The sequence below is a fragment of the Niallia circulans genome (assembly GCF_003726095.1).
GTDB classification, from domain to species: domain Bacteria; phylum Bacillota; class Bacilli; order Bacillales; family Cytobacillaceae; genus Niallia; species Niallia circulans_A.
The window spans coordinates 4539217-4654559 of the sequence record NZ_CP026031.1 but is presented as its reverse complement, the minus strand read 5'-3'; the positions used below and the strand labels follow the sequence as shown (position 1 = coordinate 4654559).

Below are 115343 nucleotides of genomic sequence, written 5' to 3'. Positions count from 1 at the left end.
GCATAAGGCGTGAATATCTCTGCTGTTCTCGCAAGAACCTCCACACCCATATACAATATGTATCCCATTACGAACACCAGCATAATGGTGGAAATCTCAATTGGCGTTAAGGGAAGCACTGTACTTGCTATCAACTCTCCAAAATCACGTATTATTCGACAGCTATAATAAAAAAAATAAGCTGCATAAACGAGACTGAGCCCCTTTGCAATTGGCCGATTAAAGCAATATTCGAACATCTCAAATAAGTTTTTCTCTGGAGCTAAAGAAATCATATAGATAAAAAATAAGGAGATGATAATTCCTAATCCTAAAGCAATCAGAAGTACAATCCATGCATCCTCTTTTGCTTTTAATCCAAGACCTATTACAATCGTACTTCCAATTTGGAAATTAAAAACAACTGCCGCCAATTGAGTTAACGAAATGCTTTCTTTTAACATGGCTGTAACACACTTCCTTTTAGAAAAGCGCAAGCGCCTCATCTTTTGCTTTAATATTATCCTCCAACCCTGATATACTATATGCAACTGGTATTAAATAGAGGATTATCCTTGGGTTTTCTGCTTGCTTTGTTTTTTATTTTTCCATAATCGAATATCAACTACGACTGACCAGACAAAGCCTAATATTGCAGTAAATACAATCGTAATGGCTCCTGCACCAACTTCCGCTTCGTATATTCTTTTTATACATTTCATAAATCCCTCATGAAACACAAAAATATCTAGACCAACTGTTAAAATGCCCATAGATGTAAATATTAATAGATAAGCAAAAGTTACCATTTAACCCTTCCTTTTAGGTGCTTTGTTTATTTATGGTATTATCTTGTGAAATTTCTCCATTTTTATGCTTATATTTTCATTTATGAATATTAATTCAAATTAAAAAAGCTGGCATCAACCTACTACTACGGTTGATGCCAGCTTTTAAAAAGATTATTTATTATTTTTTTGTCTCACTTTATAATCCACCACTTCTCCATGGTAGAAGCTTTTTCTCGTTAACGGAAGATTTAGCTTCTTAGCTGTTTGTTTCAGTTCTCTTTCTTCTCGTTCCGTAACTAAACTAATAACTACTCCCGCTGCACCAAATCTTCCCGTCCTGCCAGAACGATGGATATATTGGGTCTGGTCTGTAGCTAAATCATAATGAACAACATGTGTAATATTTTGAATATCAAGCCCTCTTGCGGCTACATCTGTTGCTAGAAGCATGTTTCTCTTTCCATCTCGAAAATCATTTAATGACTTTTGACGCTCCATTTTATTTAGATCAGAATGCAAAATACTTGTCTGAATTTTTTTAAATGCTAATTTTTCATGGATCACACTTAAATTTCCAATATCCTTTACAAACACAAGAATCTTCGCATTCTTTAGACGAGAGATCGGTTCTAATAGCTTTACTTTATCTCGATATTCCGCTTGGAAATAAATATGCTCTACTTCAGCTGCTTCGATCACCTTATCTTTTTTGATGCGAATAATTTCTGCCTCTTGGACAAGTTCAGCTGCAATATTTTCTGTTTGCTTTGGTAATGTTGCAGAAAATAAAACGACTTGTCTGTCTTTTAAAGTGGCTTTGATAATTTGGCGAACAGATTCTAGATGCTCCGGTACTAACAATTGATCTGCTTCATCTAAAATAACTGTTTTTACTGCATGCATTTTTAATTTTTTTTGTTTAATCAATTCTAATGCTCTTCCAGGTGTACAAATGACAAGATGAGGATGCTTTTTCAGTTTTTCTAACTGCCTTTTAACATTTGCTCCTCCAATAAAAGAAGCCGCCCGAACTCCGCTGCCCTCTCCCCATTTTTGAACTTCTCCTAAAATTTGCATAACCAGCTCTTGAGAGGAAGCAAGACAGATTGCCTGAATATTCTTCGATTCTGTATCCAAGTTATTTAAGACTGGTAATAGATATGCCAATGTTTTTCCTGTGCCAGTTGGGGATTCAGCAATTACATCTTTTCCCTCTAATATTAGTGGGATAGATTGTTCTTGAATAGAAGTTGCTTGTTTAAAATGTGCCTTTTCCCAATTTTCCTGTATAAACGGTTTAAATGTACTCCAAAATAGCTGTTCTTTCATTTCGTTCTCCTTTTTCATCAAAGTCAGACAAATAGCATCTAACCTTAAAATATATCTTCTTATTATAAATTATTTACGAAAAAATAGATATGAAACCTTATTCATTAGGGGGAGATTATATTTTTCGCTGAACATAAGTTAAAAATGCTGGATTCCGAGGATTTCTTTTTTTCCGCAAAAAAGAAGCTCCGTTTCCTGCGAAGCTCCTTTTCATACTATATGAATAGCTGATTCTTCCCTACTGTATGAACGATATCGACACCATCTTTGATTCGCTTCATTTTTACGTCTAATTCATGAGCTGCATCTGCTGCTTCCTTTAATTCATTAAGTAAATGTGCAGGAACATCTTTATCGAATTTATAATAAATTTTATGTTCTAAGCTTGCCCAAAAGTCCATCGCAATCGTTCTTATTTGAATTTCGACAACCACTTCTTGCATGCCTGTACTTAGGAAAACAGGAATACTGATAATTAAATGTAAGCTTTTATAGCCATTTGGTTTGGGATTTTTAATATAATCTTTTACCTGCATTACCTTAATATCAGCTTGTTTTTCAATGATATTATAAATTTCGTAAATATCCGAAATAAAGGAACAAGTAATTCGAACTCCTGCAATATCATGTATATATTTTTTGGCATTTTCAATTGTTATAGCATGCCCTTTTCGATGCAGCTTTTGCATAATACCTTTTGGATCTTTAATTCGTGATTTAATGTGCTCGATTGGATTATGATCATGAATAAATTGAAATTCCTCATTTAATATTTTTAATTTCGTATTTATTTCATCTAAAGCGAAGTTATAAATAATTAAGCTATTTTTCCATTCATTAAGCTCATTTGATAATTCATGTAAATTGAAGTTATTATCTTCCATGTATGTCTTGAGTTGTTTTACGCTTTCCATAAACTAGTAAGTCTCCTTTGGATTCCTATAAACCTTTTCTGCGTCTACTCCGATACTCTTCAAAAATTCAATAATTTGGTCAATTGTTTTCACTTTCAACATCCACCTTTGTATATAACGAGCTATTTTCGGATGGTTGACATGCACCGAATCTATCTTTATTGTAAACAATAATGACCGGTCAGTCAAATATCATTTCAAACAAATATCTTTTATTTATAAAATAAGAAACAGCACTTCCCTTATTCCTTTAATATCAGCTCTAAGGAGAGAAGTGCTGTTCTTTATATATCTACTTTCTACACTGACCAACCGGTGCATCCCCATTTTATTTTTATAATCTAATCAACTGTCTCTGAGAATTGGTTTTGATGTAGTTCATAATAAAAGCCTTTTCTCTTCAATAATTCTTCGTGAGACCCCTTTTCGGCTATCATCCCTTTATCCAATACTAGAATCAGATCCGCATGTTTAATGGTGTTTAATCGGTGAGCAACAACAAAGCTCGTTTTCCCTTTCATCAACCGTTTTAAAGCATCTTGAATTTTCACCTCTGTGATTGTATCAATGCTACTTGTTGCTTCATCCAGAATAAGAATAGATGGATCTGCTAAAATTGCTCGAGAAATGGATAACAGCTGCTTTTGCCCTTGACTAATTCCGTTTCCATTAGCAGAAAGAATCGTATCATAACCTTCTGGAAGATGTTCAATAAAGCCATGAGCATTGGCCTGCTTTGCTGCATACTCCACTTCCTCATCCGAAGCATTCAACCTGCCATACCGGATATTTTCCCGGATGGTCCCTTCGAATAGATAGCTATCCTGAAGAACAAATCCCATATGCGAACGGAGGCTCTCTCTTTTTACTTTTGTAATCTCCTGGCCATCCACTAATATACTTCCTGCGGTTGCATCATAAAATCTCATGATAAGCTGGATAATAGTCGTTTTTCCAGCTCCAGTAGGTCCAACTAAAGCAATTGTTTCACCTGGGTTTGCCTTAAAATCAATATCCTTTAATATTTCTTTATTTACCTCATAAGAAAAAGATACATGCTTAAACTGAACTTCTCCTTTCATTTCTTTCATCACGGCTGCTTCCTTCTCATCTACTTCTTCTCTTTCTTCATCTAATACTTCAAATACTCTCTCTGCACCTGCAATGGCAGATAACAATGTATTAAATTGATTCGATAAATCATTTAAGGGTCTAGTGAACTGTCGGGAATATTCAACAAAGATTATAATAACCCCAATAGATACAGTACCGGATTTGAGGGCTAATAGCCCGCCAACCCCTACAATTACTGCATAGCTAGCATTGTTTAACATATTCATTAGCTTTGGAATAAAGCCTGAATAGACTTGTGCCCAATATGCAGAATTCTTAAGCTTATCACTTTTTTCTTTCATATCATGAATCATTTTTTCTTCTAGCGAAAAAGTTTTTACAATTTTTTGTCCTGAAATAGATTCCTCAATAAATCCATTTAACTCCCCTAAATTCTTTTGTTGTTCCTTAAACAATATACTTGTTCTACTCGTAATCCACTTCATTCCAATAAACATAACTGGCACGATCGTTAACGTCAATACTGTTAATAACGGACTGAGTAAAAACATGACAACTATTGTCCCAACTAAAGTAATAATACTAGAGAAGATTTGGATAACAGAGCTATTTAAAGTAGAACTGACATTTTCAATATCATTTGTAACACGACTCATCAATTCTCCATGCTGCTTTTTGTCAAAATAACTTATCGGCAGCTCATGAAATTGATGGAACAAATCCGCTCTTAAGCGAAAAACAGTTGTTTGTGAAATACCAACCATCCAGTAACTTTGCAAAAATAATGCAACCGAATAAAAAAAGTAAATACCACCAAGCGCTATAAGCATTCCTGTAAAACCATCTAAATTTCTATTGACAATAAAACGATCAATAGACATTCCTAAAACATATGGTCCCAATAATCCTAATGCACAGCTCATTGCTACCATCACTAAAACAAGAAATAATAATCCCTTTTTTTGTGCAAGATAGCTCCATAATCGGTATAAGGTCTTTCCCATATTTTTTGGTTTTTTCCCTTTTTTAACAACTGTGGGATCTGACCTTAATTTAGGTTTAGGATAGCGAAATGGATCGGTTAGTTCCTTTTGCATTCTCCCACTCTCCTTCCCCTAGTTGTGATTCTACTATTTTTTGATAAAGGTTGTTTGTCTTCCATAACTCATCATGGGAAGCAAAACTTACAATCTTTCCATCTTCAATCAGCATTATTCTATCTGCCTTCATGGCGGTAGATACTTTCTGCGTAATGAGCAGAAGGGTACATTGATAATCAGCAACTGCATCCAGCAGCTTTTTTTCTGTTTTTAAATCTAATGCACTTGTACTATCATCTAGCAGGAGAATACTTGGCTTTCTGACGAGTGCTCTTGCAATGGAAAGACGTTGCTTTTGTCCTCCGGATAAATTAACTCCCTTTTGTCCAATTCTCGTATCATATGTATTAGGCATTAACATAATGGTATCGTGAATTTGGGCATCTTTTGCAGCTTGCACTACTTCATCAAAGGTCGCATCAGGATTTCCCCATCTAATATTTTCTTGAATGGTACCCGTAAAGAGCATCGATTCCTGTGGTACATATCCAATTTGCTTTCTTAGCGTATATAATGAATATGAATTCACTCGTTTATCGTCGATCAAAACGCTTCCTTCTGTTGGTTCATAAAGACGTGGAATTAATTGGAAGAGTGTTGTTTTCCCTGAACCTGTTGCTCCTAATATAGCAATTGTTTCTTTAGAGTGGATGGTAAAGTGCAGATTCTCTATTGTATTCCTTCTATTAGATGGATAACGAAAGGATACATGCTGGAACTTAATTTTCCCTTTTATTTTTGAGTCCATACTTTCATCTGGATTATCCTTATCCTGTTCTTTCTTATCAATAATCTCTTGGATTCGATCAGCTGAAGCTTTTGAACGAGAAATAACCATTACTAACATACTTACTACAGAAATCGATGTAGTGATTCTTAATGTATAATTGATAACGGCAACTACTTCACCAATCTGTGCCTCACCTGTGTTTATTTGTCCAGAGCCAATCCAAAGTATGGCAATAATACATAGATTCATAGCGAATAATAAGAGCGGCACAGTAGTTTCCATAATTCGGAGCGCCTTTTGAGTAAGTTTTTTTAAATCCTCGCTTGTATGCATAAAACGATTTCTTTCAAACTGCTTGCGGATATATGCTCGGATAAGTCTCACTGCTGTTAAATTCTCCAGCATCACACTGTTTACCTGATCGAGTTTCTTTTGAACAGATTGGAACAGACTTCTTCCTACTTTAATAACCCAAATAAACATAACCACAATAAGAGGAATCGTAATCGCCAATATAAACGCTAGTTTCACATTAACTAAGAAGGACATAATGATTCCACCAACGATTAAAAGCGGTGCCCTTAATAGAAATCGCAATCCCATAAATATCGTGTTTTGTAATTGTGTAATATCATTCGTTAATCTAGTGATCAAAGACGAACTTGCAAAAACATTACTGCTTGAAAACGTAAAATACTGAATGATTTGGTATAACTCATTCCGAAGACTATAGCCAAAATTCTGACAAACATGGGAAGAATATAATGTATTAATAATTCCAGCAGCAAAGGCTACAAGCGAAAATAATATCAACAATCCTCCCCAAATTAACACAACTTTTGTATCTTGATGAGCCAAGCCATCATCAATTATCTTTGCCATAATCAATGGCTGAACCAGTTCTACCACAAGTTCGGTTAACATTAGTATAAGTGCTATTGTAATACTTAGTTTATATACTCGAAGTCGACCAAATATTTTTGACATTATTCCCTCCAGCCTTTACTCTAATTGAATTTACTACTTAATATCCAATCATCGATGAAATTTATTTAGATTTGCTAAACATTATTTTTATCATACCTCTTTTTAATAAGTTAGAAAACATCATTCAGAATAAAATTAATTCAGTATTATTTTCTTGCATGTACACATGCCCATTCCTTACCACAAACCTTCTTTCTTAAAATCAAAAAAAACCGAACAATTATACGAAAATTCCAGATTAGAATCTCTGTATAATTTGTTCAGGTTTAAATTTGTTGGAAATACTTATGCTCGAGCCACTTTTAGTTTACACCAGCTAACGACCATTTATATAATTCATGATGGAAACCAAATACCTTTGGTGATCCCACAGCTACATCTTTAGAAACTGCTCCAAAGTCATAGTCAGAATACAATGTAAAGATCGGCAGTTCATCGCTCCAAATTGCTTGAAGCTCATTATAAATCTCTTTACGTTTTTCTGTATTTGGTTCTTGTTTACCTTTTACTAATAGCTCATCTACCTTTGGATTGTTATAATTTGTATAGTTACTTGATCCCGTAGAACCATAGATCGTTGTTAAATCTGGATCAATGGTATTAGTGAAGCCCATTAGCATTAAATCGTAGTCTCCTGCTCTCGCTTTCGACATAATCGTTGGGAAATCATACGTAGTTGTATTTAGTTTTAATCCAACCGCTTTTAAATTTTCGGCAATAATATTGGCTGATTGTTCTCGCACTTTATTTCCAATCGGAACAACAAATTCTATTGTCTTATTGAAATCCCAGCCTGCTTCTTCTAATAACTGCTTCGATTTCTCTGGATCATATGTGTATGCTTCTAATTCTTTATCAAGATAGGGGCTGATGGATGTATACGGACCGTCTACAATTTCTCCTTCTCCCTTTAGTAATTGATCGACAATTTTTTGACGATCAATGGCATAAGCGATTGCTTGTCTTACTTTCTTATCTGTGATGGTTTCCATGTTAAAACTCATATTCTGATATCCATATGTTTTATCTGTTGTGGTTGTTACATTGTCAAATCCTTTTACTGTCTCAAAGTCTTGCACTGCAATTTTTCCAATCCCTCCTGCAGCATTCATTTGAATTTCTCCTGTCTGCAATTGTGCTACAAGGTTTGCTGCTGGCATGATTTTCACAAATAGTTTATCCAGTTCTACATCCCCTAAATAATAGTCATCATTCTTAGCATATTCTACATATTGATCTTTTGCATATTTAACAAACTTAAAAGGACCATTCGTTACGGTCGGCTTCATCATAAAAGGATCCTTTTGGAGATTTTCCGGAGCAATATTCTTTAACTTATGTTCTGGAAGAATCATAAATTTTGAACCTAATTGTTCTTTCACCATATTTGGATCAACTGGGGCCTTTGTTTTAAATTGAATTGTTTTCTCATCAACAATGGTTATAGATGGTATTTCTGTTTCTCCTTCTGGAAGCTTGCCATTGTCTGTTAATCCATCTAATACAGTTAAATAGGCTCCAACAGCTGTTTCCGTCTTTGGATTAGCAACTAAATTTAGCGTAAAAGCAACATCCGCAGACGTAACAGGTGTTCCATCTGTCCAATTTGCATCCTTATTAATTTTGATTGTAAATGTCTGATTATCCTCTGTTTCAAAGGACTCAGCTAGCTTTGGTGTAAACTCCAAAGGACCAGTCATCTCTAAAAAAGTATCAAACATAAATTTTTCTAACCAAGATGCTGCAATATCTGAAGAATTAATGGGATTAAAACTAACTGGAGCATTTACAAGCCCCAAATACATCGTATTTTCTTTTGCACCACCACCAGTTGAAGCTGGATTATTTACACCCGAGCATGCTGAAAGTAATACTAAAATGAAAATGGAAAATAGACCAAATATCTTTTTAAATTTCTTCATTGAATGTTCCCCCATCTATTGTTCTAGAATAGTAATAAATGCATCTCCTCATCATTTATGGCTCTTGGGATCCATTGCATCTCGCAAACCGTCCCCCATAAAATTTATGGATAATACAGCAAGTAATATCATGACTCCAGGCGGGATCCATAACCAAGGCTGTGTTGCCAATACAGTAATGGATTGAGCTTCATTAAGCATATTCCCCCAGCTTGCTGTAGGAGGCTGAACACCCATCCCTAAAAAGCTCAAGGATGCTTCCATAATAATGGCAGATGCAATGCCAAATGTAGCATTAACAAGAATCGGCGCAATACAATTCGGAAGAATATGTTGAAAAACAATTTTTGGCGTGGAATACCCTAAAGCGACACCTGCTTTAACATAATCCATTTCTTTAATTGTTAATACACACCCTCTTACTAATCTTGCAATCGATGGCCATCCGAGCAAACCTAATACTAAAATAACGTTAAATAGACTTGGCCCCATTATACTTACAAGAACCAAAATTACCATTAAATACGGAAATGACATGAATACATCTGTAATACGCATGATAACCATGTCCACCCATTTCCCAAAATATCCCGCAATCGCTCCTAGTATAGTACCAATAGCAACATAAATTGCCACTGCTCCAACTCCTACTGATAAAGAGACTCTAGCAGCATATAATAGTCGGCTAAACAAGTCCCTCCCCACTTCATCTGTACCAAGAATATTATTAGCAGAAGGAGCAGACGCAAATTCGCCATCGACAGAATATGGATTATGCGGTGCAATTACTGGAGCAAAGATTGCAATTAGAACCATTAATGAAAAAATAATGAGACCAACAACGGCCAACTTATGTTTAAAAAAACGTTTTGTTATTAGTTTTAGATAGCTTTCTTCATTCCCCAATTGATTTTGAACAGGAATCACCACATTAACTTGTAATTCCGTATCCACTTTCACATTAGGAATACTCATATGCACTCCTCCTTAGTTATACTTTATTCGCGGATCTACTACGGCATATAAAATATCAGCAAGTAAATTCGAAAATAGGACAGCAAGTGCTGCAATAAAATTTATCGCCATTAACGTAGGATAGTCACGAGAGGAAATCGACTGGATTGTTAGTTGTCCTAAGCCTGGCCATTGAAAAATTTGCTCCGTTACTACTGCGCCTCCTATTAAAATTGGTATTTCCATTCCAATAATTGTAATAATAGGAATTAATGCATTCTTTAATCCATGCTTATTGGTAACGATAAACTCTTTTAATCCTTTTGCTCTTGCTGTCCGCAAATAATCTTGCCCCATTACTTCCAACATGCTGCTTCTGACATAGCGAACCGTACTGCCTGCAATCCCGGTTCCTAATATAGCGGCTGGCATAATGAGGTGAAACAATGTATCCATAAATCCTCCACTGCTTCCCAACGTAAACATGCCACCTGTCGGTAAGATATTTAAAACAAGTGCAAATACGTAAATACTTCCTAATCCTAAGAAAAAGTTAGGAATGGATACACCTAAAAATGAAAAAGTAGTAGTTAAATAATCAATCCAAGAATACTGCTTTGTCGCACTCAAAATTCCTATTGGAATGGCAATAATATAAGCAATAATTAAGGCAGTGCTCATAAGGAGCAACGTGGGACCAACACGATTTAGCACTAAATCTAATACAGGTTCATATGTTGTATAGGAAAATCCAAAATCTCCTTGCAAAAGATTTCCAAGCCATCTAAAGTATTGAATATAAATAGGATCATTAAGACCTAATGCTTCTTTCTTTGCGTCAATATCAGCCTGAGTAGTATCTGGATTAATATACATATCCACCGGGTTACCAGGAGCTAAGTTAATAATAATAAAGTTAAATACCGTTACCCCCAACAACACTGGAATAGCAATCAATAATCTCCTGATAATATATTGGAACAAATGAATCTCCCTCCTTTAACTTAGTGGAAAATGACAGGCAACTGAATGATTTGCTCCATCTAATAGCGGCTCCTTCTCCTTACACATAGCTTGTGCCATAGGACATCTAGTATGGAACCTGCAGCCATTTGGTGGATTTGCCGGACTTGGAACATCCCCTTCTACCACAATCCGCTCTCTATTTCGAAGATGAGGATTAGGAATCGGATAGGCACTCAGCAACACTTGTGTATAAGGATGCTTTGGATTCCTAAAAATTTCTTCGGTCTTTCCAATTTCCACAATTTTGCCTAAATACATGACGGCAATTCGATCACTAATATACTTAACTGCTCCTAGACCATGGGCAATAAATAAATAGGTTAAATTAAATTCTTTTTGTAAATCCTTTAATAAATTTAGTACTTGCGCTTGAATAGAAACATCCAATGCTGATACCGGTTCGTCGCAAACAATCAATTTTGGGTTTAGCATAAGGGCTCTAGCAATCCCTACCCTTTGTCTTTGACCGCCAGAAAATTCATGAGGATATCTGCTTTTATGAAATTTAGTTAATCCTACTATTTCAAGCATTCGATCTACCTTTTTACTTGCTTCTTCTTTTGACGCAAGTCTGTGGGCAATTAGAGGCTCTGCCAATAAATCACCGATTCGCTTTCGCGGATTGAGAGAAGAATAGGGATCCTGAAAGATGATTTGCATATCTGTGCGAATTTTTCTTAATTCCTTGTTTTGAATGGCAGCCATATCCCTTCCTTCAAATAAAACTTTCCCATCTGTCGGAGGATCTAGCTTCACAATAGCTCTTCCAGTAGTGGATTTCCCACACCCTGATTCACCAACAAGGGAAATTGTTTCCCCAGAATAAATGGAAAAATCAAGACCGTCTACTGCTTTTACATGGCCAACGGTTTTCGATAATATCCCTTTTTTAATCGGATAATATTTTTTTAAATTTTGGATTTCTACTAATGGCTGCATTTGTTCTTTGAATATTCTGTCTTTTTTAGACAAGATTTCTACACTCATATCTTAACCTCCCTTTCCTCTTCCAGCATGTTTCCTTGTTGCTGTGTCTCATACAACCAACAACGAACCTTGTGATCTGCTTGATTGTCTATGCTAATATGGGGAGGCTTTTCGGCAATGCATTTTTCAGTGACATGAGGGCAGCGAGTATGAAATCTACAGCCTTTTGGCATTTGCTGTAATGTCGGAACAGAGCCTGGAATAGAATATAATTTTTCTTGGGAATCATACTCTAAATGTGGAATAGATTCGATTAAGCCTTTGGTATAAGGATGCTTTGGCTCATCAAAAAGAGTGAAGACATCTGCCTCTTCTACCACCTGCCCGGCATACATGACGATAACCTTATCAGCCATTTCCGCAATAACTCCTAAATCATGGGTAATCATCATAATCGCTGTCTCTGATTCGTTTTTTAAACTTTTCATCAATTCAAGAATCTGTGCTTGAATGGTTACATCTAATGCTGTTGTTGGTTCATCTGCAATTAGAAGCTTCGGTTTACAAGATAGAGCCATCGCTATCATTACCCTTTGCCGCATTCCTCCAGAAAGAGCATGTGGATATTCATCAATAATTACCTCTGCTCTTGGAATTCCTACTTTTTTCAGCATTTTTACCGCATAGCTCTTTGCTTTTTTGGCATTTAAGCCCATATGTAGACGAATTAATTCCACCATTTGATTTCCGATTGTAAAAACCGGATTTAAAGAAGTCATTGGTTCTTGAAAGATCATCGAAATTTCATTTCCTCTAACTTTTCGCATCTCTGCTTCCGTTAGTGTCGTTAATTCTTTTCCTTTCAGATTTATCGTTCCTTTTTTGATATAACCATGTTTTCCTAATAGTCTCATAATCGATAGGGAAGTAACACTCTTACCACAACCTGACTCTCCTACAATACCAATAGTCTCTCCTGGCTTAAGCTGAAAAGTAACCTCCTCTACCGAAATAACCTCCCCCTTATCCGTCCGAAAAGCTGTTTGCAATTTCTCCACCTCTAAAATATTCCGCACCATACTTCCCCTCCTTCAAGTAAAGCGTAAGCGCCTTGCTCATCAGCGTACAAACTGGTCGACTAACTACGCAACGTCCTGTTGCAACGTCGACACTAGTACATCCCTGTACGTCGAAGATCACCGACTGAGATAAAGGAAACACAGTGATCGCTAGTGAACTGATGTTGACTACGCAACAGAGATGATTGGAAGTTTGCTAGCTGATAGGCGCTTATCGCTTGTTAGAATACTAGACTTTATATTGTAGAGCTGTTCACCAAAGCCTCTTTCCTTTCTGTATTCGTGTAGTAATCTACTAGACTCAAAAATATCTTAGCTGTATGGAGCATGGCCCTTTCATCAAAAGTAAACTTTGGATGATGATGAGGATAAATTGCCTCTATATCTTCGTTTCTAGCCCCTACTGAAAAGAAACATCCAGGTCGATTTTGTAGATAATAAGAGAAATCTTCTCCACCCATTCCTGGTTTTTCTATTATGACAGGCTTGCTTTCTGGCAAGGTATTTATCAAACATTTTTCGAGTATATTTGTTTCATCCGCTGTATTTACAGTAGAGGGATAGCCTTTTGTATAATTAAATTCATAAGTTGCATGGAATGCTTTACATACCCCTTTAATTAGCTGCTCCATTTCTTCTATGATCAATGATCGTACATCTTCATCAAATGTACGAACGGTCCCAGTTAATTCAGCTGTATCTGAAATGACATTTCCTGCATTTCCTGCATGGAACGATCCAATGGAAATAACTGCGGGCTTCTGTGGGTTTACTCTTCTGCTTACAATATGCTTTAGTTGATTGGTAATTTGGACGCCAACTGCAACAGCGTCAATTGTTTGATGAGGAGATGCACCATGTCCACCTTTCCCTTGAATTTTCAATTCAAATGCATCACTTGCAGCGGATACTGGTCCAATCCTATAAAGGACACTCCCTAGGTCACTGCCAGAGGCTAAATGGGCACCATAGACAACATCTACATCCTCTAAGCAGCCATCTTCAATCATGGCAATGGCTCCCCCTGGCGGTGATTCCTCCGCATGCTGGTGTAATAGAACTACATTCCCAGCCAGTTCTTCCGCATTATTCTGGAGAACCTTTGCTACTGCCAGCAATGTAGCTGTATGCCCATCATGTCCACATGCATGCATCACACCTGGAACTTTCGATTTAAAAGCTACATTCTTTTCATCCTGAATCGGTAAGGCATCAAAGTCTGCTCGTAAGGCAATCGTTTTTCCAGGCTTAGCACCGTAAATCTTACCTACAATCCCATTTCCACCAACATTTCGTCTTACTTCAATTCCGAAGCTTTCCAACAGATCACCAATCATCTTACTTGTATTAATTTCTTGAAAAGATAGCTCTGGATTTTCGTGTAAATATCGTCTCCACTCTACCATTTGCTCATACATAGCTTCAATTTCTTCATACCATTTCTCTAGCATCTCAATCGCTCCCATCCCATTACATTAATTTTCGAAAAGCTCTTTCTTATAGAACTGGTTCAGCAAGGTTTTCTTTTACTTGGATCGATACATAATTATCGACAATACTCAAAAATGCTTTTCCAGCATAAATCATTGCTCTTTCGTCAAAATCGAACATTGGATGATGATGAGGATAAGCTTTTCCCTCTGAGACTTTTGCTCCTGTATGAAAAAACATGCCCGGCTTTTCAAGCAAATAATAAGAAAAATCCTCTGCTCCCATGATTGGTACGGAACGAACTAACATATTCTTATCTAATGAATTTTCTATAACCTTTTCAAAAACTTCTACTTCTTCCTCATGATTATATACAGCTGGATATCCCTTTATATAATTAATTTCAGCAGTAGCCTGCATGCTCTCACAAATCTCATTTACCATTAATTTGATCTCTTCTTCCATAAATAAACGCAGATCTTTATCTAGTGTTCGGACGGTTCCTGTCATCACAGCAGTATCAGCAATGACATTTTGCGCCTTTCCTCCATGAAAGGATCCTACAGATAGTACAACGGGATTTAATGGATCTACACGTCTGCTCGCAATATATTGTAGCTGGCTGACTAGCGCCGTTCCGACCGCAATCGCATCCACTGTTTCATGAGGAGCGGAACCATGTCCACCCTTTCCTTTAATGGTAATTTCAAATGCATCTGCTGCTGCTTGCGAGTATCCGGGTTTATAATAATATTTTCCGAGTTCATTTAATGAGGAAAGATGCGCCCCATAAACGACATCTACATCTTTTAAACAATCGTCTTCAATCATTGCTTTTGCTCCACCAGGGGATAATTCTTCAGCATGCTGATGAAGCAGTACAATATTCCCAGCAATACTATCCCTATTATCTTGAAGTACTTTCGCCACTGCTAAAAGAGTAGCTGTATGTCCATCATGTCCACATGCATGCATAACTCCTGGCACCTTCGATTTATACGGTACATCCTTTCCATCTTGAATTGGCAATGCATCAAAGTCTGCTCGCAGCGCAATCGTTTTGCCAGGTTTGGCTCCATATATTTTCCCAACTACTCCTCTTCCACCAACATTTCTCCTTACTTCAATACCGAATCCTTCTAAAATTTCAGCAATCATTCTTGGTGTTTCCACCTCTTGGAAAGATAGTTCTGGGTACTGATGAAAATGTCTTCTCCACTCAACCATTTGATCAAACATCTCGGCTAATTCACTATGCCATTTTTTTAACATACTACCCCTCCTAATAAATTTGCTTATGAATAAGGAATACTTCTTGAAAAGTTAGAAAAAATGCAGCTTAACCATATCCCTTAATTTTGATTTCTTTTATATTAACGGTAATTTCAAGCAATGTATAATAAGTTTTTTTAATCATCAAAATATTCAGATTAAATCAACAACCTTTTATTTTTCCTATCATCCCTATTTATTAGGGTTGTTATCGTTTACATCATTTATTTTTCTCCTACTAAATTAATTCCTTTCTCCTAATGGTGTTCTACCACATGCCCATCAAGTAAAAAATGCTTGTTCCCCAAAACGATAAAAATATTACTTTTCTCTATTACAAATAAATTTTATCCAAGTTCGATGATACTGGGGCGACACCTCATTTAGAGATGATTTAAGAATGTATATATACCTTTATTCAGCATAAATAAAAAAATTATCAAAATATTGTGTTATATTTTTATTATCTCTTATTGAAAGCGAGTGATTTACTATGACAGTCCGTTCTTTCCAACTATCAATTAAATACAGGGTACGGAGGGGTTAATATTAGAAGTTTCTTTTATTAAAAATCTTCCGTATACAAAAATGGAGGAAAATACTATATGTTTAGTTATTATAGCGAACTTTGTACCGAGCTCTACGATTTAACAAAGCCTGTGGGGTACTCTTTAAATGGGGATATTGAATATTACCAAGAACGGTTAAAAAATTGTCAGGGGCGTATTCTAGAAGCTGCTGTTGGCTCAGGACGTTTTATTATTCCACTTCTTGAGGCGGGATATATAATTGATGGAATTGATTATTCTCCTGAAATGTTGAACTCTTGTCGGAAACGTTGTGAAGAAAGAGGATTAAGCCCTAATTTATATGAAGATAAATTACAGGGACTTTCATTGCCATTTAATTATAAGGCAATTATTATTCCTACAGGTTCCTTTTGTTTAATAGAAAAACGAGAAGACTCTCTAAACGCATTGAAGTGCTTTTATAAACATCTTGTTCCAGGAGGACGTTTGATTGTTGATCTTCTATTACCTCATGATTGGAAAACAGGAGAGATTTCTACTTCAACTTTTTCCCTACCTAACGGGGATGGGATTACGCTGGAAAACAAATCGATTGAATTGGATTGGCTCAATCAATTTACTATTTCCTACTTGAAATATGAGAAATGGCGTAAAGGAAAGTTGATTCAAACCGAGTTACAACGTTTTGCTTTGCGTTGGTATGGAATCGAAGAATTTAAGCTTATTTTGGAAAATATCGGTTTCTCTGATATTACGTGCTCTGCTGATTATGTTTACGAGAAGCAACCATCAAATGCAAGTCAAATCATTACTTTTGAAGCTGTAAGAAAACAATAATGGTAAGATTAACCTTATAAAAACATGTGATAGCACACCTATACCAAAAGACAAGTGAATCTCCTTCAATAGAAGTTTCACTTGTCTTCTTGCCACTTTATAAGATCTTACTTAAGAAAGAGATGGTACGTTCTTCTTGTGGATGTGTAAATAACTTTACTGGTGTATTTTCTTCGACTACATATCCACCGTCCATGAAAATCACACGATCTCCAACTTCTCTTGCAAATCCCATTTCATGCGTTACTACAATCATCGTCATTCCTTCCTTGGCAAGTTCCTTCATCACTTCCAATACCTCTCCTACCATCTCTGGATCTAACGCAGACGTCGGCTCATCAAATAACATAATACTTGGTTCCATTGCGAGTGCTCTCGCGATGGCGACACGCTGTTTTTGTCCACCAGAGAGTGAATCAGGATATACATTTGCTTTATCCTCTAAGCCCACTTTTTTCAATAATTCTAATGCCTTTATCCGAGCATTTTCTTTTGAGACCTTCCTTACTTTCATAGGTGAAAGCATAATATTTTGAAGAACTGACTTATGCGGGAATAAATTAAACTGTTGAAACACCATCCCTACATCCTTACGTACTTCATTAATATTTGTGGACTTATCCGTAATATTCTTCCCTTTAATATGAATCGTTCCATCCGATATACTTTCTAGTAAATTGATGCAGCGCAAAAAAGTTGATTTTCCCGATCCAGAAGGACCAATAATTACGACGACCTCCTTCTGATTAATAGTCATACTTATATCCTTTAATACTTCATTATCTCCGAAGGACTTTTTTAATTTTTCAACAACAATCATTCTGTTTTCAACCTTCTTTCCAAACGAGTTAAGAAGAAGCTTAATGTTAAGGTTAAGACAAGATAAATAACAGCTACTGTTAAATATGGCTCCCAAACTCGGTTATACTGTCCCATCATCAGCCTTGCATAGTACATTAACTCTGGAGCAGCAATAACAGCTGCTAAAGAAGAATCTTTAATTAATACAATAAATTCATTGCCTAACGGGGGAATCATTCGTTTAAAGGACTGAGGAAGTACTATGTATCGCATTGCCTGTATATGCGTCATCCCTAAGGATCTGCCTGCTTCCATCTGACCACGGTCAATGGATTCAATTCCAGCTCTAAAAATCTCTGCAATATAAGCAGCTGCGTTAAGCGATAATGCAACAATTGCTGCTATCATGGCATTGGTTGTATTTAAAAATAATGGGATAAATCCAAAATGAATGATTAGGATTTGTACAAAAAGAGGGGTGCCGCGGAAAATAGCAATATAGCAACGGAAAGGAAAAGCAACCAATTGATTCTTTGCTATTTTTCCAAGGCCGATTAATAAACCTAAAACCGTACCAAATACTATTGCATACAAGGATAATTGAATGGTCACTAATATCCCCTTTTTAAATAAGTCAGCATACTCTAAAATAATCGTAAAATTAAAATCCATTACCTCTTCTCCTCCAAAGACCACAAAATGACTGATATTCATCAGCATAGGCACTCAGAAGGAACATTCCCTCACTAAGATACAATCTAGAAGAAGTATTGTGCTCCCTCCTTGTCAAAGCGGGTAATGTCCATCCTGAGTACCTTCCTCATTTGCGACTCTTCTATTGTTGTGCTTTTAAATTTTCAATATCTGGATCTTGCCCAAACCATTCTTTATATATCTCTGCATATTTACCATTATCAAAAATAGCATTAAGACCTTTGCTTAAATCAGCTTCCATCTCACTATCTTTCGGGAACATGAATCCATAGTATTCTGATTCAAATCCTTCTTTATCCTCAATCACGATAAAGTTATCTTGCGGATTATTTTTCGCATATGCTTCTAATACTGCATTATCTGCCACAACAGCAGCTGCACCCTGATTCTTCATTTCCAAAATAGCTAAATTATTATTTTCAAACTTTTTTACTTTTTCATTGCCATTTCCTAGGAGCGCATCGACTGCATCTGCACCTGTTGTTCCTGATTGAACAGCAACAGTCTTATCCGTTAGATCAGCCGCTTTCTTAATATCAGTACCTTCTGGTGCCAAAATTTTATTCGTACTTTCAAAATATGGAACAGAGAAATCATAGGATTTAAGTCGGTCATCGTTTATTGTAATGGCTGATAAACCAACATCCGCTGTGCCATTTTCTAATTCTGCAAAGAGTGGGTCCCATCCAACGTTGACAATTTCAAAGTCATAGCCAGCTTCCTCTGCCGCCGCTGTGAAAATATCGACATCGAAGCCAATAATCTTGTCTTTATCCATATACTCAAATGGTGCATAAGCCGCATCTGTAACGACTCTTAATTTCTTTTTGCCGTCTCCATCACTATTTGCTTTTTCTGAACCTGTCCCACATGCTGCTAAAACAAGAACAATCGATATAAATAAAGCAAATAAAATGCCGTTTTTCCTCATTGTAAATCCCCCTCTTTTGATTGATTGAAAACTGTATATTAAAATAATATAGAATTTTCAATCAATTTAAAATAAAAATTTTTCCGTTTGCTTTATCACTATCTTGTATAATGCATTCATTATAACTTTTTGTTTATTTATATACAAGAAAACTTTTTTGAATTTTCATAAAATTTAAGAGTTAAAAAGAAGTCCCTCTTTCTAATTTTAAAAAGGAACTTCTTTTTTCTCTACTCCACAAAAAACTCTTCATATAAAGCTTTTACAGCCTTTTTGACAACTGTTTCTTTTACTCCAAACATCATGCTTACTTCAGAAGAACCTTGGTTAATCATTTCAATATTCACTTCCGCTTTCGCAAGTGCTTTGGATGCACGGGCATTTGTACCGATATTACGTCGCATCCCTTCCCCTACAAGCATGATAAGCGCTAAATCGTGTTCCACTTTTATTTCTTCCACTTGTAGTTCCTCTGATATTCTAGCCAATATCTCTTGTTCGCTTTTCCCTGTCAATTGATCTTGGCGTAAAACAATTGTTAAATCATCAATTCCAGAAGGCATATGTTCATACGAAATATGATAATCCTCTAATATCGATAGAACTTTTCTGGCAAACCCTACTTCACGATTCATTAAATATTTACTAATATAAATAGAACAAAATCCCTTATCATTAGCAATGCCAATTACAGGACCATTCGTATTATTTCTAGAAGCGACTATTCTTGTTCCTTGTGCGGATGGATTATTTGTATTTCTTACTTGAACTGGAATACCTGCACGATACGCTGGAATTAAAGCTTCCGCATGAAATACAGAGAAACCGGCATATGATAATTCACGCATTTCCCGATAAGTAAGTTCCTTAATTTCTTTCGGCTGCGTTACAATGGAAGGATTTACAGAGTAAACAGCATCCACATCTGTAAAGTTTTCATACAACTCCGCTTTCACGCCATTGGCGAGAATCGCTCCCGTAATATCTGATCCACTTCTTGAAAATGTCACTACATCTCCCGCTTCACTGTAACCAAAAAAACCTGGAAATACAATTATTCGCTTCTCTTCTCTTAAGGAATATAACCGATCGTAAGATTCAGAAAGTACTTGAGCATTTCCGGGATCATCACTAACAATCAAGCCCGCTTCCTTTGGACTAATATAAATGGCATCTAATCCTCTAGCTTTAAAGAAATGTGCAACTAATTTAGCATTATTATCCTCTCCGCTAGCCTTCATTGCTTCCATAAAAGCATTTATATTAGAAGATGTATTTATTAAATCCAATAAGTCGCTTTTAATATTCGTTATAATATCACTCGATAAATCCAATTCTTTAGCAATACTAGCATATCTATCTAACACTTCCTCTAAATAAGAAGAATAACCACTTCCATTTACCACAGCTTGCGCACATTGAATTAATAAATCCGTTACCTTCGTATCTGAATCATATCTTTTTCCAGGAGCAGACACGACGACAATCCTTCTCTCCTTATCCGCCTTTACTATTTGTAACACTTTTTCCAATTGCTTCCCTGTAGCTAGAGAACTACCCCCAAATTTGACAACCTTCATTTCGCCAACTCCCACTGATTGTTAAATAGTAACAATTTTCTAAATTGTTCACTATGGCTATTATCACTATTTCATGATAAATAATCAAGTCATTTCCTCTCTAAAAATACATTTGTTTTTATAGAGTAAACAAATGTATTTTTCCACTTGGCTTCTACTCCTTAAATCTTAAAATAAAACTGGTAATTAATGTGATTTTCATTTTGAGTTAATCACTATAAATACCTATAACAAAGACTTTCATCCAAAAATTTGAGCGTCACTTAACGTTGTTTATTGGAAATAATAATCCAAAATACTTTCATTTATGTAAATTTTACGTTAAACTAATATTTAGTTAAACGAAATTTATTGTGCAATTACTAACAATCTCCTCATCCCTCCTTTTGTACTCCATCCATTTCAGATGGAGGAACCTTAATAAAATTTCTACTATATTTAGAAAGAAGTGTTTTACAAAATGGAAAACCAAAAATATTCAAAACGAAACTTAGGAATCATGTGGTTCGCTAACTTCTTTATTAGTGCCTGCATGACTATGGTTCTCCCATTTTTATCGCTTTATATTGAATCATTTGGTCAATATTCACCTGAATTTGTGCAGCATTGGTCGGGGCTTTGTTTCTCTGTGACCTTTGTAGCAGCTTTCTTGTTTTCACCGATATGGGGAAAAATTGGCGATAAATTTGGAAGAAAAACGATTCTTATCATTTTAGCAATCGGATTAGGCATTTCCATATTTCTAATGAGTTTTGCCGATTCTGTTTGGGAAGTCTTTATTCTTCGCTTTTTCACAGGATTTTTCACAGGCTTTATCCCAATGTCACAAGCGTTTATCTCCACACAAACTCCCAAAAAAGTTGCTGGTAAAGTATTAGGAACCTTACAGACAGGAAGTATTACTGGATCTTTGATTGGTCCTTTACTTGGAGGCGTATTAGCGGATAGTTTCGGCTATGCGGCGACTTTCCGATTTACTTCTCTTGCCATCTTTATATCTGCTATTCTAGTATTTACAACTAAAGAATTTGTTCTGCCTGCTCAAAAGGGTACAAAAAGTAGCTATACAAGCAAAGAGGTATTGGCCTATATTCTTAAAAACCCTGTATTCATTACCGTTCTGCTTATCTCAGCCTTTATACAAATTGCCCATTTCAGCATCCAGCCTATTCTGTCTTTATATGTCAGTAAATTGCATGGTCCGGAAAATATCGCCTTTTTCGCTGGCTTAGCTTTCTCAGCTGCAGGTTTAGGGAATTTACTAATGGCACGGAAATGGGGAGAAATGGGGGATCGCTCTGGTCACCTCAAAGTACTTGTTATTCTCCTGTTTATTGCCGGAATTATCTATTTCCCAGGAGGATTTGTTAATCAATACTGGCAATTGCTGATTATCCGCTTTATTCTCGGTGTTGCAATTGGGGGCATGGTTCCTGTACGTATTGCTTATATTCGACAAGAAGTACCTATTGCTATGCAAGGAGAAGTAATGGGATATGAAACAAGTCTTCGTTTTCTCGGAAATATAATCGGTCCTGCCCTTGGTGGACTAATCGCAGGTAACTTTGGTTTCTCTATGGTATTCTTTTCCACTAGTATTCTCTTATTAGCAAGCGGTATTTTCCTATTTACTATGATGCACCGCCATCCTAAGCTAGCTAAACATTCGATTTCCTAAAGATTTAGCTGCTGTGTAAATAATAACCATTTTCCTCCTTTATGATGTATAATAAAATGGAAAAATAATTGTCATCATAAGGAGGATAACTATGGCTAAATCAAAGGCTAGAAAGAAACGCGACAAAGTGCTGCGTGAAAATGGATTTGATACAACGATGCGCAGAGGTTCCTGGGGCAGCATTGTACCAATCACGAAAATAACGAAAACAAAGAAAGAACGATTAACGCGAAATGAAAAGAAATATAAACAAAACCATTCTTCTAGATATGATGAGAATGGTTTTTATTTTTAAATTTAATATTTTTCTTGGATATCCTTCTCTACACCCCTTTCTAAAATTGTCTACCCCTACCGGGATTGTTTCATTTTTTCGCGTACATATGGCTATTTTATTTGATACGCTAATATCCTCTACATATACTCTTGCTAACTATTTATTCTTTATGTAATCTTAATCTTTCAGCTGCATTCTCTCCCTCTTACCCCTATACAATAAGACATTGCCTAAAACATTACGTCCTTATATAATATATGCAATTACTAATTTGCGATAAAGGGGATTGACTGTGGAAAGTATTAAAGTAGTAGAACAAGAACAACAACACACACTCTCCTATTTGGATGGAGTAAAAGACTGTATTCCAACCTTGCTTGGTTATATCAGCATCGGTCTTGCAATGGGAGTAGTCGGTGTATCATCCGGCTTATCTATCCTGCATGTTTTCCTGCTTGCTGCATTTGTTTATGCTGGTGCCTCCCAGTTTATTATTTGTGCGATGATTGCAGCTGCAAGTCCTATCAGTGCGATTATTCTTACAACATTCATTGTAAATTTACGTCACTTATTATTAAGCTCCGCCCTAGCACCTAAATTTACCCAATATTCTATACAAAAAAATATTGGCATTGGCAGTCTTGTAACAGATGAATCATTTGGAGTAGCTATTACCAAAATTGCTAGAAAAGAGCCAATCAATGATAGATGGATGAACGGATTAAATCTTACTGCCTACCTTGTTTGGATTGCAGCTTGTACTGTCGGAGGATATATTGGAGGCTGGTTTCCTGATCCTGAACAATTCGGATTAGATTATGCCTTGCCAGCTATGTTTATTGCTTTGCTTATTCTCCAGCTGCAAACAATTGAACCTACTAAACTGAAACACTATTTATTGTTAATCACATTGATGATTGTCTGCATGCTTATTTTCTCGACTTTTTTATCAAGCAGCTTAAGTGTTATTATATCGACTATCGTCGTTGCTACAATTGGGGTGGTGACAGATAAATGATGAGCAATATGACCTTTTTTCTTTTATTAATCGGTTGTACACTTGTAACGTTTATTCCGAGAGTAATCCCCTTTTTAGTGGCACGTAATTTTACTATTTCTCCATCTGTCGAAAAGTGGCTTTCTTATCTTCCTGTATGCATTTTTACCGGTTTAATCGTAGAAAGTCTTTTAGAAACTGGCGGAAGCAATAGTATTAGCATTAATTGGGAAGCGCTTCTTGCGACGATTCCTACTCTTATTGTTGCCTTTCTTAGTAAAAGTTTATTAACTACCGTATTATTCGGAGTTGTGTGTATCGCTGTCGTGAGATTGGTATTGTAGCTATGTTGTAAAAAGCTTCTTTTTGTTTATATAAAGAGGCTTTTTATTTTGATGAACACTTTTTCTTCTAGCTCTTTCCTTATCAGTTTTCATCTTGTTTATGAACACCACTTTTCCCTCTACCTCCTTCTTTTTCAGCTTTCATCCGCCTTATGAACACCACTTTTCCCTCTACCTCCTTCTTTTTCGGTTTTCATCTGTCTTATGAACAATCACCACTTAATAAATGGATAATACTAACAAAAACTCCATAACTTGTAAAGAAACCATCCAAATCCATAAAAATTAACAAATTTATTGTACTTTCGTTTCCTTTCTGTGAAGTTTATAATAAAATATTGGTTATATTATTGATATAATCATACTAAGATCGTTTGGATATTTTCGATATAGACGAATGGCTAAGCTAAATATTTTATTCTAAAAGTATTCATACATATTAGAAAGGTGGCTATAATCTTGGAGATGGGCTCTAATTTTATAAAAAACATCATGAAAGAAGATTTAGAAACTGGGAAGCATGATACGGTTATCACGCGTTTTCCGCCAGAACCAAATGGATATCTGCACATTGGTCATGCAAAGTCTATTTTTATTAACTTTGGACTAGCAGATGAATTTGGAGGTAAGACCAACCTACGCTTTGACGATACAAACCCTTTAAAAGAGGACATTGAATATGTAAACTCTATTAAGGAAGATGTAGAATGGCTCGGATATGAATGGGAAAATTTATTATTTGCATCTGACTATTTCGAGGAAATGTACAACCGTGCAGTCTTATTAATAAAAAAAGGACTCGCTTATGTTGATGATTTATCAGCCAATGAAATTCGCGAATACCGCGGAACGTTAACAGAGCCAGGAAAGGAAAGTCCTTATCGTAATCGCGCAGTTGAAGAAAATCTTCAATTATTTGAAGCAATGCGCAATGGCGAATTCGGTAATGGCGAGAAGGTTCTTCGTGCAAAAATTGATATGACTTCCCCTAATATTAACTTAAGGGATCCTGTTATCTATCGTATTGCCCATGCTACTCACCACAATACAGGCGATAAATGGTGTATTTATCCAATGTACGCATTCGCTCATCCAATAGAGGATGCAATTGAGGGCGTAACACACTCTCTTTGTACAACAGAATTCGAAGATCAACGTCCTCTATATGATTGGGTTGTTCGCGAATGTGAGATGGAAAGCACGCCACAACAAATCGAATTTGGCCGTTTAAATATTACGAATACCGTAATGAGCAAACGTAAATTAAAGCTTCTTGTGGACGAGAAATATGTAGATGGTTGGGATGATCCACGCATGCCTACTATTTCTGGCTTAAGAAGAAAAGGCGTTACACCTGAAGCAATCCGTAATTTCTGTATGGAATTAGGAATTTCAAAAGGCTCTGGTGCCGTTGACTCTGCCATGCTTGACCACTTTGTACGGGAAGATTTAAAGTTAAAAGCACCTCGTACAATGGGTGTCCTAAATCCGTTAAAAGTAGTTATTACTAACTATCCGGAAGGTCAAGTAGAAATGCTAGAAGCGGAAAACAATCCGGAAAATCCCGAGATGGGAACTAGACAAATTCCATTCTCTCGTGAAATTTATATTGAACAAGAAGACTTTATGGAGAATCCTCCCAAAAAATATTTCCGCTTGTTCCCTGGTAATGAAGTGCGCTTGAAGCATGCTTACTTTATTAAGTGCGAAGAAGTAATTAAAGATGAAGAAGGCAATGTAATCGAGCTTCATTGTACGTATGATAAAGAAACAAAAAGTGGAAGTGGATTTACTGGTAGAAAAGTAAAAGGAACATTGCATTGGGTCGAAGCATCTCAGGCTATCCCTGCGGAGTTCCGTTTATTTGAACCACTAATTACAGATGAAGATGAGGAAATGGAAGAAGGAAAAACGTTTTTAGACTATGTTAATCCAAATTCTCTAGAAATAATTCAAGGATTTATTGAGCCAAATATGAAGGATGTTAAACCACAAGATAAATTCCAATTTTTCCGTCACGGATACTTCAATGTGGATCCTAAATATTCCACTCCAGAAAAGCCGGTATTTAACCGTATCGTTTCCTTGAAAAGTTCCTTTAAACTATAAGCAATACAATAAAAGGAGGAGAATAATCGAAAAAGTCGACTATTCTCCTCCTTTTTTATATTGACTTACATCCATGTGGTTGCTGGCTTGGTTGTATTGGCAAGCCAGTCATACTGCAAGAGCCGTAGTTCGAATAACTTCAATGGGTCATGGAACAATTCTGGATTATTCTTTAATCGTTCTAATAAATTCTTATATTCTACTATATCTTTTGATTTTTCCTCAGCAAATTGCTCTAATGTTACTTTTGGACGAACAAAGAACATTTTAATATCATTTTCCAATCCCTTTTCATAGAAATCAAAATGCTGTAAAACAGCTGTCGAAACAGATGCTGCCACTTCAGAAAAATCCTCTGTTTCCAGATACTTTTGGTATCTTGATTGAAGCATTTTATTATTTTGCTGAATTGCACCAAGTAACTTTCCAGCACTCTTCAGAAATACTTGAGATGCATTAAAACGGTTGAAAATATTTAATGGTTCGATGCGAAGTCCGCTTGATAACCGGCGTGCATCTCTTTTCCAATCTTCTATAATCACAAAATCACAAGATAACTCTATTGGATGCTCGTTGTAAATTCCATTAAAGCCTTGGCTTAGCTCATTAAGGAATAGTTGGCCATCCTCTAATTGTTTATGAGCTGCTTGAATCCAATCTTCAATGCTTCGATGGATTTTCGGTGATAAGGTTTCATTTAAATACTCGTTTACTCGTCTATTCATCTCTTTATTTAGAGAAATATGCATTTTACTATAATCACTATCTTCTTTTATAAAATCCTTACATCCTTTTAAAATGGCTGGAATTTCTTTTTTTATTGCCTCATGCGTTTCTGTTTTAATTTCATCAAACTGCTTTGTTATGATCTCACTTTTAGAGGCTTCCATATCAATCAGTTGATTTTTTGCCCCAGTCAGCTTGCTTACCATTTCCTCATAAAGCTGGAGTGATGCTTTTAAACTATCTTCCATATCCAATCGTTTATCCAATAGATTAGTAATTAAATCTTGAATAATAGAAATACAGCTTTGCAATCGTTCTTCATTCATCTTTCTGGCTGCAAAATGGTGGTAATAATAACGGCTAATTTCATCTAGCTGAACTTCTCTCTCCTCTTGCTTGGAATAAATAAAGATCTTGCTATCTGGAAAATAATGCTGAATTGCAGACATCGCCTTTTGCAAACGCTTGGATGCTACTTTTTCATTATCTAAATCATCGATATAAATTAAAAATTGCAGTGTTAAAAATGGCGACTTTTCCTTCCATTTCTTTAATTGTTCATATTCCGTATAAGAAAAAACAGACCGCTCATTAATAACAAATAAGAGACTGTCAGCAAGCATAGCATAATCTGCATAAGATGCATTTTCTACAAATGGAGCAGTGGTAACTGTCCATCTATTTTGGTTTAAATAATGAGAAGGAGTGTCTAACTGAAATACTCTCGGGCTTTCCTGTTGAACAAGCAATTCCTTATAAAAATTTGTGAGTGTATCAATTGATTCTAAACCAGAATTGGTTACTTCGTTTATTTCAAGATAGTCATTATCCTTTATCGTCAAAATAGCATTTGTATCTTCTGCTAAAATAGTCTCTCCTACTAGCTCGTTAATATAGGCATTTACACCACTTCCAGCAGATCCCACCATTAATAACTGATAATGATCTGATGGAAGAAAATCATGTACCTTTTGTGTAAACTTCTTGTCTAATGGAATATCATGCTTATCTGCCCACTCGATAATAGATTCAAATAAATTCATAAATTGCTGGAATGATACATTTGTTTCTGTTGTTTCATTAATCACCATCTCTGCTTTTGATACAACAGATTGTTCCATCGAGTGTTTATACATTTCATTCCAAGCTAGAACTGCAGATGCTGCCGATACAATCTGTTGTCCAGTTGAAGATAAGAAGTAATTGGATAAAAGAGTCGGAACGATTTCTTCCACTTCCTTAATCGAATAACTGCCATCAATTAAATGAGCGTACGCACTTTCCAAAATATGCGCTAATCCTTCTTCTCCCTCGCAAGGAACAGGTTCATAAATGCTATTAAATGCCGTTACCCATGTTAGATAATAGGCTGTGTCTTCATAGTTTTTCCATAATGAGATAGATAATCTCTCAAAAGTAGCAAAGTCTAATTCTTGAAGATTTTTTAAGCTCTCTATAAAGTACGCAGGCTCAAACTGCTGAATCACTCCTAAGTTGCTGTAATGAATTAATGCTTCATACCACTTTAATCCATCCGTTCTTTTACCTTCGTTAACAGCAAGCTCTACTGCCTTCTCCCAATTTTGCTGTTCTTCATAATAAGACTTCGCAATAGTTGGTATATTGGCATAGTCTGGATTGGTAAGGACCAGATTATTGATAATCCCTAATGCCATTTCATGATTCTCTTTTTGGAAATACAATGAAAACAGCTGCAGAGATATTTCTGTTTGTAAAAGCTCCGAATCTGTCACAACGGATTTATAAAAGCTTTCTGCTGTTGAATATTCCTCTAATTCCAAGTATGCGTCTGCTAGGTTCTTCTTTGCCCATGGCTCTAATTCATTGCCAATATTCTCCCATTTAAAAATTGCCGCTTCATAGTCATGGTATTGAAAATATAATTCACCTTGTGCGAAACGGATGGAAGTTAGATCTGGAACATTCTTTCTTTGTTCCGCTATATATAATTGGCCTAAAACTTCAATTGGTGACTCGTCTCTATCCTGTAAGTATCCTTCATAATACGTTTTTTCAATTAGTTTTTTTTCTAATGTCATAACTTCCCCCTGCTATTCATTTAGAGTGGTTTTTTATCATTCTAAATAATATATTTATGCTCATCCGTCATCATTATGTCTTATGTAGGCTATCCTTCATTGTAGCAAATCAGATTATTTCATGGATTTCGAAACCGATTCAATCTCTTTACAATATAATAACAGGCTAAGTAATCGTTCTAGAATGTTGGTATTCCTTCATATATTTAGTGCTATTTTATAAGTACTATTATATTTAGATTACTGATTATTACCCCCATCCTCTAGTGTCCATCGTACCTTTCTTCCCTGTTTTTTATTTATCCTCTCCGTCTTTTTACCTAGTTCACTTTCGCATTTAACAGAGTGTGGATTATTCAAGGGAAAATAGCAATAGACCTTTAAATTATAAAGGAACATACTCTTTGGAAAATAATCGCTTTTGGCCCATCCTATTCCTCCATCTATCTCCAAGTAGAAGAAACTCCCCATTCAAATAAGAAATTATTCTCTAGAAACTAACTTATGGAAGTGAATGGCGGTGATTTATCTAGACATCATGAAGATTGTCGTTGGTTATGAGGATTACGACTTCAGGAGAAAAAAGAGTCCGATAGTAACTCTGCTAATGTTGATGCTTTTTTATATTGTTCCAAATGGAATGGGCAATATCTATGGCAGAACGAAAAAGACAGTGTTAATATGCCAATAACGGTGATATGGCAGGTGAGTAATCTCTTAGAAGTTTAAGGAATAAGCAAAAATCACTTAAGAAGAAGGAAGAATAGATCGTGGAAAAAATGTTCGAATTTGCACAAAATCAACATTAAAAAACAGTAAGTAGATAAACATTTAATCTACTTACTGTTACCCCAAAACTACAAACTACACCGCAGCTGTAGAAATAAACTCTTTGTATCTTTTATTCATCTCACTCATTCTTTCATGGGAACCTTCGCATACAATTTCTCCATCTTCAATGAATAATACATTGTCCCCTGGTTTTACTTCTTCTAGGTTATGAGTTACTTTAATCACTGTCTTATCTTTAGTAAGTTTGTTTATTGATTCCAATACTAAATTTCTAGATTCTATATCTAAGTTTGAGGTAGGTTCATCCAATAAAATTATATCCGGGTTCTTCAAAAATAGCCTAGCTATATTTAATCTTTGTTTTTCTCCCCCTGATAATTTGTCGCCACTCTCCCCTATATTCGTATTAAGTTTGTCCTTCTGTCTATCAACAAACTCTTGTAAATTCGCATATTTTAAGGCCTCTCTTATTTTGGATTCATCAATTTGGTCCTCATCAAGCCCATATAGCAAATTATCTAAAATGGTACCGCTAATTAAAGATGAACCCTGGCTTACTATCCCAATGTTTTTTCGAAGTTCATATGTGTTCAAATGACTGATATTGATATTGTCTATTGTTATGGAACCACTTTCTGGGTGATAAAACTTCTCCAATAGGTTAATTAAAGTTGTTTTCCCAGATCCTGAAGGACCAACAATCGTTAGAGACTCCCCTCGTTTAATAGTAAAGCTGATATCACTAAGCATAGGTTTATCTTTGTACCCAAAAGTAATTTGATTAAAGGATAATTCATGTAGAAATTTATACTCGATATTGCCAGTAAATTCCACTTCATTATTATTCATTATATTATTTAAACTTTTAATTGCACCATTAGCTTTATGGTACTCTCCAATAAATCCACTAATGGAACTCATTGGGGTCATCATTTGAAAGGCATAGATTACAAACGCAATTAATGTACTTATAGTTAATGTTCCTACTGAGATTCTATATGCTCCATACCCTACCACTATTAATAAGCCTAGAATAAGTAAAAAATTCACTAAAGGAGCTACTATAGCAAAAACTTTACTTTCATATAAGTTAGCATTATATAATCTATCAATACACTTATACATTAATGATTTTTCCTGTTTTTCAGCCGTTGAAGCCTTCACCATCTTTATATTTTTAAAAGTCTCTTGCGTTTTTGAAATAAAAACAGAAGTTTCTTTTTGTTGTCTATCCCCAGTGTTCTCCATTCTCCTCATCAGAGGAAATATAATCCCAAATATAAATGGGGCAATTATTAGTACCACAACCGTTAGTTTCCAATCAAGGATAATTGTTAATGCTAATCCACCAAGTATCATTATAATTCCCGTAACTAATTTAGGGATGTGATATGTGATTAAATCTTTAACAATTTCTGTATCATTTACGATTCTACTTGATAATTCTCCGCTGTGGTAATCATCAAAAAAATCAACTTTAAAATAAATAACCTTATTGTAGATATTTTTTTGTAAATCACGAATTACCATGTTACCAAATTTAGATATTATGTACTGATTAACTGCTTCAATTATAGATTTTATTACTAAGAATAAAACTAAACCTCCAACCATCCATAGGCTAATCTCATTCATTGAAAATTCATCAACAATATCCTTTACCAAAAGTGGGAAAAATAAAGTTGCTGCTGTAAATAAAATAGATGCAATTATAATTGTGAACAAAAGTATTTTCTTCTTTGTATCATTAATTGCTAATAGGAGCATTTTATACGCATTCAATTAAGATTCACCTCATTAATTAAGACAATAAAGCTTGATTGACCAAACTTTATTGTCTTTTACAGAAATCATTTACTAGCCTTAACAGAAGAACCAGCTTGCGTTGCTACTTCCTTTACATTGAATACTCGCTAGTGATTTTGCTTTTAGTTGTACATCTTTTGATATAGCTTCTTTTTGTAATGATAATACCTTGTTCATTTCTCATTCCTTCTTTCTTAATAGTATTTTTAAGAATTAACAGAAGAACCAGCTTGCGTGACTACTTCCTTTGCATTGAATGCTTTTAGAGGATTTTGCTTTTAGTTGTACATCTTTTGATACAGCTTCTTTTTGTAATGATAATACCTTGTTCATTTCTCATTCCTTCTTTCTTAATAGTATTTTTAAGAATTAGCAGAAGAACCAGCTTGCGTTGCTACTTCCTTTACATTGAATACTTGCAAGTGATTTCGCTTTTAATTGAACGTCTTTTGATACAGCTTCTTTTTGTAATGATAATACCTTGTTCATTTCTCATTCCTTCTTTCTTAATAGTATTTTTAAGAATTAACAGAAGAACCAGCTTGCGTGACTACTTCCTTTGCATTGAATGCTTTTAGAGGATTTTGCTTTTAGCTGTACATCTTTTGATACAGCTTCTTTTTGTAATGATAATACCTTGTTCATTTCTCATTCCTTCTTTCTTAATAGTATTTTTAAGAATTAGCAGAAGAACCAGCTTGCGTTGCTACTTCCTTTACATTGAATACTCGCAAGTGATTTCGCTTTTAATTGAACGTCTTTTGATACAGCTTCTTTTTGTAATGATAATACCTTGTTCATTTCTCATTCCTTCTTTCTTAATAGTATTTTTAAGAATTAGCAGAAGAACCAGCTTGCGTTGCTACTTCCTTTACATTGAATACTCGCAAGTGATTTCGCTTTTAATTGAACGTCTTTTGATACAGCTTCTTTTTGTAATGACAATACTTTGTTCATTTTTCATTCCTTCTTTCTAAATAGTATTTTTTAAGAATTAACAAAAGAACCAGCTAGTATTACTTGATGGAGAACAGCCTAAACTCACAGATGACTTTAATACATCTCCATTTTTCCGTTCTTTCTTATCTATTTTTTGTAAACCAAGAACGTTTTTCATTTTTATCACCTCCTATAATAAATAATTTTTCTCATCATCTTTTAATCCTTTTATTTACATAAAATGATATATTTTACATCTCAAGAGTCAATTAATTACCAGAGAAGGATAGTTCTACCTTCCTTTGCGAATTTCCCCCTTTTAAGATGGAAGAATTAAATACCTTTTCTAAGTTGAGTATTGGTAACCAGGAGTAGTTTCTATTCTCTAAAATATCGTTTATTACTAACAGTAGGCCAGCAGAACCAGACATAATATCGCCAGAAAGTCTAAAGCATGAATCCCCAGGAACGAATATACAGTCATCATTCTCTAATAAATGTAGATTAAGGGTAAATAAAGCTGAGCTGACTAAACTGTTTTTATTGGTATATAGCTCTAAGAGATTTGCAATAGCTAAAATACCAGTAGTTCCCTGAAATAACCCAGCGTTATAAAAACATTTACTTTTCGGAATTTTGCAAATTCCATCGATTTCTTTATCCCATTTCTTTATGTCTGCATTCAGCTCTAATTCAATTATAGGAATAGCCAGTCCACTTCCTCCACCAGCGAGATATGGTAAAATTCTAAAATCATCATCTATATGATACAAGCCATCGTCATCAAATACCCCTAACTTCAAGTCCTTTTCTAATGCCTTTTCTGATAATTCCAGCCACTTTTGATCCTTTGTTTTTTTATATAATGCAGTAAAATACAGGGAAACTCCTGACCAACTTGTCATGACTCCCTTATCAACCACATCGTAATCAAAAGTAATGATAGGTGCATTAGAATTTAATTTATCTATTAATATCTCTCCAATAGAGAGACAAATATCTAGATATCTAGGATTATCATATTCGTAGCTAAGTCCTAAGTATGCCAATCCAATCCCGCTTAAACCTGCTGCAAGAGAAATATCTTCCATGTTTTTAATATCAATATCTGAATCAAATAGGGCTTTTGCCTTTTCTTGATAACCTAATTCCCATAAAACTGCAGCAATCCCCATTTTTCCAGTATATAAGCCATTTTCTAAATGAAGTAATTGATTGATTTCTTGTTTTTCAATCCAATCTTTTACTGTTTGATTTATTCCACCGGTTCTATGTAAAGCCATTGCCGTACCAAAGCCACCGGTCAATACATTTATTATTCCTGCTTCCATTTCATATTGACGAATATCTCCCGGTAAAAGTCTATCTTCCATTTTAACGTCTTTTAATATGGAATTACGTAATTTTAATTTTAAGATAGATAAATCAAAATCTTGTTTTAACTGGCCATTTGTACTCAATAACTCGTCCATAGGACGTGATTGATAGAAGTCACACAGCGATTTAACTTTGTCAATTATTTTAGTCGCTTTTTCTCCAAATACAACATGCACCCATTTACTATGAATGGTATCCAAATTCCAGGAAATATCTTGAACACTTCCAATTGGTACAAATAACTGTTTTGCTATCCTTAGTAATGCAAACCAATCACTTTGTTCCTTATTCATTTCTTGATGGCCTATATAACCAGGAGTCATTAATCCAGAAAGAGAATCATTTGTTGTACTTGCTGTTTCAAAATCTATTAATCTTACTTTCTCTTCGGGAGTGACTATAACATTTGCAGGTTGTAAATCGCCCATTCCTACATTATGCTCATGAATTTCATGTATAGCCTCAATAAGTTGATTAATAATATTTATACATGCTTCAGTGTAAGACTCATTTTTTAGGGTAGAGCTGAAAGGGTAGTTCTTAACTAGCCACTCAGACAGTGAATCGCCTTCGATATACTCTTCTTCGATAAAATAATGCTCCCACGCACGAAAGGAACTTATTTTTTTTACTGGGAATGTTGTTTTTTCTAATTTATCAAGTATCTCACTTTCATTTACAATCCTAGAAAATGCATCACGCCCTTGTGCATCTACAGCGGCATGTGGTCTTCCCTCCTTTAGAATAACCTTTGTATTGTTTTTTAATTTATTCTCACATATATATACGCCCCCGCCATTACTAAAATGTAGAGCCTCTTTAATATCATAATTTTCAAGGGGTGAATAAGTATCATTTTGATCCATTGCTTTATCCATGGCTATAATTTCTGGAGGCTCTTCTACAAAGTCAGGCAGATAATAATAAGGAACCCTTTTATCTTCAATAAGTTCACCCTGTAAATTTTCTATAGCATCGACTTTTACTCCATCTATAAATGTAAATCTTGGCGCGAAGGCACCGTATCTAAAATAGACGTTAGAATCATACCATCTTTTATCATTTAGTATATACGGGCCAGGTTTTAAATGAGATAAGCTATTCTCTAGTAAACTTAATAACTCGATAAATTGATTAGTATTTACAGGATATATTGTAATAAACTTCCCTGAAGAACCTCTATCGCCATATTTGGAATCTTTCATTAGTAGCTCTGTCATACTTTTTACGTACTTAAATGATATATTTCTTTCTATCATTAACTTAGATACAATATCTAAAGTTGTTTGCGCCTCTTTCATGTTCGTACTAATATGAATCTTCCAGCCCTGATTAGGTAGTTTAATGTTTCTTTCCAAAACATTTATCCAATGTTCTCCATCAATTACTATGTAGTTATCTGGTGGGCAGTCTAAATGGAGCAATCTTTGATTGTTTTCACTAGCAACATTATAATAATAGCCTTCATTTATGTACTTTATATATCTATTATCCATTAGTTCACCTCATTATAAGCACAAATTAACCAAGTTAATTTGTGCTTAATTTTTTGAATTTCTTATCTAGGAACTACACAGAAAAAAAGGCTTAAACCACTATGTGTTTTGCAGTTAACGCTAACATTTGAACCAATTGGCGGCTCATCGTTCTTTTTATATCTTAAACTTTGCAGAGATAAAACATCCGTTCTAGACATAGTCACACCTCCTTTCTAGTTTTATAATTTATAGGTTTTAATACTTTCTAAGTTGTTCCCTTTTTTATTTGCATGTAGATATAAATTTTCTATATGTTCCCCCCAATAAGGGCCCCACACTATATCTTTAACACTATTAAAAGATAAACTTGTATTTGAAAATTGGAAGTACTCACGATCTTTTTTTAGTAGCCAAGGGCTGCCTGAGCTACCTACTCCAGCTTTTCCTTTTACTCCTAACAAGGATGAATTGTGTATATGGTCCTCAAAAGTTATGTTTTTTATTATTTCAATTTTATTTTTCCGGAAAAATTTTTTCTGTATGTAAGGTATTAATGCATGCTGTTTTTTCGAGGTGTTATTAAATATAGGCTTAATTATATTGTCTGTTTCTAAAGGCGGTTTTTTTAAAGTGAGAAAAGCAGTATCATAATCAACTATTCCATTTTGAACCCACTCCTTACTGACGTAGACTTCCTCCACTTCATATTCTTGGTTATCATAAGTTATAAAGGTTATCTCATTCGCATTTGTTTGCTTATACCAATCAAAAACACAATGTGCAGCAGTACAAACTAATGGATATTTCCATCCCATAATTAGTGAAGCATTACTTATAAATTTGGTTTTATTTTGTTTTATTTTCAATATTCCTGTGTTCATTATTTGATTTTCATTCATAGATAATTTGAACATTATTCTTCATTCCTTTGACTGGTATAAAAAAACAATACTACCAAAATATAAGAGATTCAATATTTTATTTTCATAGTAATGTTTTAAGGATAATATCATTCTATGTATAATACTAAATAAGAAATAACTGGACTGGGTCCCAGCAGCACACTTCCTAGAACATCTAAAAAAACCCGGACATTACACGCATTTCCCTTTGGAATTACCGTATAAATATCGAGGTTAATCTTAAGCTAGAATACTTCTCATGCAAAAAAAGATGTACCTAAAAATAAATTCGGTACACCTTTTTTTTATATCTATAAAGTTATTCTGTTTTTCCTTGTGAATTCTTCCCGAATGCTTTAGTATCAATATTCTTCCTCTCAAGAAACTCTTCTATTTTTTTCTGTTCTCTTCCATTCACTACATCACTTTTTTTATTTATTGAATCAAAGTTTACTGTCGGAATAACTTCTTTCTCGATGTCGTCTGTAAGTTGATTAAGCATTGTATCTATTTCGTAAATAATCTCATTTACACCTGTAATATATCTGCTAATTCTTTCAGACTCCTCTAGATATCCTTCAGGTAATGTATTTTGTGAAATATAATTAGAGAAATTTTCATCATTTTCTTTTGTTAGTCTGTAAATTTGGTCTAATTTCTCCAATTCACTTTTAGTCAATTCCTTTTCTTCATCGATCATTTCTTGAAATGGATAGCTAGCAAGCTGTAATGCTTCATAAGTGTCTAGGTACGTTTTTATACTTGATTTCATTTCCTTTTCATCAATTACACTGTTTTGTTTGTCAGAAGAAAAAATAATACTAGGGATTTCTACATTCTTTGTATCGGGTATTTGGTTTTCAGAGGTGCTAATATTTTCTTCATTTGAACACGCGCTTAATATAAAGAGAAATAGGATACTTAAAAAAATTTTTTTCATAATCCATTTTTCCCCCTTGCTATTGATGCGTTCCATTTTAGATATTTAATAAATAATTTAATAAATGACTTCCCAATATAATACCCTAGGATGGCTAAAATAGCTCCTATAATAACTCCTTTTATAGACTCGAGAATTTCCCCAATTCCAATGGTAGAACCATCTACAAACCCCATTACGATTAAAATAATGGGAGATAGGATCATTATAGGCACACCAATGACATAAGCCAATATAAATGGAGTTAATAATAACATAAAGAATAAACTCACTATTATAATAATGCAATTCATTAAACTTAAACCCATAATGGACATCATTGCTGTAAGCATACTTCTTATACTTTTCTTTTCTTCGACCTTATTAATCGCATAAACAGCGTTTAATTCCTTAGCGATTTCTTCAGGATTTCCTAATTCTTTAGAAATTTCCTCTTCACTTTTATTTTCACTTAATCCCTCCGTAAAATGCATGCTATACTCTTCTAATATATCTTTCTTTTCTTTTTCAGACATAAACTTCAAACTATTTTTGAGTAGTTTCAAAAAATTATTTTTGTTCAAGTTTATCATTCTCCTCGACAAAACGATTTATTGTTAAGAAAAACTCATTCCATTCCATCTTTAAGGATTCAAGTTTAGCTATACCTTCCTTTGTAATTCTGTAGTATTTCCTAAATGGTCCTTCTTTTGATTCTTCATGATATGTCGTGACATACTTTTCTTTAACTAATCTTCTTAAAATCGGATAAACAGTACCTTCCGATATAACGATCTTATTCGAGATCTTCTTTATTAGTGAATAACCGTATTCATCCTCTTTGTTTATTATTATTAAGACTATTAATTCTAGTACACCTTTTTTAAACTGTGCATTCATAATTTATCACCAGCGTTTATAATTTATTTAATACTATCTGTGTATTAAAAGGTACTAAACTTAACACTGTATCCTAATATCAGAATATTAAGAATTAATTATCAGCAATTAATTCCTTGGAATCATATGGATTATAACAGTACTAATATATTTACATAAGGTCATCGAGTATCCGAGAACATTATTTACTATTTGTGTAAAAAAATTGATTTATTTTAAATTTGATGTTACATTGTTATTTAAGGAATAGGAAAATAAATCCAATCCATACAACCTTTTTTCAGAGGTTATTTGTTCCTTACATTTTTAAATTTCTTTATTCAGTAATAAATAGAAATGTATTTTAGTATTTAAACCACCACCCTTTTATCCTATATTTTCCATTATAAAATGAAACAGGTTTATAAATACCTCGAAAATTATAAAAGGGATAAAAAGCTGCATATTAGGACATTTACAGTACATAAAAGGGTATATTTAAAATGGGTAACGCTTAATTGTTTGAATCATCATAAAAATAGGCTCGAATACTTTCGTTATTTGATTTTTAAATTTTCCAACTTTTTTATACTTAATTATAGGAGTGTAAGAAGACCTTGATTTTTATTGATTTTTTTGGAGCTCTGTTTGAAACAATCCCAATGCTTTTAATAACCCTACAATTATTAAATAAATTTCATTTTAGTAAAATACAGATACTTTATTTATTTTCTATAAGTCTAGGAACAGCCATATTTTTAACACTATCACTAAGTTATCCCTTTATTAAATTGCCTTTAGCTGTAGTAATTCTAGCTATTTTAATATCCAAGCTCTATAAAGTGAAATTCACTTTTTCAATATTATCCCTATTATTAAGTATGACTCTTCTTTTGATTGTACAATTGATAAATATTATTATTTTTGATCTACTTTTTGCAGGCTCTTCAACATTTAATCAAATACGATTTATCTCTGGATTAGTTAACGGTTCATTATTAACTCTACTATTATTATTTCTAAGAGCATTTAGGAGGAGTCTTATACCTAACCAGGACATTTCTCAAGCTAAGACCCCAAAGTTTTGGTGGATTTTCCCCCTATTTGTTGTGTTATTCATGTTAATTGTAATTAAAGTCATTCAAGATGACGGTATATCGATTACCTCTGCCTATTTAATAATTACCTCGAGTATTGCATTTATTTACCTTACAAGGTACTTAGTTTATCTAAACACTATTAAAGCAGAAAAAAAATTATTAACTGAGCAAGAGAAAAGTGCTAAATTCTATCTAAGAAGTATACGAGCACAAAGGCATGACTTTATCTTTCAACTTAACACTATCAATTCTCTAGTCCATCTAAATAGAATAAATGATTTAAAAGCTTATCTGAGTGAACTCACGGAAGAGTTTCAGACAACCTCTGAAACTCTACCTTTACATTACATGTCAATAGCCGGTTTACTTATTCAATACAAACAGGTTTTAAAAAAAGACGGTATTAATTTTAATATTTTTATCTCCGATACATTTGAACTCATTCCTATGCCAGTTTATGAATTTAACAATGTTATCGGAAACTTAATTTCTAATGCATATGAATTTATAAAATCAAACGAAACAGCTTCTAGAGAAATAGTCATTAAATTTTACAAAAATCAGTATTTAATAGTCGAAGTGTTAAATGAAGTGAATCCAGAGCTGCTAGATTTGGAAAACATATTTCAAGATGGTTATAGTACAAAAACTACTTATGAAAATGGATTAGGACTAAGCAATATTATGATGACTTTAGAGAGATATAACGGATACATATATCCAGAACTTAATAATCGAACTTTAAGTATGTTTGTCCTCATACCACCTAAAGAAAGGAAATAATTTATGGTTAATCCTAATATAATTAGTAATGAAGTAACTAATTTTGTTATCAAACATGCCCCAGAATACAAAGATAATAAAGAGTATATACGATACGGACTAGAGTGGATAATCTCATTAACTATTCAAATTTCAGTTATTCTAATACTATCGGCTTTATTTGGAGTTTTTATTGAAGCTACCGTATCTCTTTTTACAGGAGCTTTTCTAAGAACTTTTGGTGGAGGAGCACACTTTAAAAGTTATTTAAAATGTGTGGTCTACAGTACTATTTTAATCCTTATACTTTCGATAGCAACCAAGCATTTTCTAGCTCTTAATATGATCGCTGTCCTTATAATTTATTTAATTTCTATGTTTATTTATAATAAAAAAGCTCCTGTCTTACATAAAACTAGAGCTTTATTTAATAACAATAAGAAAATGTTATTCAAACATATTTCATTATTTTTTATTACAACACTGTTCATCCTCACGATATTATCACCTATAGGTAAATCAAGTATTATCTCAAGTATTTGGCTATCTGTTCTCTTCCAATCGATTTCACTTACAAAATGGCATCATGACATGACCGATTGGTTAGATAAAAAAACTACAAGAAAGGTGGATTATTTATGAACTTATTTACGAAAGTACTAGCAAAAATTATAGGTAAGGTTGGTTTTATGGCCTCAAAGGGTACTCTAGCATCGTACTGGTTTACATACGAACCTGAGCTTCCTAGTAAAGACCAAAAGAATGATTCTAAATAAAAATGTCTAAATTAAGTATCATAGCTATAGACGATGACCCGATTCAATTAGAACTATATAAAGATATTTTCAAAGAATCACCATATAATTTAGTATATACCTCTACAAATGGTGATTCTCTTCCAATTTTTTTAAGTGAGAATAAAGTAGATATTGCATTATTAGATATAGAAATTGCATCTCAATCTGGATTTAAACTAGCAGAACATATCAATCAGTATTACAAAAATATAAAAATTGTTTTCATCAGTAATCACAAATCCTTTGCATTGGATGCATATAATTTTTATCCCTTAGATTATATAGTAAAGCCTGTTGATGTATTTAGATTATTCCAAACACTAACTCGAGTTAATTATGTAAATAAAGACGACCTTCGGGTAGGGGTTAAGACATCAACTGGTTACTTATTAATTAAAAAGGATGAGATCAACTTTATTGGTAAAACTATTCGAAAAACCACAATACATCTTACAACCGGAGAACTTATTGAAAGTAACGAGAAACTTGAAATTCTTGAAGCAAAATTAGCAAAGCACGGATTTTACCGTATCCATAAATCCTATTTAGTCAACCTAGAAAGAGTAAAAAAAATTCAAAAAGATGAATTTATGAATTCATATAATCTGGTTCTAATTGACTCTAAAGAAACTTTACCAGTGAGCAAACATCGGATAAAAGGTCTTAAAGATTTAATATTCAGTGAGTTCAGTTTCTAGCTTTATTGATAACAGCCTTTTTTGGCAACAAACTTTAAATAACAACCTACAAAACCTGAACAAGTATCCAGATTGCAAAAATGGATACTTGTTCAGGTTCTTCTTATACTTGAATTTTATGGACAAATTTTCTTCATCTAAAGGAAGGAAAATGTTATTACTACTTCTCCTTATTATCTTTTTCGATTTTCTCTACTGACGAATGCCCCATCCAGTCTTCTTGCTTCATTTTCTTTTTTCGTCTTCTTTGTGAAACAACGATAACAAGAATAATAAGAACGATTAAAAGTAGAGGAACTCCGAAAGCTCCATAAAGAATATTAAAAAAACCACTGAAAAATTCTGACATCGTGAACCTCCTTATAAATGCCGTTTTACCGACTATACGTGCTTTTCATTTCTTATATATAACTTTCCCATTTCAGGCTTTTCTAAACGCTAGAATTTTACAGAAATCTCCCTGTCTCCTTTCTTATAAAAAGAAAAATCTCCCTACTATGTATGGAGACTTCTCTTAACCATAAATTTATTTCTTCTCTGGAAGTTTTTCTAAATAATCAATAGCTTCTTGCAGCGTGCTTACTGGTACGATCTTAATGTCTGTATACCCCTCTTCTTTTACTTGCTCTTTAATTTCCTTTTCATTCGTATCATATTCTGTTATATCACGTGGATAGAAGAATATATCCACATCTTCTTTATGTGCCGCAACGATTTTATGCTTAATTCCACCGATTTGCCCCACATTTCCTTCGGCATCCATCGTTCCGGTACCGGCTATTTTGTAGCCTCTTGTTAAATCTTCTTTGACAATTTGATTATAGACTTCTAATGAAAACATAAATCCAGCGGAAGGACCTCCGATATTTTCACTATTAATTTCTACATCAACAGAAGGGTGGATAGTCATATTATCTTCTGGAGCAATCCCAATGCCCACCTGCCCTGTCCTTTTGTCTAATTCAATTACTTCTACATCTGCTTCTTTCTTTTCCTTGCCATGTAAAAATTCAAGATGGACTATATCTCCTGCTTGCTTTTCCTTTAAATAAGCAATTAACTTCTCGCTTTTTGCAAACGACTTTCCATCCACTTTTTTGATAATATCTCCAACTTGAATAATTGATTTTGCCTTAGAGTTATCTAATACTTGTGCAACGAAAATACCGTTATAAGTAAACTCTACTTTTTTCCCTGCTGCATGCAGACTGGCAACAATCGCATTTTGCTTCGATGTAGCCATCATATGAAGCATCAGTTTGTTGTACTCCTCATCACTTAAATTCCCTTTAACTTCTTCTTCTTTTCGAATTTCCGTATGTGGTGCGACCAATCCGTATAGGTAAATATAGGGATTATTTACTTTAATCGAATAAACAGTTGTTAGATTGAGACTTCCCTTTTCCGACTTCGTACCATCCTCTACCGTCACTTTAGATGCAAGTGCTTCAATCGATCCTGGTTGATTTAAATAATATGGGGTCGGAATAAATAAGAGAATAATGAGTACCCCAAAAAGTATGGCTAACCACTTTTTTGAAAAGATGCTTTTTCTTGATTTATTCATATCTACATACTCCTTAGGATATTAATTTTACTTATATAAACTATATTTACATACATCATATTAAAAAAGAATGAATTTCAGATAGTTTTTCCATTAAAAAGGCTATTTATCTCTCTCAAGAATTTCTCGCAATAATTGCACCCCTTTTTCAATCTGTTCGAGAGATAATCCCCCATAGCCCATTACAATTCTACTCTTATGCTTTCCTTTAACTAAACTATACTGTTCAATCGGATATACCTTTACTCCATATTCCTCGATTTTATGTATGAATGTGGAATGAAAATCTGTATCTGGAATTTCCACAACTAAATGCATTCCTGCCGATTTACCAATGATGGTAGCATGTTTAAAATTTTGCTGAATAGCTAAGACTAACCGTTCTCGTTTTTCTTTATATATTTTTTTCATTTTGCGAACATGCCGATCTAGATAGCCTTCCCTGATAAAACGGGCTAATACTAATTGTTCGAGGGAGGAAGTATGTCTGTCTGAAAACCACTTAATTTGTTCAAAATCACTTATTAATTCCTCTGGTAAAATGACATATCCAATCCGTAAACCTGGTGAAAGAATTTTGCTAAATGTGCCTACATATATAACGCGGTTAGGTGCAATTCCTTGGATAGATGGTACTGGAGCCCCTTCATAGGTAAATTCGCTATCATAATCATCTTCTACAATATAGCAATCCATCTTTTTCGCATACTCGATTAATTGCAGCCTTCTTTGAATAGAAAGAATACCACCTAAAGGAAATTGATGGGAAGGAATAACAAAAACAAAGCTTGGCGATTGCGTCGGTAATTCCTTTGGATCGATCCCATTTTCATCTACAGGAACAGGAATGATTTGTCCATTGCTAAAAGTAAAAATATTTCTCATTTCATCTGTTACAGGATCCTCAACTGCTATCGTTTTATTTCCTTTCCCAAGCATTTCTGTGATTAGCTTCAATCCTTGTGTAGCGCCAGATGTAATAAAAATTTGCTCTGCACTGCATTGTACCCCTCTAACTCTTTTTAAATAGTCAACAAGAGCATTCTTTAATTCTTTCATTCCCGAGGCTTCTCCATATCCAAAGACTGCTTCAGGGGAATGCAAACAAATTTCCTTTGTCAATTGTGCCCATTTCTTCCTTGGAAAATAATCGATTGCTGGATTCCCTGCTTTAAAATCAATGTACATCTTTTTATTTGCATCGCTTTTTTTAGGAGTTTCTTTCCTTCTTGTATTCTCTGTAAACGACAGAGAAGTCCCACTTGCTACAAAGGTTCCAGATTTTGGTTTCACTTCTAAATATCCTTCTGCAATTAAACGCTCATACGCCTCCAGTACAATATTTCGCGAAACTCCAATTGAGTTTGCTAATTCTCTTGAAGAAGCCAGCCTATCCCCCTCTTTTAATCGCTTTTCCAATATTCCATTACGAACTTGTTCATAAATTTGCTGTGTTAAAGAAATAGAATGGGATCGGTCAATCGTAATAAAGATCATGCAGAATCCTCCTAAAAAGACAAACTGGTACTATAAAAGTATATAATTACTGGCTCTACTCTATACCAGTATACCATGTTATGATGTGAAAAAATGGAGATAAAGGAGTACACAATGAAAACAATTGGACTAATTGGAGGGTTAAGCTGGGAATCAACAGCTGATTATTATCGCTATATAAATACATTCGTAAAAGAACAAATGGGTGGATTACACTCTGCTAAATCGCTTCTATATTCCTTTGACTTTGAAGAAATTGTTGCTCTGCAAAAAGCTGGACATTGGAATGAGGCCACTGTATTAATGAAAAATGCCGCGAAAACATTGGAAGCAGGCGGTGCTGATATCGTAATTATCTGTACCAATACTATGCATAAAATGGCAAAAGAAGTACAAGCAGCTATCAATATTCCTCTGCTGCATATCGCAGATGTTACTGGAAATGAAATAAAAAAAACTGCCTTAAAAAAGGTCGGCTTATTAGGAACGATGTTTACAATGGAGCAGTCTTTTTATAAAGACGCACTTTTTCAGCAAGAAATTGAAACCATTATTCCTGACAAAGAGGATAGAGAAGCAGTTCATCAAATTATATTTGATGAACTATGCAAAGGGATAATTCTCCCAGAATCAAAGGCTATCTATTTGCGTATTATAGAGAAACTTCAAGCTCAAGGCGCTGAAGGGATAATCTTAGGATGTACCGAGATTCCCTTACTTATAAAACAAGAAGACAGTTCTATTCCATTATTTGATACAACTTTTTTACATGCTAAAGCAGCCGTTTCCTATGCACTCGGTCAAAACTTTGTTTTAAAGTAAAAAACTTTCTTTTCCTTAGCCATAGGCAAACAATCTATATCGTTACTATCGAACTAGGGTACATTTATCCTAGTTTTTTTTACTTTTTTTCTAAACTACTGTAAAACAAGCTTAACTTTTTTCCGTGATAATAAAGCGAGTCTAAATAATGGAGGGGAAAAATTTGAACTTAAAATCATGGAAAAAAAAGCTGCTGCCTATCGCTGTAATCTCTTCTTTAACTGTTGCTGGATTAGCAACTGTACTAACAGGAACAGATGCAGAAGCAAAAAACAAGGGAAACAATAACGGAAAACCGAAAAATGTTATCTTTCTGATAGGAGATGGAATGGGTGTTTCATACACTTCCGCCTATCGCTATTTAAAAGATAATCCGAAAACAAAAACGGCAGAAAGTACATATTTTGATCCTTATTTAGTAGGACAGCAAATGACATACCCAGAAGATCCCGAACAAAATGTCACAGACTCTGCATCAGCCGCGACCGCAATGTCTGCTGGTATTAAAACATACAATAATGCTATTGCTGTAGACAATGACCATTCGGAAGTGAAAACCGTCTTAGAAGCTGCAAAAGAAAAAGGCAAATCCACAGGTCTTGTTGCCACTTCTGAAATTACCCATGCAACCCCAGCATCTTTTGGGTCACATGATATCAATCGTAAAAACATGAATGCTATTGCAGATGATTATTTTGATGAGATGATAAATGGTAAGCATAAAGTGGATGTTCTCTTAGGTGGAGGAACAGACCTTTTCGTTCGTCAAGATCGAGACTTAACGAAGGACTTTAAGAAGGCTGGCTACAATTATGTAAAGAATCGTAAAGATTTACTGAAGAATAAAGATACACAATTGCTCGGTCTATTTGCGGAGGCAGGAATGCCGAAAATGATAGATAGAGACAAGGATACACCTTCATTAGAGGAAATGACAAAAACTGCGATCAATAGTTTAAATAAAAATAAAAAAGGATTTTTCCTTATGGTGGAAGGTAGTCAAATTGACTGGGCGGGTCATGATAATGACATTGTCGCTGCAATGAGTGAGATGGAGGATTTTGAAAAGGCATATAAAGCAGCAATTGACTTTGCTAAAAAGGATAAAAATACTTTAGTTGTTGCTACAGCAGACCATTCAACTGGCGGATTCTCTATTGCAGCGAATGGGGATTATAACTGGTATGGCGAGCCAATCAAAGCAGCAAAGAAAACACCTGATTTTATGGCAGAATTAATTGTAAATGGCGCGAATGTAGAGTCGACCTTAAAGGATAATATTCAGTTATCATTAACTTCAGAGGAAATTCAGGCCGTTCAAAAAGCTGCTGATACAAAGGATCTCACTAGTATCGACAATGCTATTGAAGATATCTTCAATAAACGTACCAATACAGGCTGGACAACTGGAGGACATACAGGTGAAGACGTTCCTGTCTATGCCTACGGACCATCTAGCAACCTTTTTGCAGGGCAAAAGGATAATACAGATCATGCAAAAATTATCTTCAACCTACTAAACACAAAAATAAAAATAACGGATAAATAGAAAAGCACAGGGTACCTGTTTTGGAGCGTGGGGGCTGGAGCGACATTTCCCGAGATATAGGAAACACGGAGAACGTTAGTGAACCGATGTTGACTTATCGTAGCGAAGCACCGCAGCTCCTAGGTACCCGGAGCTAGACAAATAGAAAAGCACAGGGTACCTGTTTTGGAGCGTGGGGGCTGGAGCGACATTTCCCGAGATATAGGAAACACGGAGAACGTAGTGAACCGATGTTGACTTATCGTAGGGACTTGGCGCGAAGCACCGCAGCTCCTAGGTACCCGGAGCTAGACAAATAGAAAGGCACAGGGTACCTGTTTTGGAGCGTCGGGGCTGGAGCGACATTTCCCGTGGGGACTGCTGCCTTCTATAAACTTGTACTTTCTTTATTGTAATAAAAGAAGTGCTTCCCTCCAATTTAGAAGGGAAGCTTTTCCATTAGGAGGAACACCATTGAAACAAATTATGATCTATTTATTCATCTTCCTTTTATTAGCAGGCTGTAGCAGTAAGGAGACAAACACCAGTACAAATAAGCATAATTTAAAGAAAGAAGCAATGAGCACGGAGACTGATGATATAAGAACTGTATCAACAGACATTTATGCTCCCAATCCGCAAGTAATTGATGATGCCACTTTACTAACTGCTGGTGACTTTTACCGTGATAGAAAAGGAGAAGCTACATTAAAAGCCATTATGAAAGAAGCAAAAAACGTTCAGGTTGATTCCATAAGGCTAACTATAAAAGACGTCAAACTTATCGATTATCGACCCGCATATAGTTTAATAGACTTTTATCATACTTATACACATGATGAACAATTCACCTTCATCAAGTTTTTTGTGGAAATAGAAAATCTCTCGGATGAAAGAAAGAAATTCTCTCCAGTTGCTTTCATTCAAACAAATAAGGATGAAATGATTACTTGGGAAAAGGATATCTACTTAGAAGAGCTTAATGGAGTATTAAAACCAGGAGAACGAAAAAAAGGGAATATAGGTTTTATTGTAAAAGATTCTGCCATTAATAAAGTCCAGTTAACTACTAGTGATGCCTATACTGAACAAGACAAAATATTAGGAGAAGCAAAAACGATTGATTTTCACTTTAAATAATATGTACATTCTTTACTAATTCTAAATCGATGAAAGAGATCAAGTACGTCAGGTAAACCTTTTTACGGCGAGCTGGAATTTGCGTAAGCCAGCTAGGTAATCCTGGCGTAAAATTTCCTCTACCAATATACATGAACGATAATGTTAAGACAAAAGTTGCTTGTCCCCTCGATAGGATAACCTGCATACAAGTCGACAATTTTGGGCAACAGCGATTAGCGGCACCATAAATACGGCACTCGTCCCTTCCATTGATTCATAATCTTACTACTTATTTTTCGAAATTACCATCTTGCTCAATTGCTTTAGAAAGCGTGGAAGCAATTGAAATATCTGCAAAGGATAATCCTAACTGTATTGCGGTTGTTGCTATTTCTGGGCGAATACCTGATAATGTCGTATTCACTCCAATTAAGCTTAAACCATGAATCAGTTGGAATATTTGATGGGCAACCATTGTATCAATAATAATTACACCAGATAAATCAATAAATAATCTGAATACTTTCTTCTCTGCACATTGCTTAATCGTATTTTCTAATATAAAAGCAGCACGTGCTGTATCAATATCTCCAACAAGAGGCAAGAGTGCACTTGTTTTGTTTAAAGAAATGACTGGTGAACTTAATTCATTAATCATTTCCTGTTGTGCTATAAGTTGCCTATTAGAATAATTATGATGTTCCTCGGTATATTTCAAGATAATTTTATCGAGAACCTTTACAACAGAATGGCTCCATTCCGTGACACGTTCCTGCTCAACATGATGTTTGACTGCATATTCTTCAATCAACTGAAAATATTGCTCCCTTGTTCGAATAAATTCACGAATAATAAAATGAATAGGTGTATCTAAATGCGCCTGATCGGTTGCAATTTGATAAATCCATTCCTTAATGTCTTCGAGGAACTCTTCCCTATCTTTAATGAAGAGACCAGCAAGTCGAAGATGAAAATCATTATTTTGCTTTTTCATTGTCTCAATCGCATATGTATCAGTTGTTGCATACACACCTTTTGGATCATTTTTTGTCAAATCTTTATACCATTCTGCTGTTAATCTTTCTGTATTGTCGATGAAATATTGATAAACACCTTGATTATAGTGCAACTAATTCCTCACCCCTAATAAATGTTGATTATCGTTCAACTCTGAAATGGCGTACTCTAATTAAAAGTTTAATAAGAAAATAGAAATTAAGCATTGCTTTATATATTCAAATAACTGTTAAATGAATCGCATTTCCAGAGGGATCCCATGTATACCATTTACCCTCTTTTTCTTTCACTAATGCCCCTATCTGCACAATTCTATGTTTTATTTCTTCTAGTTTTTCGTGATCAGGTATTTTCAAATCAAAGTAAGCTAAACCAACATGATTCTTTTCTGGAGCAGGAGCCCCTATCCCATTCCAAACATTTAAGCCGATATGATGGTGATATTGTGCTGTTGAAAGAAAGAATGCTTGGGAACCATATTTTTGAACAACATCAAACCCTAATCCCTTCACATAAAAATCGACTGTCTCCGTTAAATCCGCAACATGTAAGTGGATATGACCAAGGATAGTTTGCTCGGGAAGTCCTTTCCACTGGCGATTTCCGGCAGATGCAAGCACTCCTTTTGTATCCATATAAGCTGTATCCATCTTCACAAATCCATCTTCCCACTCCCACTCTGTCGCCTTTCTATCTCGATAGATTTCAATACCATTTCCATCTGGATCTGCTAGATAGATCGCTTCGCTAACATAATGATCAGAAGCTCCTTGTAGTGGATAACCTGTTTCTAGCAAATGGTTCAATATTATCCCTAATTCTTCTCTTGATGGCACCAAGATAGCAAAATGATAGAGTCCTGTTGTTCGTACCATTTTAGGCTCCACTTCTTTTAATTCTTCTAAAAATAAAAAAGGTACCCCTTTTCCCGCACGTAAAGATGCCGTCATTTTATCTTGACTCACAACTGAAAAACCAATTATTTTCGTATAAAACAAAAGAGACTTTTCTAGATTAGATACTTTTAAAGTTATTGATTTTGCATAAATAGTTGACTCGTTATGAAATGTCATTCTTTTTCCTCCTTCAATAAGTTACTTTATGTAAGTAATTTTATTTTAATAAATAACAGTTGTAAAGTAATCAAGTTATGATTCATAATATTTTTACTTAAAATAATAATTATTGTATAATTATTACGAGGGGGGGATGTAAGATGAACCATTCAACGATTTGTCCACGGTTTGAAAAAGCAATGAGTATTTTAAGCCAACGCTGGACTGGTTTAATTATTTATCAGCTGTTAAACGGTCCTCAACGTTTCTGTTCTATAGAATCCTCCATTGGAATAAGCGGAAGACTTTTATCGGAGAGATTAAAGGATTTAGAGCAAGCAGATATTGTGATACGAGAGGTATATCCTGAAACGCCGGTTAGAATTGAATATTCTCTAACAGAAAAAGGGCGCTCATTAGAACCAATTATGAAAGAAATCGAAAATTGGTCTCATTCGTGGCTAGAAGTATAACCATATAGAGATACCGGGACAAAAGTTTTCCGGTCGTGGATAACCCAAATAATTATAGAACAAAATAAAAGTGGAGTGGAGATAAAGACACTCCACTCCTACGATAAGGATAGACGCTCTAAACCTCTCAACAGCACGCCCTGGCGAACAGAGTGTCAGCAACGCAATAATGTAAATTTGTTGTTTCTCAGCCTTATTATTAGACAATCTAAATAAGCACTAATCCTCATCTTTAATGTCTAAATCCTCAGGAATCGGCTCACTTAATACTTCTTCTACAAACGTTTTATATTTTTCCACTTGCTTGAAATGCGTATTAAATTGCTCCTTGTTAATAAGATAATCCGTCCCATCATAAATGGCTCTGATCTGGTTTTGTAAAATCAAGTTTTTCACTTTTATTTCTGAAATCGACAGCAGTTCTGCGGTTTCTTGTACGGATAAATACATAAAAACACCTCTCTTCATCTATTTGCTATGCATCTTTACACTGACTCCATTTAAACTTAACTCTTTCTTTATACTCCCTTCATCAATAAACGGTATAGTTACCATATCGGCCCCATCAAAAGGAGGATAAATAAATGAGTTTCGTTCTAAACAGCTTATTTTTAGTAATGATCTTTTGTTGTTTCTCTTTCATATTTTATCAGTCTTTCTTCGCTAAAACTAGAAAGGCAAGTGCTCCCATTTCACCAACTATTAAATTAGAAAATGATTCCTGTAAATTAGAAAATACAGGAGTCTTCTCTAAAGATATTAAATTATCTGCAGAATAGTCACGTATATCAACCACAGATTTCACTTATCATTTCTATTCATCTCAAAGATCACACGAAAAGAAAAGGATCATCCTTTCTTTTAACATAAAAGCGGATGATCTTATTTTTCTAACTTCTATCCTGTTTTTTCTTCTGCAAACATATAAAGCCACTCTTCTAAAGCAAGGTTATTCATTGGTTTAGCATAGTAGTATCCTTGTATAATCGGCCATTTATTTATGGAAGATAAATATTCAATCTGTTCTTCTCTTTCTACTCCCTCTATTACAATGCTTAAATGCAAAGAACTTGCCAAGGCAATAATAGCTTTAATAATTTCTCCGTCTTTTTGCGATTCTGGAACCTCGTCAATAAAGGTTTTATCTATTTTCAATGTATTGACTGGAATTCTTTTTAAATAGGACAAGGAAGATACCCCAGTACCAAAATCGTCAAGAGCAACAGAAAAGCCTGCATTTCTATAGGCTTGTACGGATTGAATCGCTCCTTCCATATTACCAACGGCACTTGTTTCTGTAATCTCTAACTCGATTAATGACGGACTTAGCCTATATTTCTCCACATACGCTACTAAGTTTCTCATTAATCGTGGAGAAGTAACATAGGGACCAGGAATATTAAACGCTACAGGTAGTCTTCTATCTTGATTTTGCCATCTAGCCATTTGCTTGCAGATCTCTTCCATAATCCAGTCGGTAACTTCCCACATTTTTTCAGACGCTTCTAAGATAGGAATAAAAATCCCTGGAGAAAGCTCCCCATACTTAGGATGTTTCCATCTTAATAAAGCTTCCACTCCTGCTACTTCCTTTGAATGTAAAATTACTTTAGGTTGATAAACTAAGTATAATTGTTTTTTTATAAGGGCATCTTCTATCTCACTCACAAGGTGATTAGCAAATGTTCGTTTATGTTTATCTGAATCATACTTTATTATTTCATTTTCATAGCGAAGCGAATAATGGGCTAAAACTGCTACAGCATTTATATATATTTGTTTGGCAGAAACCTTTTTCTCATTAACAGACAATGCAATAGCTGTCTCTATCTTGATTATTTGATCATCAATTATTACAGGACTAGATATGATGGCTGTTAGCTGATTAAGTTCTAAAATTAAATTTTCTAGATCCTCATTTGTCCTACTTAAGAACGCAAAACGATTTCCTTCTATTCGGAACAATTCTATATTATGGCCCACTAGCTTCCTACATAATTCGTCTATATAAATAATGATTTTATCACCAAAGCAGTAGCCATACTTACTATTCCATTTATTTATATTATGAATATGAAGAATTGCTATCCCACTTAAATAAGCAGCAGAATCTATCACTTTTTCAAACTGCCTGCGGTTTGGACGCTTCGTTAATGCATCAAAATGATTTAAACGATAGTCGACATAGCGATCCAGCAAGCTAGATAAAATAGAAAATAAAAAAAGAATAGCCATACCAATTGATACACCGAGAATGATTGATTTTATACTAAGATGATTTGTGTGGGAATGAATAAGATTTCTTTCTGAATCCACATAATACCTGACAGCATACATTCCAGTATAGTGCATACTTGATATCGTAATTCCCATCAAAAGGGAGGTAATACACTTCACAATAAAGTTACTCATATATGGCTGTAACTTTAGAAAAATAAATAAGGAAGCAAAAGAAGCAAGCATGGCAATAACAACAGATAAAGTAAAATAGCCAAAATGATAGGCATAATTAGCCTCTATAATCATTGCTTTCATTCCAATATAGTGCATAGCACTAATACCAATCCCCATACATATCCCAGCGAATACAATTAATCTACTAGAATTTCTAGCTTTACTTGATAGGAGGAAAGCCAAAAAAGCAGCTAGAATAGCTGGTACTATTGAAAGTATCGTTAATGGAATATTATATTTCATATTTACTGGGAGCATAGAGGCGCTCATTCCAATAAAATGCATCGACCAAATTCCAAATCCCATCGTAATAGACGCTAATCCTAACCAAATATATCGATGAAAAAAACTATTGTAAACAATCCGCTCATTCATGGAAAGCGCCGTATAAGATGCTAAACATGCGATTAAGATCGATAATAGAATAATAGGAATGGAATATTCCACTTGTAAATAAGTTACTGAATCAGCACTAGGCAACGTAAAAATAGTAATTTCCCCTCTAAAAATATTCTTATAAGCGATTTCTCCTGGTTATCTCTTTTCACTTTTGATTAACGCATGGTATATTCAAAACTTTTTACCTAAGACTTTCCGCTTGTATAAATTGAATATAAAGGAAAAATCCACTTTAGACAACCTTTCAATAATGGTATCATCTTCCAACTATTTAAAATAAATGAAAGCCTGTTAAATCTTTAAAGATTTAACAGGCAAGAAATAACGCCTAATAGAGAGATTGATAAATGATAAACGTATCCTTATCTGTCCTATTCCCGACTTTCACCTCTCCTTGCTGTTTGAATAATGCATGATTATCCATAAAAAATCGATATTCATCTGAGGGGAAATAGAGAATAATGTTGACCTTGCGACTACTTTCTTCCAGTGAGTATATGATATTACTAATAATTTTTTGAAAGATAGGCAAGGAAAAGGGATTAAAGAAATAGAAATAATTATCTTCTGGCTGTACCAAATAATCCTCTGCTCTTCCTAAATAAAAATGTATCTTTTCTTTCTTTTTCTTCCTGTTTTTTGCGTATCGTTCTAGATTATGAAGCGCTTGATGATAAAAATCTTCATTGATTTCAACTCCTTTTACAGTCGACTGAAATACATAATGAATATAAAAGTTTAAACGCCCTTTCCCACATCCAAAATCAACTATATGATCTGCTTCCCGAAGCGGAAATTCGCGAAATAATTGCTCCAAATGCTCATATGGAGTTGGTTCATATCGATGATAATGATAGGACTTATGGAATCCTACTTGTACTTCTTCTGTTCCAATATGTAATAATTTATCGTAGTTCAAAACATTCACCTTTCGTCTAGTTTCCTAATACCTAAAAAATCCGAAATATATATTTTCACTTTATCTTATTTCCATCTCACGATATTCATTTGGTGAAACACCTATGATTTTTTTAAATACTTTGCGAAAATATTTATCATCTTGGTATCCAATCATATTAGCAATATCATACACTTTCAAATTACTGCTCTTCAATAATTCTTGGGCTTTTTTCATTCGGATGGTAACTAAATACTCAGAAATATTGATATTATACTCTTGTTTGAATTTTCTTGAAATATATTCTCTACTGATGTAAAAGTGCTCCGATATTTCTTGAAGCTTAATCTCCCGATGAAAATTTGCTTTTATGTACTTTTCAATTTCGTGAATAACATTTTGCGTTCTTCGGGTATTCTGTCTTTTTACTCGGCGAAGAAACAATGATATTTCTTTTTTCTTCCTTGTTTTATATGCTTCCAACTGAAAAATCCCCTCTTTGTCCATAAATGAATAAATTCGCTCCTCTATATTGGAGGGAATTCTTATCGAAAGATTGAACTCCTTATACCATCTTGTACTTATCATTAAATATTCATGCTCCAAATGCAAAAGCTGGCTTAATGATAATGGTGGATTATTCGTTATATCTTTTTGAATCTGCCCAATAAGTGAGTGAAAAGCATGTATTTCTCCCGTTTGAATCGCCATTTTTATCGAACTAGAATAACCCATTAAGCTTTTTATCTCATGTTCTTTTTTCTCTATCATTATTTTTCCTTGTTGATTATCTAAAACATCTCGATTCATCATAATAGACTTAGCATGCTGATAAGAAAGATTCAACTGGTTAACCGAAGTAACTTCTAATCCCATTGATAAAGTACAAGAGATTCCTAATAACTTTAAGATAGTAGTATGTACCTCTCTCATGATGACAACCGCTTCCTCTTTCCTTCTTATAAGAAGGAGGACAATTTCTCCTTTTCCGGTTACATAATGAAAAGCAATTCCCTTATTATTGCTGCTAAGCTCCTCATTTATTACATTCAAGAGTGTAAAAAGAGTAAGATCCTTATCCCCGTTAAATTCTTCCACAATTCCATTACTTACCTGTAAAAGTCCGATTGTATAGACCTGTGCTTTGGTTAAAAGAAATTCCTCCAGGACATGTTTATCGAATAGATCATTATTTAACATCTGTGTCAATTGGTGATCACGGTATGCTGGCTTCATTTTATTAATAAGTTTTGTTCTATTAAGCTTCCTTTTTCTTTCCTCTTCCTCTTGTTTCCACTCATTCACTACCCTCCTTAGGGTATCATTCAGCATTTCAGGGTTAATAGGCTTCAATAAATAGTCTGAGCTTCCATAATGCATTGCTTTTCTCATGTAATGATAATCATCATAGCCCGTAACTACTATCGTCTTCCCATGAGCGTAATGCTCATCCATCCATTTTAAAAGCTGAGTACCGTCGACCTTTGGCATTTTCATATCAGAAAAAATAATTTCGGGATTTGCCGCTTCTATTATTTGAATAGCATCTTCTCCATTACTTGCTTCGTAAATGTCTGTAATTTCATTTCCTGACCAATCAGCAAGAAGCTTAATTCCTTCACGAACATGCCTTTCATCATCAACGATTAGTGCCTTCATCATCAATCACTCCTTCATATAAAAATATAGGAATACGAATCATTACGGTAAATTCTTTCTTTTCAATACTATCGATGACAAAGCTTGCTTGTCCCTCATAGTAAAGTTGCAAACGATCGTAAATATTAATTAATCCGATTGATTCTCTTTCTTTATTCTCCTTTCTACGTTCCTCATCATATAATTCTTCATGAATCATTTTAAGTCTTTCACTGCTTACTCCAATCCCATTATCCTGGACAATAATAACTAAATCACCATCCTCTGTATAAGCACGGATTGTGATTCCTGCATCCTCCATTTTTTGACTAAAACCATGTTTAAAGCAGTTTTCAATAATTGGCTGTAGCAGCATTTTCGGAACAGGAATTTCAAGCGTACTTTGTTCGATTGATAATATTATATTCAAATCCTCCTCAAACCTCTGTTTTTGGAGACTCAGATAAGATTGTGTATGTTTTAATTCTTTCGTTAGCGGCACCACGTCCTCTCTCATATCCATACTGTATCGCATCATATCCGAGAGAGAAGTCAATAATGTATAAACAGGAACTGCATTCATTTTTAGAGCAAGTGTGCCAATGGACTGAAAACTATTGTATAGAAAATGGGGATTTATTTGTGACTGCAATACCTTTAATTGAGCTGACTTATTTTCAATTTGCAGCTTATATTCTTTGTCTATTAATCTATTGATTTGTAATACCATCGATTTGAAACGCCTACCAAGCATTCCGATTTCATCATATCCTCCCGCCTCAAAGTTTGCCACAAAAATCCCCTTCTCGACCTTTTTCATATTTTCCATTAAAACTTTAATTGGAGCAGTAATCTTAAAGGAAATAATCATTGTTATAACTAATACAATAACTAAAGCCACTAGGGCAATCATCGTATTCATAAATGCTGTTGCCTTCGCCCCTTGATAGAGACTAGAGTAAGGGATACTTTTTACCATATACCAACTATTATCTTGCACAGCAATATTTTCATAAAAAATAACCCCTGAAAAATCTTTACTTTCCCACTTCATGTTATTTTGTTGGGGATTTGTTTGAACTTTATAAAACCATTTATCCTTTGTTTTTTTGCCGATTACAGCTTTATTGGAAGAGTAAATTACAGTTCCATTTTCATTTATAATGGAAATACCTTCCTTATCGTTATATAGTCTATTCACGATTCCATCTATTATGGAAAGATTTATATCAATAGACATAAATCCCAAAATATCATTAGATGGCACATTTCTAATCTTATTATGAAGGGATAGAACAGTTGATTTCTCAGAGTTAGGAATAATCGATAAGCCATTATAACTGTATATCGTATGTGGTGGTTCGATAAGCGAATAGTTTGTTTCACTTTCCTCTAATCTCCGATAATATGGATGAAAATAGATATTTTTATTTTCACCTCTCCCACTTATGCGTGAGTGATAGTTTGTAACAGAATCTCTCCCTTTATTAATATATAAATGCATTTGCTCTATTTCTGAACGAGAATTGTACACATATGCCAGCACTCGACGTACCTCTTCCATATTCTCCTTGTTATTTTCTCCCACTCCCTGTGTTAGTACATTCATGAAAGGAGTATAACGATATAATACGGTAGACATTAAAGCAATATCCTCTAAGTACGTACCTAACTCTTCCTTTCCCTTCTTCATTAACTCTGTATTGTATGCAACTGATTCCTTGTTAACATGATGGATTGTTTGAAAATAGGTAAGGACGATACTGCTTCCAAAGGGAAGAATAGTAGCAAGAAGCAAGAAAATCATTAATTTTTTTCGAATACCCCATTTCATTTTCGGTCGAGAAGCCTTAAATAAACTCTGTTTTTTTGATATACGTCTAAAGTGGATATTATTCTAATCTTTCTCTCCTCCTCTCCAAACCATTCCTTATAAAAAGAATACAAAAGGAGTGGTCAATATATTACACCTTCCTTGTCAATGTAAGCGGTTACCTCAAAAGGTATAACCATTATATTATAAAATTAGGAGGTGCAGAAAGTGAATAATCCAAATAATATAGAAAAAGTAGAAACTCCCCCTATACACCAGACAAGTGTAACGAGAAAAAAATCACTCTCTACCAAAAAGAAAAAGAACTGGAAGGAAGCAGGTTTATTTTCTCTATTTGTAGGTCCCGTTTTTATTGCCTTTACAATTGTGGTGCTTGTTCCATTTTTTTCTGGCATCTATTATTCCTTTACCGATTGGAATGGCATAACTGGAGAGATTAAGTGGGTTGGATTGGATAATTTTAAGTATATCTTCACAGACGATAAACAGTTTCTCCAATCTTTTAAGCTGACTGCTGTTTACACTGTTGTAGCGATTATTTTGACAAACGCCATTGGTTTTAGCCTGGCACTGCTTGTTACTCAAAAACTAAAATCCAGCAATCTATTACGTACTGTATTCTTTATGCCTAATCTACTCGGCGGTCTCTTACTCGGCTTTATCTGGCAATTTATCTTTATTAGAGGATTCGCTTCTATTGGAGAACTTACAGGAATACCACTATTTGAGTTAGCATGGTTAGGAGATAAAAATACCGCCTTTTGGGGAATTGTAATTGTCAGTGTATGGCAAGGAGCAGGATATATTATGCTCATTTATATAGCTGCATTGCAAAACATTCCAAAAGAGCTAATTGAAGCAGCAAAAATGGATGGAGCAAACCGCTTTCAAGTGCTGCGAAATATTAAAGTTCCACTTGTTGCTCCTGCTGTGACAATATGCTTATTCTTAACAACTGCATCTTCCTTTAAAATATTCGACGCCAACCTTTCGTTAACCAATGGAGGTCCTTTTAAATCAACGGAAATGCTGGCACTTAATATTTATACCGAAGCCTTTGTTAACAATCGCTACGGAATTGGGGAAGCCAAAGCACTTATCTTCTTTATTGTTGTAGCTGCCATCTCCATTTTACAGGTTACAATTACTAAGAGAAAAGAGGTGGAATCTTGATGGAAAACAGGTATACTAGCAAAACTTTCTTAATGGAACTGCTTGGTATTATACTAGGCTTATTATTCTTGATTCCCTTTTATTATGTGATTTCTAATTCACTCAAGCCTTTTTCAGAAATACTAACAAATACCTCTTCCTTACCAAGTACGTTTGAATTTGGAAACTATCTAAATGCTTTTGAAAAGTTAAATTTCCTAAAGGTTTTTAGCAACTCTCTTCTTATAACGATAGCTAGCAATATTGTATTAGTCGTATTCTGTTCGATGGCTGCTTATATGCTGGTCCGGACGAAAAAGAAAATTAGCACGATCATTTTCATGGCTTTTGTTGCTGCCATGATTATCCCTTTCCAATCTATTATGATTCCACTTATTAAAACAGCCTCAAGTTTACACTTACTTAATAGTATTTGGGGGCTAGTATTTATGTATTTAGGTTTTGGGTCTGGGATGACTATCTTTTTATATCATGGTTTTATTAAAGGAATTCCAGTTGAATTAGAAGAAGCTGCTATTATGGATGGCTGCTCTCGTTTTGGGGTGTTCTGGAGAATTGTTTTTCCATTATTAAAACCAATTACCGTAACAATCATTATCTTAAATAGTCTTTGGATATGGAATGACTACTTATTACCATCACTTGTCCTACAAAATCCAGAACTGCGGACAATCCCACTTGCTACTTTCTTCTTCTTTGGCCAATACACAAAGCAATGGGATCTCGCTCTAGCAGCACTAATGATAGGAATTGTCCCACTGTTAATCTTCTTCTTTTCGATGCAAAAGCATATTATACAAGGGATTACTAGTGGATCTATTAAATAGGGGGCTAAGAGGCTGTGTTCACAAAGCCACCTCTTCCATATAAATAAGCTATTTCTATAAACAGGAGGAAATCAAATGAAATTTAACAAAATGAAAAGGTATTCCTTATTAACTGGTATCTTATCTGCTTCTCTGCTCTTTGCAAGTGCTTGTTCAAATGAGGGTGCCTCAAGTAACACCTCTTCAAGCAAAGGAGATAAAGTAGTGGTGGACTTGTTTAACGGAAAAGTAGAAATTGCGGATCAATTAAAAGCATTGACTGATCAATATTCAAAAGAACATCCAGATGTAATCTTTAATATTGAAACAGTCGGTGGAGGAGCAGATGGAACGGCTGCTTTAAAAGCAAAATTCGCCTCCAATACAGCTCCTGATATTTTTGGAAATGGTGGATATCAAGAGGCCTTAACTTGGCTGGATAAATTAGAGGATTTGTCAGATCAACCATGGGTAAAGGACGCATATGAAAGTGCCTTAGTTCCCATGACAGTAGATGGAAAAATTTATGGCCAGCCAGTTAACCTGGAGGGATATGGATTTGCCTATAATAAAGCATTATTTAAAAAGGCAGGTATTACGGAAATACCAACAACATTTTCTGAACTAGAAGCGGCTGCTAAAAAGTTAAAAGCTGCTGGAATTACACCTTTTTCAATCGGTTATGGTGAATGGTGGGTTTTAGCTAACCATGGATTAAATGTTCCTTTTGCTTATCAAGAAGATGCCGACGCCTTTATTAAAGGATTAAATGACGGATCAGCAAAAATCGAAGGGAATGAGCATTTTGACAAATACTTTGATTTATTGGATTTAACCATTGATTATGGTAATAAGAATCCATTAACAACAGACTACAATACCCAAGTAACTCTTTTTGCAACAGGTGAAGCTGCAATGATCCAGCAAGGAAACTGGATTCAGCCGATGATTGATAAAATTTCTCCTAACTTGGAAGTAGGCTTTATCCCAATGCCATTAAGTGATGAGAAGGAAAAATCGGATAAGCTAATGGTGGATGTACCTACAAACTGGGTTGTTCATAAGGATGCTCCTAAAAAAGATAAAGAAGCAGCATTAGATTTCTTAAACTGGATGGTTACTTCCGATTTCGCAAAAGAATCTATTGTAAAGGACTTTAAATATGTTCCAGCATTTGAAACAATCACTGCCACGGCTGAAGATATCGGTCCCTTAGGCGCAGAGATTCAAAACTACTCTCAAGAAGGCAAAACATATACATGGCAATTCACGAAATATCCTGATGGTGCTGGACAGGAGTTCGGTGCTAGTCTTCAAGCATATGTAGGAGGTCAAAAATCACGCGAGGAAACAATGAAAGCATTGGACGATACATGGGCTAAACTTAAAAAATAGTAGATTCACAATATAAGATACTAGCTAATATTTATACGTTTATCTTATCTTAACAATTTATTTAAGATTTATTGATAGTTTTGTCATATATTATTCATAATAGATGGGTATGATATAGCTATAGTCATTAAATTGCTTTTTCAAGTCCCCCCTTGAAAATAGACAGTATGAAGGAATGCCAAATAAAAGGCATTCCTCTTTTTTAGCAAAAAAAAAGACTCTTCACACCTGAGAGTCTATATAATAAGAAGAATAGTATTAAATTAATCCAAGATTTTTATTTTGACTGTCTTCCGTCCCCACGCCTTTGCTTTGCTAGTTGATGGCATTAAGACGTCTATTTTATGTCCTTTAATTGCTCCGCCTGTGTCTCCTGCCACTGCTTCTCCATAACCTTCTACCCAAACTTTAGAACCTAATGGAATGACTGCTGGATCTACTGCAATTAATTTCATATTCTTATTCTTTTTAATATTATATCCAAGTGCCGTAAAATCAGATTTTGTATCTTGATGACTATAAGCAGTTGAGGTTACATAAATAACATCTTTTCTGCTTGAAGACTTACTAGAAGATGCTTTGCTCGTAGTAGGTTTTGACTTAGTCGATGCACTAGCAACTTTTTTAGCTGGACTATTTACCTTTACGACTTTCTTCGCTTCTTCTTGCTCTTTCTTCAATGCGGACTCTGCTGCACCTATTTGATCAAGTACTGCTTTTTTCTGGCTCTCAGCCAATTCTACTTCTTTAGAAACAGAAGCATATTTTTTCTGAACAGCCGTTACTGCCTCTTGTCTTTGAGCAACATTTTGCTGCAGTTCATTTTGAGTAGCTGCTAATTCATCATATTGTCCTGTTAATTCTTCTTCTTGCTGATCAATTGCTGCCTTTTCTTCTTCAATTTTCTGAAGATCAGCTTGCTGCTGCTCTAATATATCTTTATCACCATCAAAAATCATCGAAATAGCTGTTGCTCTACTAAGAAAGTCAGCGAAGTCCTTTGAATTAAACAGCACTTCTAAAACAACATTTGTTTGGTCTGTATTCTGCAAGGAAACGAGACGATCTTTCATCACGTCTTTACGTGCCAATACTTTATCTTCTAGAACAACAATTTCTTCTTTCTTTTTCTCTATTTGTTGTTGCGTTTCTTCAATTTTCACCTGCAGATTTGCTATTTTATCTTTATTTTGCTGCATTACTGTTTCAATAGATTTTAATTCCTCTTGAACAGCTTCCAACTCTTTTAAAGTTTTTTGCTTTTCTGCTTCTTTTTCATTAATCAATTGCTGATTTTGATCCAACTGATTTTTTGCCTTGTTCAGTGTTTCTTGACTCGTTTCTGCTTGTACCATAATCGCTGATGTCAAAAAGATGACACTACTTAACGAAATGGCCATTAGTTTTTTTAAGGAACGCATCTAAAAACCCCTTTCTCTATTGTTATAACACATGAAAGAGGCTTCTAAATTACAATTCTATTAAAATAATAAGTCAATCCTTTTAAAATTAGTTTACAAGCTAGTTATTAAATATCGTATATTTTCTAGCATTCTGTAAGTCTAGAAGGGAGAATAACCCTTTGTTACCTTTGTAATAATTCTGTTAATTTTTAATTTTTAACCTTTTCAAAATTGGATTATATATCCTGTGTGAGCTTTATCATATCCATACACTGAATTCCATTTTCATAGATTTCCTCTTCATAGTGTTGAAGAAAAAAATCTTTCTCAATTCGATCGATCCGAAACCCGCATTTTTGATAGAGAGCAAGTTGTGAAATGCTGCTATTCCCAGTCCCTACTTCTATTCTGTTATATCCTAGTTTTCTCGCCTCTTCAATCGCATGCATAACTAACCTTTTCCCTAAGCCTATTCCTTGATAGCTTTCGCCAACAGCTAGATTGATTAATTCTATTGTTTCTTCTTCCATTGGTAATAAAACATAGACACCGATAGTTTGATCCCTATCTTCCGCCATATAGCAAATGCCCTTTTTAAGATATTCTCTGATTAAATGTTCAGATGGGTCTGCTAATAATAATAAATCAAAAGGGGGAGTTTCTCCTTCTCTAAGCTTACGAATCTTCATCAATCGTTCATCCTTTCTATAGACAATGCATCATTTTTTCCGCTTCTTGCCAAGGAACCGTATATCCTGCGCCTTTCGCACAGAAAATAGACGAGGATGTATATGCTGGATCAGCATTTTTATCATAGTCTAGTCCAGCAATCACTTCTTGTTCATTATGACAAGGGTAATAACCCGCAAAGGTAAAGGAAAGCTGACCTTTTCCTTGTGTAAAAGAGGCTAAGATTGTGCTGTATACCATAAATGTGGCAACGGGAGCCTTGCCGGTAATAATTGCTTTATTATCTATTGTTTCGGGCGTATCAAATACTCCATGGGCCATTTGAATATCAGCCAGCACTCTGCCCATTTGTTCGATAGCTACTTTTATTTTGAAAGCATAATAAGGCTCTAATAACCGGTTCTGAACTTTTTCTAGTCCTTGGCGCAATGCTCGAAAAGTAGCTTCCCGAAAATCACCGCCATGTGTATGTTTATTATGGGCTCTCCCTGTTAATAATGTCACTTTTATATCTGTTAAGGGGGAACCAGTCAAAATCCCATGATGATCTCGCTCAAAAAGATGCTGGCAGATGAGATGTTGATTTGCTAGAGATAAGTCATCTGTATGGCATCTACTCTCAAATGTAATACCTGTATTTCTTTTTCCTGGCTCTATACGGAGATGTACCTCCGCATAATGACGTAATGGTTCAAAGTGTCCATATCCGACAGTAGCTGTTTCGATTGTTTCTTTATACAAAATTTCCGGTTGACCAAAGTGCACATTTAAAGAAAATCTTTCTAATACTAGCTCCTGAAGAACCTCTAATTGTATTTTCCCCATCACATGTAAGTGAATATCTTGCTGTTTCTCCTCCCATGTTATCTGAAGAGATGGATCCTCTGCTTCTAATATCCGAAAAAGCTTTAGTACCTCTTTTTTATTTACTCCCTTTTCAACTACCACTTTTGAACGAAGCGTTGGTACCAATTCATATACTGCTTTTTCAAGCATTGCTCCGACTCCATCTCCCACAATTGCCTCTGTAAGACCTGTTACAGCAAAAATCTCTCCAGCACCGGCTTCATTCACTTGTTGAAATTGTTTTCCAGTATATTTACGAATTTGCGTAATTTTCTCTACCATTCCATTTCCATATGGAAGTTCATCTCTGACATGCAGAGTACCAGTTATTGCTTTTAGAAAAGTAATTCTTGTCCCAGCTTGATCATAACGAATTTTAAATACTCTTCCTGCAAAAGGTTGATTCTTCCTATACATTGTTTTTGTTAATTGATGAAACTGATCGAAAAATTCCTTTATCCCAATATCCTGAAGTGCTGAACCATATCCACAAGGAAATAGCCGCGACGAAATAATCATTTCTTGGATTTTTTCCATCCACAATGTTGGTTGATAGCCATTATCCATATAGTAATCCAAGAGCTCTTCATCTCGCTCTGCAATAAATTCTATTTGCACATCCGACATACTGCTATTATCTAAAGAGGAAATATCATATACATCTGTCGTAAATTGGGAACGAATTTCTTTCAGAACACGCGCTACATCCGCTCCTGTCCGATCTGTTTTATTAATAAAGAAAAATGTAGGAATCTGATGCTTCCTTAATAGATTCCACACCGTTTCGGTATGCCCTTCAATCCCTTCTACCGCACTAATAATCACAATAGCAAAGTCCATTACTTGAATCGCTCTTTCCATTTCTGGAGAAAAATCAATATGTCCAGGAGTATCAATTAAATAATAAGTAGAATCTCCATGTTCAATGATTCCTTGGTCTGCAAAAACCGTAATCCCTCGTTGTTTTTCAATTATATGACTATCTAAAAAGGAATCTTTATGATCTACACGGCCACGTTTAGTTATACTATTTGTATGATATAGAAGTTGCTCTGAAAAAGTAGTTTTTCCCGCATCAACATGCGCTAATATTCCAATTGTCTTATTCATTTTGAAAGCTACTCCTGCGTTTTTAGTTTTATACCTATCATTATAGCTGAAATGGCCATAAGGATGGTATAACTACCAGAAAAATCAATTGTAGATCAGTCTCTTTTACTTCTCCAAACAAAGAATGTATCTACTATACAAGCCAGTAAAATTCCTGATGAATAGCGTATTAAATCCATAAATAGGAAACCCTTTCCAAGAATTAACGCTCCAATTGTTGTATCTCGAAGCTGATTAAGCCAATCCGCTTGATATAATTGACTGCCTTCGATTCCAAAACTGAATAGTATACTCAGTACTCCTGCTAATAGGAGGCTTTTTCTAATAAATAGAAACCGAAACCCAAAGTAAACCATCATCGCCCAAATCATATCTCCTGCATGAACAGCTATAAAATCAGGAAGATGATTACTAAATTTTCTAGAAGATAGTCCAAATAACATCATGAGTATGGTTATAACAAAATAGAATAGTCGGTACATTTTTTTCACTCACAAATTATATTTTATTTAATAAAGCTTGATAATCTCTAACCCTTCTTTCCTATCTGCCCTTAAAATCTAGAGACCCGATATACTAATATGGTCTCTAGATTTTAACTAATTTTCTATTTGTTTAAATTTTGTGCTACTTATCCTAAAAATAAGTCTAAAATATTGGAACCTTTCGATGCTTGTTTATTATAAAACTCTGAGTACCCGCATTTCTTGCAAAAGACAACCGTAAATGTATTATGCTGAATATCCATTAACTTGGATAAACCCGTTCCTGTCATGGCCACATCTTTTGTTCCTATATCTGTTCCCCCGCATTTTACACAGCCTTTGCTTTCCATATTATTACGCTCCTTTTTTTGTTATATCTTTGTTTCTGTTTTATCATCTCCTTTATTATTACGAAGTAATACGATATTTAGTTTCATTTCTATCGATACAAATAATGATGAATTTTTTAAAAGCTTATCTAAATTTTCTTCCGAGACATTTTCACTTAATCTTCCCGCTGCGACAATTGGAATCCATTTCGTTTCCATTTGAGAGGCTTTTCACACAATTATAAAGCAGTGCTAGAATGCAAAAAAATTGGTTGGCAAAAGTTCGGGTATTACCGATTCATGCCAACCAATTTTCTATTTCAATTTATGCTTTTTAAGTTATATTAGCCTACTATCCCTGTCTCATCAGCATTCTTCGCTTCGAAATCATCAAGCATAGCACGGACATCATCAGACGATTGTGTACTCATCAATTGATTTCTCAATTCACTTGCCCCTCTAAATCCTTTCACATAAATTTTGAAAAAACGGTGAAGGGCTTTAAAAGATCGTGTTTCTAATTCCTGTGAATATTTGTCATGAAGATCAAGATGTAATCGTAATAGATCAAGCAGTTCTTTACTGCTATGCTCTTTCGGTTCTTTTTCAAAGGCAAATGGATTTTTAAAAATACCGCGCCCTATCATAACACCATCCACTCCATATTTCTCAGCCAGCTCCCAGCCAGTTTGACGATCAGGAATATCACCGTTAATCGTTAAAAGTGTATTTGGTGCCACACGATCACGAAGTTTTTTGATTTCCGGAATCAATTCCCAATGTGCATCCACTTGACTCATTTCTTTTCTTGTACGCAGATGTATCGAAAGATTCGCGATATCTTGTTCCAAGATATGTGTTAACCAGTCTTGCCATTCCTCTATCTCCGTATAACCAAGTCTTGTCTTAACACTGACAGGCAGTCCACCTGCTTTTGCTGCTTGTACAATTTCCGCAGCAACCTCTGGACGGAGGATAAGTCCGCTTCCCTTCCCTTTTGCTGCGACATTAGGAACTGGACAGCCCATATTGATATCGATTCCCTTAAAACCTAGCTTTGCCATGCCTATACTCATTTGTCGAAAATATTCAGGCTTGTCTCCCCAAATATGTGCAACCATTGGCTGTTCATCTTCTGTAAAAGTCAAACGTCCACGTACACTCTGTGTTCCCTCGGGATGACAATAACTCTCCGTGTTAGTGAACTCCGTAAAAAACACATCCGGTCTAGCCGCCTCACTGACTACATGACGAAAAACAACATCCGTCACATCTTCCATCGGTGCTAATACAAAAAATGGCCGTGGTAATTCCCGCCAAAAATTATCTATCATATAAAACTCAGTTCCTTTCATATAAATCCAATGTTAAACTTCTCGTCTCACAATTAAAACGAAAAATATCCCTGCCTACTTGACCCTTTTCGTCTCAACAAGTTATATCATCGATTACTTAAATCGAAAATTTATCATTTATTAGTAAAATCTTTTAAAATTATACCGTCTTCTATATTAAAAGGCTTTAATTCCTCTGTCAAATCAGTATCTCTCTTGCCTGTTAGAAGTCCCCTCTGTACTGGAAAAGTTTAAAATATCTTATCTGATTAGTTTTATACCATCAACAATAACAAACAACTAATTCTATACAAAATTCCAACAACTTTTCATTTTGTTTGTTTTTCGATGTATCCATTTCTTACTTCCACCAAAATCTGTGGACGCCTGAGTCTGTGGATAAATTTTAATTCTTGATAATCAAAACATTTTCTTCTATTCGCTTTCTTTGTATAATAAAATATATCAATATGCCTCTGTAGCTATAGAAGGGAAGAGCGCCGGAAAACATTGTTGGTACCGGGTCGCAAGGCAAGGGTTTCAGAAGCACCGAAAAGCAAAAAAGCTGAGGCAGGTGAAATTCCTAGCCGGTGAAAGTCCGTAGGGAAGCGTGTTCCCCCTAGCCTATGCTTACGAAAGGAGTGCGGGTTCGAATCCCGTCAGAGGCATCCTATTTTCCTCTAATGAAACTTTTCTTACCATCAACCGTATCACTAGTTAATAATCCAAAGGGTGATGGTATCTGTGTTTAAATCTGAATTTGCTAGCTTGATTACCAATCTAGTATGCTATATACTCCTTCTTATTTTCCTTTTCCATTCCACAACTCTAGGTACTTTGTTTAATGTGGTCGCCATACTCGCATTTTCCCTTAGAGCAGCGTATGACATCGCAAAGTACCGTAGAAATCAATCTCACCATTCTTAACGGCTTTCTTGATGAAAAACCTACTAAAATATACCTATTACCACAATTAATTAAGGCATTAATACCTGCTTTTTCACCACTTCTTTTTCCCTGTTTTTAACAATTTTCCCATTATTGATTTACTTTATGAATACTTAACTTTAAACTTAAAAAAAAAGTCTGATCGAGGTGGTTTCCTTGAAGTTTAAATCTATAATCTGTTTCCTTAGACGGAATCATAAATACAGCTATTACTCAAATAGTTGTATTAGATGCGGGAAAAAAAAATCTCATTAGGGATTCTTCTCCCCTCACTCTCCCAACGGATGGAAGGAGAGTGAAAATCTAATCTATTATGATAATGTCATGTAACCCCCCCTAGTATGAGCAAGGCTTACATTTATCTTCTAATACAATCGTCTTTCTCTTTCACACAAAGGACAACTTATTTTCTTATCGTGTACTTATAGATCGTCGATAATATATTTTAATCCTCCTTTCTATATTATTTCATAACTATATCCCTATTAGTTTACAAAACAGACAAAAAAATCCTTTCTAAAAAAGAAAAGATTTTTAACCAGGTAATATAGACAATATTTTTATTTAAGGTTAAAGTTATCAGAGTTTATATTCGAATAATTTATATCTTTTGGAAGTTTATAAACTGATAGATCTTGGTTCTCTATTTGAGCAACCTTCAACATCTTATTTATAGACCTTCCCCCCTTTTCCCTTATGTTGGTTCTTAAGATTAATATTACTTCTCCATCCAGTACAATCACCGATTTTATCCCAAATGTCCACATCTCACTAGAAATAATATTCGAGCCTGTTCCATTTCATCTTCTAAGATGTCCGGTGTAGTTTCTCAGCTAATTCTTCTGCGATTCTTCTATTTATTTAAATAAAATAAAGGGAAGTTTATCTCTTTAGCTAATAATTAAATAATGATTAATTTTAGGAGGTCTTAAAATGGGTAAATTCACGCCGCATGTAGCAACCTTGGAAATTCCAGTTTCAAATTTAAAAAATTCACTAAATTGGTATTTAGCTATCTTTGACTTAAAAATTCATTATCAGGATAGTATTACTGCTATGCTCACATTTGAAACTAAAGGAGTACCAACAATCTACTTGGTCGAAACAAAGGAATTAAACAAGCTATCATTCAAAAATACAATTACAGAAAACGTACATAGCATAATCGACTTCTTCACTCCTTCCTTAGCCGAGTTTCATAGTTGGCTAAAAGAGAAAAATGTAGTTGTTGGTACGTTGAATATTGATCCTAACCATGGTTTTGGAAGATTTAGTTTTAAAGATCCTGACGGAAATTTACTTGGTGTAACAAATGTCTTGCATCCTAAGCAACTACACAACAAATTTTCATGCCATGCAATCCAACTTTTAAAGAAAAGCTGGATTGCAAATTTCACTATTTTATTCTAGTAGTTATCTCTCCTAATGATGTTCCAGCTTCTCTTTCCTCGTTATGCCATCGCCGGGATTCAACGGTTTTATAAGCTTCTTTTCTATATTTGATTAATATTCGTTTTTATTCCTTCTAATTTTTGTTATATTATCACATTTATCTTTAATAAATTTGATAATATATAATTAAATCTTTCTCATTGGAACCATATTGATCATATATTGCTGAAAAAATGTGAGCTAAATCACCTTCTTTTTATGTCGAAAAAAAATTCATCCGCATTATTATTTTTAAAGATCACATCAATATTGAAGCCAACGCCATTCATAATTATAAAGACAAACTATCAGGATATAAACTAACTCTAAAAGGGATTTTGCAGATCTTCCATCATCAGCAAATTCCCCGGCAATTACTGAAAGTCATATTCAAAGAAACACTTGTTTCGTAGACTTTTAAGTGGTTCTTTCCTATTATTCAGTACGATTTTACCTTCTACTTATTCTCTAGGATTGATCGCCATGTCGGTTAAGCGTACTATCTTGAGGCATGATATGATAAGAATTTGAGATCCTTCCGAGAGAATCAGCAATGATATGTCCTTCATCTAAAAATGTTCCTTTCGACACCAGGAACATTTGCCTCATCAGAATAGTTATCTGCCAAACAATAATACAGGTTCATTAACAAAAAATTTTATTTTCTTTGTACGACCAAACACTTCTCTTTTCTAGATCTCACGCCCTTTTATATTGAGATAAATTTATCTAGTAACAAGAGAATAATAACGATAGGAAATGGAAAAGTAATAAATTCACTTTCGTTTTTTATAGAAAAAGTTAATACATTGCTAAACCAATATTACCGAAATGCACTCCATTTTCTAAATGTTCTAAAGCAATCTTAGCTTCCTCAAAAGGATACACATTTTCAGTAACAGTAGAAATTGAATGTTTCATAACGAAATGAATCATTTCCTCAAACTCCTGAGTGCTCCCCATAGATGTACCAATCAATTGAATTTGAGGATAGAAAAGACTACGCAAGGGTAATGTTATACTATCTCCTGAACTTGCACCAAAACATACAATCCTGCCATTAGGTTTAATAATTTCCAAATACTTTGAAAATGTTGCTGGACCAATACTATCTAAAATAAGATCTACTTTTGTATCGCCTAAAGCATCCTTCCAATCAATGTTGCTATTAAGAGTAATATCGGCTCCTAATCTTTGTGCCTTCTTTAATGTCTGACTATGACGAGATGTAACTATTACCTTTGCACCTACTGCTTTCGCAAATTGCATTGCAAATGTTGCAACACCACCACCTATACCAGGTATAAGTACTATTTCATCTGATTTTAGTTTTCCTTTGGTAAAAAGTGCTCTATAAGCTGTAACAGCAGATAAACCAAGTGTTCCCGCCTCTTCCCAACTTAATTGTCGAGGCTTTTGAACCACATTTTTAAATGGAACCGTAACATATTCAGCAAAAGTGCCGTTTGTAGGTCCACCCAATATATTTGGAGAAATTGGAACATCGTCTGACCTCTCCCAATTTAAAGTAGGATTAATGATAACTTCCTGATTTAATACGTCGGAATAAATGTCTGACCCAACTTCTACAATAACCCCTGCACCATCTGATCCTGGAATGAATTCACCTTCTTCTTCATCTCTATTTTTCATCACAAATAAATCACGTCTATTAAGCCCCGCAACCTTTATTTTTATTTTCACTTCGTTTTTTTTGGGGCTGCTATCTGGAATTTTTCTAATACACAATTGGCCATTCTTATTTAAATTATCATGTATCAACGCTTTCAAAAAAAATCACTTCCTTACTTCAATTTCAAAAAAGTAAATTTACTATATTTAGATTACAACTCTTATCTAAATTAGTAAAATTAATGTTTTTCATAATTAATATGAGTTATTACTTATAATAGAGGAACATTCAAAGTAGATATAGGAAGCTATAACTGTTTAGAAAAATAAAAAGAGCTTAATTTATTAAGACTAGCTCGGATTTTGATGGAATTGTCATTCAAAAGTTTAAGTAATTTATTAACATGCAGCCACTGCTCCTTCTTTTTGTTTAAAATCAAGTATTATATTGTAAGTGAGCTTTAGAAGACAATAAAAAACAGCAAGTAGAATTCTTAGAAGATACTATACATTGGCATTTTAACTAATTATTATATCCTAACTTTCCTTAATTTTGCTTTGTTTAAGTTAAAAGAATAATTGATAAAAATGAAAGCAAGAATTACAAATAACCCACCAATCCAAGTTAAATTTATAATATTTGTATGTTGTATAAGGATTCCCCCTAAAGCTGAACCAAGCATCATCCCAATATTCATTAAAGCTGTATTAAAACTTAGTATAGTTTCAGATGATTGTGGTTTTAGTGAAATTAAATAAAATTGCTTTGCGGATGTTGTTGTCCAAGTCGCTCCACCCCATACTGCCAAAGTTATAAATACACCTATTATTGAATACTGTGTAACTGTTAACACAAATAAAGAAATTGCATGTACTAACAAACTAATGGATATCGTTCGATTTGGTCCCCACTTATCAACGGCATATCCGCCAAAACGTGAACCTAGAAAAGCAAAAGTGCCTAAAACAAATAAAGCGATGCTAGTCATTTCTATGGAAAAGTTTGCACCATTACTTAATAACGGAGAAATATAAGCAAATACCATCGTATACCCCAATATCCAAAAAATAGTAGTTATTAACCCCATAATAACTCGTCTATCCTTGATAATTTGAATCTGTTGTTTAAATGGTATAGGCTTCTTTCCCTTTATACTAGGTAATAATTTGTAAAGTAATAATAAAAGAAAAACTGTAAAGACAGCAATAATCAGAAAAATATAACGCCAATTTAGATAAGCAGCTAAAAATGTTCCGATGGGTACACCAAGTACTAATGATACAGTAAAACCAGTGATAACTGTTGCCATGGCACTCCCCTTTTTTTCTGTTATAGCAATTTGAGCGGCATAGTTTGTCGCAACGACTATGTATAATCCTCCACTTATTGCTTTAATGACCCTAGAAAGAATTAATAAGAAATAATCATAGCTAAAAAAGGCGACTATATTTCCTATAATAAACGTGATAATAGAATATAATAATATCTTTTTACGCTCAAATTTTGCCGTTAATACTACTAACACCAACGCCCCCATCGCATAGGATAATGAATATACGGTTATCAATTGTCCTGCTATTGAGATAGATATACCTAAATCAGAAGATATAATCTCTAATATACCAGAAACAACAAACTCTGCTGTCCCCATTACAAAAGCTCCTAGAGATAATAGAATAATAATTACTTGATTAATGTTTTTTTTCAAATTGCACATCTCCTTTAGTATTTAACAAGTTGATTTCATTTTAAATGTCATGCTAATATAAGTAAAATTGATATTTTTGACAAAGGAGATGAGCAAATACTCATGAGTATTGTTCGTTTAGAAATTTTTTCTAAAGTAATAGAATTAGGGAGTTTTACCAAGGCAGCTAAAAGATTAAATATGACACAGTCAGCAGTAAGTCACGCTATTTCCAGTTTAGAAACCGAATGGGGAGTTTCGTTATTAATTCGTGACCGCAGAAAAGGAATATCACTTACTGAAATAGGAAAAAATACTCTTCCGCATATAAGAGAAGTATTGAATAGAATGGAAAGTATTAATCAAGAAATTGCATTAGCAAAAAGTATAGAGACTGGGACAATTCGTATTGGTACCTTTGCGAGTGCTTCTTCCTGTTTATTACCAAAATTGCTTGTAAAATTTCAAAAAAAACACCCTAATATCGAATTTAAGTTTTATGAAGGTACTTATGAAGAGATAACAGAATGGTTACTATCTGGAATTATTGATATCGGGTTTGTTGTAGAAAAGGAATCAAATACTAACTTTGAGCTAGTACCTCTCATTAAAGATAAAATGGTTGTAGCATTTCATGCCGAGCATAAATTCCTTCACAAGGACACAATAGATATACGCGATATAGAGAAGGAATCTTTTATCATGCCAACAGGAATGTACCAATCTCATGTAGAGGAGTTATTTAAACAAGCACAAATTAAACCCTTTATCCGTTTTGAAGTACATGATTGCAATACCATTGCTAATATGGTACAAGAAGGACTTGGGATTACAATTGGTCCGGAACTGTTTTTAAAAACACAACAAAATATCAAAATAGGAAATCTAAATTTAACAAATTACCGCGAAGTTTCATTAGCTTGCTCTGCAATCTCTGAGGCCTCCCCGGCTGTTAAAGAATTTCTAAAGGTTGCTAATAATGTCTTCACCGACTCTAATAAGACAACTAACAAGTAAATTTCATTCAAATAATTGACCTATTGCCAATGTATTATAAAGTTCTTCTTTATAACACATTGGCAATTTGGGGATAGGGTGTTACTCTTAGGAAACTAACTGAATAGATATTAAAAATCCTACGAATTTATGGAATGGAAAGATGAGGGAAAGGATAAGAGATTGGAGGAATATTGAGCATAAAAAATACTGAATCACTATTGGATCCAGCCCGAATTTTTATGAATATACAGGCAGATAAGCATTAGATACAAACCGTAACTGCCCGCTGCTCTTCCCGTTTTAAAATGTAGAAGTTTAATTTGATTGTACATAGTAATGAAAAGACATTAAGTTATATTTGGAGTTAAGAGTAAAAACCTAATGTTGAGGTACAATTGAATTTAGATAAATTTGTAACTAAAGAAAAGATAAGTGTAACAATGGGAATCTTATCCCCCACATTTTTGATGTTTTTCTTTCAGAAATAAGTACTTTCTACCCTCTAGCACGCCTGCTTTTACACCTTTTTTAGAGTTATAATAAAATAAGAAAAAACGAGAATCTAGTAATTGCAAGAGTTTAAAGCATGAATAGACCCTGATTCGCAAAAATATTTATAACGAAAACAAGGTCGTATCAGCAAATCTTTATTTTCACGAGCAAGAGATTTTATTAATTAGACAATATTCAACGTTAATCTCGCCACTGCCTCCACATGCATCGTTTGAGGAAACATATCCACAGGCTGTACTTCTTCTGTCTTATAGCCACCATCCTCTAATATGCGCAAATCACGAGCTAAAGTCGCTGGATTACAGGACACATAGACGACTTTCTTTGGCTTCATATCAAGAATTGTTTGCAGTAATGCTTCATCACAGCCTTTTCTTGGTGGATCTACTACTAAAACATCTGCTTCATTTCCTTCTTTATACCAGTTGGGGATAACTACTTCTGCTTCTCCTACTGCAAAATCGACATTGTGGATATCATTTAACACAGCGTTATTTCTTGCATCTTCAATTGCTTGTGGGACAATTTCAACTCCAAATACTTTCCTTGCCTTTTTTGCCAAAAATAAAGAAATGGTGCCGATTCCACAATAGGCATCAATTACTTTCTCTTCTCCACTCAAATCAGCATACTCCAATGCTTTCTCATAAAGCACCTTTGTTTGTTCCGGATTTACTTGATAAAAAGAACGAGCTGAAATAGCAAATCTTACATCGCCAATATAATCCGTAATCGTCTCTTCTCCCCAAAGTACGCGAGTAGTATCTCCCATTATCACATTTGTTTTTTTGTTATTCACATTGTGGATAATCGATTTAATATTTGGCACCTTTTGAACAATTTCATCAACAATTGCTTTGCGATTGGGGATATCCTGTGTACGGGTAATTAAGACAATCATGATTTCCTTCGTAACCAATCCTCTTCTTACCATAATATGACGTAAATCTCCCTTATGACGAGCTTCGTCATATGCACGAACCCCATATTTTGAACAAATATCTTTTACTGTATTTACGACATAATCATTTTCTTCTTGTTGGATGAGGCATTGCTCCATATTAATAATTTGATGAGAGCGCTGTTGATAAAATCCGCCAATGAGGCCACCTTCTTGTTCTCCAATTGGAACTTGGGATTTATTACGGTAACGCCAAGGGTTTTCCATCCCGAGTGTTGGATGAACAATCGTATTGATTTTTCCAATTCGTTCTAAAACATCCTTCACGTGTTTATGTTTTGTTTTCAATTGTCCTTCATAGCTTAAATGCTGTAATTGACAGCCGCCGCATTCCTTGTATATAAGGCATGGCGCTTCTACACGATAGGGACTTCTTTCTTTAATCTCTAGCAGACGACCAAAACCGTAATTCTTATTTGTTTTAATTACTTTTACAGTTGCTTTTTCACCTGGAAGTCCATTGGGGATAAAGAGGGGGTAACCATCTATCTTTGCCACACCTGAACCTTCATGGGTTAAATCTTCAAAAACTATATCTATTATATCGTTCTTTTGAACGGGTAATGTTTTACTCATTATCGTCTTCCTTTACGTCGATATTTCCGAAAAAAATAAGCGTGGTAATTGTATCATATTATGAGGAAAGCGTCATTGGTATATACATAATCTTTGAATGTTACCCAAAACAAAAAGTGAGGGGATTTCTTCTTCCACTCACTCCTTATTATTGTCTATTTGTAACATCTCTTTATAATCCTTGACATCTGGTCGGTCTTCATCGCGAATCGCGTCAAGCGGTACAAATAACTCAAAATGACGATACAAATTAATAAATTCAGCTGGCAATAATCCGCCAAATTCTCCATCAAGATTTACTTGTACTTTCTCATCTGAGCTAACCTTTATATAATTCGCATTCGTATAAATGACATTAGGATCATTTATATGTTCTCCACGTAACGCAAGGCTCGCAATTCGAATAAACTCTGCAAGGTTTGCCTTTTTTAAGATCAATAGAGAGAATAACCCATCATTAATAGATGCGCCAGGGGCTAATTTTTCGAAACCGCCAACAGAATTAGTCAGACCTACAAGAAACAACATGGCTTCTCCATCAAATAACTTGCCGTCGTACTCAATTCTGACATGCGAAGCTTTAATGAAAGGCAGCATTTCGATACCTTTTAAATAGTATGCTAGCTGTCCAAGCATGGTTTTCAATTTACTAGGAACTTCATAAGAAATTTCTGTTAAATGTCCGCCACCACTAATATTAATGAAGTATTTGTCATTCATTCTTCCAATATCAATCGGAATAGTATCACCTTTTGCAATAACATCTACTGCACCAATGACATCTCTAGGAATATGCAATGCTCTTGCGAAATCATTTGTCGTTCCTACTGGAATAATTCCAAGCTTTGGACGATATTCCTGTTCTGCCATTCCATTGACTACTTCATTAATCGTTCCATCACCGCCTGCAGCTATGACGAGATCAAATCGTCTTTCTACGGCTACTCTCGCTGCATATGTTGCGTCCTCTGGTCCAGTCGTTGCATGACAGGAAGTTTCATACCCTGCCTCTTCTAATCTTTTTAGCACCTCTGGTAAATGTCTTTTAAAAGCTTCCCGACCTGAAGTAGGATTATATATTATTCTTGCCCTTTTCATATTCATCATCCTATAATCAAGATTCAATTTTTTCCATAACCAATAACATCATATACGATACTACTTGCTTAGGCAATGTTTAACTCTAGTTATTACCATGATATGTATCTTTTTTCATGATAAATGTCCATGTCTCAAGCATCTTCCCACATTATAACCCAATCTATTAGTTCATCATACTTTTCTCATTCTTATTCCTGTTTTTTTCTATTAATCAAACGTTTGATTAACTTTTTTTCGCCATTCCTTACAGCTATTCATCCTTTATAGAGGAATTTTGACAAAATAGAAAGACAGAAATTGCTAGACAATGCCTTATTCAAAAAGAAAGATCTTCCTCCATATTTAATCATCTGAGTCCAATCTTTCCTCCTTTTATTAATGATTTGTTACATTTAAAGTACCACTATCAAAAATGTTAATGGAAGAGCCACCCTTCCCTTTTTGCAAAAATGCATTAGTTATTTCTTCTATATGCTTCTTTTCTTTATTTGGAAATTCCCAATCCTCCTGTTCCTGATTGTTAATGAGTGTATCATCTACGGAAACTTTCACATTTTTTGTTTCATCTAATATTAAATCAATTTGTGGAACATTATTGATTGTCCAATTATTTTTTAAATTACGCGGATTTACTGTAATGTCATTTTGCAAATCAATAATATCTAACTTTTTGCTCGTTGGAACAAGAATAGTAGTATTTATAGAAGCATAGTCTCTGTAAAATTCAGAAACGCGATATGGCAATTGCTTTAAACGGATAAATAACGTATCACCCTTTTGCGATACAAGTAAATAATCCTCTGGCTTTAAAACATCTTCCTTCTTCGATTGAACAGCTCGATAGGTTCCAAATAGAGAAAGAACATCATCGTTTGTTCCTTCAATCGTAATTGGATTTTGCCGATTGTCAGATTCAATGACAATTCTTTTAATATCGTCCTTCATTGCATAATTAAATTCAGGTAAATCACTTGTTACTTCCTCTCTTTTTAACCCTTGTTCAACTAAATCCATAATCCCTGAGGATTGGAGAAAGACCATTGCAATTCCAGCTGTCCCAATTATTCCAACGATAATGATGCTGAAAAGATCAAAGCTTAAATATGGTTTTTCTTGTTTAGAAGAAAACAAGTATAATAAAATTTCTATTCCAAGAATAACTAAAATAATTGGCCACCAAACTTTTAAAACAGTAACTATTTTCCAATCAAAAAACTGCGTAAATAATAGAAATACACCAAGAAATACTAAAGATAAGCCCATCGAAAAAGTGCCCACTCGCCATGTTCGCATTCTCTTCTCTCCTTATGTAAAGCCTTAGCTATTTTGAAACAGCTACAAAAAAGCAAGGCCATAACTTAGATTTTTTTCTTTTTCGTCCCTTTTAGTAGATGAATACCACCGATAATAAGAACTAAGCACACAATTCCTGTCTGGAAATATTGATAAAAGAAAAAGTGTAAATCAATATTTATTTCCTTTTGGATAATAGGGGAAAAGATCGGCAAAATAATATTAATCATTAAATAATATAAACCAACTACTAGTAGACCAATGCCAAACCATTTTTGATAGTTAATCAAATAAGCAATAACAGGGACGTCCTCCAACTCTTCTTCTCCTACTTTCGAGGCCTTTTGTAATCCGTCAAAGAAACTGTAGAACCAGATAATCGGAATAACGAATAAAAATAGCCCTAATCTTAATTCGTTAAGAATAAAAATAGAGAACAAGAATGCAGCCATTAGCTGAATCCCTCTTTGCTGTAACCCTAAATATAAATGCCCTGCACCAGGAAACACTGATAAGAAGGTCGCAATAAATTTGCTTTTCTTTCCCTCTTCTCTGTTCTTTTCAAAGTCTTGAAAAATTGTAATATCTTCTAATGCTTCTCCTTTTAGTTTTTTATTAAACTGCTGAGAAACGTCGTAAAAACCATAAACCCAGATTACTGGCAAAATCGCTAAAAATAGAAGAAACTCATTTGTATAGGTCAAAAACGCGATAAATATAATCATAATTCCTAAGCCTAAAAATGTCGTTAGGAGGGTTATTCCTCGATAAACTAATCCTAATTGGATATGACCTAATCCAGGGAAAAACGATAAAACAATCGTATAAAACCGCTCAGACTCCGTTGTTTTTGCCAGTATAGGTGCAGCCTCCCCAGTTTCAGAATCCGCTGCAAAACTTACTCGTTTCTTTAAATAGCTGCTGGTTGTAATTAATGTGTCGATAAAACTAATGCAGTATATAATAAAACCAATAAAAACTACTATAAATGTTAACTCATTGAGAGATCCTGCACTAAGCATCACAATGGACACAAACGCTAGTCCAAATACTGCTAGCCCATAAAAAAAGCCTCGCAGCTTTTTTCCAATATAGAATAGCCCGCCCCCTGGAAAAAATGCTAAGATTGTCGCGACAATCGGGTTTTTCATTTTTTAACTTCCTCCTTCTTACTACCATCAAATGAATCCATCCAGGCAAATGTCTTATCCACTAAGCCACCTGATTTTGACTCATTTTTAAAAGATACTTCCGTTTTTTGAATTGTTTCTGTATGTTTTACAATGGACTGAAAAAATCCTGCCGACATGAGAATCAAAGTAAGACTCGCGGCAATTGCATAATGGAATATGGATGACTGATAAATACGACGTTTCTTTTCTTCTGTTGTTTTTATCTCCATATTTTCATAGGATATTTTTTGCATAATATCATTCATAAAAGCTGCTTCATCTGAAATTGAAGGAAGTGTCTCCTCTTGCTTGTCTACTGCATCTATATATAATTCTAAGCATTGATCGCATGTATACAAATGATCTTCGAGTAGTGATCTTTCCTTCTCACCTAGTTCATCTTTTACATACTTCATCCAATAATCTTTAGAATAATGTGCTGTCATAAAAATTCTTCCTCCTTCCAATGCGTTTTGATCCAGAGTCTTGCGCGATACAGCTTCGTTTCAATTGTTTTCACTTGAACATTTTGTTCTGCTGCCATTTCTTGATAACTTTTTTCTTGAATGTAAAAACCATAAATGACGTCCCTGTAATTAGCGGGGACTTCCTCCAGTCTTTTCTGCACAAGTCTTTGTCGTTCGCGCCTCAACACTTCTAGTTCTACATCATCAGTCTGAGAGCCTCCTATATGGGATTCCAATTCTTCTGCCATCTCTTCTTTTCTTCTTTGTTTTTTTCTTCTCATATCAATAGCATGATTGATAGCAATTCTTGTTATCCATGTTTTAAATCCTTGATTCTCATATTTGGGGAGAGAGGTATAGATTTTAATAAACACTTCTTGTGTAGCATCTTCCGCTTCTTTTTGGTCCTTTAAAATGCTATATATCGAACGAAACAAGTAGTCCCGATGCTTTTCTACTAACAAACGAAATGCGTGATCATTTCCTGCTTTTATCTTTTCAATTAATACTTGATCACTAATGGCCTCTCCCCCCTTTCCTGCCATTCTATAATAATAGACGGTATTGGATGGTCATACCCCTACAGTTTTTTTATTTTTTTCATGCTTATAGACTCTCTTTTGTAATAGTATCATTATTACATGAAACTTTTTAGCCTTACTTTCGTATTTCATCTATAGCAAATTATCAAAAGGAGAATGTGCATGCATTATTTATTTGCATTACTAGCTTTAACACTAAATCCATTTATATGGAAAAGTCATTTTCATAAAAAAATATTTCTTGTCTTTCAAATTACTCGCTTACTCGCTGGGATTCTTATCATATTTTGTCTTGATTACTTTCAACTAGTTGATCATTCTTTACAGGCTCTCTTTAAATTCGGCTCTATTTTTCTTGCCTTTTTCTTACTCTTAGACTTACTATTTGGAAAGGTAAAGGGATACAGAATAACTGGAATTTTATTCCTGTATTTTGTCTTATTTAGCCTATATGTCCAATTTATTTATCCTTTAACGATTACAGGAGATAAATATCAGTTTGTTCAGGAAAAAGCAACCGTTATTGATAAAGAAGCTGTTTCCACAAATGAAAAGCATATTGTTGTTGTTCCTGAAAGCTACGCACGCTATCGAAGTGAGAAAAAACTTGGAGAGGTTTCTCATCCTTCCTATTACGATTTAGGAACCTCTACCTTGCAAAAGATTAATGATCATCTGTATTGGGTAACACCGATTGAATATACTGGCTTCTTCAAATGGATCAAAGGAGACGACGTGCCTGGTTTTATTAAAATGAGTGCAGAGGATGAAAATGAGGATGCCATTTTGGTTAAATCATCCATGAAATATGTACCTTCTGCATTCTTCCAAGAAGACTTAAAAAGATTAGTAAGAAGTAAGCACAAAGATACAATTTTACTTGAAGCCAGCTTCGAGCCAGACGATAATGATAAACCATATTATGTCGTACCATATGGTCAGTACAATAAATTCCGCGAGATAGTAGATATTAAAGGAATATATATTATTGACCCTGCCACTGGGAAAATAAAGGATTATGGAATGGACAATATACCTGATTTTATTGATCATGTTATTCCTACAAGTGTGGCGGAAGATTGGAATGAATGGTATGGTAAATATATTCACGGCTTCTGGAATACACTATTTGCAAAAGAAGATATGAAACTACCAACTGCTTGGGAAGATATGAATGAAGTAAATGGCGTTTTTAATGAAGACTTACAATTGCATTGGTTTACTGACTTCACACGTCCAAAAACAGATAGTGGAAGCATGGTTGGCTATTCGATGCTTAATGCTCGTACTGGGGCTCTTACCTTCTACACAGAGGCAAATGGATCTTTAAATGGAAAATCCGCCATAAATGTTGCAGAGAAAACCTTCCGTGCTCAAAAATACGAGGCTGGTACTCCGCTACTCTATACGATTTATGGTCAGTTCACATGGGTTGTTCCGCTCATGGACAGCAATCATGTATTAAGAGAAATTATGTTAATCAACGCCAAGGATGAAAAAGTTTATAGTTATCATACAGAAAAAACAAAGCTGTTTAATGATTATAAATATGCGCTTGTCACCTTATTAAAGAATGATAAAACCGTTCCTAACAATATCGCGGACAAAAAAACAATCACTGGCACTATCGACTATGTATATAAAGCAGAAGTAGAAAATAGCACGATTGTTAAATTTATGTTAGAAGGAAATAAAACCATTTTCCAAGTTTCGTCAAATGATTTCCCTTATAGTATTTTCCTAGAAAAAGGGATGCAGCTAACCGTAGATTATGTGGATACAGAAGAAATGATCGTTACGGTTGAAAAATTAAAAATTAGCAATCAAGAATTAAATAATTAAAGTCTTTCCTATGCAAATACCTAAAAAGAATGGAATTTAACAAAAAAATAGTATCTATTGTTTATAATATAGGGAGAAGGGAACAAACTTCTCCCTCTTTCTGCATAGAATAAAAAAGGAGAACAAAGATAGTGTTTTAAACTAGTAAACTTCATTTATAGGAAAGGAGTAATGTATTTGCTTATTCTACTATTAGCTTCCTACTTAATTGGTTCTTTTCCGACCGCCTTAATTATTGGTAAAGTTTTTTACGGCATTGATATTCGGAAACATGGAAGCAATAATCCAGGAGCGACTAATTCGATTCGCGTGTTAGGCAAAAAAGCCGGAATTGCTGTTCTTCTACTCGATGTTGGAAAAGGAGCACTCGCGGCAAGTCTGCCCTACTTACTAATGGTAGATGTTAATCCCTTATATACTGGATTGATAGCTGTTGTTGGTCATTGTTTTCCAATCTTTGCAGGTTTTCGCGGCGGAAAGGCAATCGCTACAACTGCTGGCACCTTACTCGTTGCTAATCCTGCTCTATTTTTGATTTCCTATTTCGCTTTCTTTGCTATTATAATTATTACAAAATATGTGTTTCTTGGTAGTATTTCTGTTGGAATAACCATCTTCTTATATGCGCTATTTTCACCCGATATCCAGCATGACTGGCTCTTTTTCTTGTTTTTATTACTATTAATCTTTTTACATCGCTCTAATATTATAAATTTTATTCATCACAAAGAACCTAAAGTAAACGATAAAAACGTAAAAAAGGATCGAATTAACCCGAAGAAGATTGTCTAATCCCCTTCTTTGGACAAGCTTTTTAAGAAATTGTTGATTATGAACTTTTCCTGGGAAATACTGTCGAATGGTTGGAAATCAAATCAGGGAGTTGCTCTTTGGAGAGCAGCTCCTTTATTTTTGTAGTTTTTTGGTGGTAAGGAGTGCTTGCTGGGATGAGGTGGTTTGGTTGATATTCCTCTGTTTGGCTGATTTCCTCCTCGCTTTGGCTGATTCCCCATTCACTTTGGCTGATTCCCTCCCCGCTTTGGCTGATTTCCTCCTCACTTTGGCTGATTCCCTCCCCGCTTTGGCTGATTTCCTCCCCGCTTTGGCTGATTCCCTCCTCACTTTGGCTGATTCCCTCCTCACTTTGGCTGATTCCCCATTCACTTTGGCTGATTCCCTCCTCACTTTGGCTGATTCCCTCCTCACTTTGGCTGATTCCCTCCTCACTTTGGCTGATTCCCTCCTCACTTTGGCTGATTCCCCATTCACTTTGGCTGATTCCCTCCCGCTTTGGCTGATTCCCTCCCGCTTTGGCTGATTCCCCATTCACTTTGGCTGATTCCCTCCTCACTTTGGCTGATTTCCTCCCCGCTTTGGCTGATTCCCTCCTCACTTTGGCTGATTCCCCACTCACTTTGGTTGATTTCCTCCTCGCTTTGGCTGATTCCCTCCCCGCTTTGGCTGATTTCCTCCCCGCTTTGGCTGATTCCCCACTCACTTTGGCTGATTTCCTCCTCGCTCAAATGCCATTTATATCAGCCACTATCGAAATTCACTTAATTCCACTTAATAAAGCTATTTTTTCCATACTATCCTCCTTTCTCCATAAAAAAAGCTGCCAACAAAGAACATTTGCTGGCAGCTAAAGAGATAAATCTTCTTATTATCTTTTATTCATTTCCTGAACTAATAACTTGTTGACCATTTGTGGATTTGCTTGGCCTTTTGTTGCTTTCATTAATTGCCCAACAAGGAAACCAATTGCTTTTTGTTTTCCGTTTTTAAAGTCTTCTATGGATTGCGGATTATTATCTAACACTTCACCAATAATTTTCAGTAATGCACCTTCGTCAGAGATTTGCACTAGCCCCTTCTCTTTTACAATGGCTTCCGCATCGCCGCCGTTTTCAATCAGTTCTTTAAAAACTTGTTTCGCAATCTTACTGGAGATTGTCCCATTTCCAATCAGCTTAATCATGCCAGCAAGGTTTTCTGGAGTAAGCTTTACTTCAGCCAGCTCCTTTTGTTCGGCATTTAAATAAGCAGAGACATCTCCCATTACCCAGTTAGAAGCTAACTTTGGCTCGGCTCCATTTGCCACAGTACCTTCAAAGAAGTCAGCCATTTCCTTCGTAACGGTTAATACTTTTGCATCGTACTCTGGTAAGCCCCATTCTTCCATATAGCGCTTTTGTCTTGCATCTGGCAACTCTGGAATTTCCGCACGGATTCTTGCCTTCCAGTCTTCATCAATATATAAATCTGGTAAATCCGGCTCAGGGAAGTAGCGATAATCATCAGAACCTTCTTTTACACGCATTAACAATGTCGTACTTGTTGCCTCATCAAAGCGGCGTGTTTCCTGATTAATAACACCACCGGAAGAAACAACTTCTCTTTGACGTTGCTCTTCGTATTCTAATCCTTTGCGGACAAAGTTAAAGGAGTTTAAGTTTTTCAGCTCTGTCTTTGTTCCAAATTCCGCTTGTCCTACTGGACGAATGGAAATGTTGGCATCACAGCGCAAAGAACCTTCTTCCATTTTACAGTCAGATACACCTGTGTATTGAATGATGGATTTCAATTTTTCTAAATATGCGTATGCTTCATTTGGTGTACGAATATCTGGCTCAGAAACGATTTCAATTAATGGCGTTCCTTGACGGTTGAAGTCCACTAACGAATATCCTTTCTCATGATTCAATTTCCCAGCATCCTCTTCTAAATGAACACGAGTAATGCCAATTCTTTTTTTATAGCCATCGACTTCAATTTCAATCCATCCATGTTCACCAATAGGCTTATCAAATTGAGAGATTTGGTAAGCTTTCGGATTGTCCGGATAAAAATAGTTTTTACGGTCAAATTTCGTTTCTGTAGCTATTTCACAATTTAATGCCATAGAAGCTTTCATGCCATATTCTACAGCCTTTTTATTTAAAACAGGCAGTACACCCGGATATCCTAAATCTACTACTGTTGTGTTTGTATTTGGTGCAGCGCCAAAATGGTTAGGACTTGCGGAAAATATTTTTGATTGTGTTTTTAACTCTACATGGACTTCTAGCCCAATGACTGTTTCAAATTCCATTTTTTTCACCCCTTACAGCGTTGGTTTTTGTTTATGATAGTCTGTAGCCTGTTCAAACGCATACGCTACTTTATAAACAGATGCTTCATCAAAGTGTTTTCCAATAATTTGTAAACCAAGCGGTAAACCGTTAGAGAATCCACAAGGAACAGAAATACCTGGAACTCCAGCAAGGTTCACTGGAATTGTTAAAATATCATTTGCATACATAGTTAAAGGATCATCTACCTTTTCTCCCAATTTAAAGGCAGGAGTCGGTGTAGTTGGACCAACAATTACATCATATTCTTCAAAAACATCTTCAAAGTCTTTTTTAATAAGAGTACGTACCTTTTGTGCTTTTTTATAATAAGCGTCATAGTAGCCAGAGCTTAAAGCAAAAGTACCAAGCATAATTCTACGCTTCACTTCATCTCCGAACCCTTCAGCACGAGAACGTTTGTATAGATCGATTAACGTTTCCGCATTATCCGCACGATATCCATAACGAACTCCATCAAAACGAGATAGGTTTGCTGATGCTTCTGAAGAAGATAGTAAATAGTAAGTTGCCAGGGCATATTTACTATGTGGCAGGGATACTTCTTCCCATGTTGCCCCTAATTTTTCCAATACTTTCAAAGCATCTAGAACTGATTGGCGCACAACTTCGCTAACACCCTCTGCTAGATACTCTTTCGGCACAGCTATTTTCATGCCCTTAATATCTCCAGTAAGCCCCTTTGTAAAATCAGGAACCTCTACATTTGCCGACGTAGAATCCATTGGATCTACTCCAGAAATAGCATTAAGTAAGAAAGCATTATCTTCTACCGTACGTGTAATTGGGCCGATTTGATCCAATGAGGAGGCAAATGCTACTAAGCCAAAACGAGAAATTCTTCCATATGTAGGTTTTAAGCCGACCACTCCGCAAAATGCTGCTGGTTGACGAATAGAACCACCAGTATCTGATCCAAGAGAAAATAATACCTCCCCTGCTGCTACAGATGCTGCTGATCCACCTGATGATCCACCAGGAACGGTCTCAAGATTCCAAGGGTTTTTCGTCTTTTGATAATAGGAATTCTCAGTTGAAGAACCCATAGCAAATTCATCCATATTAAGTTTTCCAATTGTTATTGCTCCTGCTGCTTGCAGCTTGTCTATAACTGTAGCATTATAAATCGGCTGGAAATTTTCTAAGATTCTGCTTGAACAGGTTGTTCTTAAATTCTTCGTAACAATATTATCTTTGATACCAATTGGCATTCCGAATAAGCTGCCTGAATGTTCCCCGTTCACTAATTTACTATCTAATTCACTAGCTTTAGATAAAGCATTTTCTTCATCTAATGTTAAAAATGCTTGTACTTTCTCATCTACATCTTTTATACGACTATACGATTCCTTTACTAAATCCGATACAGATATCTCTTTTTTATGTAATAGTTCTTGTAAATCTGTCATTTTTTGATCAAAAAGACTCATGTAGTTTCCCCTCCTTACTCCATAATAGATGGAACTTTAATTTGCCCATCTTGATGATCTGGTGCGTTACGTAAAACTTCCTCAACAGGCAGACCTTTTGTTGGTACATCTTCACGCAACACATTTTTCATATCTAAAACGTGGGAAGTTGGCTCGATCCCCTCTGTGTCTAGCTCATTTAGTTCTTCTGCAAAAGAAATAATAGCATCTAATTGCTTTTGAAAAAGCTCTGCTTCCTCTTCTGATATTTCAAGTCTAGCAAGATTGGCAACATGTTTTACTTCTTCCTTTGTTATTCTTGACATTATGTATGTCACCTCCATCATTATACGTACAACACAATAATCTGATAATAGCAAACAAATCAATAGGAAAGCAACCGAAAGAAGGAATATATCTTGTCAGAAGGCGATTTCTACAAAAAATAATGTCTTTCCACTACCATTAACCTAATTGAATTTCCATTAGCTATTTCCAAAATAAAAAATCTTTACATTTAATCAGTATCATTTCTCTTATTATACCATCTTGTCTAAGATGATTGTCCCTTCCTTTAAATACAAAAAAAGAAGAGCTGTTTTCTCTTCTTTTTTTATGGTATATTTTCCTCATCAGAAGTAAGGAGTGGCTCATACATCATTATTGCATGGTTTTCTGTAATATACTCTTCTTCCAATAATACTCCTCTCCTGTTATACTTTTTCCGATAAATTTGGTTATGGCGGATATAACCTCCGAAATAAGCGGGGGTTATTTGGTGTGCCTTTTCAAATACATCATAACGATATAAACTTGGCGATGCTCCTCTCCATTCTCCTTTCAAATGAGAATCTGTCACTTCGAGGCATAGTTGAAAAGAGGTATCTGTTTCATTCTTAATTTGCAGGTCTAAATAATTGTAGGAACAGGTTGCTCCACTTCCGAACGGCTGTGTTCTGTTAGAATCCGGAAAAACATCATAACTATGCCGATGTCTTTCCACTACGGTTAACGGGGTATGCAAGGCCATCCAATAAATAAGATTAGACAACTGACATAGTCCCCCGCCAACGCCCGTCCGATAACTTCCTGCAAAAAGAACCATGCCATCAACGTAACCTTTTTTATATGTCGGCCTTCCAATTGTTCTCCAATAGGAAAAGGTTTCTCCTGGTTCTAGTACGATCTGATTTATTTTTGAAACAGCTATTTTCAAATTAACAATTTTATTATATTGCAGTTTCATATCTACATCTTTTAGTTCTCTTAAGAGCATTGTTTTATGGGTAAAATAAGAATGGGGTAATAAAGCGGTTTGTTTTTTCATCGCATATTGTTTTCTTGCTATGATCCATTGGGCATATCTTTTGGTTATATAGTATTTCTTTCCGACATAAAGGCGCAAGGCTGATCTTTTTTTTGGTCTTAACGCTGTGATATCCATATTCACTCTCCATTTTTTTCCTTTTCCTACTTTATTTCGCTAATTACTTATAAACTCCTTCTTTTTCAGGTTATTCTCTGCAAATAGATAGGAAAAGGAAGCAAAATCCGCTACAATAGTTTATATTTAGAAGAAGACTAAAAAGCTAGGTGACAAAAATGAATGAATTAGATGCATTAAAATTAGAAAATCAACTTTGTTTTCTTTTATATGCAAGTTCTCGTGAATTGACGAAAAAATATAAACCATTGTTGGAAGAGCTCGATGTAACGTATCCACAGTACTTAGTACTTTTACTACTTTGGGAGCATAAAAGCCTTAGTGTAAAGGAAATGGGACATCATTTATATCTTGATTCGGGTACATTAACACCGATGCTAAAAAGAATGGAACAGCAACAACTACTAGAACGCAAACGTTCCCTTGAAGATGAGCGCTCGGTACTAATTACATTAACGGAAAAAGGTGCTTCTTTACAACAAAAAGCTGAGTGTATTCCAACAGAGATCCTAAAACTTTTCGAAAAATCGGATAAGGAAATCAATGATTTAAAGCAATCCCTTCAATTGCTTTTGCAAAATTTAACGAAATAACATAAGGAAATATAAAAGAGAGAAGAAGAAATTTCAAATTCCTTCTTCTCTCTTTTACAAAATATTAAGCTGTAACAACTTCTAATTGTACCTCGATATTACCTCTTGTTGCTTTTGAGTACGGGCAGAAATTATGAGCTTTGTGTACTAAATTCTCTAGTACTGTCTTTTCAATTCCAGTTCCTTTTACAGATAACTTAACACTTAGTTTAAATCCTTGATCTGTTTCATCCTTTAATAAGCTGACACTAGCTGTTGTTTCAGATTCAAAATTAACTTTTTCTCTCTGTGCCATTAATTGTAGCGCCCCGTCAAAACATGCTGCATATCCTGCTGCAAATAATTGCTCTGGATTTGTCGCATCTTCCAATTCCTTCGCTCTTTGTGTACCTGGCATAGCTGTATCAAATTGAATAACATAATCTTCAGATTCTACTCTTCCTTCTCTTCCTCCAGTTGCTGTAACAGACGTTGTAAGAATTGTATCGCTCATGATTCATTCCTCCAATAAATTTTGTTTTCGCAATTACATTGTACACAATATAATTGGACAACACAAATGTTTTTTACTTTCTTTCTTTTTTTATTTACCTATTTCAAGAGAAGTAAACATGCACGCAATGTTAATCCATAATAAAAAGCCCAAAAGATTTTCTTTTGGGCCATTTCTTATTTACTAAACCATTTTCCAATCGTCGTAAGCAATCCCTTTTTCTGATCTGTTTTTGAAGATTCCTCTGCAACTAAATCCGTTTTTGGCTCTCCGATATATATATCTTCTTTATTAATCGCATGATCATAAGCAATTAATAAACCAATATCACTGTCTGCCTCCTTATTGGTTACAATCGTGTATTCCATATGGGCTTCGTTAGCTTCCTTGATATACTTCGATAAGTACGAATAGTCTAGATGACCATTTAAATATAGCTTCGCACCCGGATTCTGTTTCATCGCATCTAATATTTCCTTATAGGGGGATGGTTCCATTACTTGTGATTGCTGTAATGCAATCACCACTCTTTCTCTTAAGGTACTGAGAAATTTTCTTCGTTCTTCTGGCTTTGTTTCCTTCGCCCCATACATCCCCTTTTGCATATAATCATCTAAGTTAGGGTTTGATGACATACTCACAACTCCTTTAAATAGATTCCTCTTTCCATACTATACTCTAATCCGCTAGTAAAAAACCTTGTACCTTTTTGAACTTTTTTTGTCATCATACAAAAAAAAGAGTGACAAGCATCATTCATTCCACTCGTTTAAGGGAAGCATGATGCTGAACACTCTCCATCATTATTGATAAATATGAATATACGGCTCTTCTGCATCTACATCACGAACAATTAATGCTTCTGGTCCATAAACAGATGTAATGCTAACCTGTACAGAAGAAGAATTATTTGGAGGGAAATGCTCCATCACCTTTCCTGCGACAAATTGTGTGAAGCCGAGCGCTTCTGCTTCTCCATAAAATTGAATCGGAATCTCGATACTTAAATTCTGCATTTTATCATTCACGTAGAAAGCTCTTCCGACCACACCATTAAAGTTAGGAAAATATTTCTCGATATCTTGCTTGAAATAAGAAAATGCATCTACTTCTGATTTATATTTTGTATCAGAGCTTGGGAATAATACATATTTTTCGTTAATACTTTCCCAATCACCAATACTATTACTGTTTCCTGCAATCTTTGCGTAAGCGAAGAAGTTTCCAGGTACAACTGAAGAGCTTTCCTTTTGCTCAAAAAGAGAGATAATAATCGGAACCTGTCCAAGACCTTCGACTCCTCTTATTCTTTTGACTACTTCTGCTGCAATTTTCTTTCCTTCTTTTTCAAGCTTTGTTCGATCAATTTTAAGCTCCTTAGCCGCGCCCTTTTCTTCATAGGTGTATACAGAATTCATTGCTAAACCAATGGAAATTCCCCCAAGCTTTAAGCTCTTATCATCCGTTTTCACCAAATAATCATGCTCCAGTATATGAGCTAAATAAACAGGTACTTTACCCTTGTCCTTGCCTGCTGGGTTTAGCCCATCAGGATTCTTTTCTGACTTTCTGCCCAGCCAGCTGGTGATTAAATCTTTATCTAAATACTGACCTTCTTGAAAAAAATATTCTTCAGGGTCATAGGCATTTTGTGCAATTCTCATTAAGCCTGTTTCAAATTCAGCAATGTCATAACGAGTATTTAAATTGTTTACTACTAATCCTCTTGCTTCAGATGGCTTAAATGGAACCACTACCTTATAATAATCATCAGAGATTTTATAGTTCGGCAGAATAGCTGTTTCCGTCGTATTACTATCTACATCCTCTGTCTTTACTTTTTCTTCTTTATTAAAGTTTGGTGCACAAGCTGATAGAACCAATACTAGTACCAACACCATCAATACGTGTTTCTTCATTCGTTAAACACACCTTTATTCTTCAATTCTGCCATAAGTCTTTCCTCATCCCAAACTTCAATGCCTAGCTGTTCCGCTTTTGTCAGTTTACTTCCTGCCTCTTCCCCTGCAATCACTAAATCTGTTTTCTTTGAAACACTTCCTGTTATTTTACCACCTAATAATTCAATTTGTTCTTTTGCTTCATTACGAGAAAGCTGCTCTAGCTTTCCTGTTAATACAATTGTTTTGCCAGAAAAGACTGAATCACTCTCTTCTACTGCTATTGGTAATGGACCGGTATATTCCATATTAACACCATATGTTTTAAGCTCAGTAATTAATTCGATTACTTCTTCTTGTTCGAAAAAAGTAACAATCGAATCAGCCATTTTTTCACCAATTTCGTTAATAGCTGTTAAATCCTCTTTAGTGGCTACCATAAGCTGGTCCATTGTTTTAAATTCCATCGCAATTGTTTTGGCCGCCTTGGCCCCTACATGTCGAATTCCTAAACCAAATAATAACCTTTCAAGGGAGTTTTGCTTTGATGCTTCAATTGCTTCTAATAAATTATGAACAGATTTTTCGCCCATTCTTTCTAATTGAATTAATTGGTCGAATTGTAAAGTGTATAAATCAGCAACATCTTCGATTAGTTTTTCGGAAAATAATTGGCTGATTACTCGCTCACCTAGTCCGTCTATATTCATTGCATTTCGAGAAACAAAATGAATCAAGCCTTCCCTAATTTGTGCTGGGCATTTTGGATTAATACATCGTAAGGCCACTTCCCCTTCGATACGTACAAGTTCACTCTCGCATTCAGGACAATGAGTTGGCATCAGAAATTCTTCTTCTTCACCAGTTCTTTTTTCTACTAAAACATTTACTACTTCTGGAATAATGTCTCCAGCCTTTTTTATTACGACCATATCGCCAAGCTTAATATCTTTTTCTCTTATTAAGTCTTCATTATGCAAGGAAGCTCTTTTCACTGTTGTACCCGCAACCTTTACTGGCTCAAGTACAGCAGTAGGTGTAATCACACCTGTTCTTCCAACATTTAGTTCGATGCTTAGAAGCTTCGTCATTACTTCTTCAGCTGGAAACTTATATGCTATCGCCCATCTTGGACTTTTCACGGTTGTTCCAAGCTGTTCTTGATGTACTAAATTATCTACCTTTATCACAATACCATCTATTTCGTATGGCAAGTGAGGGCGTTTTTCCTGCCAGCCTTCAATATAATGTAAAACATCTTCGATGGTTGCACATCTTTTTCTTTCTTTATTCGTCTTAAAGCCAAGAGTATCTAATAAATCAAGGCCTTCGCTATGAGATTGAATACCAGTCTGCCCAGCGTCTCCAATCGCATAGAGAAAAATATCTAAATTTCGAGAAGCCGCAATGCGAGGATCTAATTGACGTAACGAGCCTGCTGCAGCATTCCGTGGATTTGCAAATGGCTCTTCTCCATTTTCATCTTTCGCTTTATTCAGTGCCTCAAACGACTTTTTTGGCATGAATGCTTCTCCACGGACTTCTAAACTCACCGCCTGATTTAATCGGAGCGGAATGGAGCGAATTGTTTTGAGATTCGCTGTAATATCTTCTCCAGTGGTTCCGTCTCCTCGTGTAGCTCCTTGCTCAAATAAACCATTCTCATATCGAAGAGAAACAGCAAGCCCATCTATCTTTAATTCACAAACATATGAAAAATCATCACCGATAACTGCACGAACCTTCCGATCAAAATCACGTAAATCCGCCTCATTAAATGCATTTCCTAAGCTCAACATCGGCTTTTGATGCTGAACCTTTGAGAACATATCCAATACTTCTCCTCCGATTCTCTGGGATGGAGAATCATTGGTTTTTAAGCTTGGGAATTTTTCCTCCAACTGGATTAATTCATTTAATAATGCGTCATATTCCGAATCAGGAACAGAAGGATTATCCAGAACATAATATTCATATCCATATTGATTTAATAAATTATGCAGCTCTTTTACTCGCTTCTCTGCAAGGTTTTGTTCCATATATCCGTTTCCTTTCCTTATCCTTTTTGAATCGGTGCAAATTTAGCCAATAATCGTTTAATCCCTACTGGGCTCGGAAAAGCAATATCTAATTCTTTTGAATCGCCTTCGCCTTTTACACTTACAACTGTACCAGTGCCCCATTTTCCATGGACTGCTTTATCGCCTATACTCCATCCGATTCCTTCACCGCCTGTTGCAACTGCCGCAGGACGAATAACAGCCTTTCTTGTTGGCTGTTGTTGTGTGTAAGAGCTTCGACTACTATTTTGAGGAGAAGCCATTCTTTGCCTATTTGAAACTGGATTTAATCCTTCTAGTAAATCTTCTGGAATTTCTTTTACAAAACGAGAAGGTGGATTCATATTGGTACGTCCAAATAACGTTCTCATCTGTGCATTGGTTAAATATAATTGCTTTTCAGCTCGCGTAATGCCTACATATGCAAGGCGTCGTTCTTCCTCCATTTCCGTTTCTTCCATTAATGAACGGGAATGAGGGAACACACCTTCTTCCAGACCAATTAAGAAAACAATTGGGAATTCCAAACCTTTTGCAGAGTGCAAGGTCATTAAGACAACCGAATCCGCTTGATTTCCGTCATCATCTAACTTATCAATATCAGCAACCAATGCTAAATCTGTTAAGAATGCAATTAACGATTTATCATCGTTAGCTTCCTCAAAGTTCTTCGATACGGACATAAATTCTTCAATGTTTTCTAATCTACTTTGAGCCTCAATCGACTTTTCTGCCTTTAGCATATCTACATAACCAGATTTATCAATAACTTCTTCGACAAGTTCTGTTACAGATAAGTATTCCTGCATTCTTGTATAATTTTGAATCAAATCACGGAATTCACTGGCAGCTTTTGTAATCTTTGGACTTAAACCAATTAATTCAACAGCTTCTAATGCTTGATACATAGACATATCATGCATTGCTGCGAAATTGGCAATCTTATCAACAGAACTAGAGCCAATTCCACGTTTTGGAACATTAATCACTCGTTGAAAACTAATATCATCGTCAGGATTAGCGATTAAGCGAAGATAAGCAAGCGTATCCTTAATTTCCTTTCGATCATAGAACTTTATACCTCCAACAATCGAATATTCAATATTGGCTTTAAGAAGCATTTCCTCCATAACACGAGATTGTGCATTTGTTCGATACAGAATAGCTATATCTGATAAATTCAAAGAGCTTTCTCTTCTTAATTCTTGAATTTTCCCAATAACAAATTGTGCTTCTCCTTGCTCGCTATCTGCTCGATAATAGTAAATTTTGCTTCCGTCTTCATTCTCTGTCCATAAGTTTTTATCTTTACGGCTAGAGTTATTAGCAATGACTTGGTTTGCTGCCTGTAGAATTCTTTTGGTGGAACGATAATTTTGTTCCAGCATTACTACTTTTGCATTTGGATAATCCTTTTCAAAAGAAAGGATATTTGAAATATCTGCACCACGCCATGCGTAAATAGACTGATCAGAATCACCAACTACACATAAATTGCGGAATCGACTTGCTAGAAGCTTGACCAGCATATATTGCGATCTATTCGTATCCTGATACTCATCCACATGAATATACTGAAATTTACGTTGATAGTATTCCAAAACTTCCGGTACTCTTTGAAAAAGATTAATGGTCTGCATAATTAGATCATCAAAATCTAATGCTTGGTTCTTTCGTAAACGTCTTTGATATTCTGTATATACATCACTAACTATTTGTGAGAAGTAATCACCAGCAGTCTTCGCAAATTCCTCTGGAGTTACAAGTTCATTTTTGGAAGAACTAATACTTGCAAGAATAGCACGGGGATCATATTTCTTCGGATCGATATTACGGTCTTTTAAAATACCTTTAATAACAGATTGCTGATCAGTCGTATCCAATATTGTAAAATTACGATTGTATCCAATTCGATCAATATCTTTTCTCAAAATACGTACACACATAGAGTGAAAAGTTGATATCCATATTTCTTCGCTTGCTCCACCTAAAACAGCTGCTATCCTCTGACGCATTTCCTTCGCTGCTTTATTGGTAAACGTAATTGCTAAGATATTGTATGGATTGACTCCCTTTTCCACCATAAGATAAGCAATTCTCTGTGTTAAAACTCGGGTTTTTCCACTTCCTGCCCCTGCCATTATTAAGAGAGGGCCATCTGTTGCTTTTACTGCTTCCTTTTGCTCAGGATTTAATCCATTTAAAATTTTATCTGTTAAAAATTGCATCTTTTCACCACCATAAGAACATATATTCTATTTTAACTTAGCTTTATTGTTTATTCAACGCTTGCTCTTTTTTATTTCAATTGTGTGTAATGCGGCTGATAGGTCTTTATAAATAACGTTTCCGACTACAATGACATCCGCATATCTTCCCATTTCCTCTGCCTGTTCCACAGTCTCAATTCCTCCACCGTAAAACAAGAACGTCTCGTTCAATTGACTTTTAGCCGCTTTAACTAACGAAGGATTTCCATAACTCCCACTGTATTCCATATAAAAAATAGGCAAATGAAACATCTTCTCTGCCATTAAAGCATAGGCTGCAATATCTTCTTCTGATAAATTTGTTTTCGCACTCGTTAATTTTGCAGCTTTACAATCTTCGTTTAAAACACAATAGCCTTGAATAAGAAATTCATCCCAATCCATTAGTTCTCCGTATTCCTTCATTGCTTCATGATGAAGACCAGTTATCCATTTTGGATCACTGCTATTTAAAACCGTAGGAATAAAATATAAATCAAATCCGGGTGAAACCGAATCTATTGTTGACACTTCTAATATACAAGGTACTGTATAGCGACGAACACGAGCCATGAGATTCAATACATTATCCAACGTAATCCCATCTGTTCCGCCAATGATGATTGCATCTGTACCAGATTCGCATAAACTTTCTAATGCTTCATCTGAAATTTCCTTATTTGGGTCTAATTTAAATACATGACGCCATTCGCGCACATCATACATGCAAACTTCCTCCATTCTAACCATTACATCATTTCATTATAGCATTAGATATTCCATCAAAAAAGAAATCCTACCGTATAATTTCTTGTAAATTTTTCTTGGTGCCAAGAAAAGCGCAGGGCACCCAGTAGGAGCGTGTGGGATGGAGTGACCTTTCCTGAGATATAGGAAACACGGTGAACGTCAGTGAACCGATGTTGACTTATCGTAGGGAAAGGGCGCGAAGCCCAGCAGCTCCTGGGTGCCCGGAGCTAGACAATCAGAAAAGCGTAGGCGCCTTGATTACCGCCGTTCAAACTGGAGGGGCATCGACTAAGATATAGGAAACACGGTGAACACTAGTGAGCCGATGTTGACTTATCGTAGGGAGATGTCCTGAAGTTTGCTAAGCGGTAGGCGCCGGAGCTAGACAATCAAGAAAAGCGCAGGGCACCCGGTAGGAGCGTGTGGGATGGAGTGACCTTTCCTGAGATATAGGAAACACGGTGAACGTCAGTGAACCGATGTTGACTTATCGTAGGGAAAGGGCGCGAAGCCCAGCAGCTCCTGGGTGCCCGGAGCTAGACAATCAGAAAAGCGTAGGCGCCTTGATTACCGCCGCTCAAACTGGAGGGGCATCGACTAAGATATAGGAAACACGGTGAACACTAGTGAGCCGATGTTGACTTATCGTAGGGAGGTGTCCTGAAGTTTGCTAGGCGGTAGGCGCCGGAGCTAGACGATCAGAAAATCGCAGGGCACCTGGTTAGAATTTATAGCACTTTTACTATTGGACGAAATAGGCAAAGCAATTGTTTCATGATTCACAAAACAAGTAAGTATGTTTATTCTTTCTAAAATAAAAAAAGGGTTGTCCGAAAAAAGAAAATCGCGTGGACTTAATCTTTTTTGGGGACATCCCTTTATCCTATTCTTCCGTTTCGGTCTGTTCTTCTTTCTTAATTCTTGATAATGCTAGTTCATACGCGTCATTACCATAATTTAAGCATCGTTTTACACGAGATATAGTTGCGGTACTTGCACCTGTTTCTTTTTCAATTGTATGATAAGTATTGCCTTCTCGAAGCATCCTTGCAACTTCTAACCGCTGTGATAGTGATTGAATTTCATTCACTGTGCATAAATCATCAAAAAACTGATAGCATTCTTCTAAACTCTCTAGGGAGAGAATGGACTCAAATAATTGATCCAACTCTCTTCCTCTTAATTTATCTATTTGCATAGGATACCTCCATTTTTTCCTTAATGAATTAACTACATGGATTATAAAAAACTATTTAATTATTTTTTCAGCGTAACAGCACTCTTTAATCCTGGAGTAGAAGGAATAATATTTATCCATGTCTTTCCTGGTATGAGTCCAACTTGTTTATCTTCTTTAAAGGGGAGAATTCGCCCGTTTATATTTTTCCAATCTATTTCCTGCCATCTTCCATGCTGTAACAAATACGCATTGCCGCCAGATAGTAAATCAATGTCTTTTCTTCCTTTATTATCAACAACCTTATGACTCGTTTCAATAATAAAAACATTATCTACCGCCACAGTTGCTTTTGTTTCATTATCTATTGTTTGTTCTCCATTTGAAAAACGAATATATTTCTGAACATCCTGATCATATAAAAACTGTGAATTATAGTTTGGATTTTTCCCATAATTAATGTTGATCGAGCTTGACTCTTCTCCCTCGATTTCCTCTAACTCCTTTGTATTTAAAAATAACAAAGATTCTGGTGCCCCTTTTAGTGAATAATTATTTGCATTTGCCCCCTTCTCAATATTAGCAAAGCTTATGTAAGAATTATGAGGTGCAACTCGGTCAGGGGACCTTTTAAAGAGGGTGCCATCATACTCCATCCCATTTAAATTATCAATATAACCGTTTGTAAGTAGTTTTTTTGCTTCTGGACTATATCCATGTGCAATATATAAACTATTATAACCCTTTGCTAGCTCGATATAATAGTCTCGGGAACTACGGACAGGACCAATAAGCTTAGGGATTGAGCTTTGAAAAATCGCTAGAAATCGGGTAACTTCTCCTTCTGCTAATACTTCATACACAATATCTGCTTCTGTCAGTCCTGTTTGAGGTCTCGCTTTAGGATGATTATTAATCATAACAGAAACTGCACGATTCGTACTTTCTGTGTTACTAGGGAGCCCAGTTAGTGGATACAAAGTAGAAAGATCTTTTATTCCCTCTTCTTCCTTAGCTCCATTGCCAGTTTGATTACCATTATGTTTTCCAACATCTTTCGGTTCACTATTGCAGGCTGTTAAGACAAAAAGCAGAAATAGAGAAACAAACCACCTTTTCTTCATAGTCCCCTCCTATTTCGTTATTGGTGCAATGGGAATGTTGTGACTATATAACTACTCTCCTTATAAGAGAATAGAACTTTACCTATTAAATATATCAGAATATTCTAATTAAACAATAGGACTCTTTTATATTTTAACGCATTATCGCTGGAAAGAGTACAGTTTTATTCATTACGTCATATAAACCTTTTTGGGTTATCCGAATATATGGTAAATGAGTGGAGGTGAAAAATACAATTGTATAAATTGGGTCTTCATAACGATAACCTCTGTCCTTTATATAGTCGAATAGTTCTTTTTCCTTTTCAATTAATTCTTCCATCGACATGGAAGCCATCATCCCTCTTAATGGCAAAGGAATTTCTATATCAACCTTGCCATCTTTCACTAAGACAATCCCTCCGCCTATTTCTTTTAATCGTTCAAATGCGGTTATCATATCTTTTTGGCTTTTTCCTAATAACACAATATCTCCATCACCTGTATAAGAACTCGCCATTCCTCCGATTCTATTGGAGAAACCCTTTAATAAAGTATTGATTCGCCATTCTCCTTCTCGGTCAATCAACATGAAATAACATTCATCATGTTCCTCTGTGAGAATAGTATCAGAAACATTAATTGAAATGGAATAGGGCTTTGTAATGACGGCATTTTCCAAGCTTATTCCAAACGGCATTGAAAATTGCATATCAAGACTATTTACATTCCACTTTATATCTAATGGACTTAAATCAAACTGTTTCCAATCAACAATAGGGTACGCATCTCTCATTTCTCTTCCATCTTTTTTCACCCAAATTCCTTTTGCTAATACAGAAACAGGAGTTGGATTTTTTTTATCCTTCAGAAAGTTGATATTTGCAACTCTTCCCGTTGCAATATTCCCATGCAAATGTTCCATTCCATGATATTTAGCGATATTAATGGTTGCCATATTATAGGCATCTATTACTGGTACGCCATGATTCATCGCAATCCGAATAAGCTGATCAATATGGCCATTTTCATAAAAGGAAGAAGGAGATCCATCTGTTGTTAGCATAAAATAATCATATTGTTCAATGCCCAATTCTTTTATTTCCTTTAATAATTTCGGTAAATCTGGGCGAATAGACGAATAACGAAGACTAACTTTGTATCCTTGGAGCAAACGATTTAACACTTCTTTCCCAGTCATTGCTTCATGATCACTATCCACTCCCAGCAACATCAATTTGGCCAGTGTTTTCTCCGATGCTCCTGGAAAATGCCCCTCAATTCTTTTTCTTAATCGTTTCGTCTCCTGCATCCAATGAAGCATCATATCATCACCATCGAGAAGCCTCGGCCATCCCGTTAGCTCTCCTCCTTGAATAACTGCATCATGCTCCAGCCAACTTTTTACATTCCCATGAGAAAATATTAGTTCTTCCTCTTGCAACTCTGTTTGGGCATCATATCTGCTCCACCATAATATAGTGGAAGGAATATCTTTCATGAAGTTTAAAAAAGTAAACGCTTTCTTTTTTTCTAACTGCATAGCCAAAACTAAGTTATCATTCACATGTGTCGTTGTTCCAAATTGTGATGTATATTGGGCTAAGGTTAGGGGATTATAAATTTGAAAAGGATGCGCATGTGGTTCAATGTATCCTGGAACTAAAAAAAGATTAGTGCAATCAACAATTTCTGCTTGATCTATTTGTTTGGGCATATCATTGCCCACATAAATAATTCTATCTTGATATATCCATATATTAGCAAGTAACCACTTTCGTAATACCTGATTTAAATATGTTGCATTTTTTAAAACGATTGAAGGGGATTTTTCACCATTCAAAATGGATACATGGTCACGCAAAACTTTGTTTTTCCATCGATATCGCTGAGCTAACACTACGCTTCCTCCCTTTTCATATCTGTTACCTGTATATAAAAATGTAACGATTTTTCTTTATAAGATGAAGAATTTGTATGGAATTCCCTAAGATTAACATTATTTTACCATATAAAGTAACAATTCATATTACCGTTTTGTTAAATTTATGTAGGAGGAACGAAACTTATGAATCCAAAACAAAATATAAGTTTGATCAATGCGCTTATTCGAATTACCTGCGGCTGTGCATTTCTCGCATGGAGCACAGCAAAAATGGCAAAAAAGCCTTATAAACAATCTTATTTTCTTATTGCTCTACTTGCTGGAATGAAAATTGCAGAAGGGATTGTTCGTTATTGTCCAGTTGTTGCTCTTTATGAGAAAAAGGATGCAATTATGCCAAAATCTGAGCACAACCATTCCAAAAGTCAAAGTTCCAATATCCCCTCATCAGATGAAAGTAAAACCAATAATTCTGAGTCATCATCTAAGGAAGTTACTGAGATGATGGAGCAATTTAGTCCAGAGAAGATATTTTCCCCAGATGATATGAAAAAATAATTACTGCACGGGCTATCCGAGAGATTGGATAGCCTTTATCTCTTGCTAAATATAGGTTTAGGAATGCTAGGATGTGGTAAATGCATTAACAGAAACGAACGAAGGAGCTGGTCAAATGACAAAGCCAAAAAACCCATTAGATCTATACTATAACGATGACTTTCCAAAACAATATCAGGAACCTCCTGGTGTCCAAGCTAAAATGGATCCACAACCTGACTGTGGAGAAACTAGCTATCAAGGATCTGGTAAATTAAAAAATCGAAAAATATTAGTTACCGGTGGTGATTCTGGAATTGGGCGTGCAGCTGCCATCGCTTATGCTCGTGAAGGTGCAGATGTAGCGATTAACTACCTACCAGAAGAACAAGAAGATGCTGATGAAGTACAAAAGTTAGTCGAAGCAGAAGGACAAAAAGCCATTCTTATACCTGGAGATTTAAGTAATGAAAGTTTCTGCAAGGACTTAGTGGACAAAGCCTATAATGAACTTGGTGGACTCGACGTATTAGCCTTAGTTGCAGGAAAACAACAAGCAGTTGATGATATTATGGAACTTTCAACAGAGCAGCTAAGAAAAACTTTCGAAGTAAATGTATTCTCTCTCTATTGGGTAGTGAAAGCAGCACTTCCATACTTGCCAAAGGGAGCTTCTATTATCACAACTACGTCTGTTCAAGGCTATAACCCTAGTCCCAATTTATTAGATTATGCTCCATCTAAATTTGCTATCAATGGCTTTACTCGTGGACTTGCCAAACAATTAGCATCTAAAGGAATCCGGGTAAACTCCGTTGCTCCAGGCCCAATTTGGACTGCCTTACAAATTACAGGCGGACAGCCAAGTGAAGCCATCCCAACATTCGGTCAGCAAGCTCCATTAAAACGAGCTGGACAACCAGTCGAACTATCTAGTATTTATGTTTTCTTAGCATCCGATGAATCTAGCTATGTTACCGCACAAATATACGGAATAACAGGCGGAATTGAATTAGCATAAATTATAAAAGAGGAAGTTCTTTCGTTACCTATGACATTGCTTTTTACATGTTATCGGGCTATGAGGACTTCCTCTTTTACCCATGCTCCTTCTTTTTCCTGCTTCCCGGCACAGACAGCCTTTCTCTGTTGCCTTTCACTATATATACTTATGTTTTCCACTAACATACTAAAACAACAAAAAACCCCCATATGCAATCATCAACAAAGTCTCACATACAGGGATTCCTTCTTATTTTACTGCTTTAAAGCCAATGTCTTTTCGATAAAAAATGCCATCGCTCTCTAATTTCTTTAGTTCTTTATATACTTTATCCTGTGCCTCTTTTAATGTACGGCTCTTAGCAGCAACTAACAAAACACGTCCGCCATTCGTGGTAAATGCACCAGCTTCATTTAAGTCGGTTCCCGCATGAAAAATAGAGACATCCTCCATTTTATCTAATCCTTGGATAACTGCACCTTTTTCATATGCTTCTGGATAGCCTTTTGCCGCAATAACTACTCCTAGCATATCCTCTTCATACCATTCAATCGACGGAGTTTCTCCATTTAAAATAGATAAAATGACTTCCACTAAATCGGACTTCATCCGTGGTAAGATGACTTGTGTTTCTGGGTCCCCTAGTCTTGCGTTAAACTCAATTACTTTTGGGCCTTTATCCGTTGCAATTAAGCCAGCGTATAAAATACCTGTAAATGTTCTGTCTTCTGCTATCATTGCTTTTGCCGTAGGTTTTACAATCGTTTCAATAGCAGTTTGCACGATTGCCGGATCAATGTGTGGAACAGGAGAATAAGCTCCCATTCCCCCTGTATTTGGCCCTTTATCTCCGTCAAAAGCACGTTTATGATCTTGCGCAATTTCTAATGGAATCACGGTTTCTCCATTCACAAAAGACATTAAAGAAAATTCTTCCCCGGCTAAAAACTCCTCAATAACAACTGTTGCAGATGCACTTCCGAATTTTTCGCCAACAAGCATTTCTTGGATGCTTTCTAATGCCTCTTCCATGTTCATCGCCACGGTTACACCTTTTCCTGCTGCTAATCCGTCTGCTTTAATAACAATTGGAGCACCCATTTCCTCAATATACGCTTTCGCCGCCTCATAATCCGAAAAGGTTTGGTATTCCCCTGTTGGAATATGATATTTCTTCATTAAATCTTTCGCGAAAGATTTGCTTCCTTCTATTTCTGCAGCACATTGATTCGGACCAAATACCTTTAAGCCAGCTGCTTGAAATGCATCCACTACACCAAGAAGTAACGGTACTTCTGGGCCGACAATGGTTAAATCAATCTTTTGTGTAAGTGCAAAATCAACCAGTTTTTCGACCTCTGTTTCTGCTATTTCAATACGCTCTGCCACATCAGTCATTCCGACATTTCCTGGCGCTACAAAAACTGTTTCAACTTTTTCACTTTCGCTTACTTTTGTACAAATCGCATGCTCCCGACCACCGCGGCCAATAACAAGTACTTTCATTCTTTTATATCCCCCAAGCTTTCAAGATATTAATGTTTGAAATGTCTTACTCCTGTTAATACCATTGCAATTCCGTATTCATTGGCTTTTTTGATGGAATCTTCATCACGAATACTTCCACCTGTTTGAATAATTGCTGTTACTCCCGCTTTTGCAGCCGCTTCAACCGTGTCATCCATCGGGAAAAATGCATCTGATGCTAATACTGCCCCTACTGCTTTTTCTCCCGCTTGCTCTAAAGCAATTTTTGCAGAACCAACACGATTCATTTGCCCTGCACCAACACCTAGCGTCATTTCTTTGTTATTTACTACAATTGCATTTGACTTAACGTGCTTCACAATTTTCCATCCAAATTTCAGCGCTTCCCACTCTTCGTCTGTAGGCTTCTTCTCTGTAGGAATGGTGATGGCTGCATCCTCTAAAGAATAGCGATCAAAATCTTGTGTTAATAATCCACCCTCAATCGAAGTGAATTTCATTTCTTTGCTGCTTCCTGTTCCAAAAGGAATCGTTAATAAACGGATATTTTTCTTTGCTTGTAAAATATCTAATGCTTCTTGGGAATACGAAGGAGCGATTACTATTTCTAAGAAAATTTCATGCAGTTTGCTAGCTGTCTCTGCATCTACTTCTCTATTTAATGCAATAATTCCGCCAAAAATAGAGACTGGATCTGCTTCATATGCTTTCGAGAAAGCTGTGAAAATATCTTCGCCTGTTCCAACTCCACAAGGATTACTATGTTTAATCGCAACTGCAGCAGGCTCTGTAAATTCCTTTACAATTTGGATAGCAGCATCTGCATCATTGATATTATTGTAAGACAGTTCTTTTCCATGCAGTTGCGTCGCATTTGCAATCGAAAATTCAGATCCTAAAGGCTTGCGGTAAAAAGCTGCCTTTTGATGTGGATTTTCTCCATAGCGTAAAGGTTGCTTTAGTTCATATGTAACCGTTAATTTCTCTGGTGTTTCCTCTTCCGTAAGCTCTGTCATATATTCTGCAATCATCGCATCATAAGCAGCTGTATGACGGAATACCTTTGCAGCAAGTCTGCGTCTCGTTTCAAATGAGACTTCCGCTCCCTGCTTTAATTCCGAAATAACCGTTTGATAATCAACCGGATCTACCACTACAGTTACATACTGATGATTTTTTGCCGAAGCACGAAGCATTGTTGGTCCGCCGATATCGATATTTTCAATTGCATCTTCTACGGTTACATCCGGCTTCGCAATCGTTTGTTGAAAAGGATATAAATTGACACATACGAGTTGGATCGGATCAATCTTATGCTCTTCTAATTGAGCAGCATGGCTAGGTTCATCAAATTTAGCAAGCAATCCCCCGTGAATATAAGGATTTAAAGTTTTCACTCTTCCTTCTAATATTTCAGGAAAGCCAGTGACTTCACTAACACTCATTACAGGAATCCCACTATCTTGAATTGCCTTTTTTGTCCCGCCTGTCGAAATTAACTCAAAACCTAATTCATGAAGCTCTTTTGCAAAATCTGTAATACCTGTTTTATCAGAAACACTAATTAACGCTCTTTTTTTCATTATTATTCCTCCTGATATTTCATGCCTGTTGATTACGTACTTATTAATGAAATGCTTCTGCTTTATGGAGCAATTGTTGAATTACCTTTGGATATAACTGGTGCTCTAACGCCTGAATTTTTTCCTGCACGCTTTCCCTAGTATCTTCTTCAGTTAAGATAATTGATTCTTGCGCAATCACGGGACCGGTATCCATTCCTGCATCCACATAATGAATCGTAATGCCCGTTTGCTCGACCCTTGCCTCTATAGCTTGGCCTATGGCATCCTTGCCTGGGAAAGATGGCAGAAGAGATGGATGAATATTGATTATTTTTCCTGCATAAGCTTGTAAAAGTGTGTCGCCTACTAATCTCATATATCCTGCAAGAACAATTAAATCAATTTTATTCTTATCTAAATGCATTAAAATTTCTTTTTCATAATCTGCTTTTTCTGGATAATTCTTCGCTGCAAAAACAAAGGTGGGAATTTCTTCTTTTATCGCTCTATCTATCACATAAGCTCCTGGTTTATCCGAGACTAATAAAGTAATAGATGCATTTAATTCGCCTCGTTTCACTGCATTTATTATTGCCTGAAAGTTAGATCCATTACCAGAAGCAAAAACAGCAATCCGCTTCATATACAGTCCTCCGCCTTTATTTGAGGATGATATTTATTTCCCCGTCGTCTGTTACTTTTCCAATTGTATACGCCTTTTCTCCTATTCGAGTAAAGTGATCAATGATCTGTTCTTCGTCCTCTTTGCTTACAGCAAGAACCATTCCCGTTCCCATATTAAAGATGTTATACATCTCTTTACGATCGATTTCGCCAATTCCCTCCATTTTTTCAAAAACAGCAGGTACTTCCCAATTAGCTTCATCCAATTCCATTCCCAAACCTTCTGGAAGCATTCTTGGAATATTTTCGATAAATCCTCCCCCAGTAATGTGAGCGAGACCTTTAATTTCAAATTCTGCTAAAGCAGAAAGAACGGGCTTTACATAAATTCTAGTCGGCTTGATTAACTCTTCACCTAATGTACAGCCGAATTCCTCGATATAATCAGATAAAGACATACTCGCTTTTTCGAAAAATAATTTTCGCACAAGAGAATAGCCATTGCTATGAATACCATTAGAAGCGAGACCGATCAAGACATCTCCAGCTTGGATTTTTTCACCTGTTATAAGTTTTTCTTTCTCACAAGCTCCCACAGCAAATCCTGCTAGATCATATTCTTCTTCCCCATACATGCCCGGCATTTCAGCTGTTTCTCCGCCAACCAACGCACATCCGGCTTGCTCACAACCGTCTGCAATTCCTTTGACAATGGCCTCGATTTTACCAGGCTCTGCTTTTCCACAAGCAATATAGTCAAGGAAATAGATTGGTTCTGCCCCTTGGACGACGATATCATTTACGCACATTGCCACAGCATCAATTCCAATCGTATCGTGCTTATCCAGCATAAAAGCAAGCATTAGCTTTGTTCCTACCCCATCTGTCCCCGATACCAAAACGGGGTTTTGTAAATTTAGAACAGATAAATCAAACATGCCGCCAAATCCGCCTAATCCCCCCATAACGCCTGGACGAATCGTTTTCTTCACATGCTTTTTCATTCTTGTTACTGCCTCATAGCCTGCTTCTATATTAACGCCTGCTTGTTTATAAGCCTCAGCCATTTTATGCCTCCTAAATTGTGATAATTCAATGGAAAAGCGACATCATCGCATGCCGCCTTTCTTTTATTTACCGTTATTGTTAAACTTTTTCATATGGATGATCAGCGTTCGGATAAATTTCTGTCGGGTACTTGCCAGTAAAGCAAGCTAAACAATGCCCTCTGTTTTCCCCATCATCTGTACGGCCAATCGCATCAATCATTCCTTCTGTACTTAAGAAGATGAGCGAATCAGCACCAATGATTTCACGCAGTTCTTCTACAGAATATTTCGATGCAATTAACTCTTCTTTTGTTGACGTATCAATTCCATAGAAGCAAGGATTTTTAATTGGTGGAGAACTGATTAATACATGTACTTCTGTTGCTCCTGCTTCTCTTAGCATCGTTACAATGCGTCTACTTGTTGTACCACGTACAATTGAATCATCCACCATTATTACTCTTTTCCCTTCTACCACTCCACGAACAGCCGAAAGCTTCATCTTGACACCTTGCTCGCGAAGGGATTGCGAAGGCTGAATAAAAGTTCTGCCAACATAACGATTTTTAATTAATCCAAGCTCATACGGAATGCCTGTTGCTTCCGCATATCCAATTGCTGCTGAAATACTAGAGTCAGGTACTCCCGTTACTACATCTGCTTCAATTGGTGCTTCGATTGCTAATCTTTTCCCAAGATTTTTACGCGCAGTATGGACATTGATCCCATTGATATTGCTATCCGGTCTAGAGAAATAAACATACTCCATCGTACACATTGCAATATTAGAAGCGACAGAAAACATTTCTGAACGGAAGCCGTTATCGTCAATGATTAACAGTTCACCTGGTAATATATCACGAACAAACTCTGCTCCAACCACATCAAAGGCACATGTTTCAGATGCAACAACATAAGCATCACCTAATTTCCCTAAAGAAAGAGGACGCATTCCATTTGGATCTAGGGCAACCATTAATTCTGTTTCCGTTAAAATAAGAAAAGCATAGGCACCTTTAATCATTGTCAGCGCATTTTTCACTCTTTCTTTAAAAGCCGCAAAGCCGCCTCTTCTAATTAAATGTGCAAGCACCTCTGTATCAGAGCTTGTTTGAAAGATACTTCCTTGTGCTTCTAGCTGGCTTTTTAAAGCTGTGGCATTTACTAAATTTCCATTGTGAGCAAGTGCCATACTTCCGCTTTGGAAGTGGAACAGAAGAGGCTGGACATTTTCATATCCGCCGCCTCCTGCTGTGGCATAACGTACATGCCCAATTGCAGCTTTTCCGCTTAACTCTTTTATTGCTTCTTGCGTGAAAATTTCAGAGACTAATCCTTCTCCCTTAATTCCTTTTAATTTTTCTCCATCTGTCGCTACAATGCCAGTGCCCTCTTGACCACGATGCTGTAAGCTATGCAGTCCATAATATGCCAATTGAGATGCATCCTCATGTCCCCAAACACCAAAAATGCCACATTCCTCATTTAACCCTCTTATTTCAGCAAGCATGGAATTGCTCCTCTCCAGGCATTCGTTAACGAATCAACCTGTTCATTTACTAGAATAGTTTCCCCTTGACTAATGGTAAGAACGGCTGTATCTGTAACTTCTCCTACTAGTGTAGCAGGAACTAAATTTTCAAAAGTCTCTTTGTTTTCTGGTTTAATTGAAAGCAAGAAACGTGATTGTGATTCACTAAAAAGTGCTGTTACAGCATCTTCTGTAACCTTTACTTTGGCTCCTAATCCTTTTGAGTTGATTAAGCTTTCCGCAACAGCAACAGCTAAGCCACCTTCCGCTAAATCGTGAGCAGATTCTACAACGCCTGCACGAATTGCCTCCAGTACTGCTTGCTGATACGTTTTTTCAAGCTCTAAATCTAAGGAAGGTGCCTTGCCAGAAATAGTTCCTTCAAGCAATTTTTGCAGTTCACTTCCGCCAAACTCTGCTTTTGTTTCCCCAAGCACATAAATTAAGTCACCAGCAGATTTAAAGCTTTGTGTAGTAATGTCTTTCGTATCCTTTATTAATCCGACCATGCCAATGACAGGAGTAGGATAGATAGCTGTTCCATTTGTTTCGTTATATAAAGAGACATTCCCGCCGATTACTGGTGCATTCAAAGCTAAGCAAGCTTCACTAATTCCATCTGCCGCTTTTTCAATTTGCCAGAAAATCTCTGGTTTCTCTGGATTTCCAAAATTCAAGTTATCTGTAATGGCAAGTGGTTCTGCCCCAGAACAAACAATATTACGTGCTGCTTCTGCTACTGCAATCTTGCCGCCTGTTTCTGGATCTAAGTATAAATATCTTGCATTACAGTCCGTTGTCATCGCTAATGCCTTTTTCGTTCCGCGAATACGTACTACTGCAGCATCAGAGCCTGGTGCAACAACTGTATTCGTCCGAACCATATAGTCATATTGATCATAAACCCACTCTTTGCTTGCAATTGTAGGCTGTTTTAACAGATTAAGAAGTGTTTCTCCATAGTTGTTTACGGTAGGAATATAGTTTTCCATTGCTTGGAACTCACGATAATATGTTGGTTCACTAGATGGCTTATGATAGACAGGCGCATCCTCTGCCAAAGCATCTGCAGGCACATTTGCTACTACTTCTCCTTTATGAAGAAGACGAAGCATTTTATCACCTGTTACAACACCAATTGCTACTGCTTCTAAATCATATTTATGGAAAAGATCTTTAATTTCTTGTTCTCTTCCTTTTTTCACGACAATCAACATACGTTCTTGTGATTCAGAAAGCATCATTTCATAAGCAGTCATTCCTGTTTCTCGCTGTGGTACTAAATCTAAGTTCATTTCAATACCAGAGCCGGCTTTACTCGCCATTTCTGCACTGGAACTTGCCAGTCCTGCAGCCCCCATATCCTGAATACCAACTAATGCATCTGATTGAATCAGTTCAAGACATGCTTCCAAAAGAAGCTTTTCCATAAATGGATCTCCAACTTGTACTGCTGGACGCTTTTCATCTGAGTTCTCTGTTAATTCCTCAGAAGCAAATGTCGCACCATGAATACCGTCACGTCCTGTTTTGGCTCCAACATACATAACCGTATTCCCCACACCATGCGCTTGGCCTTTTTTTATATCTTCATGATTAATTAACCCAACACACATCGCATTTACAAGCGGATTTCCAGCATAGGAATCATCAAATGCAATTTCTCCACCAACTGTTGGAATCCCTATACAGTTACCATAGCCAGCAATTCCAGCAACTACTTCTTTAAAAAGGTATTTTGTCCGTTCATTATCTAATTCACCGAATCGTAGTGAGTTAAGAATCGCAATTGGTCTTGCTCCCATGGAAAAGACATCACGGATAATTCCGCCTACGCCTGTTGCTGCGCCTTGATATGGTTCAATAGCAGATGGATGGTTGTGACTCTCGATTTTAAACGCAACAGCTTGACCATCACCGATATCTACAATCCCTGCACCTTCACCAGGACCTTGTAACACTTGAGGTCCTGTCGTTGGGAATTTTCTTAATACTGGTTTCGAATTTTTATAACTGCAATGTTCTGACCACATAACAGAAAATAACCCAATCTCTGTATAGTTTGGAAGACGATCAAGAATTCCTTCTACCATCGCAAACTCTTCATCCGTCACACCCATTTGTTTGTAAATTTCTTCTGATTTAATTTGTTCTGGACTTGGTTCAAGCATTAACGACATTTGCTTCCCTCCACTGACTAACGATTGATTTAAATATTTTCAGACCATCTGCTCCACCTAAAAGCACATCTACCGCTCTTTCTGGGTGTGGCATCATGCCAAGGACATTACCTTTTTCATTTATGATTCCCGCAATATTTTCTAAACTTCCGTTTGGATTTGTACCATTGTAAGTAAAGATAATTTGGTTATTTGCTTTTAAGTTTGCTAATGTTTCTTCATCACAGTAGTAATTGCCTTCTCCGTGCGCAATCGGGACAGTGATTACTTCGTTTTCCTTATATGCAGAGGAGAACATCGTATTATTATTTACTACTTGCAGTTCAACTGGCTTACAGATAAACTTTAAGCTTTCATTTCTTCTCATCGCGCCAGGCAGTAAACCTGCTTCTAATAATATTTGGAATCCATTACATACACCTAGAATTGGTTTGCCTGCTTCTGCTGCTTTTATTACTTCTCTCATTACATTACTGAATCTTGCAATCGCTCCTGTACGAAGATAGTCACCATAAGAGAAACCTCCTGGAAGCAAAATTCCATCAAAGCCTTCTAAGCTGTCTGTATCATGCCAAACGTATTCTACTTCTTCTCCAAGCTCGTCTTTCACCGCATGAAACATATCAACATCACAATTGGATCCTGGAAATACGATTACTGCAAACTTCACTGTGCAACAACCTCCTCCACCTCATAGCGGTAATCCTCAATAACTGTATTAGCAAGCAGCTTTTCACACATTTCCTTCACTAGCTCATCAATGTTTCTTTCTGATTTATCAATTGTTAATTCTAGATATTTACCGATACGTACATCTTCTACTTCTTTATAATTTAATGAATGCAGTGATCCTTTTACGGCATTTCCTTGTGGATCTAATACACTTTCTCTTAATGTGATATATACTTTAACCTTAAACATGTTGACTGCCCCCTAATCTCGCTAAAATAGTTTCATATGCATCTGTTAAATTTCCTATATCGCGACGAAATACGTCTTTATCTAATTTCGCATTAGTTTCTTTATCCCAGAGTCGGCATGTATCCGGCGAAATTTCATCCGCAAGAAGAACATTTCCCTCTTTGTCTTTGCCAAATTCTAATTTGAAATCAACCAGGTTAATTCCCAATTCTCCAAAAAATCTGCATAATACTTCATTTACTTCCAATGCCTTTTTCTTTAAAATGGCAACTTCATCTGTTGATGCAAGCTTTAACTCTTCGATATGGTCCTCCGTAATCATTGGGTCACCTAATGCATCATCTTTGTAGTAAAACTCAACTAGCGGTTTTGATAACGAAATTCCCTCTTCTATTCCTAATCTTTTTGAAAAACTGCCTGCTGCTAAATTTCGAACAACAACTTCTAACGGAATAATGTCCACTTTTTTCACAAGCTGTTCTGTTTCTGACAATCTTTCCACGAAATGCGATGGAATACCAAAGTCTTTTAATTTTAAGAATAGTAAACTAGTAATCTCATTATTTAATCGACCTTTGCCTGTAATAGTTGCTTTCTTCTCTCCATTAAAGGCAGTAGCGGAATCCTTATATTCCAGCCAAACTATATTCTCATCCGAAGTTTCATACACTCTTTTTGCTTTTCCTTCATACAATAAAGCTCTCTTTTCCATTTGAAGAGTCTCCTTATCAAAAAAATTAGGGATAAAACGAAAAATTCTAACTTGCAATTTTTTACTCAAAATTCGGTATATTCTGTTTTCATAATTTATAGTAGAGCTGCCATATTAGGTGACAGCTCTTATTTTTTTATAGTCCAAGACGATTAAAAATCGTATCAACATGTTTAATATGGAAGTGATAATCAAAACAATCATCAATTTCTTCTTTTGTTAACTTAGAAGAAATGACTGCATCGCTATCTACTAGCTCACGGAATGGTACTTGCTTTTCCCATGATTCCATTGCTCTAGGCTGTACAGTATCATACGCCTCTTCTCTTGTAAGCCCCTTATCTATTAGAGCTAGTAATACTCGTTGTGAGTAAATTAATCCCAGTGTACGATCCATATTACGCTTCATATTCTCTGGGAATACAGTTAGGTTTTTCACGATATTACTGAAGCGATTTAACATATAATTTAAGGCAATCGTTGCATCAGGAATAATAATCCGCTCAGCAGAAGAGTGAGATATATCTCTTTCGTGCCATAGAGGAACATTTTCATAAGCAGTCAGCATATAACCACGAATCACACGAGCAAGACCAGCCATATTTTCTGAACCAATTGGGTTACGTTTATGCGGCATTGCTGAAGAACCTTTTTGTCCTTTTGCGAAAAACTCTTCTACTTCTCTTGTTTCACTTTTTTGCAATCCACGAATTTCTACTGCAAATTTTTCAATGGATGTAGCGATTAACGCTAAAGTAGACATATAATCCGCATGGCGATCGCGCTGTAACGTCTGGGTTGAAATCGGCGCTGGCTTTAATCCTAATTCTTTACAAACATATTGCTCAACAAAAGGATCAATATTAGCATAAGTTCCTACCGCACCAGAAATCTTACCGTATTCAATACCTTCAGCAGCTGCTTTAAATCTTTCCAGATTACGTTTCATTTCTTCATGCCATAGTGCTAGTTTCAAACCGAATGTTGTAGGTTCTGCATGTACGCCATGTGTACGTCCCATCATAACGGTATACTTATGTTCTTGCGCTTTGTTTTTTAAAACATCAATAAAGTTCTCTACGTCTTTTAATAAAATTTCATTTGCTTGTTTAATTAAGTAGGAAAGTGCTGTATCTACAACATCTGTAGAAGTTAGACCGTAATGCACCCATTTTCGTTCTTCTCCAAGTGTTTCCGATACCGCTCTAGTAAATGCTACAACATCATGTCTTGTATCCATTTCTATTTCTTTAATACGCTCGATATCAAATGAAGCATTTTTGCGGATTTTTTTTACATCCTCTTGTGGAATTTCACCAAGCTTTACCCAAGCCTCACATGCTAAAATTTCTACCTCTAACCACGCTTTAAAGCGATTTTCCTCTGTCCAAATGTTTCCCATTTCTGGTCTTGTGTAACGATCAATCATTGTTTATCCTCCGATTTTTTCTTTCTGTACCTTCCATATGTGCGTATTCTCGATTTCATCCAAAGCCATTTCAACAGAAGAACGAAGCAAGGTAGCATGCCCCATCTTTCTATTTTCTTTAGGATCCTGTTTTCCATAAAGATGGATCTTCCAATCCTGTAATTCAGGAATTTGTTCGATTATCTTTTCTTGATGCTGACCGAGAATATTAACCATAACAGTAGGTCTTAATAATCTAGTGCTTGCTAACGGCCAATTGCACACCGCACGGATATGCTGCTCAAACTGTGAAGTCTCGCATGCCTCAATTGTATAATGCCCAGAGTTATGTGGTCTAGGTGCCAACTCATTAATATAAATCTCTTCATCCTCGGTCAGGAACATTTCTACTGCTAATGTTCCTACCAAATTTAGATTTTCAGCAAGCTTACTTGCCTTTTCAATCGCTAAGTCCTTTGCTAAGTCACTAATGCGAGCTGGAACAATTGATTCATGCAAAATATTATTAAGATGAATATTTTCACTAACTGGAAAAACAGTAGCTTCTCCCTTTCCACTTCTAGTGATAATAACTGATATTTCCTTATTAAAAGAAATCCATTTTTCTAATACACAGACTCCATTATTCAAAAGCTTTTCCGCTTCTGCTATTTGGCTGCTTTCTTTAATAACATATTGGCCTTTTCCATCATAACCTCCACGGGCCGTTTTTAAAACAGCTGGATAGCCTAATTCTGCTAATCCATTATAAATATCCCTAGCTTTTTCTACGACAACATATGGAGCTATATTAATACCAGCTTGTTCGATTGCTTTTTTTTCCTTCACCCGATCTTGCGTTATTTCTAATAAAGCTGAACCCTGAGGAACATACGCATTATTCGTTAGCCATTCGAGACAAACAGCATCTATATTTTCAAATTCATACGTAATGACATCACTAATCTCTGCTAGCTTCTTAATAGCAGATAGACTATCATATGCATCTACTATTTTATAGTCAGCTATCTGCCCACAAGGAGAGTCTTCAGTCGGATCTAATACAGCAATTCTAAACCCTTGTGCTTTTGCCGCAATTGCCATCATCCTCCCTAGCTGACCGCCACCTATAATGCCAATCGTCTGCCCAGGTAAGATTACTCGATTAGACAAGCTCATCACTACTTTCCATCACTTCTTTTTTTGTTCTTTCTCTCATGGAAAAAAGTCTTTCTGCTATTTCTAAGTCTGAGGCACCAAGGATTTGGGCTGCAAGAAGTCCAGCATTAGTTGCCCCAGCTTTTCCAATTGCTACAGTAGCTACAGGAACTCCTCCAGGCATTTGTACAATTGACAATAATGAATCCAGCCCATTTAGAGCTCTTGATTGAACAGGAACTCCTATAACAGGCAAAGTTGTCTTAGCTGCAACCATCCCTGGAAGATGTGCTGCTCCTCCTGCTCCCGCAATAATTACTTTAATTCCTCTATCTCTCGCGCTTTCAGCATATTCAAACATTAAGTCAGGAGTACGATGAGCAG

At 35.5% G+C, this 115343-nt stretch carries 109 protein-coding genes and 1 pseudogene (2 of these 110 only partly in view); 25 read left to right on the top strand and 85 right to left on the bottom strand.

Annotation, left to right across the window (positions count from 1 at the left end; translation table 11 throughout):
• The 13 genes from C2I06_RS22235 to C2I06_RS22175 form a co-directional block, all read right to left on the bottom strand.
• Positions 1 to 443: the beginning of a GerAB/ArcD/ProY family transporter gene (locus tag C2I06_RS22235; RefSeq protein WP_123258873.1), read on the bottom strand. It extends 691 nt beyond the left edge of the window; 443 of the gene's 1134 nt are visible here — the first part of the coding sequence; the start codon lies at positions 441 to 443; its stop codon lies beyond the left edge, outside the window.
• A 105-nt stretch (positions 444 to 548) separates the two neighbouring features.
• Positions 549 to 788, bottom strand: coding sequence for a hypothetical protein (locus C2I06_RS22230; protein WP_095330663.1), 240 nt, complete (start codon positions 786 to 788; stop codon positions 549 to 551).
• A gap of 153 nt (positions 789 to 941) precedes the next feature.
• Positions 942 to 2099: a DEAD/DEAH box helicase gene (locus tag C2I06_RS22225; RefSeq protein ID WP_095330661.1), complete on the bottom strand. Its 1158-nt coding sequence runs from the start codon at positions 2097 to 2099 to the stop codon at positions 942 to 944.
• A gap of 215 nt (positions 2100 to 2314) precedes the next feature.
• A complete protein-coding gene (locus C2I06_RS22220) occupies positions 2315 to 2983 on the bottom strand; it encodes a GTP pyrophosphokinase (protein ID WP_164463810.1) in 669 nt (222 codons plus the stop codon).
• A gap of 371 nt (positions 2984 to 3354) precedes the next feature.
• Positions 3355 to 5184 (bottom strand): ABC transporter ATP-binding protein, encoded by a 1830-nt coding sequence (locus tag C2I06_RS22215; RefSeq protein ID WP_095330658.1) that lies wholly within the window; start codon positions 5182 to 5184, stop codon positions 3355 to 3357.
• Positions 5147 to 6904, bottom strand: coding sequence for an ABC transporter ATP-binding protein (locus tag C2I06_RS22210; RefSeq protein WP_123259198.1), 1758 nt, complete (start codon positions 6902 to 6904; stop codon positions 5147 to 5149). Before C2I06_RS22210 ends, C2I06_RS22215 begins: the two co-directional genes overlap by 38 nt.
• 302 nt (positions 6905 to 7206) lie before the next feature.
• The gene (locus C2I06_RS22205) at positions 7207 to 8826 is read right to left on the bottom strand and encodes an ABC transporter substrate-binding protein (RefSeq protein WP_123258872.1); all 1620 of its coding nucleotides are present in this window, start codon (positions 8824 to 8826) and stop codon (positions 7207 to 7209) included.
• A gap of 51 nt (positions 8827 to 8877) precedes the next feature.
• Positions 8878 to 9801, bottom strand: coding sequence for an oligopeptide ABC transporter permease (opp4C, locus tag C2I06_RS22200; protein WP_047941760.1), 924 nt, complete (start codon positions 9799 to 9801; stop codon positions 8878 to 8880).
• A gap of 12 nt (positions 9802 to 9813) precedes the next feature.
• Entirely contained in the window at positions 9814 to 10764 is a 951-nt protein-coding gene (locus tag C2I06_RS22195; RefSeq protein ID WP_095330655.1) for an ABC transporter permease, read from the bottom strand.
• A 15-nt stretch (positions 10765 to 10779) separates the two neighbouring features.
• On the bottom strand, positions 10780 to 11793 hold the full coding sequence (locus C2I06_RS22190; RefSeq protein WP_095330653.1) for an ABC transporter ATP-binding protein: 1014 nt from the start codon (positions 11791 to 11793) through the stop codon (positions 10780 to 10782).
• Positions 11790 to 12812: an ABC transporter ATP-binding protein gene (locus tag C2I06_RS22185; RefSeq protein WP_275068567.1), complete on the bottom strand. Its 1023-nt coding sequence runs from the start codon at positions 12810 to 12812 to the stop codon at positions 11790 to 11792. Before C2I06_RS22185 ends, C2I06_RS22190 begins: the two co-directional genes overlap by 4 nt.
• 236 nt (positions 12813 to 13048) lie before the next feature.
• Positions 13049 to 14263, bottom strand: a complete 1215-nt coding sequence (locus tag C2I06_RS22180; protein WP_095330652.1) for a M20 family metallopeptidase — start codon at positions 14261 to 14263, stop codon at positions 13049 to 13051.
• A gap of 46 nt (positions 14264 to 14309) precedes the next feature.
• Entirely contained in the window at positions 14310 to 15515 is a 1206-nt protein-coding gene (locus C2I06_RS22175; protein WP_047941764.1) for an amidohydrolase, read from the bottom strand.
• A 605-nt stretch (positions 15516 to 16120) separates the two neighbouring features.
• On the opposite strand from C2I06_RS22175, the gene C2I06_RS22170 reads away from it, so the two are divergent.
• On the top strand, positions 16121 to 16882 hold the full coding sequence (locus C2I06_RS22170; protein WP_123258871.1) for a class I SAM-dependent methyltransferase: 762 nt from the start codon (positions 16121 to 16123) through the stop codon (positions 16880 to 16882).
• A 97-nt stretch (positions 16883 to 16979) separates the two neighbouring features.
• Here C2I06_RS22170 and C2I06_RS22165 read toward each other — a convergent pair whose 3' ends face one another.
• From C2I06_RS22165 to C2I06_RS22150, 4 genes are all read right to left on the bottom strand, one after another.
• A complete protein-coding gene (locus C2I06_RS22165) occupies positions 16980 to 17702 on the bottom strand; it encodes an amino acid ABC transporter ATP-binding protein (protein ID WP_123258870.1) in 723 nt (240 codons plus the stop codon).
• Positions 17699 to 18355 (bottom strand): amino acid ABC transporter permease, encoded by a 657-nt coding sequence (locus tag C2I06_RS22160; RefSeq protein ID WP_095330646.1) that lies wholly within the window; start codon positions 18353 to 18355, stop codon positions 17699 to 17701. The genes C2I06_RS22165 and C2I06_RS22160 overlap by 4 nt, the downstream gene beginning before the upstream one ends.
• Positions 18356 to 18518: 163 nt before the next feature.
• Positions 18519 to 19328 (bottom strand): transporter substrate-binding domain-containing protein, encoded by an 810-nt coding sequence (locus tag C2I06_RS22155; RefSeq protein ID WP_095330644.1) that lies wholly within the window; start codon positions 19326 to 19328, stop codon positions 18519 to 18521.
• Positions 19329 to 19558: 230 nt separating this feature from the next.
• Positions 19559 to 20908, bottom strand: coding sequence for an aspartate kinase (locus tag C2I06_RS22150; protein ID WP_123258869.1), 1350 nt, complete (start codon positions 20906 to 20908; stop codon positions 19559 to 19561).
• Positions 20909 to 21368: 460 nt separating this feature from the next.
• Between C2I06_RS22150 and C2I06_RS22145 the strand changes: the two genes are divergently transcribed.
• The 5 genes from C2I06_RS22145 (at position 21369) to C2I06_RS22125 (ending at position 26313) form a co-directional block, all read left to right on the top strand.
• Positions 21369 to 22586, top strand: coding sequence for an MFS transporter (locus tag C2I06_RS22145; RefSeq protein ID WP_095330640.1), 1218 nt, complete (start codon positions 21369 to 21371; stop codon positions 22584 to 22586).
• Positions 22587 to 22677: 91 nt separating this feature from the next.
• On the top strand, positions 22678 to 22881 hold the full coding sequence (locus C2I06_RS22140; RefSeq protein WP_123258868.1) for a hypothetical protein: 204 nt from the start codon (positions 22678 to 22680) through the stop codon (positions 22879 to 22881).
• Positions 22882 to 23155: 274 nt separating this feature from the next.
• On the top strand, positions 23156 to 23881 hold the full coding sequence (locus tag C2I06_RS22135) for an AzlC family ABC transporter permease (RefSeq protein ID WP_095330636.1): 726 nt from the start codon (positions 23156 to 23158) through the stop codon (positions 23879 to 23881).
• Positions 23878 to 24204 (top strand): AzlD domain-containing protein, encoded by a 327-nt coding sequence (locus tag C2I06_RS22130; RefSeq protein WP_123258867.1) that lies wholly within the window; start codon positions 23878 to 23880, stop codon positions 24202 to 24204. The genes C2I06_RS22135 and C2I06_RS22130 overlap by 4 nt, the downstream gene beginning before the upstream one ends.
• 459 nt (positions 24205 to 24663) lie before the next feature.
• Positions 24664 to 26313 (top strand): glutamine--tRNA ligase/YqeY domain fusion protein, encoded by a 1650-nt coding sequence (locus C2I06_RS22125; RefSeq protein WP_123258866.1) that lies wholly within the window; start codon positions 24664 to 24666, stop codon positions 26311 to 26313.
• A 65-nt stretch (positions 26314 to 26378) separates the two neighbouring features.
• On the opposite strand, the gene C2I06_RS22120 is transcribed toward C2I06_RS22125, so the two are convergent.
• The 15 genes from C2I06_RS22120 to C2I06_RS22080 form a co-directional block, all read right to left on the bottom strand.
• A complete protein-coding gene (locus C2I06_RS22120) occupies positions 26379 to 29099 on the bottom strand; it encodes a tetratricopeptide repeat protein (protein WP_123258865.1) in 2721 nt (906 codons plus the stop codon).
• Positions 29100 to 29963: 864 nt separating this feature from the next.
• Positions 29964 to 31673, bottom strand: coding sequence for an ABC transporter ATP-binding protein (locus tag C2I06_RS22110; protein ID WP_095330626.1), 1710 nt, complete (start codon positions 31671 to 31673; stop codon positions 29964 to 29966).
• Positions 31674 to 31754: 81 nt separating this feature from the next.
• On the bottom strand, positions 31755 to 31874 hold the full coding sequence (locus tag C2I06_RS25365; protein WP_204259897.1) for a class III lanthipeptide: 120 nt from the start codon (positions 31872 to 31874) through the stop codon (positions 31755 to 31757).
• 36 nt (positions 31875 to 31910) lie between these two features.
• Positions 31911 to 32030, bottom strand: coding sequence for a class III lanthipeptide (locus C2I06_RS25360; protein WP_201781389.1), 120 nt, complete (start codon positions 32028 to 32030; stop codon positions 31911 to 31913).
• A gap of 36 nt (positions 32031 to 32066) precedes the next feature.
• Positions 32067 to 32186, bottom strand: coding sequence for a class III lanthipeptide (locus C2I06_RS25355; protein ID WP_204259898.1), 120 nt, complete (start codon positions 32184 to 32186; stop codon positions 32067 to 32069).
• A 36-nt stretch (positions 32187 to 32222) separates the two neighbouring features.
• Positions 32223 to 32342: a class III lanthipeptide gene (locus C2I06_RS25350; protein ID WP_201781389.1), complete on the bottom strand. Its 120-nt coding sequence runs from the start codon at positions 32340 to 32342 to the stop codon at positions 32223 to 32225.
• A gap of 36 nt (positions 32343 to 32378) precedes the next feature.
• Positions 32379 to 32498, bottom strand: coding sequence for a class III lanthipeptide (locus C2I06_RS25345; RefSeq protein WP_204259898.1), 120 nt, complete (start codon positions 32496 to 32498; stop codon positions 32379 to 32381).
• A gap of 36 nt (positions 32499 to 32534) precedes the next feature.
• Positions 32535 to 32654: a class III lanthipeptide gene (locus C2I06_RS25340; protein WP_204259898.1), complete on the bottom strand. Its 120-nt coding sequence runs from the start codon at positions 32652 to 32654 to the stop codon at positions 32535 to 32537.
• A 37-nt stretch (positions 32655 to 32691) separates the two neighbouring features.
• A complete protein-coding gene (locus C2I06_RS25335; RefSeq protein WP_204259899.1) occupies positions 32692 to 32814 on the bottom strand; it encodes a class III lanthipeptide in 123 nt (40 codons plus the stop codon).
• 91 nt (positions 32815 to 32905) lie between these two features.
• Positions 32906 to 35509 carry a class III lanthionine synthetase LanKC gene (gene lanKC / locus C2I06_RS22105; RefSeq protein WP_123258864.1) on the bottom strand — a complete coding sequence of 868 codons (2604 nt, stop codon included), beginning with the start codon at positions 35507 to 35509 and terminating at the stop codon, positions 32906 to 32908.
• A gap of 62 nt (positions 35510 to 35571) precedes the next feature.
• Positions 35572 to 35709, bottom strand: a complete 138-nt coding sequence (locus tag C2I06_RS22100; protein ID WP_123258863.1) for a class III lanthipeptide — start codon at positions 35707 to 35709, stop codon at positions 35572 to 35574.
• A gap of 21 nt (positions 35710 to 35730) precedes the next feature.
• Entirely contained in the window at positions 35731 to 36405 is a 675-nt protein-coding gene (locus C2I06_RS22095; protein ID WP_123258862.1) for a trypsin-like serine peptidase, read from the bottom strand.
• Between the two features lie 307 nt (positions 36406 to 36712).
• Entirely contained in the window at positions 36713 to 37333 is a 621-nt protein-coding gene (locus C2I06_RS22090; protein ID WP_095333333.1) for an NDxxF motif lipoprotein, read from the bottom strand.
• Positions 37330 to 37905, bottom strand: coding sequence for an HAAS signaling domain-containing protein (locus tag C2I06_RS22085; protein ID WP_095333336.1), 576 nt, complete (start codon positions 37903 to 37905; stop codon positions 37330 to 37332). Before C2I06_RS22085 ends, C2I06_RS22090 begins: the two co-directional genes overlap by 4 nt.
• On the bottom strand, positions 37883 to 38212 hold the full coding sequence (locus C2I06_RS22080) for a PadR family transcriptional regulator (RefSeq protein ID WP_047941782.1): 330 nt from the start codon (positions 38210 to 38212) through the stop codon (positions 37883 to 37885). Before C2I06_RS22080 ends, C2I06_RS22085 begins: the two co-directional genes overlap by 23 nt.
• A 596-nt stretch (positions 38213 to 38808) precedes the next feature.
• Between C2I06_RS22080 and C2I06_RS22075 the strand changes: the two genes are divergently transcribed.
• Genes C2I06_RS22075 through C2I06_RS22060 form a run of 4 tightly spaced genes read left to right on the top strand, consistent with a single transcriptional unit; the run spans position 38809 to position 41548 of the window.
• Positions 38809 to 40074, top strand: a complete 1266-nt coding sequence (locus C2I06_RS22075) for a sensor histidine kinase (protein WP_123258861.1) — start codon at positions 38809 to 38811, stop codon at positions 40072 to 40074.
• A 3-nt stretch (positions 40075 to 40077) separates the two neighbouring features.
• Positions 40078 to 40695 carry an accessory gene regulator ArgB-like protein gene (locus C2I06_RS22070; protein ID WP_095333340.1) on the top strand — a complete coding sequence of 206 codons (618 nt, stop codon included), beginning with the start codon at positions 40078 to 40080 and terminating at the stop codon, positions 40693 to 40695.
• Complete coding sequence (locus C2I06_RS22065) at positions 40692 to 40829, top strand: cyclic lactone autoinducer peptide (protein ID WP_095333342.1); 138 nt, start codon at positions 40692 to 40694, stop codon at positions 40827 to 40829. The genes C2I06_RS22070 and C2I06_RS22065 overlap by 4 nt, the downstream gene beginning before the upstream one ends.
• A gap of 2 nt (positions 40830 to 40831) precedes the next feature.
• Complete coding sequence (locus tag C2I06_RS22060) at positions 40832 to 41548, top strand: LytR/AlgR family response regulator transcription factor (RefSeq protein ID WP_095333344.1); 717 nt, start codon at positions 40832 to 40834, stop codon at positions 41546 to 41548.
• A 160-nt stretch (positions 41549 to 41708) separates the two neighbouring features.
• Here the strand turns inward: C2I06_RS22060 and C2I06_RS22055 are convergent, their stop codons facing one another.
• From C2I06_RS22055 to pdxR, 3 genes are all read right to left on the bottom strand, one after another.
• The gene (locus tag C2I06_RS22055) at positions 41709 to 41897 is read right to left on the bottom strand and encodes a hypothetical protein (RefSeq protein ID WP_095333346.1); all 189 of its coding nucleotides are present in this window, start codon (positions 41895 to 41897) and stop codon (positions 41709 to 41711) included.
• Between the two features lie 177 nt (positions 41898 to 42074).
• A complete protein-coding gene (locus C2I06_RS22050; RefSeq protein WP_095333348.1) occupies positions 42075 to 43115 on the bottom strand; it encodes a SepM family pheromone-processing serine protease in 1041 nt (346 codons plus the stop codon).
• A 102-nt stretch (positions 43116 to 43217) separates the two neighbouring features.
• Positions 43218 to 44612 (bottom strand): MocR-like pyridoxine biosynthesis transcription factor PdxR, encoded by a 1395-nt coding sequence (gene pdxR, locus C2I06_RS22045; RefSeq protein WP_123258860.1) that lies wholly within the window; start codon positions 44610 to 44612, stop codon positions 43218 to 43220.
• Between the two features lie 114 nt (positions 44613 to 44726).
• On the opposite strand from pdxR, the gene C2I06_RS22040 reads away from it, so the two are divergent.
• From C2I06_RS22040 to C2I06_RS22030, 3 genes are all read left to right on the top strand, one after another.
• Positions 44727 to 45434, top strand: coding sequence for an aspartate/glutamate racemase family protein (locus C2I06_RS22040; protein WP_123258859.1), 708 nt, complete (start codon positions 44727 to 44729; stop codon positions 45432 to 45434).
• Between the two features lie 163 nt (positions 45435 to 45597).
• Positions 45598 to 46983: an alkaline phosphatase family protein gene (locus C2I06_RS22035; RefSeq protein ID WP_275068565.1), complete on the top strand. Its 1386-nt coding sequence runs from the start codon at positions 45598 to 45600 to the stop codon at positions 46981 to 46983.
• 453 nt (positions 46984 to 47436) lie between these two features.
• Complete coding sequence (locus C2I06_RS22030; protein ID WP_095333358.1) at positions 47437 to 48102, top strand: DUF4352 domain-containing protein; 666 nt, start codon at positions 47437 to 47439, stop codon at positions 48100 to 48102.
• 271 nt (positions 48103 to 48373) lie between these two features.
• On the opposite strand, the gene C2I06_RS22025 is transcribed toward C2I06_RS22030, so the two are convergent.
• Both C2I06_RS22025 and C2I06_RS22020 read right to left on the bottom strand, forming a co-directional pair.
• The gene (locus C2I06_RS22025) at positions 48374 to 49213 is read right to left on the bottom strand and encodes an STAS domain-containing protein (protein WP_123258858.1); all 840 of its coding nucleotides are present in this window, start codon (positions 49211 to 49213) and stop codon (positions 48374 to 48376) included.
• 106 nt (positions 49214 to 49319) lie between these two features.
• Entirely contained in the window at positions 49320 to 50174 is an 855-nt protein-coding gene (locus C2I06_RS22020; RefSeq protein ID WP_123258857.1) for a VOC family protein, read from the bottom strand.
• Between the two features lie 143 nt (positions 50175 to 50317).
• On the opposite strand from C2I06_RS22020, the gene C2I06_RS22015 reads away from it, so the two are divergent.
• Complete coding sequence (locus C2I06_RS22015; RefSeq protein WP_123258856.1) at positions 50318 to 50629, top strand: winged helix-turn-helix transcriptional regulator; 312 nt, start codon at positions 50318 to 50320, stop codon at positions 50627 to 50629.
• 219 nt (positions 50630 to 50848) lie between these two features.
• Here C2I06_RS22015 and C2I06_RS22010 read toward each other — a convergent pair whose 3' ends face one another.
• A complete protein-coding gene (locus tag C2I06_RS22010; RefSeq protein ID WP_095333364.1) occupies positions 50849 to 51079 on the bottom strand; it encodes an excisionase family DNA-binding protein in 231 nt (76 codons plus the stop codon).
• A gap of 134 nt (positions 51080 to 51213) precedes the next feature.
• Here C2I06_RS22010 and C2I06_RS22005 point away from each other — a divergent pair, with 134 nt between their 5' ends.
• The gene (locus C2I06_RS22005) at positions 51214 to 51408 is read left to right on the top strand and encodes a hypothetical protein (RefSeq protein ID WP_095333366.1); all 195 of its coding nucleotides are present in this window, start codon (positions 51214 to 51216) and stop codon (positions 51406 to 51408) included.
• 118 nt (positions 51409 to 51526) lie between these two features.
• On the opposite strand, the gene C2I06_RS22000 is transcribed toward C2I06_RS22005, so the two are convergent.
• The 4 genes from C2I06_RS22000 to C2I06_RS21985 all read right to left on the bottom strand — a co-directional run bounded on the left by C2I06_RS22000 (position 51527) and on the right by C2I06_RS21985 (position 57852).
• Positions 51527 to 53563 carry a bifunctional diguanylate cyclase/phosphodiesterase gene (locus C2I06_RS22000; protein ID WP_123258855.1) on the bottom strand — a complete coding sequence of 679 codons (2037 nt, stop codon included), beginning with the start codon at positions 53561 to 53563 and terminating at the stop codon, positions 51527 to 51529.
• Positions 53564 to 53810: 247 nt separating this feature from the next.
• Entirely contained in the window at positions 53811 to 54410 is a 600-nt protein-coding gene (locus tag C2I06_RS21995; RefSeq protein WP_095333371.1) for a class I SAM-dependent methyltransferase, read from the bottom strand.
• A 51-nt stretch (positions 54411 to 54461) separates the two neighbouring features.
• Positions 54462 to 56042: a response regulator gene (locus C2I06_RS21990; protein WP_249928251.1), complete on the bottom strand. Its 1581-nt coding sequence runs from the start codon at positions 56040 to 56042 to the stop codon at positions 54462 to 54464.
• On the bottom strand, positions 56020 to 57852 hold the full coding sequence (locus C2I06_RS21985) for a sensor histidine kinase (RefSeq protein ID WP_123258853.1): 1833 nt from the start codon (positions 57850 to 57852) through the stop codon (positions 56020 to 56022). Before C2I06_RS21985 ends, C2I06_RS21990 begins: the two co-directional genes overlap by 23 nt.
• Before the next feature lie 249 nt (positions 57853 to 58101).
• Here C2I06_RS21985 and C2I06_RS21980 point away from each other — a divergent pair, with 249 nt between their 5' ends.
• The 3 genes from C2I06_RS21980 to C2I06_RS21970 all read left to right on the top strand — a co-directional run bounded on the left by C2I06_RS21980 (position 58102) and on the right by C2I06_RS21970 (position 61226).
• A complete protein-coding gene (locus tag C2I06_RS21980; RefSeq protein WP_370999803.1) occupies positions 58102 to 59025 on the top strand; it encodes a carbohydrate ABC transporter permease in 924 nt (307 codons plus the stop codon).
• Positions 59025 to 59852: a carbohydrate ABC transporter permease gene (locus C2I06_RS21975; protein ID WP_047941802.1), complete on the top strand. Its 828-nt coding sequence runs from the start codon at positions 59025 to 59027 to the stop codon at positions 59850 to 59852. The genes C2I06_RS21980 and C2I06_RS21975 overlap by 1 nt, the downstream gene beginning before the upstream one ends.
• A gap of 75 nt (positions 59853 to 59927) precedes the next feature.
• A complete protein-coding gene (locus C2I06_RS21970; protein ID WP_123258852.1) occupies positions 59928 to 61226 on the top strand; it encodes an ABC transporter substrate-binding protein in 1299 nt (432 codons plus the stop codon).
• A 263-nt stretch (positions 61227 to 61489) separates the two neighbouring features.
• On the opposite strand, the gene C2I06_RS21965 is transcribed toward C2I06_RS21970, so the two are convergent.
• The 7 genes from C2I06_RS21965 to C2I06_RS21940 form a co-directional block, all read right to left on the bottom strand.
• Entirely contained in the window at positions 61490 to 62647 is a 1158-nt protein-coding gene (locus C2I06_RS21965; protein WP_123258851.1) for a 3D domain-containing protein, read from the bottom strand.
• 218 nt (positions 62648 to 62865) lie between these two features.
• The gene (locus tag C2I06_RS21960; RefSeq protein ID WP_095333385.1) at positions 62866 to 63318 is read right to left on the bottom strand and encodes a GNAT family N-acetyltransferase; all 453 of its coding nucleotides are present in this window, start codon (positions 63316 to 63318) and stop codon (positions 62866 to 62868) included.
• Between the two features lie 16 nt (positions 63319 to 63334).
• Positions 63335 to 65275, bottom strand: coding sequence for an elongation factor G (locus tag C2I06_RS21955; RefSeq protein ID WP_123258850.1), 1941 nt, complete (start codon positions 65273 to 65275; stop codon positions 63335 to 63337).
• Between the two features lie 95 nt (positions 65276 to 65370).
• A complete protein-coding gene (locus C2I06_RS21950) occupies positions 65371 to 65757 on the bottom strand; it encodes a ribosomal maturation YjgA family protein (protein ID WP_123258849.1) in 387 nt (128 codons plus the stop codon).
• A gap of 149 nt (positions 65758 to 65906) precedes the next feature.
• Positions 65907 to 66110: a zinc ribbon domain-containing protein gene (locus C2I06_RS21945; protein WP_047941808.1), complete on the bottom strand. Its 204-nt coding sequence runs from the start codon at positions 66108 to 66110 to the stop codon at positions 65907 to 65909.
• A gap of 21 nt (positions 66111 to 66131) precedes the next feature.
• Positions 66132 to 66308, bottom strand: coding sequence for a hypothetical protein (locus tag C2I06_RS25215; protein ID WP_164463760.1), 177 nt, complete (start codon positions 66306 to 66308; stop codon positions 66132 to 66134).
• Positions 66309 to 66433: 125 nt separating this feature from the next.
• Positions 66434 to 67444, bottom strand: coding sequence for a tRNA dihydrouridine synthase (locus C2I06_RS21940; RefSeq protein ID WP_095333391.1), 1011 nt, complete (start codon positions 67442 to 67444; stop codon positions 66434 to 66436).
• A gap of 1860 nt (positions 67445 to 69304) precedes the next feature.
• Here C2I06_RS21940 and C2I06_RS21930 point away from each other — a divergent pair.
• Positions 69305 to 69781: a VOC family protein gene (locus tag C2I06_RS21930; protein WP_123258847.1), complete on the top strand. Its 477-nt coding sequence runs from the start codon at positions 69305 to 69307 to the stop codon at positions 69779 to 69781.
• Positions 69782 to 70273: 492 nt separating this feature from the next.
• Here C2I06_RS21930 and C2I06_RS26065 read toward each other — a convergent pair.
• From C2I06_RS26065 to C2I06_RS21920, 3 genes and pseudogenes are all read right to left on the bottom strand, one after another.
• Positions 70274 to 70418, bottom strand: a pseudogene (locus C2I06_RS26065) (DNA/RNA non-specific endonuclease); the annotation flags it as partial.
• A gap of 185 nt (positions 70419 to 70603) precedes the next feature.
• Positions 70604 to 71593, bottom strand: coding sequence for a zinc-binding dehydrogenase (locus C2I06_RS21925; protein ID WP_123258846.1), 990 nt, complete (start codon positions 71591 to 71593; stop codon positions 70604 to 70606).
• 371 nt (positions 71594 to 71964) lie between these two features.
• Positions 71965 to 73152 (bottom strand): MFS transporter, encoded by a 1188-nt coding sequence (locus C2I06_RS21920; RefSeq protein WP_123258845.1) that lies wholly within the window; start codon positions 73150 to 73152, stop codon positions 71965 to 71967.
• A gap of 93 nt (positions 73153 to 73245) precedes the next feature.
• Here C2I06_RS21920 and C2I06_RS21915 point away from each other — a divergent pair, with 93 nt between their 5' ends.
• The gene (locus tag C2I06_RS21915; protein ID WP_123258844.1) at positions 73246 to 74139 is read left to right on the top strand and encodes a LysR family transcriptional regulator; all 894 of its coding nucleotides are present in this window, start codon (positions 73246 to 73248) and stop codon (positions 74137 to 74139) included.
• A 658-nt stretch (positions 74140 to 74797) separates the two neighbouring features.
• On the opposite strand, the gene rlmD is transcribed toward C2I06_RS21915, so the two are convergent.
• The 6 genes from rlmD to C2I06_RS21885 form a co-directional block, all read right to left on the bottom strand.
• Entirely contained in the window at positions 74798 to 76171 is a 1374-nt protein-coding gene (gene rlmD / locus C2I06_RS21910; RefSeq protein ID WP_123258843.1) for a 23S rRNA (uracil(1939)-C(5))-methyltransferase RlmD, read from the bottom strand.
• A gap of 138 nt (positions 76172 to 76309) precedes the next feature.
• A complete protein-coding gene (locus tag C2I06_RS21905; protein WP_095333395.1) occupies positions 76310 to 77269 on the bottom strand; it encodes a diacylglycerol kinase in 960 nt (319 codons plus the stop codon).
• 378 nt (positions 77270 to 77647) lie between these two features.
• A complete protein-coding gene (locus C2I06_RS21900; RefSeq protein ID WP_095333397.1) occupies positions 77648 to 78565 on the bottom strand; it encodes a hypothetical protein in 918 nt (305 codons plus the stop codon).
• 65 nt (positions 78566 to 78630) lie between these two features.
• Complete coding sequence (locus tag C2I06_RS21895; RefSeq protein ID WP_123258842.1) at positions 78631 to 79716, bottom strand: hypothetical protein; 1086 nt, start codon at positions 79714 to 79716, stop codon at positions 78631 to 78633.
• Positions 79713 to 80183 (bottom strand): anti-sigma factor, encoded by a 471-nt coding sequence (locus C2I06_RS21890; RefSeq protein ID WP_123258841.1) that lies wholly within the window; start codon positions 80181 to 80183, stop codon positions 79713 to 79715. Before C2I06_RS21890 ends, C2I06_RS21895 begins: the two co-directional genes overlap by 4 nt.
• Positions 80180 to 80749 (bottom strand): RNA polymerase sigma factor, encoded by a 570-nt coding sequence (locus C2I06_RS21885; protein WP_164463758.1) that lies wholly within the window; start codon positions 80747 to 80749, stop codon positions 80180 to 80182. Before C2I06_RS21885 ends, C2I06_RS21890 begins: the two co-directional genes overlap by 4 nt.
• A 159-nt stretch (positions 80750 to 80908) precedes the next feature.
• On the opposite strand from C2I06_RS21885, the gene C2I06_RS21880 reads away from it, so the two are divergent.
• Together C2I06_RS21880 and plsY are read left to right on the top strand one after the other, a co-directional pair.
• Positions 80909 to 82588 carry a hypothetical protein gene (locus C2I06_RS21880; RefSeq protein ID WP_123258840.1) on the top strand — a complete coding sequence of 560 codons (1680 nt, stop codon included), beginning with the start codon at positions 80909 to 80911 and terminating at the stop codon, positions 82586 to 82588.
• 171 nt (positions 82589 to 82759) lie between these two features.
• Complete coding sequence (plsY, locus tag C2I06_RS21875; protein ID WP_164463757.1) at positions 82760 to 83380, top strand: glycerol-3-phosphate 1-O-acyltransferase PlsY; 621 nt, start codon at positions 82760 to 82762, stop codon at positions 83378 to 83380.
• A gap of 37 nt (positions 83381 to 83417) precedes the next feature.
• On the opposite strand, the gene C2I06_RS21870 is transcribed toward plsY, so the two are convergent.
• From C2I06_RS21870 to C2I06_RS21850, 6 genes are all read right to left on the bottom strand, one after another.
• Positions 83418 to 83918: a hypothetical protein gene (locus C2I06_RS21870; RefSeq protein WP_164463756.1), complete on the bottom strand. Its 501-nt coding sequence runs from the start codon at positions 83916 to 83918 to the stop codon at positions 83418 to 83420.
• Entirely contained in the window at positions 83854 to 84111 is a 258-nt protein-coding gene (locus tag C2I06_RS25210; protein ID WP_164463755.1) for a hypothetical protein, read from the bottom strand. Before C2I06_RS25210 ends, C2I06_RS21870 begins: the two co-directional genes overlap by 65 nt.
• A 140-nt stretch (positions 84112 to 84251) precedes the next feature.
• Complete coding sequence (gene gatB, locus C2I06_RS21865) at positions 84252 to 85679, bottom strand: Asp-tRNA(Asn)/Glu-tRNA(Gln) amidotransferase subunit GatB (protein ID WP_095333410.1); 1428 nt, start codon at positions 85677 to 85679, stop codon at positions 84252 to 84254.
• A gap of 12 nt (positions 85680 to 85691) precedes the next feature.
• Complete coding sequence (gene gatA, locus C2I06_RS21860; protein ID WP_095333413.1) at positions 85692 to 87149, bottom strand: Asp-tRNA(Asn)/Glu-tRNA(Gln) amidotransferase subunit GatA; 1458 nt, start codon at positions 87147 to 87149, stop codon at positions 85692 to 85694.
• A gap of 14 nt (positions 87150 to 87163) precedes the next feature.
• Complete coding sequence (gatC, locus tag C2I06_RS21855) at positions 87164 to 87454, bottom strand: Asp-tRNA(Asn)/Glu-tRNA(Gln) amidotransferase subunit GatC (protein WP_095333415.1); 291 nt, start codon at positions 87452 to 87454, stop codon at positions 87164 to 87166.
• Between the two features lie 287 nt (positions 87455 to 87741).
• Positions 87742 to 88572, bottom strand: a complete 831-nt coding sequence (locus C2I06_RS21850) for a VanW family protein (RefSeq protein ID WP_123258838.1) — start codon at positions 88570 to 88572, stop codon at positions 87742 to 87744.
• Positions 88573 to 88730: 158 nt separating this feature from the next.
• On the opposite strand from C2I06_RS21850, the gene C2I06_RS21845 reads away from it, so the two are divergent.
• Positions 88731 to 89165 (top strand): MarR family winged helix-turn-helix transcriptional regulator, encoded by a 435-nt coding sequence (locus C2I06_RS21845; protein WP_095333420.1) that lies wholly within the window; start codon positions 88731 to 88733, stop codon positions 89163 to 89165.
• A gap of 64 nt (positions 89166 to 89229) precedes the next feature.
• Here C2I06_RS21845 and C2I06_RS21840 read toward each other — a convergent pair whose 3' ends face one another.
• The 9 genes from C2I06_RS21840 to C2I06_RS21800 all read right to left on the bottom strand — a co-directional run bounded on the left by C2I06_RS21840 (position 89230) and on the right by C2I06_RS21800 (position 100798).
• Positions 89230 to 89658 carry an organic hydroperoxide resistance protein gene (locus tag C2I06_RS21840; RefSeq protein ID WP_047945001.1) on the bottom strand — a complete coding sequence of 143 codons (429 nt, stop codon included), beginning with the start codon at positions 89656 to 89658 and terminating at the stop codon, positions 89230 to 89232.
• Between the two features lie 176 nt (positions 89659 to 89834).
• The gene (locus C2I06_RS21835) at positions 89835 to 90293 is read right to left on the bottom strand and encodes a YueI family protein (protein WP_095333422.1); all 459 of its coding nucleotides are present in this window, start codon (positions 90291 to 90293) and stop codon (positions 89835 to 89837) included.
• Positions 90294 to 90461: 168 nt separating this feature from the next.
• Positions 90462 to 91577 (bottom strand): CamS family sex pheromone protein, encoded by a 1116-nt coding sequence (locus C2I06_RS21830; RefSeq protein WP_095333424.1) that lies wholly within the window; start codon positions 91575 to 91577, stop codon positions 90462 to 90464.
• Complete coding sequence (ligA, locus tag C2I06_RS21825) at positions 91574 to 93598, bottom strand: NAD-dependent DNA ligase LigA (protein WP_095333426.1); 2025 nt, start codon at positions 93596 to 93598, stop codon at positions 91574 to 91576. The genes C2I06_RS21830 and ligA overlap by 4 nt, the downstream gene beginning before the upstream one ends.
• A gap of 17 nt (positions 93599 to 93615) precedes the next feature.
• Positions 93616 to 95847, bottom strand: a complete 2232-nt coding sequence (gene pcrA, locus C2I06_RS21820) for a DNA helicase PcrA (RefSeq protein ID WP_095333428.1) — start codon at positions 95845 to 95847, stop codon at positions 93616 to 93618.
• Positions 95848 to 95901: 54 nt separating this feature from the next.
• Positions 95902 to 96594 carry a heptaprenylglyceryl phosphate synthase gene (gene pcrB, locus C2I06_RS21815; RefSeq protein ID WP_123258837.1) on the bottom strand — a complete coding sequence of 231 codons (693 nt, stop codon included), beginning with the start codon at positions 96592 to 96594 and terminating at the stop codon, positions 95902 to 95904.
• A gap of 907 nt (positions 96595 to 97501) precedes the next feature.
• Positions 97502 to 97816, bottom strand: coding sequence for a YerC/YecD family TrpR-related protein (locus C2I06_RS21810; RefSeq protein WP_095333432.1), 315 nt, complete (start codon positions 97814 to 97816; stop codon positions 97502 to 97504).
• Between the two features lie 59 nt (positions 97817 to 97875).
• Positions 97876 to 98919 carry a DUF3048 domain-containing protein gene (locus C2I06_RS21805; protein ID WP_095333434.1) on the bottom strand — a complete coding sequence of 348 codons (1044 nt, stop codon included), beginning with the start codon at positions 98917 to 98919 and terminating at the stop codon, positions 97876 to 97878.
• A 133-nt stretch (positions 98920 to 99052) separates the two neighbouring features.
• A complete protein-coding gene (locus C2I06_RS21800; RefSeq protein ID WP_095333436.1) occupies positions 99053 to 100798 on the bottom strand; it encodes an adenine deaminase C-terminal domain-containing protein in 1746 nt (581 codons plus the stop codon).
• A gap of 168 nt (positions 100799 to 100966) precedes the next feature.
• Here C2I06_RS21800 and C2I06_RS21795 point away from each other — a divergent pair, with 168 nt between their 5' ends.
• A complete protein-coding gene (locus C2I06_RS21795) occupies positions 100967 to 101341 on the top strand; it encodes a YgaP-like transmembrane domain (RefSeq protein WP_095333438.1) in 375 nt (124 codons plus the stop codon).
• A 115-nt stretch (positions 101342 to 101456) separates the two neighbouring features.
• On the top strand, positions 101457 to 102341 hold the full coding sequence (locus tag C2I06_RS21790) for an SDR family oxidoreductase (protein WP_095333462.1): 885 nt from the start codon (positions 101457 to 101459) through the stop codon (positions 102339 to 102341).
• A 231-nt stretch (positions 102342 to 102572) separates the two neighbouring features.
• On the opposite strand, the gene purD is transcribed toward C2I06_RS21790, so the two are convergent.
• The 12 genes from purD to purE all read right to left on the bottom strand — a co-directional run.
• Entirely contained in the window at positions 102573 to 103829 is a 1257-nt protein-coding gene (gene purD / locus C2I06_RS21785; protein ID WP_123258836.1) for a phosphoribosylamine--glycine ligase, read from the bottom strand.
• Positions 103830 to 103858: 29 nt separating this feature from the next.
• Positions 103859 to 105394, bottom strand: a complete 1536-nt coding sequence (gene purH / locus C2I06_RS21780) for a bifunctional phosphoribosylaminoimidazolecarboxamide formyltransferase/IMP cyclohydrolase (RefSeq protein ID WP_095333442.1) — start codon at positions 105392 to 105394, stop codon at positions 103859 to 103861.
• A 43-nt stretch (positions 105395 to 105437) separates the two neighbouring features.
• Positions 105438 to 106019, bottom strand: a complete 582-nt coding sequence (purN, locus tag C2I06_RS21775; RefSeq protein WP_095333445.1) for a phosphoribosylglycinamide formyltransferase — start codon at positions 106017 to 106019, stop codon at positions 105438 to 105440.
• Between the two features lie 16 nt (positions 106020 to 106035).
• Complete coding sequence (gene purM, locus C2I06_RS21770; protein ID WP_095333447.1) at positions 106036 to 107067, bottom strand: phosphoribosylformylglycinamidine cyclo-ligase; 1032 nt, start codon at positions 107065 to 107067, stop codon at positions 106036 to 106038.
• Positions 107068 to 107146: 79 nt separating this feature from the next.
• Positions 107147 to 108559 (bottom strand): amidophosphoribosyltransferase, encoded by a 1413-nt coding sequence (purF, locus tag C2I06_RS21765; RefSeq protein ID WP_047944712.1) that lies wholly within the window; start codon positions 108557 to 108559, stop codon positions 107147 to 107149.
• Positions 108544 to 110760, bottom strand: coding sequence for a phosphoribosylformylglycinamidine synthase subunit PurL (gene purL, locus C2I06_RS21760; protein WP_095333449.1), 2217 nt, complete (start codon positions 110758 to 110760; stop codon positions 108544 to 108546). The genes purF and purL overlap by 16 nt, the downstream gene beginning before the upstream one ends.
• A complete protein-coding gene (gene purQ, locus C2I06_RS21755) occupies positions 110744 to 111430 on the bottom strand; it encodes a phosphoribosylformylglycinamidine synthase subunit PurQ (protein ID WP_095333451.1) in 687 nt (228 codons plus the stop codon). The genes purL and purQ overlap by 17 nt, the downstream gene beginning before the upstream one ends.
• Entirely contained in the window at positions 111427 to 111681 is a 255-nt protein-coding gene (gene purS / locus C2I06_RS21750; RefSeq protein ID WP_016205034.1) for a phosphoribosylformylglycinamidine synthase subunit PurS, read from the bottom strand. Before purS ends, purQ begins: the two co-directional genes overlap by 4 nt.
• Complete coding sequence (gene purC, locus C2I06_RS21745; protein ID WP_095333454.1) at positions 111674 to 112393, bottom strand: phosphoribosylaminoimidazolesuccinocarboxamide synthase; 720 nt, start codon at positions 112391 to 112393, stop codon at positions 111674 to 111676. Before purC ends, purS begins: the two co-directional genes overlap by 8 nt.
• Before the next feature lie 136 nt (positions 112394 to 112529).
• A complete protein-coding gene (gene purB / locus C2I06_RS21740; RefSeq protein ID WP_123258835.1) occupies positions 112530 to 113822 on the bottom strand; it encodes an adenylosuccinate lyase in 1293 nt (430 codons plus the stop codon).
• Between the two features lie 3 nt (positions 113823 to 113825).
• Positions 113826 to 114980: a 5-(carboxyamino)imidazole ribonucleotide synthase gene (gene purK, locus C2I06_RS21735; RefSeq protein WP_171509280.1), complete on the bottom strand. Its 1155-nt coding sequence runs from the start codon at positions 114978 to 114980 to the stop codon at positions 113826 to 113828.
• A protein-coding gene (purE, locus tag C2I06_RS21730; protein ID WP_095333458.1) for a 5-(carboxyamino)imidazole ribonucleotide mutase crosses the window boundary here: on the bottom strand, positions 114967 to 115343 show its 3' portion. The gene runs 112 nt beyond the window's last position; 377 of the gene's 489 nt are visible here — the last part of the coding sequence; the start codon falls outside the window, past its right edge; it ends in the stop codon at positions 114967 to 114969. Before purE ends, purK begins: the two co-directional genes overlap by 14 nt.

Excerpts from the sequence above, each read along its gene's own strand:
- C2I06_RS22020 (WP_123258857.1), bottom strand. The coding sequence starts at position 50,174 with ATGACATTTCATAACGAGTCAACTATTTATGCAAAATCAATAACTTTA.
- purL (WP_095333449.1), bottom strand. The coding sequence starts at position 110,760 with ATGTCGTTAATGCTTGAACCAAGTCCAGAACAAATTAAATCAGAAGAA.
- C2I06_RS21795 (WP_095333438.1), top strand. The coding sequence starts at position 100,967 with ATGAATCCAAAACAAAATATAAGTTTGATCAATGCGCTTATTCGAATT.
- pdxR (WP_123258860.1), bottom strand. The coding sequence starts at position 44,612 with ATGATCTTTATTACGATTGACCGATCCCATTCTATTTCTTTAACACAG.
- C2I06_RS25350 (WP_201781389.1), bottom strand. The coding sequence starts at position 32,342 with ATGAACAAGGTATTATCATTACAAAAAGAAGCTGTATCAAAAGATGTA.
- C2I06_RS22015 (WP_123258856.1), top strand. The coding sequence starts at position 50,318 with ATGAACCATTCAACGATTTGTCCACGGTTTGAAAAAGCAATGAGTATT.
- C2I06_RS21850 (WP_123258838.1), bottom strand. The coding sequence starts at position 88,572 with ATGGATATCACAGCGTTAAGACCAAAAAAAAGATCAGCCTTGCGCCTT.
- plsY (WP_164463757.1), top strand. The coding sequence starts at position 82,760 with ATGTATTTGCTTATTCTACTATTAGCTTCCTACTTAATTGGTTCTTTT.
- C2I06_RS21915 (WP_123258844.1), top strand. The coding sequence starts at position 73,246 with ATGAGTATTGTTCGTTTAGAAATTTTTTCTAAAGTAATAGAATTAGGG.
- C2I06_RS22230 (WP_095330663.1), bottom strand. The coding sequence starts at position 788 with ATGGTAACTTTTGCTTATCTATTAATATTTACATCTATGGGCATTTTA.
- gatC (WP_095333415.1), bottom strand. The coding sequence starts at position 87,454 with ATGTCAAGAATAACAAAGGAAGAAGTAAAACATGTTGCCAATCTTGCT.
- C2I06_RS25345 (WP_204259898.1), bottom strand. The coding sequence starts at position 32,498 with ATGAACAAGGTATTATCATTACAAAAAGAAGCTGTATCAAAAGACGTT.
- C2I06_RS22055 (WP_095333346.1), bottom strand. The coding sequence starts at position 41,897 with ATGTCAGAATTTTTCAGTGGTTTTTTTAATATTCTTTATGGAGCTTTC.
- C2I06_RS22150 (WP_123258869.1), bottom strand. The coding sequence starts at position 20,908 with ATGAAGGTTGTCAAATTTGGGGGTAGTTCTCTAGCTACAGGGAAGCAA.
- C2I06_RS21955 (WP_123258850.1), bottom strand. The coding sequence starts at position 65,275 with ATGAATAAGACAATTGGAATATTAGCGCATGTTGATGCGGGAAAAACT.
- C2I06_RS22215 (WP_095330658.1), bottom strand. The coding sequence starts at position 5,184 with ATGCAAAAGGAACTAACCGATCCATTTCGCTATCCTAAACCTAAATTA.
- C2I06_RS22120 (WP_123258865.1), bottom strand. The coding sequence starts at position 29,099 with ATGACATTAGAAAAAAAACTAATTGAAAAAACGTATTATGAAGGATAC.
- C2I06_RS22180 (WP_095330652.1), bottom strand. The coding sequence starts at position 14,263 with ATGCTAGAGAAATGGTATGAAGAAATTGAAGCTATGTATGAGCAAATG.
- C2I06_RS22190 (WP_095330653.1), bottom strand. The coding sequence starts at position 11,793 with ATGAGTGTAGAAATCTTGTCTAAAAAAGACAGAATATTCAAAGAACAA.
- purH (WP_095333442.1), bottom strand. The coding sequence starts at position 105,394 with ATGAAAAAAAGAGCGTTAATTAGTGTTTCTGATAAAACAGGTATTACA.
- purF (WP_047944712.1), bottom strand. The coding sequence starts at position 108,559 with ATGCTTGCTGAAATAAGAGGGTTAAATGAGGAATGTGGCATTTTTGGT.
- C2I06_RS25355 (WP_204259898.1), bottom strand. The coding sequence starts at position 32,186 with ATGAACAAGGTATTATCATTACAAAAAGAAGCTGTATCAAAAGACGTT.
- C2I06_RS22080 (WP_047941782.1), bottom strand. The coding sequence starts at position 38,212 with ATGAATGCACAGTTTAAAAAAGGTGTACTAGAATTAATAGTCTTAATA.
- C2I06_RS21945 (WP_047941808.1), bottom strand. The coding sequence starts at position 66,110 with ATGGAAAGCAAAGGCTGTGTAAAATGCGGGGGAACAGATATAGGAACA.
- purN (WP_095333445.1), bottom strand. The coding sequence starts at position 106,019 with ATGAAGCGGATTGCTGTTTTTGCTTCTGGTAATGGATCTAACTTTCAG.
- purM (WP_095333447.1), bottom strand. The coding sequence starts at position 107,067 with ATGGCTGAGGCTTATAAACAAGCAGGCGTTAATATAGAAGCAGGCTAT.
- C2I06_RS21970 (WP_123258852.1), top strand. The coding sequence starts at position 59,928 with ATGAAATTTAACAAAATGAAAAGGTATTCCTTATTAACTGGTATCTTA.
- purC (WP_095333454.1), bottom strand. The coding sequence starts at position 112,393 with ATGGAAAAGAGAGCTTTATTGTATGAAGGAAAAGCAAAAAGAGTGTAT.
- C2I06_RS21940 (WP_095333391.1), bottom strand. The coding sequence starts at position 67,444 with ATGAAAGGAACTGAGTTTTATATGATAGATAATTTTTGGCGGGAATTA.
- purK (WP_171509280.1), bottom strand. The coding sequence starts at position 114,980 with ATGAGCTTGTCTAATCGAGTAATCTTACCTGGGCAGACGATTGGCATT.
- C2I06_RS21930 (WP_123258847.1), top strand. The coding sequence starts at position 69,305 with ATGGGTAAATTCACGCCGCATGTAGCAACCTTGGAAATTCCAGTTTCA.
- pcrA (WP_095333428.1), bottom strand. The coding sequence starts at position 95,847 with ATGCAATTTTTAACAGATAAAATTTTAAATGGATTAAATCCTGAGCAA.
- C2I06_RS21880 (WP_123258840.1), top strand. The coding sequence starts at position 80,909 with ATGCATTATTTATTTGCATTACTAGCTTTAACACTAAATCCATTTATA.
- C2I06_RS22050 (WP_095333348.1), bottom strand. The coding sequence starts at position 43,115 with ATGAATAAATCAAGAAAAAGCATCTTTTCAAAAAAGTGGTTAGCCATA.
- C2I06_RS21920 (WP_123258845.1), bottom strand. The coding sequence starts at position 73,152 with ATGTGCAATTTGAAAAAAAACATTAATCAAGTAATTATTATTCTATTA.
- C2I06_RS21900 (WP_095333397.1), bottom strand. The coding sequence starts at position 78,565 with ATGCGAACATGGCGAGTGGGCACTTTTTCGATGGGCTTATCTTTAGTA.
- C2I06_RS21990 (WP_249928251.1), bottom strand. The coding sequence starts at position 56,042 with ATGATGAAGGCACTAATCGTTGATGATGAAAGGCATGTTCGTGAAGGA.
- C2I06_RS21790 (WP_095333462.1), top strand. The coding sequence starts at position 101,457 with ATGACAAAGCCAAAAAACCCATTAGATCTATACTATAACGATGACTTT.
- C2I06_RS21810 (WP_095333432.1), bottom strand. The coding sequence starts at position 97,816 with ATGCAAATAGATAAATTAAGAGGAAGAGAGTTGGATCAATTATTTGAG.
- C2I06_RS22170 (WP_123258871.1), top strand. The coding sequence starts at position 16,121 with ATGTTTAGTTATTATAGCGAACTTTGTACCGAGCTCTACGATTTAACA.
- C2I06_RS21895 (WP_123258842.1), bottom strand. The coding sequence starts at position 79,716 with ATGAAAAACCCGATTGTCGCGACAATCTTAGCATTTTTTCCAGGGGGC.
- C2I06_RS22095 (WP_123258862.1), bottom strand. The coding sequence starts at position 36,405 with ATGTTCAAATTATCTATGAATGAAAATCAAATAATGAACACAGGAATA.
- rlmD (WP_123258843.1), bottom strand. The coding sequence starts at position 76,171 with ATGAGTAAAACATTACCCGTTCAAAAGAACGATATAATAGATATAGTT.
- C2I06_RS22185 (WP_275068567.1), bottom strand. The coding sequence starts at position 12,812 with ATGGTGCGGAATATTTTAGAGGTGGAGAAATTGCAAACAGCTTTTCGG.
- C2I06_RS22155 (WP_095330644.1), bottom strand. The coding sequence starts at position 19,328 with ATGAGGAAAAACGGCATTTTATTTGCTTTATTTATATCGATTGTTCTT.
- C2I06_RS21840 (WP_047945001.1), bottom strand. The coding sequence starts at position 89,658 with ATGAGCGATACAATTCTTACAACGTCTGTTACAGCAACTGGAGGAAGA.
- C2I06_RS21845 (WP_095333420.1), top strand. The coding sequence starts at position 88,731 with ATGAATGAATTAGATGCATTAAAATTAGAAAATCAACTTTGTTTTCTT.
- C2I06_RS21905 (WP_095333395.1), bottom strand. The coding sequence starts at position 77,269 with ATGAAAAGGGCAAGAATAATATATAATCCTACTTCAGGTCGGGAAGCT.
- C2I06_RS22090 (WP_095333333.1), bottom strand. The coding sequence starts at position 37,333 with ATGAAAAAAATTTTTTTAAGTATCCTATTTCTCTTTATATTAAGCGCG.
- C2I06_RS25340 (WP_204259898.1), bottom strand. The coding sequence starts at position 32,654 with ATGAACAAAGTATTGTCATTACAAAAAGAAGCTGTATCAAAAGACGTT.
- C2I06_RS21805 (WP_095333434.1), bottom strand. The coding sequence starts at position 98,919 with ATGAAGAAAAGGTGGTTTGTTTCTCTATTTCTGCTTTTTGTCTTAACA.
- C2I06_RS25215 (WP_164463760.1), bottom strand. The coding sequence starts at position 66,308 with ATGGAAACGAAATGGATTCCAATTGTCGCAGCGGGAAGATTAAGTGAA.
- C2I06_RS22060 (WP_095333344.1), top strand. The coding sequence starts at position 40,832 with ATGTCTAAATTAAGTATCATAGCTATAGACGATGACCCGATTCAATTA.
- C2I06_RS21835 (WP_095333422.1), bottom strand. The coding sequence starts at position 90,293 with ATGTCATCAAACCCTAACTTAGATGATTATATGCAAAAGGGGATGTAT.
- C2I06_RS22070 (WP_095333340.1), top strand. The coding sequence starts at position 40,078 with ATGGTTAATCCTAATATAATTAGTAATGAAGTAACTAATTTTGTTATC.
- C2I06_RS21985 (WP_123258853.1), bottom strand. The coding sequence starts at position 57,852 with ATGAAATGGGGTATTCGAAAAAAATTAATGATTTTCTTGCTTCTTGCT.
- opp4C (WP_047941760.1), bottom strand. The coding sequence starts at position 9,801 with ATGAGTATTCCTAATGTGAAAGTGGATACGGAATTACAAGTTAATGTG.
- C2I06_RS22085 (WP_095333336.1), bottom strand. The coding sequence starts at position 37,905 with ATGATAAACTTGAACAAAAATAATTTTTTGAAACTACTCAAAAATAGT.
- lanKC (WP_123258864.1), bottom strand. The coding sequence starts at position 35,509 with ATGGATAATAGATATATAAAGTACATAAATGAAGGCTATTATTATAAT.
- pcrB (WP_123258837.1), bottom strand. The coding sequence starts at position 96,594 with ATGTATGATGTGCGCGAATGGCGTCATGTATTTAAATTAGACCCAAAT.
- C2I06_RS25335 (WP_204259899.1), bottom strand. The coding sequence starts at position 32,814 with ATGAAAAACGTTCTTGGTTTACAAAAAATAGATAAGAAAGAACGGAAA.
- C2I06_RS22010 (WP_095333364.1), bottom strand. The coding sequence starts at position 51,079 with ATGTATTTATCCGTACAAGAAACCGCAGAACTGCTGTCGATTTCAGAA.
- C2I06_RS22210 (WP_123259198.1), bottom strand. The coding sequence starts at position 6,904 with ATGTCAAAAATATTTGGTCGACTTCGAGTATATAAACTAAGTATTACA.
- C2I06_RS22140 (WP_123258868.1), top strand. The coding sequence starts at position 22,678 with ATGGCTAAATCAAAGGCTAGAAAGAAACGCGACAAAGTGCTGCGTGAA.
- C2I06_RS22165 (WP_123258870.1), bottom strand. The coding sequence starts at position 17,702 with ATGATTGTTGTTGAAAAATTAAAAAAGTCCTTCGGAGATAATGAAGTA.
- C2I06_RS22065 (WP_095333342.1), top strand. The coding sequence starts at position 40,692 with ATGAACTTATTTACGAAAGTACTAGCAAAAATTATAGGTAAGGTTGGT.
- gatA (WP_095333413.1), bottom strand. The coding sequence starts at position 87,149 with ATGAGTCTTTTTGATCAAAAAATGACAGATTTACAAGAACTATTACAT.
- C2I06_RS22225 (WP_095330661.1), bottom strand. The coding sequence starts at position 2,099 with ATGAAAGAACAGCTATTTTGGAGTACATTTAAACCGTTTATACAGGAA.
- purB (WP_123258835.1), bottom strand. The coding sequence starts at position 113,822 with ATGATTGATCGTTACACAAGACCAGAAATGGGAAACATTTGGACAGAG.
- ligA (WP_095333426.1), bottom strand. The coding sequence starts at position 93,598 with ATGGAACAAAACCTTGCAGAGAAGCGAGTAAAAGAGCTGCATAATTTA.
- gatB (WP_095333410.1), bottom strand. The coding sequence starts at position 85,679 with ATGGAATTTGAAACAGTCATTGGGCTAGAAGTCCATGTAGAGTTAAAA.
- C2I06_RS22130 (WP_123258867.1), top strand. The coding sequence starts at position 23,878 with ATGATGAGCAATATGACCTTTTTTCTTTTATTAATCGGTTGTACACTT.
- C2I06_RS25365 (WP_204259897.1), bottom strand. The coding sequence starts at position 31,874 with ATGAACAAGGTATTATCATTACAAAAAGAAGCTATATCAAAAGATGTA.
- C2I06_RS22175 (WP_047941764.1), bottom strand. The coding sequence starts at position 15,515 with ATGTTAAAAAAATGGCATAGTGAATTAGCCGAGATGTTTGATCAAATG.
- C2I06_RS21830 (WP_095333424.1), bottom strand. The coding sequence starts at position 91,577 with ATGAAGAAACACGTATTGATGGTGTTGGTACTAGTATTGGTTCTATCA.
- C2I06_RS22040 (WP_123258859.1), top strand. The coding sequence starts at position 44,727 with ATGAAAACAATTGGACTAATTGGAGGGTTAAGCTGGGAATCAACAGCT.
- purS (WP_016205034.1), bottom strand. The coding sequence starts at position 111,681 with ATGTTTAAGGTTAAAGTATATATCACATTAAGAGAAAGTGTATTAGAT.
- C2I06_RS22220 (WP_164463810.1), bottom strand. The coding sequence starts at position 2,983 with ATGGAAGATAATAACTTCAATTTACATGAATTATCAAATGAGCTTAAT.
- C2I06_RS22005 (WP_095333366.1), top strand. The coding sequence starts at position 51,214 with ATGAGTTTCGTTCTAAACAGCTTATTTTTAGTAATGATCTTTTGTTGT.
- purD (WP_123258836.1), bottom strand. The coding sequence starts at position 103,829 with ATGAAAGTACTTGTTATTGGCCGCGGTGGTCGGGAGCATGCGATTTGT.
- C2I06_RS21890 (WP_123258841.1), bottom strand. The coding sequence starts at position 80,183 with ATGACAGCACATTATTCTAAAGATTATTGGATGAAGTATGTAAAAGAT.
- C2I06_RS25360 (WP_201781389.1), bottom strand. The coding sequence starts at position 32,030 with ATGAACAAGGTATTATCATTACAAAAAGAAGCTGTATCAAAAGATGTA.
- C2I06_RS21950 (WP_123258849.1), bottom strand. The coding sequence starts at position 65,757 with ATGTACCGACTATTCTATTTTGTTATAACCATACTCATGATGTTATTT.
- C2I06_RS21975 (WP_047941802.1), top strand. The coding sequence starts at position 59,025 with ATGGAAAACAGGTATACTAGCAAAACTTTCTTAATGGAACTGCTTGGT.
- C2I06_RS22145 (WP_095330640.1), top strand. The coding sequence starts at position 21,369 with ATGGAAAACCAAAAATATTCAAAACGAAACTTAGGAATCATGTGGTTC.
- C2I06_RS21885 (WP_164463758.1), bottom strand. The coding sequence starts at position 80,749 with ATGGCAGGAAAGGGGGGAGAGGCCATTAGTGATCAAGTATTAATTGAA.
- C2I06_RS21965 (WP_123258851.1), bottom strand. The coding sequence starts at position 62,647 with ATGCGTTCCTTAAAAAAACTAATGGCCATTTCGTTAAGTAGTGTCATC.
- C2I06_RS22205 (WP_123258872.1), bottom strand. The coding sequence starts at position 8,826 with ATGAAGAAATTTAAAAAGATATTTGGTCTATTTTCCATTTTCATTTTA.
- C2I06_RS21960 (WP_095333385.1), bottom strand. The coding sequence starts at position 63,318 with ATGAAGATTCGTAAGCTTAGAGAAGGAGAAACTCCCCCTTTTGATTTA.
- C2I06_RS22160 (WP_095330646.1), bottom strand. The coding sequence starts at position 18,355 with ATGGATTTTAATTTTACGATTATTTTAGAGTATGCTGACTTATTTAAA.
- C2I06_RS22100 (WP_123258863.1), bottom strand. The coding sequence starts at position 35,709 with ATGTCTAGAACGGATGTTTTATCTCTGCAAAGTTTAAGATATAAAAAG.